Annotated in this window: 105 protein-coding genes and 1 tRNA gene (1 of these 106 cut by a window edge); 47 read left to right on the forward strand and 59 right to left on the reverse strand. The window is 67.2% G+C overall.

What is annotated here, in order from left to right:
- Positions 1–53: 53 nt before the first annotated feature.
- From KIP89_RS12865 to fgd, 12 genes are all read right to left on the reverse strand, one after another.
- Positions 54–1616, reverse strand: coding sequence for a GMC family oxidoreductase (locus KIP89_RS12865; RefSeq protein WP_213755836.1), 1563 nt, complete (start codon positions 1614–1616; stop codon positions 54–56).
- Positions 1617–1655: 39 nt separating this feature from the next.
- Positions 1656–2153 carry a hypothetical protein gene (locus KIP89_RS12870; protein ID WP_213755837.1) on the reverse strand — a complete coding sequence of 166 codons (498 nt, stop codon included), beginning with the start codon at positions 2151–2153 and terminating at the stop codon, positions 1656–1658.
- 49 nt (positions 2154–2202) lie between these two features.
- The gene (locus KIP89_RS12875; RefSeq protein ID WP_213755838.1) at positions 2203–3150 is read right to left on the reverse strand and encodes an acetamidase/formamidase family protein; all 948 of its coding nucleotides are present in this window, start codon (positions 3148–3150) and stop codon (positions 2203–2205) included.
- A gap of 10 nt (positions 3151–3160) precedes the next feature.
- A complete protein-coding gene (locus KIP89_RS12880; protein WP_213755839.1) occupies positions 3161–3997 on the reverse strand; it encodes a carbohydrate ABC transporter permease in 837 nt (278 codons plus the stop codon).
- A 200-nt stretch (positions 3998–4197) separates the two neighbouring features.
- A complete protein-coding gene (locus KIP89_RS12885) occupies positions 4198–5124 on the reverse strand; it encodes a carbohydrate ABC transporter permease (protein ID WP_250152441.1) in 927 nt (308 codons plus the stop codon).
- Between the two features lie 218 nt (positions 5125–5342).
- The gene (locus KIP89_RS12890) at positions 5343–6740 is read right to left on the reverse strand and encodes an ABC transporter substrate-binding protein (protein ID WP_213755840.1); all 1398 of its coding nucleotides are present in this window, start codon (positions 6738–6740) and stop codon (positions 5343–5345) included.
- A 41-nt stretch (positions 6741–6781) separates the two neighbouring features.
- Entirely contained in the window at positions 6782–7954 is a 1173-nt protein-coding gene (locus KIP89_RS12895; protein ID WP_213755841.1) for an ABC transporter ATP-binding protein, read from the reverse strand.
- Positions 7951–9048 (reverse strand): ABC transporter ATP-binding protein, encoded by a 1098-nt coding sequence (locus KIP89_RS12900; protein ID WP_213755842.1) that lies wholly within the window; start codon positions 9046–9048, stop codon positions 7951–7953. The genes KIP89_RS12895 and KIP89_RS12900 overlap by 4 nt, the downstream gene beginning before the upstream one ends.
- A gap of 183 nt (positions 9049–9231) precedes the next feature.
- Positions 9232–9903 carry a 2-phospho-L-lactate guanylyltransferase gene (gene cofC, locus KIP89_RS12905; protein ID WP_213755843.1) on the reverse strand — a complete coding sequence of 224 codons (672 nt, stop codon included), beginning with the start codon at positions 9901–9903 and terminating at the stop codon, positions 9232–9234.
- Between the two features lie 23 nt (positions 9904–9926).
- Positions 9927–10874: a 2-phospho-L-lactate transferase gene (gene cofD, locus KIP89_RS12910; protein WP_213755844.1), complete on the reverse strand. Its 948-nt coding sequence runs from the start codon at positions 10872–10874 to the stop codon at positions 9927–9929.
- Complete coding sequence (cofE, locus tag KIP89_RS12915) at positions 10871–11629, reverse strand: coenzyme F420-0:L-glutamate ligase (RefSeq protein WP_213755845.1); 759 nt, start codon at positions 11627–11629, stop codon at positions 10871–10873. Before cofE ends, cofD begins: the two co-directional genes overlap by 4 nt.
- A gap of 6 nt (positions 11630–11635) precedes the next feature.
- Positions 11636–12640, reverse strand: coding sequence for a glucose-6-phosphate dehydrogenase (coenzyme-F420) (fgd, locus tag KIP89_RS12920; RefSeq protein ID WP_213755846.1), 1005 nt, complete (start codon positions 12638–12640; stop codon positions 11636–11638).
- A gap of 233 nt (positions 12641–12873) precedes the next feature.
- On the opposite strand from fgd, the gene KIP89_RS12925 reads away from it, so the two are divergent.
- Both KIP89_RS12925 and KIP89_RS12930 read left to right on the forward strand, forming a co-directional pair.
- Entirely contained in the window at positions 12874–13878 is a 1005-nt protein-coding gene (locus tag KIP89_RS12925; RefSeq protein WP_250152442.1) for an AI-2E family transporter, read from the forward strand.
- Positions 13879–13890: 12 nt separating this feature from the next.
- Positions 13891–15441 carry an alpha/beta hydrolase gene (locus KIP89_RS12930; RefSeq protein ID WP_213755848.1) on the forward strand — a complete coding sequence of 517 codons (1551 nt, stop codon included), beginning with the start codon at positions 13891–13893 and terminating at the stop codon, positions 15439–15441.
- 115 nt (positions 15442–15556) lie between these two features.
- Here the strand turns inward: KIP89_RS12930 and KIP89_RS12935 are convergent, their stop codons facing one another.
- Positions 15557–15778, reverse strand: coding sequence for a YMGG-like glycine zipper-containing protein (locus tag KIP89_RS12935; RefSeq protein WP_213755849.1), 222 nt, complete (start codon positions 15776–15778; stop codon positions 15557–15559).
- A gap of 340 nt (positions 15779–16118) precedes the next feature.
- Here KIP89_RS12935 and KIP89_RS12940 point away from each other — a divergent pair, with 340 nt between their 5' ends.
- Positions 16119–17309: an alpha/beta hydrolase gene (locus KIP89_RS12940; RefSeq protein ID WP_213756009.1), complete on the forward strand. Its 1191-nt coding sequence runs from the start codon at positions 16119–16121 to the stop codon at positions 17307–17309.
- 30 nt (positions 17310–17339) lie between these two features.
- On the opposite strand, the gene KIP89_RS12945 is transcribed toward KIP89_RS12940, so the two are convergent.
- On the reverse strand, positions 17340–17684 hold the full coding sequence (locus tag KIP89_RS12945) for a YXWGXW repeat-containing protein (RefSeq protein ID WP_213755850.1): 345 nt from the start codon (positions 17682–17684) through the stop codon (positions 17340–17342).
- A 33-nt stretch (positions 17685–17717) separates the two neighbouring features.
- Complete coding sequence (gene gltS, locus KIP89_RS12950) at positions 17718–18920, reverse strand: sodium/glutamate symporter (protein WP_213756010.1); 1203 nt, start codon at positions 18918–18920, stop codon at positions 17718–17720.
- A 158-nt stretch (positions 18921–19078) separates the two neighbouring features.
- Here gltS and KIP89_RS12955 point away from each other — a divergent pair, with 158 nt between their 5' ends.
- Positions 19079–19906: a quinoprotein dehydrogenase-associated SoxYZ-like carrier gene (locus KIP89_RS12955; RefSeq protein WP_250152443.1), complete on the forward strand. Its 828-nt coding sequence runs from the start codon at positions 19079–19081 to the stop codon at positions 19904–19906.
- 304 nt (positions 19907–20210) lie between these two features.
- The gene (locus KIP89_RS12960; RefSeq protein WP_213755851.1) at positions 20211–22004 is read left to right on the forward strand and encodes an amidohydrolase; all 1794 of its coding nucleotides are present in this window, start codon (positions 20211–20213) and stop codon (positions 22002–22004) included.
- 111 nt (positions 22005–22115) lie between these two features.
- On the opposite strand, the gene KIP89_RS12965 is transcribed toward KIP89_RS12960, so the two are convergent.
- The 10 genes from KIP89_RS12965 to KIP89_RS13010 all read right to left on the reverse strand — a co-directional run bounded on the left by KIP89_RS12965 (position 22116) and on the right by KIP89_RS13010 (position 29422).
- A complete protein-coding gene (locus tag KIP89_RS12965) occupies positions 22116–22457 on the reverse strand; it encodes a hypothetical protein (RefSeq protein WP_213756012.1) in 342 nt (113 codons plus the stop codon).
- Positions 22458–22597: 140 nt separating this feature from the next.
- A complete protein-coding gene (locus KIP89_RS12970; protein ID WP_213755852.1) occupies positions 22598–23278 on the reverse strand; it encodes a hypothetical protein in 681 nt (226 codons plus the stop codon).
- A 22-nt stretch (positions 23279–23300) separates the two neighbouring features.
- Positions 23301–24428: a pyrroloquinoline quinone biosynthesis protein PqqE gene (gene pqqE / locus KIP89_RS12975; protein ID WP_369807157.1), complete on the reverse strand. Its 1128-nt coding sequence runs from the start codon at positions 24426–24428 to the stop codon at positions 23301–23303.
- Positions 24429–24466: 38 nt separating this feature from the next.
- Positions 24467–24778 (reverse strand): pyrroloquinoline quinone biosynthesis peptide chaperone PqqD, encoded by a 312-nt coding sequence (pqqD, locus tag KIP89_RS12980; RefSeq protein WP_213755853.1) that lies wholly within the window; start codon positions 24776–24778, stop codon positions 24467–24469.
- On the reverse strand, positions 24775–25512 hold the full coding sequence (gene pqqC, locus KIP89_RS12985; RefSeq protein WP_213755854.1) for a pyrroloquinoline-quinone synthase PqqC: 738 nt from the start codon (positions 25510–25512) through the stop codon (positions 24775–24777). The genes pqqD and pqqC overlap by 4 nt, the downstream gene beginning before the upstream one ends.
- Positions 25509–26426, reverse strand: a complete 918-nt coding sequence (pqqB, locus tag KIP89_RS12990) for a pyrroloquinoline quinone biosynthesis protein PqqB (protein WP_213756014.1) — start codon at positions 26424–26426, stop codon at positions 25509–25511. The genes pqqC and pqqB overlap by 4 nt, the downstream gene beginning before the upstream one ends.
- Positions 26427–26482: 56 nt before the next feature.
- Positions 26483–26560 carry a pyrroloquinoline quinone precursor peptide PqqA gene (pqqA, locus tag KIP89_RS12995; RefSeq protein ID WP_170017992.1) on the reverse strand — a complete coding sequence of 26 codons (78 nt, stop codon included), beginning with the start codon at positions 26558–26560 and terminating at the stop codon, positions 26483–26485.
- A 180-nt stretch (positions 26561–26740) separates the two neighbouring features.
- Complete coding sequence (locus tag KIP89_RS13000) at positions 26741–27430, reverse strand: response regulator transcription factor (protein ID WP_213755855.1); 690 nt, start codon at positions 27428–27430, stop codon at positions 26741–26743.
- Positions 27427–29043, reverse strand: coding sequence for a sensor histidine kinase (locus KIP89_RS13005; RefSeq protein WP_213755856.1), 1617 nt, complete (start codon positions 29041–29043; stop codon positions 27427–27429). Before KIP89_RS13005 ends, KIP89_RS13000 begins: the two co-directional genes overlap by 4 nt.
- Positions 29044–29212: 169 nt before the next feature.
- On the reverse strand, positions 29213–29422 hold the full coding sequence (locus KIP89_RS13010) for a hypothetical protein (RefSeq protein ID WP_213755857.1): 210 nt from the start codon (positions 29420–29422) through the stop codon (positions 29213–29215).
- A gap of 474 nt (positions 29423–29896) precedes the next feature.
- Between KIP89_RS13010 and fae the strand changes: the two genes are divergently transcribed.
- Positions 29897–30406 carry a formaldehyde-activating enzyme gene (fae, locus tag KIP89_RS13015; protein ID WP_213755858.1) on the forward strand — a complete coding sequence of 170 codons (510 nt, stop codon included), beginning with the start codon at positions 29897–29899 and terminating at the stop codon, positions 30404–30406.
- A gap of 267 nt (positions 30407–30673) precedes the next feature.
- Here fae and KIP89_RS13020 read toward each other — a convergent pair whose 3' ends face one another.
- Genes KIP89_RS13020 through KIP89_RS13035 form a run of 4 tightly spaced genes read right to left on the reverse strand, consistent with a single transcriptional unit; the run spans position 30674 to position 33699 of the window.
- Positions 30674–31417, reverse strand: coding sequence for an ABC transporter ATP-binding protein (locus tag KIP89_RS13020; RefSeq protein WP_250152447.1), 744 nt, complete (start codon positions 31415–31417; stop codon positions 30674–30676).
- On the reverse strand, positions 31414–32163 hold the full coding sequence (locus KIP89_RS13025) for an ABC transporter permease (protein WP_213755860.1): 750 nt from the start codon (positions 32161–32163) through the stop codon (positions 31414–31416). The genes KIP89_RS13020 and KIP89_RS13025 overlap by 4 nt, the downstream gene beginning before the upstream one ends.
- A gap of 7 nt (positions 32164–32170) precedes the next feature.
- Positions 32171–33166, reverse strand: coding sequence for an ABC transporter substrate-binding protein (locus KIP89_RS13030; protein WP_213755861.1), 996 nt, complete (start codon positions 33164–33166; stop codon positions 32171–32173).
- Positions 33163–33699, reverse strand: a complete 537-nt coding sequence (locus KIP89_RS13035; protein ID WP_213755862.1) for a DUF3280 domain-containing protein — start codon at positions 33697–33699, stop codon at positions 33163–33165. The genes KIP89_RS13030 and KIP89_RS13035 overlap by 4 nt, the downstream gene beginning before the upstream one ends.
- A 347-nt stretch (positions 33700–34046) precedes the next feature.
- Between KIP89_RS13035 and KIP89_RS13040 the strand changes: the two genes are divergently transcribed.
- The 6 genes from KIP89_RS13040 to KIP89_RS13065 all read left to right on the forward strand — a co-directional run bounded on the left by KIP89_RS13040 (position 34047) and on the right by KIP89_RS13065 (position 39204).
- Positions 34047–35294: an ABC transporter substrate-binding protein gene (locus KIP89_RS13040; RefSeq protein ID WP_213755863.1), complete on the forward strand. Its 1248-nt coding sequence runs from the start codon at positions 34047–34049 to the stop codon at positions 35292–35294.
- Between the two features lie 37 nt (positions 35295–35331).
- Positions 35332–36315: a PQQ-dependent catabolism-associated beta-propeller protein gene (locus KIP89_RS13045; protein WP_213755864.1), complete on the forward strand. Its 984-nt coding sequence runs from the start codon at positions 35332–35334 to the stop codon at positions 36313–36315.
- Positions 36316–36362: 47 nt separating this feature from the next.
- Positions 36363–36788: a cupredoxin domain-containing protein gene (locus KIP89_RS13050; RefSeq protein WP_213755865.1), complete on the forward strand. Its 426-nt coding sequence runs from the start codon at positions 36363–36365 to the stop codon at positions 36786–36788.
- 81 nt (positions 36789–36869) lie between these two features.
- On the forward strand, positions 36870–37667 hold the full coding sequence (locus tag KIP89_RS13055) for an ABC transporter ATP-binding protein (protein ID WP_250152448.1): 798 nt from the start codon (positions 36870–36872) through the stop codon (positions 37665–37667).
- Positions 37664–38506: an ABC transporter permease gene (locus tag KIP89_RS13060; RefSeq protein WP_213755866.1), complete on the forward strand. Its 843-nt coding sequence runs from the start codon at positions 37664–37666 to the stop codon at positions 38504–38506. The genes KIP89_RS13055 and KIP89_RS13060 overlap by 4 nt, the downstream gene beginning before the upstream one ends.
- A 47-nt stretch (positions 38507–38553) precedes the next feature.
- Positions 38554–39204, forward strand: a complete 651-nt coding sequence (locus KIP89_RS13065; protein ID WP_250152449.1) for a hypothetical protein — start codon at positions 38554–38556, stop codon at positions 39202–39204.
- 3 nt (positions 39205–39207) lie between these two features.
- Here the strand turns inward: KIP89_RS13065 and KIP89_RS13070 are convergent, their stop codons facing one another.
- From KIP89_RS13070 to KIP89_RS20150, 8 genes are all read right to left on the reverse strand, one after another.
- A complete protein-coding gene (locus tag KIP89_RS13070) occupies positions 39208–39795 on the reverse strand; it encodes an HXXEE domain-containing protein (RefSeq protein WP_213755867.1) in 588 nt (195 codons plus the stop codon).
- A 45-nt stretch (positions 39796–39840) separates the two neighbouring features.
- Positions 39841–40437 (reverse strand): PQQ-dependent catabolism-associated CXXCW motif protein, encoded by a 597-nt coding sequence (locus KIP89_RS13075; RefSeq protein ID WP_213755868.1) that lies wholly within the window; start codon positions 40435–40437, stop codon positions 39841–39843.
- Between the two features lie 28 nt (positions 40438–40465).
- The gene (locus KIP89_RS13080; protein ID WP_213755869.1) at positions 40466–41341 is read right to left on the reverse strand and encodes a substrate-binding domain-containing protein; all 876 of its coding nucleotides are present in this window, start codon (positions 41339–41341) and stop codon (positions 40466–40468) included.
- Positions 41310–41903 carry a c-type cytochrome, methanol metabolism-related gene (locus tag KIP89_RS13085; protein WP_213755870.1) on the reverse strand — a complete coding sequence of 198 codons (594 nt, stop codon included), beginning with the start codon at positions 41901–41903 and terminating at the stop codon, positions 41310–41312. Before KIP89_RS13085 ends, KIP89_RS13080 begins: the two co-directional genes overlap by 32 nt.
- Positions 41904–42143: 240 nt before the next feature.
- Positions 42144–43949, reverse strand: coding sequence for a lanthanide-dependent methanol dehydrogenase XoxF5 (xoxF5, locus tag KIP89_RS13090; RefSeq protein WP_213755871.1), 1806 nt, complete (start codon positions 43947–43949; stop codon positions 42144–42146).
- Between the two features lie 384 nt (positions 43950–44333).
- Positions 44334–45341: a quinoprotein relay system zinc metallohydrolase 2 gene (locus KIP89_RS13095; RefSeq protein WP_213755872.1), complete on the reverse strand. Its 1008-nt coding sequence runs from the start codon at positions 45339–45341 to the stop codon at positions 44334–44336.
- Positions 45342–45381: 40 nt separating this feature from the next.
- A complete protein-coding gene (locus KIP89_RS13100) occupies positions 45382–45786 on the reverse strand; it encodes a c-type cytochrome (protein ID WP_213755873.1) in 405 nt (134 codons plus the stop codon).
- Between the two features lie 279 nt (positions 45787–46065).
- Positions 46066–46965, reverse strand: coding sequence for a helix-turn-helix domain-containing protein (locus KIP89_RS20150; RefSeq protein ID WP_213755874.1), 900 nt, complete (start codon positions 46963–46965; stop codon positions 46066–46068).
- Positions 46966–47204: 239 nt separating this feature from the next.
- Between KIP89_RS20150 and KIP89_RS19840 the strand changes: the two genes are divergently transcribed.
- On the forward strand, positions 47205–47993 hold the full coding sequence (locus tag KIP89_RS19840) for a carbon-nitrogen hydrolase family protein (protein WP_250152450.1): 789 nt from the start codon (positions 47205–47207) through the stop codon (positions 47991–47993).
- Positions 47994–48012: 19 nt separating this feature from the next.
- On the opposite strand, the gene KIP89_RS13115 is transcribed toward KIP89_RS19840, so the two are convergent.
- Positions 48013–48930, reverse strand: coding sequence for a helix-turn-helix domain-containing protein (locus tag KIP89_RS13115; protein WP_213755875.1), 918 nt, complete (start codon positions 48928–48930; stop codon positions 48013–48015).
- 185 nt (positions 48931–49115) lie between these two features.
- On the reverse strand, positions 49116–49973 hold the full coding sequence (locus tag KIP89_RS13120; RefSeq protein ID WP_369807143.1) for a LysR family transcriptional regulator: 858 nt from the start codon (positions 49971–49973) through the stop codon (positions 49116–49118).
- Here KIP89_RS13120 and KIP89_RS20155 point away from each other — a divergent pair.
- The 7 genes from KIP89_RS20155 to KIP89_RS13155 all read left to right on the forward strand — a co-directional run bounded on the left by KIP89_RS20155 (position 49860) and on the right by KIP89_RS13155 (position 56903).
- The gene (locus KIP89_RS20155; protein ID WP_369807144.1) at positions 49860–51050 is read left to right on the forward strand and encodes a helix-turn-helix domain-containing protein; all 1191 of its coding nucleotides are present in this window, start codon (positions 49860–49862) and stop codon (positions 51048–51050) included. The two genes, KIP89_RS13120 and KIP89_RS20155, sit on opposite strands and share 114 nt — an antisense overlap.
- Positions 51051–51231: 181 nt before the next feature.
- Entirely contained in the window at positions 51232–53292 is a 2061-nt protein-coding gene (locus KIP89_RS13130) for an FUSC family protein (RefSeq protein ID WP_250152451.1), read from the forward strand.
- Positions 53293–53306: 14 nt separating this feature from the next.
- On the forward strand, positions 53307–53513 hold the full coding sequence (locus tag KIP89_RS13135; protein WP_213755878.1) for a DUF1656 domain-containing protein: 207 nt from the start codon (positions 53307–53309) through the stop codon (positions 53511–53513).
- Positions 53510–54463, forward strand: coding sequence for an efflux RND transporter periplasmic adaptor subunit (locus tag KIP89_RS13140; protein WP_213755879.1), 954 nt, complete (start codon positions 53510–53512; stop codon positions 54461–54463). Before KIP89_RS13135 ends, KIP89_RS13140 begins: the two co-directional genes overlap by 4 nt.
- A gap of 124 nt (positions 54464–54587) precedes the next feature.
- Positions 54588–55364 carry an SDR family NAD(P)-dependent oxidoreductase gene (locus KIP89_RS13145; protein ID WP_213756019.1) on the forward strand — a complete coding sequence of 259 codons (777 nt, stop codon included), beginning with the start codon at positions 54588–54590 and terminating at the stop codon, positions 55362–55364.
- 24 nt (positions 55365–55388) lie between these two features.
- Entirely contained in the window at positions 55389–56504 is a 1116-nt protein-coding gene (locus KIP89_RS13150) for an FAD binding domain-containing protein (RefSeq protein ID WP_213755880.1), read from the forward strand.
- Between the two features lie 207 nt (positions 56505–56711).
- The gene (locus KIP89_RS13155; RefSeq protein WP_213755881.1) at positions 56712–56903 is read left to right on the forward strand and encodes a hypothetical protein; all 192 of its coding nucleotides are present in this window, start codon (positions 56712–56714) and stop codon (positions 56901–56903) included.
- Positions 56904–56980: 77 nt separating this feature from the next.
- Here the strand turns inward: KIP89_RS13155 and KIP89_RS13160 are convergent, their stop codons facing one another.
- Entirely contained in the window at positions 56981–59020 is a 2040-nt protein-coding gene (locus KIP89_RS13160) for a PAS domain S-box protein (RefSeq protein WP_213755882.1), read from the reverse strand.
- Between the two features lie 269 nt (positions 59021–59289).
- On the opposite strand from KIP89_RS13160, the gene KIP89_RS13165 reads away from it, so the two are divergent.
- Positions 59290–60132 (forward strand): alpha/beta fold hydrolase, encoded by an 843-nt coding sequence (locus KIP89_RS13165; protein ID WP_250152452.1) that lies wholly within the window; start codon positions 59290–59292, stop codon positions 60130–60132.
- A 40-nt stretch (positions 60133–60172) separates the two neighbouring features.
- On the opposite strand, the gene KIP89_RS13170 is transcribed toward KIP89_RS13165, so the two are convergent.
- From KIP89_RS13170 to KIP89_RS13180, 3 genes are all read right to left on the reverse strand, one after another.
- Positions 60173–63259, reverse strand: a complete 3087-nt coding sequence (locus KIP89_RS13170; RefSeq protein WP_256441449.1) for an efflux RND transporter permease subunit — start codon at positions 63257–63259, stop codon at positions 60173–60175.
- Entirely contained in the window at positions 63256–64386 is a 1131-nt protein-coding gene (locus KIP89_RS13175) for an efflux RND transporter periplasmic adaptor subunit (RefSeq protein ID WP_213755884.1), read from the reverse strand. The genes KIP89_RS13170 and KIP89_RS13175 overlap by 4 nt, the downstream gene beginning before the upstream one ends.
- A gap of 125 nt (positions 64387–64511) precedes the next feature.
- Entirely contained in the window at positions 64512–65417 is a 906-nt protein-coding gene (locus KIP89_RS13180) for a LysR family transcriptional regulator (protein ID WP_213755885.1), read from the reverse strand.
- A gap of 103 nt (positions 65418–65520) precedes the next feature.
- On the opposite strand from KIP89_RS13180, the gene KIP89_RS13185 reads away from it, so the two are divergent.
- The 4 genes from KIP89_RS13185 to KIP89_RS13200 all read left to right on the forward strand — a co-directional run bounded on the left by KIP89_RS13185 (position 65521) and on the right by KIP89_RS13200 (position 69113).
- Positions 65521–66519 (forward strand): TIGR03571 family LLM class oxidoreductase, encoded by a 999-nt coding sequence (locus KIP89_RS13185; protein ID WP_213755886.1) that lies wholly within the window; start codon positions 65521–65523, stop codon positions 66517–66519.
- A gap of 16 nt (positions 66520–66535) precedes the next feature.
- On the forward strand, positions 66536–67357 hold the full coding sequence (locus KIP89_RS13190; RefSeq protein WP_213755887.1) for an aldo/keto reductase: 822 nt from the start codon (positions 66536–66538) through the stop codon (positions 67355–67357).
- 11 nt (positions 67358–67368) lie between these two features.
- Positions 67369–68586 (forward strand): MFS transporter, encoded by a 1218-nt coding sequence (locus KIP89_RS13195; RefSeq protein ID WP_213755888.1) that lies wholly within the window; start codon positions 67369–67371, stop codon positions 68584–68586.
- A gap of 95 nt (positions 68587–68681) precedes the next feature.
- Positions 68682–69113, forward strand: a complete 432-nt coding sequence (locus tag KIP89_RS13200) for a PPC domain-containing DNA-binding protein (protein ID WP_250152453.1) — start codon at positions 68682–68684, stop codon at positions 69111–69113.
- Positions 69114–69134: 21 nt separating this feature from the next.
- Here the strand turns inward: KIP89_RS13200 and guaA are convergent, their stop codons facing one another.
- From guaA to guaB, 4 genes are read right to left on the reverse strand one after another with little or no spacing between them, the layout of a single operon-like run.
- Positions 69135–70706 carry a glutamine-hydrolyzing GMP synthase gene (guaA, locus tag KIP89_RS13205; protein WP_213755889.1) on the reverse strand — a complete coding sequence of 524 codons (1572 nt, stop codon included), beginning with the start codon at positions 70704–70706 and terminating at the stop codon, positions 69135–69137.
- A 45-nt stretch (positions 70707–70751) separates the two neighbouring features.
- Positions 70752–72077, reverse strand: a complete 1326-nt coding sequence (locus tag KIP89_RS13210; RefSeq protein ID WP_213755890.1) for an RsmB/NOP family class I SAM-dependent RNA methyltransferase — start codon at positions 72075–72077, stop codon at positions 70752–70754.
- Between the two features lie 10 nt (positions 72078–72087).
- Positions 72088–72519, reverse strand: coding sequence for an MAPEG family protein (locus KIP89_RS13215; RefSeq protein WP_213755891.1), 432 nt, complete (start codon positions 72517–72519; stop codon positions 72088–72090).
- A gap of 45 nt (positions 72520–72564) precedes the next feature.
- The gene (gene guaB, locus KIP89_RS13220; protein ID WP_213755892.1) at positions 72565–74055 is read right to left on the reverse strand and encodes an IMP dehydrogenase; all 1491 of its coding nucleotides are present in this window, start codon (positions 74053–74055) and stop codon (positions 72565–72567) included.
- 337 nt (positions 74056–74392) lie between these two features.
- Here guaB and KIP89_RS13225 point away from each other — a divergent pair, with 337 nt between their 5' ends.
- Genes KIP89_RS13225 through KIP89_RS13235 form a run of 3 tightly spaced genes read left to right on the forward strand, consistent with a single transcriptional unit; the run spans position 74393 to position 77575 of the window.
- Complete coding sequence (locus tag KIP89_RS13225; protein ID WP_213755893.1) at positions 74393–75826, forward strand: DHA2 family efflux MFS transporter permease subunit; 1434 nt, start codon at positions 74393–74395, stop codon at positions 75824–75826.
- A gap of 58 nt (positions 75827–75884) precedes the next feature.
- Positions 75885–76850 carry an acetylxylan esterase gene (locus tag KIP89_RS13230; protein WP_213755894.1) on the forward strand — a complete coding sequence of 322 codons (966 nt, stop codon included), beginning with the start codon at positions 75885–75887 and terminating at the stop codon, positions 76848–76850.
- Positions 76847–77575 (forward strand): esterase family protein, encoded by a 729-nt coding sequence (locus KIP89_RS13235; RefSeq protein WP_213755895.1) that lies wholly within the window; start codon positions 76847–76849, stop codon positions 77573–77575. Before KIP89_RS13230 ends, KIP89_RS13235 begins: the two co-directional genes overlap by 4 nt.
- A gap of 112 nt (positions 77576–77687) precedes the next feature.
- Here the strand turns inward: KIP89_RS13235 and KIP89_RS19995 are convergent, their stop codons facing one another.
- The 4 genes from KIP89_RS19995 to KIP89_RS13255 all read right to left on the reverse strand — a co-directional run bounded on the left by KIP89_RS19995 (position 77688) and on the right by KIP89_RS13255 (position 83009).
- Entirely contained in the window at positions 77688–79490 is a 1803-nt protein-coding gene (locus tag KIP89_RS19995) for an ATP-dependent nuclease (protein WP_213755896.1), read from the reverse strand.
- Positions 79491–79573: 83 nt separating this feature from the next.
- The gene (locus KIP89_RS13245; protein ID WP_213755897.1) at positions 79574–80269 is read right to left on the reverse strand and encodes an RlmE family RNA methyltransferase; all 696 of its coding nucleotides are present in this window, start codon (positions 80267–80269) and stop codon (positions 79574–79576) included.
- 2 nt (positions 80270–80271) lie between these two features.
- The gene (locus tag KIP89_RS13250; RefSeq protein ID WP_213755898.1) at positions 80272–81525 is read right to left on the reverse strand and encodes a Ppx/GppA phosphatase family protein; all 1254 of its coding nucleotides are present in this window, start codon (positions 81523–81525) and stop codon (positions 80272–80274) included.
- A 164-nt stretch (positions 81526–81689) separates the two neighbouring features.
- The gene (locus tag KIP89_RS13255) at positions 81690–83009 is read right to left on the reverse strand and encodes an MFS transporter (protein ID WP_213755899.1); all 1320 of its coding nucleotides are present in this window, start codon (positions 83007–83009) and stop codon (positions 81690–81692) included.
- Positions 83010–83207: 198 nt separating this feature from the next.
- Between KIP89_RS13255 and cyoA the strand changes: the two genes are divergently transcribed.
- The 6 genes from cyoA (at position 83208) to KIP89_RS13285 (ending at position 88743) form a co-directional block, all read left to right on the forward strand.
- Positions 83208–84431 carry a ubiquinol oxidase subunit II gene (gene cyoA / locus KIP89_RS13260; protein WP_213755900.1) on the forward strand — a complete coding sequence of 408 codons (1224 nt, stop codon included), beginning with the start codon at positions 83208–83210 and terminating at the stop codon, positions 84429–84431.
- 7 nt (positions 84432–84438) lie between these two features.
- A complete protein-coding gene (gene cyoB, locus KIP89_RS13265) occupies positions 84439–86448 on the forward strand; it encodes a cytochrome o ubiquinol oxidase subunit I (RefSeq protein ID WP_213755901.1) in 2010 nt (669 codons plus the stop codon).
- An 11-nt stretch (positions 86449–86459) separates the two neighbouring features.
- Positions 86460–87092 carry a cytochrome o ubiquinol oxidase subunit III gene (gene cyoC / locus KIP89_RS13270; RefSeq protein ID WP_213756022.1) on the forward strand — a complete coding sequence of 211 codons (633 nt, stop codon included), beginning with the start codon at positions 86460–86462 and terminating at the stop codon, positions 87090–87092.
- Positions 87089–87493, forward strand: coding sequence for a cytochrome o ubiquinol oxidase subunit IV (gene cyoD / locus KIP89_RS13275; protein WP_213755902.1), 405 nt, complete (start codon positions 87089–87091; stop codon positions 87491–87493). Before cyoC ends, cyoD begins: the two co-directional genes overlap by 4 nt.
- Positions 87494–87558: 65 nt before the next feature.
- On the forward strand, positions 87559–88284 hold the full coding sequence (locus KIP89_RS13280; protein WP_213755903.1) for an SURF1 family protein: 726 nt from the start codon (positions 87559–87561) through the stop codon (positions 88282–88284).
- 216 nt (positions 88285–88500) lie between these two features.
- Positions 88501–88743 (forward strand): hypothetical protein, encoded by a 243-nt coding sequence (locus KIP89_RS13285; RefSeq protein WP_213755904.1) that lies wholly within the window; start codon positions 88501–88503, stop codon positions 88741–88743.
- A gap of 321 nt (positions 88744–89064) precedes the next feature.
- Here KIP89_RS13285 and KIP89_RS13290 read toward each other — a convergent pair.
- Positions 89065–89138, reverse strand: a tRNA-Gln gene (locus KIP89_RS13290).
- A 463-nt stretch (positions 89139–89601) separates the two neighbouring features.
- Here KIP89_RS13290 and KIP89_RS13295 point away from each other — a divergent pair.
- Positions 89602–89805, forward strand: a complete 204-nt coding sequence (locus KIP89_RS13295; RefSeq protein ID WP_213755905.1) for a DUF1127 domain-containing protein — start codon at positions 89602–89604, stop codon at positions 89803–89805.
- Here the strand turns inward: KIP89_RS13295 and pbpC are convergent.
- On the reverse strand, positions 89792–91918 hold the full coding sequence (gene pbpC, locus KIP89_RS13300; protein ID WP_250152491.1) for a penicillin-binding protein 1C: 2127 nt from the start codon (positions 91916–91918) through the stop codon (positions 89792–89794). The two genes, KIP89_RS13295 and pbpC, sit on opposite strands and share 14 nt — an antisense overlap.
- A gap of 2 nt (positions 91919–91920) precedes the next feature.
- A complete protein-coding gene (locus KIP89_RS13305) occupies positions 91921–97185 on the reverse strand; it encodes an alpha-2-macroglobulin family protein (RefSeq protein WP_369807145.1) in 5265 nt (1754 codons plus the stop codon).
- Between the two features lie 324 nt (positions 97186–97509).
- Between KIP89_RS13305 and KIP89_RS13310 the strand changes: the two genes are divergently transcribed.
- From KIP89_RS13310 to KIP89_RS13340, 7 genes are all read left to right on the forward strand, one after another.
- Positions 97510–97791: an acyl carrier protein gene (locus KIP89_RS13310; RefSeq protein WP_163074070.1), complete on the forward strand. Its 282-nt coding sequence runs from the start codon at positions 97510–97512 to the stop codon at positions 97789–97791.
- A gap of 34 nt (positions 97792–97825) precedes the next feature.
- Complete coding sequence (locus tag KIP89_RS13315; protein WP_213755907.1) at positions 97826–98338, forward strand: 3-hydroxyacyl-ACP dehydratase FabZ family protein; 513 nt, start codon at positions 97826–97828, stop codon at positions 98336–98338.
- Positions 98331–99515, forward strand: coding sequence for a beta-ketoacyl-ACP synthase (locus tag KIP89_RS13320; RefSeq protein WP_213755908.1), 1185 nt, complete (start codon positions 98331–98333; stop codon positions 99513–99515). The genes KIP89_RS13315 and KIP89_RS13320 overlap by 8 nt, the downstream gene beginning before the upstream one ends.
- Positions 99516–99554: 39 nt before the next feature.
- Positions 99555–100835: a beta-ketoacyl-ACP synthase gene (locus KIP89_RS13325; protein WP_213755909.1), complete on the forward strand. Its 1281-nt coding sequence runs from the start codon at positions 99555–99557 to the stop codon at positions 100833–100835.
- The gene (locus KIP89_RS13330) at positions 100805–101584 is read left to right on the forward strand and encodes an SDR family oxidoreductase (protein WP_213756024.1); all 780 of its coding nucleotides are present in this window, start codon (positions 100805–100807) and stop codon (positions 101582–101584) included. Before KIP89_RS13325 ends, KIP89_RS13330 begins: the two co-directional genes overlap by 31 nt.
- Positions 101585–101695: 111 nt before the next feature.
- On the forward strand, positions 101696–102718 hold the full coding sequence (locus KIP89_RS13335) for a zinc-binding dehydrogenase (RefSeq protein WP_213755910.1): 1023 nt from the start codon (positions 101696–101698) through the stop codon (positions 102716–102718).
- A 20-nt stretch (positions 102719–102738) separates the two neighbouring features.
- Positions 102739–103656: a lipid A biosynthesis lauroyl acyltransferase gene (locus KIP89_RS13340; protein ID WP_213755911.1), complete on the forward strand. Its 918-nt coding sequence runs from the start codon at positions 102739–102741 to the stop codon at positions 103654–103656.
- Positions 103657–103962: 306 nt separating this feature from the next.
- Here the strand turns inward: KIP89_RS13340 and KIP89_RS13345 are convergent, their stop codons facing one another.
- Both KIP89_RS13345 and KIP89_RS13350 read right to left on the reverse strand, forming a co-directional pair.
- Positions 103963–105072: a polyamine ABC transporter substrate-binding protein gene (locus tag KIP89_RS13345; RefSeq protein WP_213755912.1), complete on the reverse strand. Its 1110-nt coding sequence runs from the start codon at positions 105070–105072 to the stop codon at positions 103963–103965.
- A gap of 130 nt (positions 105073–105202) precedes the next feature.
- Entirely contained in the window at positions 105203–106606 is a 1404-nt protein-coding gene (locus KIP89_RS13350) for a glutamine synthetase family protein (RefSeq protein WP_213755913.1), read from the reverse strand.
- A 168-nt stretch (positions 106607–106774) separates the two neighbouring features.
- On the opposite strand from KIP89_RS13350, the gene KIP89_RS13355 reads away from it, so the two are divergent.
- Both KIP89_RS13355 and KIP89_RS13360 read left to right on the forward strand, forming a co-directional pair.
- Positions 106775–108154: an aspartate aminotransferase family protein gene (locus tag KIP89_RS13355; protein ID WP_213755914.1), complete on the forward strand. Its 1380-nt coding sequence runs from the start codon at positions 106775–106777 to the stop codon at positions 108152–108154.
- Positions 108155–108234: 80 nt separating this feature from the next.
- Positions 108235–109614, forward strand: a complete 1380-nt coding sequence (locus KIP89_RS13360; RefSeq protein WP_213755915.1) for a transaminase — start codon at positions 108235–108237, stop codon at positions 109612–109614.
- 155 nt (positions 109615–109769) lie between these two features.
- On the opposite strand, the gene KIP89_RS13365 is transcribed toward KIP89_RS13360, so the two are convergent.
- On the reverse strand, positions 109770–110111 hold the full coding sequence (locus tag KIP89_RS13365; protein WP_213755916.1) for a rhodanese-like domain-containing protein: 342 nt from the start codon (positions 110109–110111) through the stop codon (positions 109770–109772).
- Between the two features lie 90 nt (positions 110112–110201).
- Positions 110202–111224, reverse strand: a complete 1023-nt coding sequence (locus KIP89_RS13370) for a DMT family transporter (protein ID WP_213755917.1) — start codon at positions 111222–111224, stop codon at positions 110202–110204.
- Between the two features lie 219 nt (positions 111225–111443).
- Here KIP89_RS13370 and KIP89_RS13375 point away from each other — a divergent pair, with 219 nt between their 5' ends.
- The gene (locus tag KIP89_RS13375; protein WP_213755918.1) at positions 111444–112346 is read left to right on the forward strand and encodes a LysR substrate-binding domain-containing protein; all 903 of its coding nucleotides are present in this window, start codon (positions 111444–111446) and stop codon (positions 112344–112346) included.
- Between the two features lie 79 nt (positions 112347–112425).
- Entirely contained in the window at positions 112426–113640 is a 1215-nt protein-coding gene (gene chrA / locus KIP89_RS13380; protein ID WP_213756025.1) for a chromate efflux transporter, read from the forward strand.
- A gap of 17 nt (positions 113641–113657) precedes the next feature.
- On the opposite strand, the gene KIP89_RS13385 is transcribed toward chrA, so the two are convergent.
- A complete protein-coding gene (locus tag KIP89_RS13385; protein WP_213755919.1) occupies positions 113658–114428 on the reverse strand; it encodes an SDR family NAD(P)-dependent oxidoreductase in 771 nt (256 codons plus the stop codon).
- 266 nt (positions 114429–114694) lie between these two features.
- On the opposite strand from KIP89_RS13385, the gene KIP89_RS13390 reads away from it, so the two are divergent.
- Positions 114695–114762, forward strand: partial view of a protease inhibitor Inh/omp19 family protein gene (locus KIP89_RS13390; protein ID WP_213755920.1) — the beginning only. The gene runs 520 nt beyond the window's last position; only the first 68 of its 588 coding nucleotides appear in the window; the start codon lies at positions 114695–114697; the stop codon falls past the right edge of the window.

Raw genomic sequence — 114762 nt, forward strand, 5'->3', positions numbered from 1 at the left:
ACGCTCCCGGATCGGCCTTTGGCCGTCCGGGATGACGGGCGGGATGCGCCGCCTCACAGCTCCCCGGCGGCCATCTGGCGAGCCATGAAGTCGGCCTGCCTTATGGCCAGCGCGACGATGGTCAGGGTCGGGTTGCAGGCGCCGCCGGTGGCGAAGTTGGAGCCGTCGGCGATGAACAGGTTCGGCACCTCCCACGCCCGGCAATTGCCGTCGAGCACGCCGTCCTCGGCCTTGGCCGCCATGCGGTTCGAGCCGAGATTGTGGCTCGCCGGATAAGCGGGCGCCTCGACCGAACGCTTCGCGCCCGCTGCCTTGTGGATCGAGGTCAGTACCTTGTAGCCGTGGCTGCGCATCTTCAAATCGTTCGGGTGGTCGTCATAATGGATGTTGGCGACCGGCACGCCATAGGCATCCAGTTCGTCGGTCAGGGTGATGCGGTTGTCGGCCTGCGGCATGTCCTCGCCGGACATGAAGATGCCGGCCATGTTGGCGTATTGCTCGATCACCGAGGCGAAGTCGCGGCCCCACCAGCCCGGCTCCATGAAGGCGGCGGTGGTCGGCAAGCCCATCGAGTTCATCTCGATATAGAAGCCGCCAGCATAGCCGCGCGCGGGATCGTGGCGCACGAAATCGTCGATCATGCCGCCCATGATCTCGCCGCGATGCATGTGGACCGGCTTGTCGAAGGTCGACCAGACCGTCTGGATGAGATGGCGCAGATAATGCCGGCCGACATGGCCATAGCCATTGGCGAGACCGTCGGGGAAACGCGCGCTCTTCGAGTGCAGCAGCAGGCGCGAGGATTCCACGCAATTGCCGGCCAGCACCACGGCGCGGGCCTTCTGCCGGTGGGTGACGCCCTCGGCATCGACATAGAGCACGGCGGACGCCTTGCCGGCGGCGTCATGCTCGATGAACACGGCGCGGGACTGCGCGCGCAGTTCCAGCTTGCCGGTGGCGAGGCCCTTGGGGAGCTCGACATTCAGCGTCGACCAGCGCGCGCCGGTCTTGTCGCCGGTGATGGTGAAACCGTCCTGAATGGTGGCCGGGCGGCCATCATAGGGGATGGTGTTGATGGCGTGGCGACCGGTGGTGACGTTGAGCCCCAGCGCGGTGGCGCCGGCATGCATCACCTTGAAATTGTTGTTCGCCGGCAGGGCGGGCAAGCCATTGGTGCGGGTGACGCCCATCTTGGCTTCGGCGAGGTCGTAATAGGGGTTCAGCTCGTCCAGCGTGATCGGCCAGTCGATCAGCGTGGTGCCGGGGATCTCGCCATAGACGGTGCGGGCGCGCAGCTCGTCGGCGATGAAGCGGTAGCAGCAGGCGGACCAGTGCGTGGTCGTGCCGCCGACCACCTGACAGCTCCAGCTCGGGGTCAGCGGATGATCCTTGGCGACGCGCCAAGTGCCGGACGAGGTGCGCTTGTCGAGCCAGGACAGCATCTCGTAGCCGCCCCATTCGTCATTGACGAAATCCTCGGCGGTCAGGTGCTTGCCGGCTTCCAGCAGCACCACGTCAATGCCGCGCCGGGCGAGCTCATGGGCGAGCGTGCCGCCGCCGGCGCCCGAACCGATAATGACAACGACGCCATCGTCGTCGAGGGAATAGGCGGTCATAGGGGTCACTCCGGGAAACGGGAAAGGGCTGCCGAGGGATCAGACGCCAGCGGGCGGATCGGGCAGCCAGTCGAGATCGTTGAAGCCACGGTTGACGTAGCCGCCGAGATGGACCGAGGCGCCCTCATAGCCAAAGGCCTGCCACACCTCGACATCGTCATAGAGGAAGCGCACGGCCGAGCGCTGGACGAGGCGGAACGGCGCGCTCGCCTCCAGCGTCTTCAGCACCTGCACGCGGTAGCCTTCCGACAGCTCGCGGAACGGCAGCGGCAGGGCGCTGTCGGCCATGTCGATGAACTCGGCGAACACCTGCGCCGCCGCCGGGGCCTTGCTGGCCATGGCGTCGAAATGGAACACGGTGCGGCGGTAGATGCGCTCGGGCAGCCCGTCATGCGGGTAGAGCGTGCGCACCACCGCGACCAGCGTCTCCGCCGCCTGGGCATCGAACAGGGAGAGCGCGCCGACCCAGCTCGCATCCTCCGGCAGGGCGACGGGCGGGGGGAGCTTGGGGTCTTTATGGGCCGTGATAGCGGACATCGGATGGCTCCGAACTTCAACGTTTCGAGGAAGGCTCAGCGGCAGGATCCTACCGCACTGGCAGGTATTTTTTCGGCAGCACGCAGTGGATGCCCTTGTTGAGGTCGACGGTCTGCGTCACCCGCAGATCGGCGCAGAGCGAGCACAGCGTGTAGGCATCCTGCGCGGAAAGGTCGGAGTGCTCGCGGATCAGCGCGATCATGTCGCGCAGCGCCTGCTTGGCGGCGTCGTCGAGATCGGGGTCGAAGCCCATGGTGATCCAGTCCGCCGGGGTCTCGGCGCGCGGGCTGGTGAGCTTCATGTCCTTGCGCAGATGAAACTCGAAGGTGCCGGTCAGCGCGGTTTCCAGCGCCGTGAGGCACACCTCGCCATCGCCCTGCCGGCCATGCCCGTCGCCGACCGAGAACAGCGCGCCCTCGGTGAAGACCGGGAAATAGGTGATGGAGCCGACGCCCAGTTCCTTATTGTCCATGTTGCCACCGAACACGCGCGGCTCGGTAGAGGAGAGCCGGCCCCATTGCGGTGCCGGCGCGACACCGAAATTGCCGAAGAACGGTTCCAGCGGCAGTTCCTGGCCCCAGGGCATCACCGCGACACCGCGCGCGCCATCAACCGGGATGTGCAGGCGGCGCAGATTGGGGAAATCCTCCGGCAGCGTGCCCCAGAACGGCATCTGGATGTTCCAGCCCCAGTCGGCGCGGAACTCGATCGCCTTCAGCCGCACCTCCAGCACGTCGCCCGGCTCGGCGCCGTCGACATAGATCGGGCCGGTCAGCATATGCGGGCCGGGGCCGCGGAAGGTGGAGGCGAACACCTCCGCCTGGCCGGGCACGGGGGTGAAGCCGAGCGCCGGGTCCGGCATGTCCTCGGGCTCGCCGGAGAGCGTGTCGATCACCACCGTGTCGCCGGACCTGATGGTGAGCACGGGCTTGAGGCTCGCGTCCCACTGGCCCCAGTTCACCGTGCCGGGCTGGGCCGGGAGATAATGATCCGCCATCAGGTGCTCCTCACCCCTTGACCGCGCCGAGCGTGAGCCCGCGCACGATGTGCCGTTGCAAGACGAAGACCACCGCGAGGACGGGGAGCAGCGCGGTCATGCCGACCACCGCCATCTCGCCCCAGCGCACGCCCTGTGCGGTGATCAGCTTGGGGATGGACACCGGCAGCGTCTGCATCGCCTTGCCGCCGAGCATGAAGGCGAACAGGAACTCGTTCCAGGCGAAGATGAAGCACAGCACGGCGGTCGCCACGATGCCGTTGCGCAGCAGCGGGAACACCACGCGGCGGAAGATCTGCAGCCGCGACCAGCCCTCCAGCGCCGCCGCCTCCTCCAGCTCCACCGGCAGGTCGCGGCAGAAGGAGCGCAGCACCCAGATGTAGAAGGACAGGTTGAAGGTCATGTAGGCCAGCGTCAGGCCGGTGAAGGTGTCGAGCAGGCCGACCTTGGCGAAGATCAGGTAGAACGGGATGACCAGGCACACCGGCGGGGCCATGCGCGAGCCGAGGATGAACAGGAACAGATCGTCCTTGCCGCGCATCTCGAAGCGCGCAAAGGCATAGGCCGCCGGCGTGCCGATGATGACGACGAGCGCGGTGGACACCGAGCATAGCGCGAAGGATGTCAGCAGATACCAGTGGAAGCCCTGGTCGAGCACATAGCTGAAATGCTCAAGCGTCGGGGTGAACAGCCACTGGGTCGGGCGCGCGAACATGGCGTCGTTCGGCTTCACCATCATCGTCGCCATCCAGTAGATGGGGAACAGGACGATCAGCGCGTAGACGATGGTGATGCCGGTCCAGAACCAGCCTTTGGAGCCTTCGGGGCGGTCGCTTGCTTCTGCCATGAATGGTCTCCGGTTCAACCGAGGAAGGCGAATTGACGGGCACGAGAGCCGCCGTCTGCGTGCTTCGAGACGCGGGGCTGCGCCCCGCTCCTCAGCATGACGGGGACCGGGCGGCGGGGGCGCTCCGTCATCCTGAGGCGCCCGCCACAGGCGGGCCTCGAAGGACGCAGACGGACAGTCGCAAGGTTCATCACCATCCCTCAGAAGGCGTTCAGGCGCTTCTTGGCGATCTGGTAGAAGACCGAGCAGAAGGCGAAGAAGGCGATCCAGACCAGCACCGCGAGCGCCGAGGCCTCGCCGATGTTCCAGAACTCGAAGGTCATCTTGTTGGCGAGGATCGACGGCGTCTCGGTGGAGGTGCCCGGCCCGCCGCCGGTCAGGATGTAGATCGTGTCGAACACCTTGAAGGCGTCGATGAAGCGCAGGAGGCCGATCACCGCGAGCAGCGGCGTCATCATCGGCAGGGTGATGTGGGTGAACATCTGCAGCGAATTGGCGCCGTCCACCGCCGCCGCCCGATAGGGCCCGAGCGGCAGCGCCTGAAGGCCGGCGAAGAAGGCCAGCATCATGAACGGCGTCCACTGCCAGATATCGACGAAGATCAGCGCGTAGAGCGCGTAGTCGGGCGAGGCGAAGACCGAGGTGCCCGGCAAAATGTCGAACCGCTCCAGCACGTTGTAGGATAGAAAGCCCCACGAGCCGGCGAGCATGATCTTCCACAGCAGGCCGACCACGATCGGCGCCATCATCGCCGGCATGAACAGCAGCGGGATGAGGATGGAGCGCCCGCGCACATTCTGGTTCAGCACCAGCGCGCCGATCAGCCCGAGCATGAACTCGATGGGTACGGCGATGAAGACGAAGGTGGCGGCGATGCTGATCGAGTTCCAGAACCGCGCATCGGCCAGCAGCACGGCGTAATTGTCGAAGCCGATGAAGTCGGTGACGCGGCCGAACTTGGCGGCGTGGAAGCTCAGATAGATCGTGTAGAGGAACGGGATCAGCGAGACCACGACCAGCATGAGCATCGAGGGCGCGATCAGCAGGTAGGGATACCAGCTGCGCTCGCGCGGCAGCATTTTCGCCGCGGTGTCGGCGGCCGGGATGGGTTCGCTGGCGCTCGCCATGGGTTCATGCCCTCGTGGTCGTCGGAGCTGGGAAAGATGCCTCGCCCGCGTGCGGGAGAGGCGGGTCGCTGACTGCCTAGGCGGAACGTCATCCTGAGGTGCCCGGCTTTTGCCGGGCCTCGAAGGATGGTCATCCGGGCGCGCCCGGTGGTTCCATTCTTCGAGGCGCGCTGACGCGCGCACCTCAGGATGACGGTGTTCCCGTCACAGCAGGCTGATCACAGCAGGCATTTGGTGCAGAGCTTGAGCAGCTCGGCCTGGCCCTTCTTGGCGCCCTCCTCCGGGGAGAGCTTGCCGAGGCCGACTTCCTGCGCGATGCCGCTCATCACGTCGTAGATCTCGTAGAATTTCGGCATCTTCGGCTTGGCCTCGGCGACGTCGAGGGTCGACTTCATCGCGGTGTAGAGCGTCTTGTTGGCGGCGCCGGTGATGGCCGGCAGCGCCCAGGAGCTTTCGCGGATCGGCACGCCGCCTTCACCCAGCGCGATCAGCTTGTCCTGCTGCTTCCGGTCAGCCAGCCACTGCAGGAAGATGAAGGTCGGCTCGGGGTTCTTCGAGGCGGCGCTGATGACGGTGACCGACGGCTCGGCCTCGGCGAAACGCTCCTTGGAGCCGGCCTTGATCGGGATCGGGCCATAGACGAACTGGCCCGCGTAAGGCGACACGCCCTTCTTGTCGACGCCGAGCACGAAGTCCGACCAGGCGATGGACTGGGCGGCGATGCCGTTGCCCATCACGGTCGGCACGTCGACCAGCGAGTATTCGGCGATGCCGGGCGGGGCATAGGTCCACAGCTCGCGCCACATCTTCAGCGCGGCGACCGTCTCCGGCGTGTCGAAGGTCGGGCGGCCCTCGGCGTCGATCAGGTTGCCGCCATAGTTCTTGACGAAGTTGTTCCACAGGGTCGGGAAGGTCGAGCCGCCCTTGATGCCTTCGAGCACGATCCCGTAGAAATCGCTCTCAAGCGGCTTGCCGGCGAGCTTTTCGCCCTTCTTGCGGGTGAAGAACTGCGCGATGTCGCGCATCTGTTCCATGGTTTCGGCGGGCGCGAGATCATAGCCATACTTGGCCTTGAAGGCCGCCTTCTCGTCCGCATTGCCCAGCAGGTCGGCGCGGGTCCAGTAGATCTGGTTGTAGTTCCAGTTGATGAAGGAGTATTGCTTGTCGCCGACGAAGGCCGCCGTCTTGAACGGGTTCTGGATGAAGTCCGAGGTGCCGAGATTGGGGTTGGAGAGCTTCGGGTTGGCGACCAGATCGTTGAGCGGCATGATCGCGCCGGCCGAGATCATCGGGCCGAGCTGGAAGCCGTGCAGCATGATCGCGTCGTAATAGCCGCGACCGGACAGCATGTCGGCCTGGCCCTTGTTGATCACCTCGAAATGGTTCAGCAGCTCCCACTCGACCTTGATGCCGGTTTCCTTCTCGAATTCCGGGATGATCTTGGACAGCGTCTCCTGCAGCGGGGTGATCTCGTCGAGCACGCGGATGGTCGTGCCCTTATAGGGCTTGGCCGCTTCCGCGTAGAAACTGTCCTGCGCGCGGGCCGGCGCGAGCGGTGCGAGGAGCACCGTCGAGGCCGCCAAGGCGGCGGCGAAACACCTGTGAAGTCTCTTCATCGCTCTTTCCCTCTGGTTGGTCTGTTATCAGCGGCTCGTAGTCACGTTCCGGGCAGCGCGCGGCCCGTCGTCCCGTCGAACAGGGCAAGCCCCTCGCTCGGGAAAAGCAGTCCCACGCGTCGGCCGATGCCGCCCCCGGCATCGGCGCCGAGCGCGGCGGCGTTCGCCATACTCGTCTTGGCCTTGGCCAGCAGCGCGCCAAGGTCGAGCGTGACGATGGCGTGCTTGCCGAAGGGTTCGTTGGAATAGATCTCGGCCTCGGCCGCGCCTGTCGCGCCGTTCGGGGCAAAGGCGATGCCGTCCGGGCGCACGCCGAGGATGACGGAGGCGGACGAGGCCTGCTCCGCCGCCCGCGCCAGCGCCGCCGGCAGGGCCAGACGCAGGGCGCGGCGGGTGAAGAACAGCGCGCCCCCTTCATGGACGAGGTCGCCCTCGATGAGGTTCATCGGCGGGTCGCCGAGCAGGCGGGCGACGCGCGCGCTGGCCGGGCGCAGCCAGATTTCCTCGGGCGTGCCGACCTGCTCGACGCGGCCCTGATCCATCACCACCACGCGGTCGCCGACCGACAGCGCCTCCATGCCGTCGGGCGTCGCCCACAGGCTCGGCGCGCTCTGGGCAGACAGGCGGCGGCGGATTTCGCCGCGCAGCTTGTGGCGCAGCTTGGCGTCGAGATGGGAGATCGGCTCATCGAGAATGAACAGGTCCGGTATCTGCACCAGCGCGCGGGCCAGCGCCACGCGCTGCTTCTGCCCGCCCGACAGGGCGCCCGGCAGGCGCTCGCCGAGATGGCGGATTTCCAGCAGCTCCAGCACCTCGTCGACGCGCTTGGCGGCCGCCGCCGGGTCCAGCCGGCCGCCGGGCGCCTGAAGCGGCGAGAGGGCGTTGCCGCGCACGCTGAGATGAGGATAGAGCGCGTAGGATTCGAACATCAGCGCCACGCGGCGCTGCTGCGGGGGAATGCCGGCAAGGTCGCGCCCGGCCAGCGTCACGTTGCCGGCATCGGGCCGCTCCAGCCCGGCAAGGATGCGGCAGAAGGTGGATTTGCCGGCGCCCGAGGGGCCGGTGATGGCGAGCAGCTCGCCCGGCGCGATGTTGATGTCGAGGTCGCGCAGGGCGGTGATGATCTCGTTTTTACCCTTGGCCGAACTCTTGCCCTTGGCGAAGCTCTTGGTGATGCCACGGGCGACAAGACCCGTCCCGGTTTCCGCGTTCATGACAGCGCCTCCCGGTTGCGCCCGCTGGCGGCGTCGAAGATGAGCAGGCGCGCCAGGTCGATGCCGAGGGCCACCCGGTCCCCGGCCCGCCAGGGCGCGGGGCCGGCGATCTCGGCGATCAGCGTGCCGCCCGGACCATGCTCGGATTCCAGCGCCACGGTGAGCACGTCGGCATCGCCGCGCGGCTCGCGATAGATGATGCGCCCGTGCGCCTCGCCGGGCTGGTCCGGGGCGCTTACCGTGATGTTCTCGGGTCGGATGCCGGCGACGATCGCACCCTCCCCGGCGACGCGTGGCAGGCGCGCTTGCGGCAGCGCCGCCGCCCAGCCGGCACCGACCACGCAGCCGCCTTCGGCGAAGGCGGCGGGCATCAGGTTCATCGGCGGCTCGCCGATGAAATTGGCGACGAAGAGATTGGCCGGGCGCTCGTAAAGCTCCTGCGGCGGGCCGACCTGCTGAAGCACGCCGTGATTCATCACCGCCACCCGGTCGGCCATGGCGATGGCCTCGGTCTGGTCATGGGTGACGAGGATCGAGGTGACCTGGCGCAGCTTCTGCAGCCGCTTGATCTCGGCGCGCAGCTGCACCTTCTGGTCGGCGTCGAGATGGGACAGCGGCTCGTCGAACAGGATGACTTCCGGGTCGCGCACCAGCGCCCGGCCGATCGAGACGCGCTGCATGGCGCCGCCGGAGAGCCCGCGCACCGGCTGGTCGGCCATCTGCCGCAGGCCGAGAAGCTGGAGCACCTCGCCGATGCGCTCGGCCGCCGGCTGGCCGGAGATGCCGCGCACCTTCAGCGGGAAGGCGACGTTCTCCCACACCGTCATCTGCGGGTAGAGGGCGTAGTCCTCGAACACCATGGCAATGTTGCGCTCGCCCGGCGCGAGGCGGGAGACCGGGCGCTCGCCGAAGAAGATTTCGCCGGCGGAGACGGTCTCGATGCCGGCGGCCATTTTGAGCGTGGTGCTCTTGCCGCAGCCGGAGGGGCCGAGCAGCGCGAGCATCTCGCCAGCGGCGCAGGCGAGGTCGAGCCGGCTCACCGCCTCCACCTCACCGTAACGCTTGAAGACCGACACGAAAGCGATTGACGACATCCGGCACTCCGCAGGGGCTATGCCGATGAGCAATCCAAGTTCTGTGCCAAATTGTGCTGGTGTTTAGACACACTGGATAACGAGCACGGTTAGTCGTTTCCCGCCCGTCGATTATGCTCAAGAAAGATGCGCCGGCACGCCCCCTGCTGCCTTTCGCGGCATGCCCCGCGGGCACGCACGTTTTCAGGGTGTCGGCGACAGAAATCCGTCGTGCCGTTCCAGCAGCCGGCGGGTGTGCGATGCGGGGAGCAGGCGGGCCAGACCGGCGAGGTCCGCCGGCTGGTCGATGTCGTGGGCGAGGCCGGGAAAATCGGCCGCATCGTGACAGCGCAGGGCGAGACCCGCCTCCTGCGCCAGGGTGACATGAAGGGGAAAGCTGAGCGGGCCGAAGGCAAAGCGCAGCGCGGCCGGCGGCGAGACGAGGAGCGCGTTGGTGCCCTGCCCGTCATGGGCGGGAACAAGGCTGACCGCCCGGCCGGGCGGATGGGCGGCGACCAGCCGGTCGATCTCCGCCGCACTGACTCCGGGAATGTCGGAGGGCAGGATCAGCATTCCCGCGCGCTGCTCGGCGGCGAGGCGGGTGGCGACATTGGCGACGGCCGCGTTGAGGCCCCGCACCTGCCGCTCGAACAGCAGCCGCGCGCCATAATGGCGGGCGAGGAGGCCGGCCTGCGGATCGGCGGTGATGACGATGGTGCCGGCGAGCCGCGTCGACGCCGCCAGCGTCTCCAGCACGTCGCAGAGCATGGCGCGGACAAGATCGCGCCGCTGGTCGGCGGACAGGGCCGGCGCCAGCCGCTGCTTGGCCAGGGCGAAATCCTTGACCGGCACGACGGCGTACACGGTGCCGTCCATCAGGGGTGTGCCGCGCGGCGCCTTCACCCGCCCTGCCCCGCCTGGGCCAGCACGAAGCGGGCGAGACCGATCTTGTCCGCCAGGCTACGCATCAGCGTGGGGGCGGCGACCACGGAGAGGCCGTCGACCTCCAGCCCCGCATCGGCCTCGTCGACGATGAAGATGTCGATCAGTCCCTCATAATGCGCGGCGACCGTGGCGGCGGACGGGACAAGGCCGAGTTCCGTCATCATCTTCGCGGTCGGCCCCTTCACCGCCTGCCCGGCGATGATCGGCGAGACCGCGATCACCGGCACGCGGCAGGCGCCGATGGCGGCGCGCAGGCCGGGCACGGCGAGGATCGGATCGACGCTCAGATAGGGGTTGGACGGGCAGATGATGATGGCCGCCAATTCCGGGTCGGCCAGCGCCGCCGACGCCGCCGGGGCGAGCGTGGCGGCGGAGGCCCCGGCAAAGGCGAGGCCGACCACGCGCGGGCGGCACTGATGGCGGACGAAATAATGCTGGAAGTCGTACCAGCCCTCATCGGTCTCGACCTGGGTGCGGACCGGGGCGTCGCTCATGGGCACGATGGCGGAGGCGATGCCCAGCGTGCGGCGCAGATCATCCGTCACCTGCGAGAGGCTGGCGCCGGCATCGAGGCGCCGGGTGCGCTCGACATGAACCGCGAGGTCGCCATCGCCGAGCCTGAACCAGGTCTCGCCGCCGAGCTGTTCGAGCGCGGCCATGAAGGTCCAGGTCTCATCCCGCCGCCCCCAGCCGCGCACCGGGTCGTCGAGACCGGCGAGCGTGTAGAGCAGCGTGTCGATGTCGGGCGAAACATGCAGGCCGAGATGGCGGAAATCGTCGCCGGTATTGGCGATGATTGTGAGCTGGCCGGGCGCAAGCACGCGGTCGAGCCCCAAAGCGAGCTTCGCGCCGCCTATGCCGCCGGAGAGCGCGACGATCTTGCCGCCGAGGGCGCCACTCATCGGAACAGGTCCTCGTTTTCGGGGCGGATCAGCTCGGCTGCCGGGCTGTCCGCCGCGCTCCAGCCGAGCCCGCGCAGCAGTACCACGGGTCGTGCCTCGGCCGCCGGGCCCATGAGCAGCGAGGCGCTGGCGGCGATCTCGTCGGCAAAGGCGATCATCGTCACCTGCAAGGGCCGCCCGTAAAGATCCGCCTCGCCGCGCCGGTCGACCAGCGCCGGCAGGCCGGCGGCGCCGATGGCGACCCCCGTGGTGCCGCGCCGCCAGGGACGGCCGAAACTGTCATTGATCACGACCCCGACACGCGCCCCCTCCGGCGCGAGACGCGCGCGCAGCTTTTCGGCGCTGGCGTCCGGGTTCTCCGGCAGCAGCAGCGCAAAGCCGTCCTCCACATTGGACTGGTCGATGCCGGCATTGGCCATGATGAGGCCGAGACGATGCTCGACGATCAGCACATGCGGCCGGGCGCGCACGATGCGCCGGCTCTCCGACAGGATGAGTTCGACCAGGCGGGCGTCCTTGCGCACCTCCTGCGCCAGCCGCTGCGCCTCGGCCGAGGGGGTGACGTCGGCGAGCCGGACAAGGCGACCTTCCGCCTTGGAGACGATCTTCTGCGCCAGAACCAGAACGTCGCCATCCTGAAGCGCGAGGCCGGCGCGGGCGAGGGCCGCAGCGATCAGCGTGCCGAGATCATCGCCCGGCCGGATGAGCGGCAGCCCCTCAAGCGCGACCAGCCGGACCTCGCCCCCCACCGCCATCGAGCGTCAGCCGGCGAGCGCGCGCAGGCGCGGCAGCACCTGCTCGGCATAAAGCCGCAGGAAGCGCGCCTGATCCTCGCCCGGCGCGTGAAACACGAGGTGGTTGAAGCCGAGGTCGAGATAGGGGCGGATGCGCGCCACATGCTCCTCCGGGTCGTCGGAGACGATCCAGCGTTTGGCGGCCCGCTCCAGCGGCAGCGCGTCGGACAGCTTCTCCATCTCCAGCGGGTCCTCCACGCTCATCTTCTCCTCCGGCGACAGGCTCAGCGCCGCCCAATGGCGGGTGTCCTGCAAGGCGCGGGCCTTGTCGGTGTCGAAGGAGACCTTCATCTCGATCATCCGGTCGTAACCCTCGCCCGAGCGGCCCGCCGCTTCAAGGCCGGCGGCGACGTTCGGCAGCAGCGTCTCGGAATAAAGCTCCCACGCCTTGCCTGACGTGCAGATGAAGCCATCGCCGACCCGGCCGGCGAACTTCGCCACCATCGGCCCGGCCCCGGCGACATAGATCGGCACCGGCACGTCCGGCCGGTCATAAATGGTGGCGCGCTCGGTGCGGTAGAACTCGCCCTCGAAGGTGATGCGCTCGCCGCTCCACAATTCCTTGATGAGCCGCACCGCCTCGCGCAGCCGGGCGAAGCGTTCCTTCATCTCCGGCCAGGGCGCGCCGGTGGCCGGCACCTCGTTGAGCGATTCACCCGAGCCGACACCCAGAATCACACGGCCGGGGAAAAGCTGGCCGAGCGTGCCGAAGGCCTGCGCCACCATGGAGGGGTGGTGGCGGAAGGTCGGGGTGAGCACGCTGGTGCCCATGATGATGCGCGAGGTGGAGGCGCCTACCGCCCCCATCCACGGAAACGCCGCCGGGGCATGGCCGCCGGTGTGCCGCCAGGGCTGGAAATGATCGCTGATGAAGACGGAATCGAAGCCGCAGACCTCCGCCTCCACCGCGAAATCCAGCAGCCTGCGCGAGTCGAACTGTTCCGCCGACGCCTTGTAGCCGAGCCTGAGCACCGTGCCGCCTCCGTTTCAATGCGTGGATGATAGGGTGATATAGAGTTGCAGCACAATATGAGAAAAATTCATTTTATAACAGAACACTAGTTTTTCACTTCAACCAGCGCCGGCCCGTTGCCACCGTGCTATCGGCTGCACGCTTTGTCCATTGGCGCGGCCGGACTTATCCGGCAAAGTGTCCGGGGCTGAGGGAGTGACGAAGCGGCATGGGCGGGCGTGGGTTGAGTGTGATGATCGGGATCGGCTGCGCCATCCTGATCGCAGGAGCCGTTTATCTGGGCGGCGACCTGATTGCCCCGGTGGCGTTCGCGTTGTTCATCATGGCGCTGGTCTGGCCGCTTCAGGCCCGGCTGCAACGCCGAATGCCGCAATTGCTGGCGCTGCTTCTCACGCTGATCGTGACCCTCGTCGTGCTGGCCGGCCTGTTCTCGCTGACGCTGTGGGGCTTCGGCAAGGCGGCGCAGTGGCTGATCGCCAATGCCGGGCGCTTCCAGACGCTCTATGCCGAAGCCGCCGGCTGGCTGGAAGGGCATGGGCTCATCATCGCCGGCAGCATGGTCGAGACCTTCAATGTCGGCTGGATGATCCGCTTCCTGCAAAGCGCCGCCGCGCGGGTCAACGGGATGCTCGGCTTCGCGGTGCTGACCGGCATCTATGTGATGCTCGGCCTGCTGGAAATAGACGTGATCCGCCGCAAGCTGGCGGCGGGCGAGGCCGGGGAGAATGGCCGGCGCGTACTCGCCGCCTGCACCGAGACCGGGGCGAAGCTGCGCCGCTATATGGGCGTACGCACCGTGGTGAGCCTGTGCACGGGCCTTGCCGTCTGGGGCTTCGCCACGCTCGCCGGGCTCGACCTCGCAATCGCCTGGGGCGTGATCGCCTTCGTGCTCAACTACATTCCCTTCATCGGCCCGCTGCTGGCGACGCTGATGCCGACGCTGTTCACCATGGCGCAGTTCGAATCCTGGCAGATGGCGATCGCCGTGTTCGCCGGCATGAACATCATCCAGTTCCTGTCCGGCAGCTATATCGAGCCGCGCATCGCCGGGCGGGCGCTCGCGGTCTCGCCCTTCATCGTGCTGCTGGCGGTGTTCGTCGGGGCCTTCATGTGGGGACTGGCGGGGGCCTTTATCGGCGTGCCCATCGTCATCGCCGCGCTGACGCTGTGCGAGCAGTTCGAGGACAGCCGCTGGGTGGCGCGCCTGCTCTCCGGCGCGCCGCCGGCGGCCGGTTGAAGGAGCAACATCATGCTGCGCAAGCTGAGAACGATCCTGAGGCTGCTGGTCGTCGCGGTGGTGCTGGTGTTCGTCACCTTCATCGGCACGCGCATCTATTACGCCCAGAGCGGCGCCCCGCTGGAGCCGTGGCACACCTTCATCCCCCATGAGCTGAGCATCGCCGAGCTGGATGGCGCGGACTGGGCGGCTTATCTCGCCGCCGAGGAACGGGCCTTCACGGAGGTGCAGCGCGAGGTGGTGCAGAAGCTGCCGGAGGATGAGCGCATTCCCTCGAACCGCTATTTTGAGGGCAGCGTCGTCTACCCGCCGCATCTGCCACGCGACTGGAACCGCTCCTACACGCTGGAGCCGGAGGGCGCGCCCAAGGGCGCCGTCGTGCTGCTGCATGGCCTCACGGATTCGCCCTACAGCCTGCGCCATGTCGGCCAGCTCTATGCCGCCGCCGGCTATGCGGTGGTGGCGCCGCGCCTGCCCGGCCATGGCACGGTGCCGGCGGGGCTCACCGAGGTGACCTGGGAGGACTGGCTCGCCGCCACCCGCCTTGCCGTGCGCGAGGCCCGGCGCCGCGCAGGGGACACCGGCCAGCTTCACATTGTCGGTTTCTCCAATGGCGGGGCGCTGGCGCTGAAATACGCGCTCGATGCGCTGGACGATGCCCAGCAGCCGCGCGTCGACCGGCTGATCCTGATCTCGCCGATGATCGGCATCACCTCCTTCGCCCGCTTCGCCGGGCTCGCCGGCCTGCCGGCGCTGCTGCCCGCCTTCGCCAAGGCGGCCTGGCTGGGGGTGATCCCGGAATTCAACCCGTTCAAGTACAATTCCTTCCCGGTCAATGGCGCGCGCCAGTCGCACCGGCTCACCGCGGCGTTGCAGGACTCCATCGCGCGGCGGGCGCGGGCGGGCGGTCTGGGTGATCTGCCGCCGGCGCTGACCTTCCAGTCGGTGATGGACTTCACCGTCTCGACGCGGGCGATCGTCAACGCCTTTTACGGGCTGCTGCCGGACAATGGCAGCGAACTGGTGCTGTTCGACATCAACCGCGACACCAAGCTGGGGCCGCTGCTGCGCGCCACGACCTATGACGCGCTCACCCGCACCCTGCCGGCGGCGCCGCGCAGCTTCGAGAGCACCATCATCACCAATGTCGCCGGCAATGACGCCGTGGTGGAGCGCACGACACCGGCCGGCGCCACCAGCGAGAGCGAGCGCCCGCTCGGCCTGACCTATCCGGGCGACGTCTATTCGCTCTCCCATGTCGCCCTGCCCTTCCCGCCCTCGGACGGGCTCTATGGCTCGAACCCCGACCCGGCGGACAATCAGGGGCTGGAACTCGGGGCGATGGCGGTGCGCGGCGAGCGCGGGGCGCTGATCGTCAATCTCGACGCGCTGGTGCGCATGTCGTCGAACCCGTTCTACGCCTATATGGCCGAGCGTATCGCCGCCGATATCGGCGCGCCGCTGCCCACCCGGACGGCGGCACCCCCGGCGGGCGGCGCGCCGAGCCCGCTGGTGGACGAGGCGCTGCCGGTCGAGCCGCCGCCGCCCTCGCCGGCGCCCTGAGAGGAGCGCGCGACAAGGGCCACAAAGGCGCCCAACAAAAAGGCCGCGTCCCTGCCGGGCGCGGCCTTTTCGGACTTGAGCAGAGGCCAGGGCGTCCGCCGGATCAGTTCGGCAATCAGTTCGCCGTGGCGGCGCCGATGACCGCACCGGTGCCGGCGCCGATCGCCGCGCCGACCGCCGCACCCGTGCCGCCGCCGGCGATGCCGCCGATGATGGCGCCCGCGCCGCCGCCGATCAGCGCGCCCGTGCCGGCGCGGCGCTCGGTCGTGGTGCAGCCGGCCACCGCCAGCGCAAGAATGGAAAAGGCGGCGATCTTGACGGCAACAGACTTGGACATGGACGAATCTCCTACGGGAACTCCGTACCTGCTTAACGGTAGCAGGCTGCCCTTACAATCGAGTTCATGGATGCGGTGCGGCAAAGCCGGGCGAATACGAAGGACGTCCGCCGTTTTTCTCGACCTTTAGCCTGCCGGAAAACTGAACTACTTAGTTCACCTCCCCCGACCCGAAAGCCCCCTGTCCGACAGGCGGGTTGAGACGGAGAGCGGGACCCTGTAACGCTAGGGCGCGTGGGCCGCCGGGCTCCGCCACAGGAACCTCATCTTGGCGCACCGCACCGACCAGCACCTCGCCCGCCGACGCAACACCGCGCTCCGTCTGGTCGCGCTGCTGCTGATGGGCGATCTCGCCGCCTGTTCCAACCGCCCGGTGGGCGTGCTGACCCCGGTCGAGGCGGCCGCGCCGGAAGCGACCCGCGTGCCGATGCTGGTGGCGACGACGCGGGCGCGCTCCGACGACCCCGCCATCCTGTTCACCGGCGAGCGCGGCGAGAAGGTCGCGCTGACCGCTTTCACCGTCTCGATCCCGCCCGATGACGTGCGCAAGATCGGCGAGGTGCAGTGGCCGCGCCGCCTGCCGGCCAATCCGCGCACCGATTTCGCCACGCTCGACGTGACGCCGCTCGACGGCAGCGGCGCCGCGAAGCAGTGGCTGGACAAGCACCTGCCGCCCGGCGGGCGGGTGCTGATCTTCGTGCATGGTTTCAACAACCGGTTCGAGGATGCGGTCTACCGCTTCGCCCAGATCACCCATGATTCCGGCTCCAAGGTCGCGCCGGTGCTGTTCACCTGGCCCTCGCGGGCGCGGGTGTTCGACTATCTGTTCGACCGCGAGAGCACGATCTTCTCGCGCGATGCCTTCGAGGAAACGGTCTGGCAGGTGACGCGCGACCCGCGCGTCAAGGACGTGACCATCATGGCCCATTCCATGGGGGCCTGGCTCGCCATGGAAGGGCTGCGGCAGATGGCGATCCGGCGCGGCAGCCTGCCGACCAAGATCAGCAATGTCATCCTCGCCTCGCCCGATGTGGATGTGGACGTGTTCGCCACGCAATGGCGGGCGCTGGAGCGACCGCGGGCGCGCTTTACCCTGTTCGTCTCACGCGATGACCGGGCGTTGCAGGTGTCCAGCCGGATTGCCGGCGGCATCGACCGGCTCGGCCTGATCAGCGCACAGGACCATTACCGCGATCTGGAGAAGTCCGGCATCGTGGTGATCGACCTCACCGCCATGCGCTCGGGCGACGCGCTCAATCATGGGCGCTTCGCCTCCTCGCCCGAAGTGGTGCAGCTTATCGGCCAGCGTCTGGTGAACGGCCAGACGGTGACGGATTCCAATGTCAGCCTCGGCGAGCGCATCGGCGTCGCCGCCATGGCGGCGGGCGAGACGGTCGGCGCCGCCGCGGGCCTTGCGGTCAGCGCCCCGCTGATGGTGATCGATCCCGCGACGCGCCAGAATTACGGCGCGCAGATCGAGGAATTCGGGCGCTCGGCGCAGGAGACCGTGCGCGACCCCGCCGCCGACTGACGGCGGGGTCGCGACGGCGCTCGGAGGCGCTCAGCGGGCGCGCACCCAGCGGCCCGGCTCATATACCCAGCGGCCACGGCGCAGCACCCAGCGCGGGCCGGCATAAACAAAGCCGCGCCGCGCTTCCTCCCAATGGCCGGGCACCCACACCCAGCGGTAGCGCGCCGACCAGTTCCAGTGGCCGGGCACCCAGACATAGCCCCGGCGCGCGGCCGGACGCGGCTCGCGGCGCGGCGGCGGCGGCGGGCCGGGCGGAACGGCACCAGGGGGCGGCGGCGCCGGCTGCGCCTCGGCCGCGGGAAGCAGCGACAGGCCGAGCGGGGCGGCAAGGGTGGCGCTCAGCAATCCTTTGACGAGAGAACGTCGGGAAATCATGCGGATAGTCCTTGGACCGGGGCAGAGTCAGGGTCAGCCGGCGATATAGCCGATGACCACGGCGTTGATAATGTCGATGAAGAAGGCGGAGACCAGCGGCAAAATGATGAAGGCCTGCGGGGCAGCCCCATGCACCTTGGTCACGGTCGTCATGTTGGCTATCGCCGTCGGCGTGGCGCCGAGGCTGATGCCGGTGAAGCCGGCCGCGATGACGGCGGCGTCGTAGTTCCGTCCCATGGCCGGGAAGACGGCGAAGATGATGTAGAGGACGGCGACCGCCGTCTGCACCGCCAGCACCAGCAGCAAGGCGAGGCCGAGCCCGCCCAGGGTCCAGAGCTGCATGCTCATCAGCGACATGGACAGGAACAGGTTCAGCGAAAAATCCGAGACCAGCGCCAGGGCGCGCGTGCGTGTTGGCCAGTGCAGGGCCGGCAGCAGGCGGGGTACCGTGTTGGTCAGCACGATGGCCACCAGCAGACAGATGACGAAAAGCGGCAGCTTCAGCGCCACTTCCTCCATCAGTTCCTCAAGGCCGTAGCCGATCAGGATCGCGACGTTCAGGACCAGCACGGTGCGCAGCAGGCTGACATGGCTGATGTCCTCGCGCAGCGGCGCGCCGCGGTCCGGCACGCCCACCACGTCGACCCGCGCGCGGGGACCGTGCAGCCGGTGGCGCGCGATGAGGAAGCCGGCGATCGGTCCACCGGTGACGCTCGCCACCACGAGGCCCAGCGTGGCGGTCGCGATCCCCACCTCCAGCGCATTGGGCACCTGAAAACGCTCGGCGATGACCGGCGCCCACGCGATGGTGGTGCCGTGCCCGCCCACCAGCGAGGCCGAGCCGAGGAACACGGTGAGCCCTTCGGGCAGGCCGAGCGCGGTGACGCCCGCGGCTGCGACCACGTTCTGGAGCAGCAGATAGACTACGGTGAGGGCGAGGAGAACGAGCAGCGGCCGCCCGCCGGAGACCAGATCGTCGAGCCGGGCGTTGAGCCCGATGCCGGTGAAGAAATAGAGCAGCAGCATGTCACGCGCCTGAAGCGCGAAGCTGATCTCGATCCCGAAGAAGCGATAGGCGGCGAGGGTCGCCAGGGCGGCGAGCAGCCCGCCGGTCACCGCGACCGGGATGTTCAACGCGCGCAGCAACGGAATGGCGCGATTGATGCCCTCGCCGGCGAAGAACACCAGAATGGCGAGGGTGAAGCTCAACAGTCCCGGCGTCTCGATGCTGGTCATCATCCCCCCATCCGCCCCTCGGGCGGCTATTCCCCGGACCTCTTGTGCCGCAGGCCGCCGCTCGCGGCAATGTGCTGCCAATTCACGCCGTAACGGCGTATGATGACACCCGCACCACCGGACGGATAATGATCCGGTGGGCGTCCGGGAGACATGCCATGCAGACGATGCGCCTTACCCTGCGCCTTCTCGCCATTGCCGCCTTTTCCGCGCTCGCCGTCAACGCCGCCGCCGCGCAGGAGCCCGGCGCCGACGCGACGTGGAAGGAGCTGAAGCCGGATGTGTTCGGCGAACAGGCGATCACCGAGGCGAGCCCGCTGGTGCGGCTCACCGCACCCGGCCGGGCCGAGGATGCCGCCATGGTGCCGGTGGAAGCCGAAGTGATGCTGCCGGCCGGCGATCCGCGCACGGTGAAGAAGCTCACGCTCATCGTCGACGAGAACCCGGCCCCCGTCGCCGCCACCTTCAGCTTTGGCGGGCAGCGCCACGATGTGACGCTCGGCACGCGGCTGCGGGTCAATTCCTACAGCTATATCCGCGCCGTCGCCGAACTCTCCGATGGTTCGCTGCACATGGTCGCGCGCTATGTGAAGGCGTCGGGCGGCTGCTCGGCCCCGGCGCTGAAGGACGAGGAACAGGCGCTGAAGAATCTCGGCCAGATGAAGCTGCGCGTGGTGGAGGATGGCAAAGCCGGCGACGCCACGCAGGCGAGCCGGCTCTCAAAGCTGCAACTGATGATCCGCCACCCCAATTATTCCGGCCTGCAAATGGACCAGGTGACGCGGCTCTACATCCCCGCCAAATTCGTCGACAATATCGAGGTGCGTCAGGGCGAGGATCTGGTGTTCTCCATGGTCGGCGGCATCTCGCTGAGCGAGGACCCGGCGATCCAGATTTCCTACGAGCCCACCGGCAAGGAAATCGACGTACACGCCGCCGACACGGATGGCCGCAAATTCGAGAGCGAGCTGAAGCCGGCGGGGTGAAGCGGGACGGGTCGCCGCCGCGCGCTCGAAAGCGAGAAGCGACCTCCGATCGCGACAGATGGTGAGCCGAAGGGCGGGGATGTCAGCTCGGCCCGGCCAGCTGGGCGCGTCGCTCGGGCGCGCTTTGGCGCCCTGGCCCGGCCGGTGTAATCGGCACACACCCTTTAGAACAGATCAATATAGGTTGAGCGCGGTCGACACAATTGCGCTACGATGTTACCCCTACATACTGACAATGGGCGATTGGCGGAAGCTGAATTGTCCATATTACACTCGTTTACAAGTGAACTTCTAAGGACACATCATGTGCCGCGTCTGCATCGGAACCCTCTTCACCCATAAGAGCCTCTATAGCGGCTGGCCCGCCGCCCCGGCTGCTTGGCGTGACGGGCCCTCGCGCCGCAGCTTCATGGCCTTCGCCGGCGCAGCGGCGGGCGTAGCAGGATTGACCCTGCCCGGTGACCGCGCCGCCGCGCAGGCGGCCGGGGGAGCCGACATGATCTTCCAGGGCGGCACGATCATTCCCCTCGGCGCCGCCGGCGCGCAATCGGTCGAGGCGCTGGCGGTCAAGGGCGGGGCGATCCTGGCGGCTGGCTCCGCCGCCGATATCGCCGGACTGAAAGGCGCCTCGACCAAGATCATTGATCTGGACGGACGCACGCTGCTGCCCGGCTTCATCGACCCGCATCAGCATAGCTGCTTCGTGGCGCTGTTTTCCGAGCTGCTGGCCGATGTCGGCTACACCAACTACCCGACCCGCGCCGAGCTGATCGGCAGCCTCAAGGCACTCGACGCGAAGCTGCCGGCGGGCGAATGGCTGCTCGCCTATGATTTCGACAATCTGCTGCAAGGCGGCGATCTGTCGATGGCCGAGCTGGACGGCGTGTCGAAGGATCGGCCGATCCTCGTCTGGTACATCAACATGCATGACGGCGCGGCCAATTCCGCCGCCTTCAAGATCGCCGGCATCACAGAGGATGTCGGCATGCTGCCGGGCGGCGGGCATTTCGGGCGCGGCCCGGACGGCAAGCTGAACGGGCTGATCTATGAAGAAAGCGCCATGCTGAAATTCGTCTCGCATGGCCTGCCCAAGATCACGCCGGCGATTTTCACCAAGGCGATGACCGACTATTTCAAGATGAGCGCCGCGCTCGGCAATACGGCGACCCATGAGCCGGGCACCATACAGCCGGACTGGATCGACGGGCTGGTCAAGCTGACCGCATCGGGAACCGGTCGTCTGAGCGCCAGCCTGATGTATGACGACATGGCCGGCGGCGATGCCTACAAGGCGCTCGGTCGCGGCGCCAAGGCGGCGCTGTTCCCCGATTGCCGCTTCTCGCTCTACGGCATCAAGATCATCGGCGACGGCTCCAACCAGACCAAGACCGGCGCGCAGACGATCCCCTATCTCGGGGGTACCGATAAGGGCCAGCCCAATTATGCGCCGGACGAACTGAAGACCATGGTGGCAGCCACAAAGGCGGCCGGCTGGCCGGTGCAGATCCACTGCAATGGCGACTTCACCATCGACAATGCGCTCGATGCCATCGAAGCCGGCTATGGGGCCAATCCGTCGACCGGGATCAACCGCATCGAGCATTGCACCATGGTGCGGCCCGACCAGCTGGTGCGGATGAAGAAGCTGGGTGTCGAGCCGAGCTTCCTGATGAACCATGTCTATCTCTACGGCGCCGCCTATCGCGACCAGCTTTTCGGGCCGGAGCGGACGGCGTTCATGGACCCGGCGGGGGCCTGCGTGACGGAGAACCTGCCTTTCACCCTGCACACGGACGGGCCCTGCTCGCCGCTCGGCACGCTGCGCCTCGTCCAGACGGCGGTGACGCGGCGCTGCGCGATCGACAATTCCATCATCGGTCCCGACCAGAAGATAGCCGTGCTCGACGCGCTGCGAGCGGTAACCTCGGCGGCGGCGGCGGCGCAGATCGGTCAGGGCGACCGGCTCGGCACGCTGGACGCGGGCAAGCAGGCGGATCTGGTCGTGCTGGAACAGGACCCGTTCAAGGTCGCGCCCGACGACATCATGAAGATCAAGGTCTCGCAGACCTGGGTCGGCGGCGAGAAGATCTTCGGCTGAGGCCGCATCCCCGGCGGGCTATGCCAGGCATCGGCCCGCCGGCCGACGCCGAACGGTTCGGCGTCGCTCGCGGCATGCGAGCGACGCCATCAGGCGCGCCGATCACCCGCCTCAATAGAAGCAGGTGACTTCCGCCTCGGCCTGGGCGCGGCGCAGATCCGCCACCATGTCGCGGAACATGCCGGTGGAGCGGAAGACTTCCGCCTGCTGGCCGGCGACCTGGCCGACGCTGAGGATGGTCTCGGCCTCGACATATTTCTCATAGGGCAGGATGGTCGCGATGGTATCGATCGAGCAGGAGCACTTCTCCAGCGCCTGCCGGCTCTGGCCGTTCGCCGCCATGCAGCCGAACACATAGTCGGCGCGGGCGACTGTCGGGTAGTCATTGACCAGCCCGGCGCCGGGCAGGACCACCGGGGCGGGACGGCTGGCGCCGGCAGCCACCGGGGCCATGGTGGAGGCATCGGCCGGCGCGCCACCGGACGACTGCGCGGCGGCGGCGCCCGCTCCCAGAGCGACACTCAAAACAAGGGCGGCAATGATGCGCATGGTTTCCTCCCGGCCGCGCTTTCGGCGGCTCGTTTGTGGCGGCACTATGGGACGGGCGGGGTCGCCCCCGCCGATGTGGAACCCGTCAGCGTCAGGCTGGTCTCGATGATGTTGGACGCGCCGTCCTTGGCGGGCGTGACGACGCGGATGGCATAGAGCCCGCCCGGCACCTCGTCGGAGAACAGGAATTCGTAGCGGCGCTGGGCCAGTTCCTGGAGCTTGTCCTTGTTCGGGTCCTCGGCGAAGGGCCGCATGATGAGCTTCCAGCCGTCCACCGTCTTGCCGCCGAATTCGAAGCGCGTCGGCTCCACCGTGCCGCTGGCGAGGTGCTCGCGCAGCCGGTTGCGCAGATAGAACGGGCTGCCCTTGCTGAGCTGCGCCATCTCCTTCACGTCGCGCTCCAGCAGCACGAGGGAAATCGGGTTGCCGTTCATGGTGGGGAACGGGCCGGCCTCGCTCTCGCGTGCGCCGCGATGGATTTCCACGCTGGCGATGCGTTTGGTGGTGTCATCGGCCGGGGCCGTCACCTCCATGTCGATGGTCTCGTCGAAACCCTCGCCGAAATCCGCCTTCGCCGTGACGTGCTTGTAGACATAGTTCAGCGTGGTGCCCGGCGCGACGCGCGACAGATAGGGCGCTTCGAAGAAAATCTCATTGCCCGTGGGGGCCGCGTGAGCGGCGCCGGCGAGCAGCGTGGCGGCGAGGATCAAGGCAAGGCGCCGCATCGGGCGTTACTCCCGTCAGTTTCTAGTTATTGCGGTCCGGCACGCTGTAGCGCCGGTAGTCATATTCGGCCTCGCCGGTGGCGGCATCCGCCTCGGCCAGCGCCAGAAGATGGGCGTGCAGGGGTGATTTGTGGCAGGCGGGATCGGTCGCGGCGGCGTCCCCGGCGATCGCCATCGCCTGGCAGCGGCAGCCGCCCCAGTCGACTTCCTTGCGCTCGCAGCTCTGGCACAGCTCCGGCATCCAGTCGGTGCCACGAAACGCGTTGAAGGACGGCGCGTTCAGCCAGACATCGCTGAGCGAATGATCGCGCACATTCCAGAAATCGAGGTTCGGAATGGTCTCGGCCGCGTGGCAGGGCAGCACCCGGCCCGAGGGCGTGACATTGAGCGACTGCCGGCCCCAGCCATTCATGCAGGGCTTGGGATATTTGGCGTAATAGTCCGGCACCACGGCGTCGATGGTGAGCCGGCCCTTGAGCCGCACGCGGGCTTCCTCCACCACGTCGAGCGCCCAGAACACCTGGTCGCGCGTCGGCATCAGCGCCCCGCGATTGCGCAGCGCCCAGCCATAATATTGCGAATGGGCGATTTCGATGCGCTTGGCGTCGAGTTCGAGCGCCAGTTCGATGAAGGCCGGGATCTGGTGGATGTTGGCGCGGTGCACCACCGAATTGACGGTGAGCGGCAGGCCGAGCCGGCGCACCTCGCGCGCCACGGCGAGCTTCCTCTCATGCGCGCCGCGGAAGTTCGAGACCTTGTCGGTCACCTCCGCCGTGGCGCCCTGGAAGGAAAGCTGCACATGGTCGATGCCGGCATCCGAGATGGATTGCAGCCGCTCGGGCGTGACGCCGACGCCGGCGGTGATGAGGTTGGTATAGAGCCCGACCTCGACGCAATGGCGGATCATCTGTTCGAGATCGCGCCGCGCGGTTGGCTCGCCGCCGGACAGGTGAACCTGGAGCACGCCGAGCTTGGCCGCCTCCGAGAAGACGCGCAGCCAGGTCTCGGTATCCAGCTCGACATTGCGGCGGTCGAGCTCCACCGGATTCGAGCAATACGGGCATTGCAGCGGGCAGCGATGGGTCAGCTCGGCCAGCATGCCATAGGGGATGGGTGGTGCCGGGCGGGGGGAGAGTGTCGCCTCGCTCACCAGTTCCTTTGCCTTGTCGACGAGATCGGTGATGACGTTCATGACGCGGCATCCCCGATGACCGCCGGGCGCAACTCCACCATGCCCTTTTCGGCGAGTCCGGCGAGGAAGGCGTCGACATCCGTCGCCACGCGGTCGCGATCGACGGTGAAGGCGCTCGCCAGCTCATCGACGATGACGTCGATGGAACGGGCGCCGTCGACCCTCTTGAGAATCTCCACCGCGACCGGATCGGGATTCAGCACCCGCTCCGGGGCCAGCAGCACCCACTGGCCGCGCGCATCGTCGTGACGCAGCCGCACGCCGCGCGCGAGCTTGGGCACATCGGTCGCGGCGAAGGTGGCGGTCATCGCGTCTCCTTGGGCACGAAGGCGCCCGGATAAGCCATTTTGGGCTCGACATAGGCGAAGTACAGCGCGTCGAGCTGCACCCAGAGCACATCGCATTTGAATTCGAGGGCGCGGATGGCGGCCTCCTGCTGCTCCGGCGTGCGCGCGTGGCGCTTCACATAATCGAGCGCGAAATCCGCGTCGCGCGGCGCCTCGGTGAGACGCTTGTCGAAATAGGCCAGCGTCTCCTTCGAGACGAAATCATAGTTCTTCAGCATGCCGGCGACACGCTCGCCGATGATGCCCGGCGAGAACATCTCCGTGAGCGAGGAGGCGATGGCCTCCAGCAGGCTCTTTTCGCGCACGAAATGCACATAGGCATCCACCGCGAAGCGGGTGGCGGGAAGCAGGCCGCGCAGCGAGGTGACGTAATCGCGGTCGAGCCCGACGCCATCGGTGAGCGTCAGCCAGCGGGCAATGCCGCCCTCGCCCTCGTGATTGCCGTCATGGTCGATGATGCGCTGGCGCCAGGCGCGGCGCAGCTCCGGCTCCTCCATGCGGGCGAGGATCGAGGAATCCTTCACCGGGATCATCGCCTGATAGTAATAGCGATTGAGCGCCCAGGCCTGCACCTGCCCGAAGCTCAGCTTGCCGTCATGCAGCAGCCGGTGAAACGGGTGAAGGCTGTGATAGCGGCGCTTGCCGACATCGCGCAGCCGCGCCTCGAGTTCCTCGGGCGACATCAGCGTGGTCATAGAACAATCTCCATCCCGTCTTCGGCGATTTCCCACCCGGCCCGGTTGGCCGTGACGCGCTCGGGCGAGCCGTCGATCAGCACCGGGTTCGTATTGTTGATATGCACGTAGATGCGCCGGCCGATATCGAGGCCGGCCAGAGCCGCCATCGAGCCTTCGTCGCCCGACATGCTCATATGACCCATGCGCTTGCCGGTCTTGGTGCCGACACCGGCCTGCACCATCTCGTCATCGCGCCAGAGCGTGCCGTCGAAGAACACCGCATCGGCGCCAGCGAGGCGGTCGCGCAGGGCGTTGGTCATGGTCGCGCAGCCAGGAATATACAGGGCGCGCCGGCCGCCGGCCTCGATTTCGACGCCGATGGTCTGCTCACCCTCGATATCGGTCACGAGGGCGCCCGTCTGTGCTTCCTCGGTCTTTTCCAGATAGAGCGCGATCTTGCCCGGAACCGGGAAGATGGTCGCCGTGACCCCTTCGACCAGTTCAAACGAGGCGCCCAGCTCCACATCGCGGCGGGCCACCACATCCTCGGCGAGGACGTCGAAGGCGCTGCTGGCGCGCAGCACGCGATGGATGGCCGGGGTGGCGAACAGGGTGAAGGGCTGCGCCTCGCGCAGGCTCAGCAGCCCGGCGACATGGTCGATATCGCCATTGGTCAAAAGCACGGAGGCCACCGGCGAATGCCGGCGGCCTCCTCGCGGATGCAGTGCCGGCACAGCTTGAATTTGCGTCACTATTTCAGGGGCGCAGTTCACCAATGCCCACCGCTCGCCATCCGCACTGACCGCCAGGGACGACTGGGTCCGGCGGCGGACACGGGGATCACCATCCCAAGCGAGGGTGCAAACCGGACATCGGCAGTTCCATTGGGGAAAGCCCCCGCCGGCTGCCGAGCCGAGGACAGTGAGATGCAGGCGGGACGCGGAATTAAGCATGGATACGCCGTTCCCGCGCCGCCCGCGCCTCAGGCTCAGAAATCAGCCGGGAAATAGGCGTTGACTTCCATGCCGACGCAGACTTCGACGATACGAGGAGTGTTCCAGGCCATAACTTCCTCCATGTAATTTTGCTTCCATTTACTTCATAAGAAGATCATAAGAAGCAGTTGATTTTACGGCTTAATTAGCCGCATGAGTGATTGTGGTGTCTGTTTCTTTTTTCGTCAAGTAAGCCTTCACACAACTGTGTAGGCACACATAATACCAGAACACATACGCGCGAGACCAGTTCAGGCCACGCCCGGCTCGAACATGAATCCCCTGCCGCGCACGGTGACGATCATCTGCCCGCCCTCCGCCGTGGCTTCGGCCAGCTTGTGCCGGAGATAGCCGACATAAACGTCGACGACGTTCAGCGACGCCCCGCCATGGCCGGCCCAGAGCGCGGCGAAAATGTCCGCCCGCGCCAGCGGCTCGCCGGCATGACGCATCAGCAGCGCCAGCAATTCCACCTCGCGCTCGGTGAGGCGTACCCTTGTGCCGCCGATCTGCGCCTGCCGCGTGTCGAGGTCGAGCGTGACCGGCCCGGCGGTGAGCACGCGCTGCTCCTCCTCGCCATTGGAGCGCCGCAGCGCCTGCACCTTCACCCGCGCCAGCAACTCCTCGAAGGCGAAGGGCTTGATGATGTAATCGTCGGCGCCGGCCAGCAGGCCCTCGGTGCGCTCATTCACGCTGGAGCGGGCCGAGAGCATGATGATCGGCGCCGTCTGGCCGCCAGCGCGCAGCGCCCGGCACACCTCGATGCCCGAGCGGCCGGGCAGCATCACGTCGAGGATGATGGCTTCCAGCGGTTTGCCCGTGGCGGCGCGCAGCGCCTCCTCGCCGTCTCCGACCAGTTCGACCTGATAGCTCTCCGACGCGAAGCCCCGCCGGAGCAGCGAGCCGATGTCGGGGTCGTCCTCGACGATCAGAATGGTCATTGCGCCGCCTCCAGATTGATGTCGGGCACGCGGGCCGGCAGGCGCACGATCACGCAGGTGCCGCTCGGCGCATGTTCCCCGGTACTGCTCTCGATGTCGATCCGGCCGCCATGCCGGTCCACGATCCATTTGGCAAGGGCCAGCCCGATGCCGAAGCCGGTGCCCTCGCGCCCCTCCCCCTGCCCGCGCCAGAACCGCTCGAAGACATGGGGCAGATCCCGCGCCGGAATGCCGGTGCCACGGTCGCGCACGCGGATCACCATGGCGTCGCCGTCGCGGGCGGCTTCAAGCCGCACCGGCTGGCCGGGCGTGGAATGGCGCACCGCGTTGGCCACCAGTCCGTCGAGCACCTGCCGCAGCCACTCGCGGTCGGCCTCCAGCGCGAGGCCGTCACCGGCGCAGACCACCTCCAGCGGCAGTCCCGCCGCGCGGGCCACCGGCAACATGCTCTCGCGCACATCCTCCAGCAGATCGGCGACGAGGAACGGCCGGCGCTCCAGCTCGATCTGGCCGCTCTCCGAGCGGGCGATGCGCAGCAGGTCCTCGACGCGCCGGTGCAGCCGGCGGGCGCGGTTCTGGATCACCAGCAACGCCGCGCGCAGATCCTCCTCGCTCGGACGCCCGCCGCGCAGCGTCACCTCCGCTTCGCCGAGGATCACGGTGAGCGGGGTCCGCAGTTCATGGCTGACATCGGTGAAGAAGCGGCGCCGGGCGAGATCGACATTTTCCAGCCGGACATTGGCCGCGCGCAGCTCCGCGGTGCGGGCATCGACGATTTCCTGAAGCCGGCGCTGGTCGGAGATCAGCCGCTGCTCGCGCCGGGCGAGATGAGCGGCCATGCGGTTGAACCGCGCCATGGCAAGGCTCAGCTCGTCATGGCCGGTGACCGTCAGGCGGGTATCGGAACGCCCCTGCGCGATGGCGGCGGCGGCGGTCGCGACATCGGCGACGCGCTGCACCAGCGAGGAGCCGAGCCGGTGATAGATGAAGATGGAGGCGACAAAGGCCAGCAGCACGCCGGCCAGCCCCCAGCGGATGACGCGCCCGCGCAGGTCCTGCACCGCGAGCTGGGCGGCGCGGGCATCGGTGCGCTCCTCCTCCATAGCCTGGCTCAGCGGCGCGCCGAAGCCGGCGGCGAACACATCGAGCGCGACGCGCACGCTGGTGGACGGGTCCGGCCCGGAAAGGGCCGTGGTGATCTGCCGGTCCATCACCTCGAAATGGGCGTGCAGGCGGGCGACGGTGCGGCTGCGCGCCGCCATCAGCGTGCGCTGCTCCTCGTCGCCATAGCGCATCACATCATTGGCGAGCGCCATCTCGAAACGATGGAAGGCGGCCAGCGTGGCCGCCCGCGCGGCACCCAGCGCCTCCTCGCCCCGCGGGCCGGGCTGCTGCGCGGCCTGAAGCGAGATCAGCGCGTAATCGCCGATTCGGCCGGAGATCGAGGACAGCAATTCCAGCCGGCTCTGCGCCGAGACGAGGCGGTCCAACTGGTTGTTGGTCGTGCCGAGGGCCGCGACCAGAAGTGCGGCGGAAGCGGCCGTCACCAGCACGGCAACCGCGAGCAGCAGCGCCATGCGCGTGCGCAGCGAGGAAAACAGGACCCGCCCCATGCCTTTGCCCGAATCCCCGCCTTGCCCCGAATCCCGGCCAGAAAGACATCACCAGCCGACGCAGCGAACCTGCCGCAGCGAGAATGATTCCATGGACGCTGCCCCAGCGCACGCTGCGACGCAGCAGAGCGCGGGCGGCACGGTCAAGGTGGAAGGCTGAAGGCGGGCCTCAGATGTCCTGGCCGGCCTTCCCGGGAGGCGCACAGCGCCACTTCAGCACCTTCCACTTGGGATGGGTGCCGCTCCACTCGGCGATCACCGGCAGCGCGCTCATCATGCATTGCGCCGGTACACCGGTGGATTCGAGGCTGACCGACAGCGCCTCTTCCCGGCAGGTGCCGGGGCTGGCGATCAGGCAGATAGACAGGATCAGTTCCATGCAGCAGGTCCTCTGGCGTGAGACACGGATCCCGGGCGCTTCCTTTCTGTGTCCGGGAACGTTCTCGATCGCGTTTCCGGCCCTGCTGCGGTGCAGCAATTCTTGGACCAGTTTAGCGGATGCTGCCTATACGCAGCAACCGGGGGATGAGTTCAGCTTGCGGTCGCCAAAAGATTGAGCTGCCGGACCGGGGAGTGCTCACGGCTTGCCCATGGCGCGTTCTTCCGCATCGGCGGTGCCGGGCGGAGGCCTTTTGACGCGCCCCGCCGGAAAGCGGCGACCTGCGTCGGGCGAGCCGAAGAATCCCTTGCAGTTAAAGGCGAAGCAAGCCTAGTCTCTGCCCCGTAACGTGTCTGGTCGTGCTATCGGGCCAACCGGTTTGGTGACCCAAACGCTGCAACAAAGATAGCCGGGACATTGATGGAGGGCATTCCCAGCCCTCATTCATGCAACCCCGTTCCTGGGAGGAATTACATGGCCAAGATCAATAAGGTGATGATCGGCGAGTCGCTCGTCGGCGACGGCAACGAAGTTGCCCATATCGACCTGATCATCGGACCGCGCGGCAGCGCGGCGGAAAGCGCCTTCCTCAATGCGCTGACCAACAACAAGGACGGCTTCACCTCGCTCCTCGCGGTGGTGACCCCGAACCTGCTCGCCAAGCCCAACACGATCCTCTTCAACAAGGTTACCATCAAGGACGCCCGTCAGGCCGTCCAGATGTTCGGACCGGCGCAGTACGGCGTCGCCAAGGCGGTCGTGGACAGCGTCGCCGAAGGCGTGATCCCGGAAGAAGAAGCCGACGACCTGTACATCTCGGTCGGCGTGTTCATCCACTGGGAAGCGGCGGACGACGCCAAGATCCAGCAGTTCAACTATGAGGCGACCAAAGAGGCGCTCAAGCGCGCTGTCGAAGGCTCGCCGTCGGTAAAGGAAGTGCTGGCTCAGGCCGGCACCGCCAAGCACCCCTTCGCCGCCGCTTAGATCGGAAGCAACCCTGGGCAGAAAACACCACCGCCCGCGGCCCCTACCTATCCGAAGGGCCTGCTCCAGCGGTTGGCTGCGATCTTTCTGAACAAGTGACATCGGCGTGCCGGCGTGACTTGAGCGATGGAGATGGCGGGCAGTCCGCCCTCTCCCTACCGCCGACTTTCTCCCAAGCCCGGAGCTTTCGCTCCGGGCTTTTTCATGTCGGAACCCTTGCCCGGAGCCTTCGCTCCGGGCTTTTCAAGTTCGGACGTCAGGGCGGGTTCAGCCGCGCGGCGTTGCCGGCTCGGTCCGCGGGATGATCCCCATGCGGATGAGGAAGGCGTCGGCCAGTGCCGGCGAGGCGCGCTCGCGCAGCCCGAGCGTCACCTTCACATCCCGCGCTACGGTGGCGGGACTGCCCTCTAGCAGAACGATGCGGCTCGCCAGCGCCACCGCCTCGCGCGGGTCATGAGTGACGAACATCACGCTCGCCGGGCGGCGGGCCAATAGCCGGCGCAGCAACTCGCGCAACCGCTCGGCGGCGGGCTGGTCGAGCGAGACGAAGGGCTCATCCATCAGCAGCACGTCCGGCTCTATGGCAAAGGCGCGGGCGAGCGCGGCGCGGCGCTGCTGGCCGAGCGAGAGCCGCTCGGGATAGGCGCTCGCGAGTTCGGCGAGCCCCACCTCCTCCAGCATGCGCCGCGCGCTCGTACGGGCAGCCATCCCCTCGCCCAGCGGCAGGGCGACGTTCTCCAGCACCGTCCGCCAGGGCAGGAGACGCGGATTCTGGAAGGCATAGGCAATGCGCGGATTCGCCGTACCGAAGCGCACCGCGCCGCGATAGGTGTCGTCCAGACCGGCGGCGATGTTGAGCAGCGTCGTCTTGCCGAGCCCCGAGGACCCGAGCAGCACGAGGAACTCACCCGCCGCCACATCGAGGCGAAAATCGCGAAAGATCTCCCGCGCCGGCGTGCCGGTTCGGGCGGGATACCGCTTCTCGGCGATGTCGAGGGTGATCGCGCTCATCGCCGCCACCCGTTGGCCCAGCGTTCCCAGGGCTGGAGAAGGCCCATCTCGATGATCTGCACCACCACGGTGAAGGCGAGCGCATAAGCGAGCACGGTCGCCACGTCGAACATCTGGAACGCTGTCTGCAACTCGAAACCGACGCCGTTGGAGCGGCCGAGCAGTTCCACCACCAGCACGATCTTCCAGGTGAGCGCGAGGCCCGAGCGGGCGCTGGCGGTGAAGAAGGGCACGAGCTGCGGCAGAGTCACATGGCGCAGCGTGCGCCAGCGCCCGAAACGATAGACCCGCGCCATCTCGTCAAGATCACGCGAGAGGGCGGCCGCGCCCTCGCGCATCGTCACCGCCACATTGGGGATCTTGTTGATCGACACGGCGGTGATCGCCGCCGCTTCGGTGAGGCCGAACCAGACATAGCAGAGGATGATGACGACCAGCGCCGGCAAATTGAGCAGTACGATCACCCACGGCCCGAACAGCTCGTTCAGGCGGGGCGAGCGGCCGAGCGCGATGCCGAGGGCCGAGCCGATCGCCATGGCGATGAAGAACGCCGCCGCCACCCGCGCCAGCGTGATGGCGATGTTGCGCTGAAGCGCCCCGCCCTCCGCCGCCCGCTGCATCGCCGCCAGCACGGCGGCCGGGCTCGGCAGCAACGGGGACGCCGCCCAGAGCGCCGCCCCCTGCCAGACCAGCAGCAGCGCGAGCAGGGACGCTGCCGTCATGCCGAGGCGAGAGGCGGTGGACACGAGCGCCCTACTCCCCGATCGGCGCGAAAAGCGCGCGGTCAAAGCGCGGGCTCTGCCCGACCAGATCCGCCCCGCCAAGCTGCGCCAGCACCGCAAACAGCTTGTCGCAGGAGGCGCGCTCGGGCTCGCCGAAACTGCCGGGAATGCCAGCGCGGTAATAGTCGCGCAGCCGGGTGAACTCCGCATCGTCGGCCGCCTGCATGATCGGGCGGATGCGCGTCCAGGCGTCGTCCGAGGTGGCGAGCACCGTGTTCGCCGCCGCCGCCGCGCGCAGGAAGCTGGCGAGGACGGCGCCCTTCTCGCCCATGATGGCGGTGCGCCAGACATAGCCGACCAGCGGCGGAGACGGGTCGATGCCGAGGCCGGTGACGACCTCCTTCATGTCGAGCAGGCGGCGGAAGCCGCGCGCGTCGAGCCGCGCGGCATAGGGCCAGAAGGTCAGCACGGCATCGACACGGCCGAGCGCGAGCTGTTCGCTCACCAGAGGCGCGGCGCCATAGACCGGCTCGCATATATCGATGAGGTCGGCACCGAGCCTCGCCTTGGCATAGGCGCGCAGCAGCAGCCAGCTCTTGTCCACCGCCCCGCCGGCCACGCCGAGCTTGCGGCCCTTGAGATCGGCCAGCGTCTTCACCGGCCCGTCCGGGGCCACCATCAGCGCGCCCAGCGCCGTTGAGAAGGGGGCAAAGCGCATGGGCTCGCCATCGTTGAGGCGACGCATGGCCCAGAGCCAATCGCTGACGATGAGGTCGATATCGCCCGCCTGCAGCGCCACCGTGGTCGCCTGACCGCCGGCGAAGTTGACGCTCTCAAGCGCGAAACCCTCGCGGGCATCGAGCTTCTCGGCGCGGATGGTGTCGAGCAGCCAGTTGAGCGTGCCGAATTTCAGCGTGCCGACCCGCAGCTTCGGCAGCGCGGGCTGCGCCGTGGCGCGCGTGGCGAGCGGCGCCAGCGCGGCGGCGGCGAGCAGCGCGCGGCGCGTCAGCGCGATGGAGGGGATCATGGGGCGGCCTTTCCGGTCATCGGCGGATCGAGCAATCGGTTGCGCACCAGATAGGAGATCCCCCGCGCCCAGGATTCATCCGTGTTGTTGCGAATGTCGGCGCTGCCGGCGCGCAGCACGGCGCCGGTGGCCACGTCGCGCACCTGGAAATTGATGTTGAGGATGAGGTTGGAGACCTTCTGCACGAGGCCGATCACCTCGATATCGGCGCCAAGCGCGCGGGCGATCGGCAATTCGCAGCCATTGCAGTTGCGCAGCGGCGCCGCCTCGGTAAGCGCCGCCTGCTGGGGCGCGAGATCGACCACCTGATAGCCGGCCGCCGTGAGACGGGCGCGGACATCCGCGCTGATCTGCGCGAGGCGGCGCATTTCCTCGGGTTTGGGACCACGCGGATCAAACTCGCCGCTGGTATCCAACAACTCGAAATCAAACACCGCCACGCGCGTCGCCGCCTGGGCGGGGGCCACAAGGGCGGCGCTCACCAGCCCGACCGTCAGCAGCATGAGGGCGCCGATCCGCGACAGCTCTGTCATTCCCTGGCCTTCCGATGGTGCCGGCACGTCGCCCGAACAGCCTGACTGGCTGATCGAGGAACCCGTCTCCGGCTTATGGCGCGGGAACGCCGCTCCCGGCCTCGTTTCCGGTCTCCGGCGCGGCGTCTCGCGGGTGGCGATCATATCGTCTGGAATCTTGCCCGCAATAGCCGGGAAAAAGTTCCCGAATTTATACGTCACGTATAGTGAGATCATCAACAATAGTTCATATTCTTATTAAATTCTTATGTTATCTAATGTGTTGAATACTTCGATATGTCTGCTTAGACTTTTACCCGACGGCATAGAAAAGTTCCGAGAACGTCAGCCGTGGGATGGAAACGCCAATGAGATCGAGGGCTCGCGCCGCCGCCACGGCGCTCGTCGTCTTTGCTTGCGCCGCCCTGCCGGCCGCAGCCCAGAACGCCACGCCGCCCGCCGGCGCGCCGGCGGCCCCCCCGCTCGCGGCCAAGCCGGCGGCCGCCATCGCGCCCGAGCAGACCTTCCGCATCGGGGTGATCCGCCAGATTCCCGAGCCGCCGCCCTGGATCGCCCCGCTGCAGATGCCGCCGGACAATCTCGGCATCGCCGGCGCCGAACTCGGCATCAAGGACAATCTGACCAGCGGGCGCTTCCTCAAGCTCGACTACAAGCTGGCCACCGAGACCGTGCCGACCGATGGCGATCCGCTGCCGGTGGCGCAGAAACTGGTCGAGGACGGCAACCGCTTCCTCCTGCTGGATGTGCCGGCCGAGCAGCTTCTGCGCATCGCCGACGCGCTGAAGGACAAGGACGTCCTGCTGATCAATGTCGGCGCGACCGATGACCGCCTGCGCATGGCCGATTGCCGGGCGAACGTGTTCCACATCGCGCCGAGCCGGTCGATGCTGACGGACGCGCTGGCCCAGTTCCTCGTCACCAAGCAATGGCGCAACTGGTTCCTGATGGTCGGGCGCACCGATGCCGACAAGCTTTATGCCGAGGCGGTGCGCCGCTCGGCCCGGAAGTTCGGCGGCAAGATCGTCGCCGAGAAGACCTGGGATTATGGCCCGGATGCCCGCGCCACCGCGCAGTCGGAAGTGCCGCGCGGCACGCAGGTCGGCGAGTACGACATGCTGATCGTCGCCGACGAGCTGGGCGAGTTCGGCGATATCCTGCCCTACAATACCTGGCTTTCCCGGCCGATCGCCGGCACGCAGGGGCTGATGCCGCTCTCCTGGCACCCGACCATGGAGAACTGGGGCGCCTCGCAGCTTCAGAGCCGTTTCTTCAAGCTGTCCAACCGCCTGATGCAACCGCTGGACTTCCAGATGTGGGAGGGCGTGTTCGCCATCGGCTCGGCGAGCCTGAAGACGCGCTCCAGCGACACGGCCAAGGTGCGTGCGCAACTGCTGGCGCCCGATTACGACCTGCCGGTCTTCAAGGGCGTGGCGGCCAGCTTCCGCGACTGGGACCACCAGTTGCGCCAGCCGATCCTGCTGACCCACGCCACCAATACGGTGACGCTCTCGCCGCAGGCCGGCTTCCTGCACCAGTCCTCGCCGCTCGACACGCTCGGCTTCGACCGGCCGGAGACGACGTGCACGTTCAAATGAACAACCGCGCCAGAACAATAATCGCCTGGAGGAACCGATGAAACGCCACCTGCTGCTTTCCGCCAGCCTCGCGCTCGGCGGACTCCTGATGGCCGACGCCCTGCCGGCGTTCGCCCAATCCCGCGCCTTCATCTCCAATGAGCGCGATCACACCATGACCGTGCTCGACATGGACACGCTGAAGGTGATCGAGACGGTGAAGACCGGCCGCCGGCCGCGCGGCATCACGGCGAGCCCGGACGGCAAGCTGATCTATGTCTGCGCCTCCGACGACAACCGCGTCGAGGTTTATGACGCCAAGACGCTAAAGCTGGTGAAGACGCTGCGCTCGGGGCCCGACCCGGAACTGTTCGTGCTGCACCCGTCGGGCAACCCGCTCTACATCGCCAACGAAGATGACAACATGGTCACGGTGGTGAATGTCGAGAATAACGACCTGATCGCCGAGATCCCGGTCGGCGTCGAGCCGGAAGGCATGGGCATCAGCCCGGACGGCAAATACATGGTCAATACGTCCGAAACCACCAACATGGCCCATGTGGTGGACACGGCGACCAATGAGATCATCGAGAACATTCTCGTCGATTCCCGCCCGCGCATCGCCGAGTTCTCGGCCGACGGCAAGCAGCTCTGGGTCTCCTCCGAGGTCGGCGGCACCGTGTCGGTGATCGACCCGGCGACCTGGAAGATCATCAAGAAGATCTCCTTCAAGATCCCCGGCGTGGCCGATGATGCCATTCAGCCGGTCGGCGTGCGTATCACCAAGGACGGCTCGAAGGCCTTCGTCGCGCTTGGCCCGGCGAACCGCGTGGCAGTCATCAATCCGAAGACGCTGGAAGTGGAGAAATATCTCCTCGTCGGCCAGCGCGTCTGGCAGCTCGGCTTCACGCCGGACCAGAAATTCCTGATCTCGACCAACGGCAATTCCAACGACGTGTCGATCATCGACGTCGCCGCCGAGAAGGTCACCAAATCCGTGACGACCGGCCGCGCCCCCTGGGGCGTCGTGGTCGTCCCGTAGGTCCCGCTTTTCCCATCAAGAACACCACGCAATTCGGAGGATCCGCCATGAAGATGCATCTCGCCGCCACCCTCGCGGCCACGCTCGCCCTCACCGGCGCCGCCTATGCCAAGGGCGACCTGACGCTGAAGCCGGTCGAACTGCCCGAGCTCACCGTCGGCACCGGCAATGCCGGCTTCGGCGTCTCGCAGACGACCTATGAGCTGGAGACCGGCAAGGCCTATACGCTGACCGTCAAGTCGACCGGCAAGAAGGAATGCGCCTGGCAGGCGCCGGGACTTTTCCAGTCGATCTATCTGCGCAAGGTCGAAGCCGGCGGCATGGAGATCAAGGCGATGACCCTCACCGAGCTGGAGTTCGAGGAGGAGGGCGAGGCCGAAATGTTCTTCGTGCCGATCAAGCCCGGCACCTTCGCCTGGTTCTGCAAGGGCATGGAAGAGCGCGGCATGAAGGGCGAGTTCATCGTCAAGTGAGCTTGCCGGCCACACTCTCCTCGTGACACCTTCATCCCCGGCCTTGCGCCGGGGATTTCCTTCAGTGGACCGGACGACGCGATGACGGCCCTGCCCATGCCGGAACTGCCGGGATCGCTCCCCCTCGGAAGCGCACCCGCCCTCACCGTCAACCACGTCACCCACGCCTTCGGCGCCCGCAAGGCGCTGGACGATGTGAGCCTCTCTGTGCCGACCGGCAGCTTCACCGCCCTGCTCGGCCCCAATGGCGCGGGCAAGACCACCCTCTTTTCCCTCATCACCCGGCTTTACGACAACCGCACCGGCCGCATCGACGTGCTGGGCCATGATGTGCGGCGCGCGCCCGCCGCGGCGCTGAGCAAGCTTGGCGTGGTGTTCCAGGCCCGCACGCTCGATCTCGAACTGTCCGTGGTTCAAAACCTGCTCTATCACGCCACCCTGCACGGCATGGGTTTTGCCGCCGGGCGGCGCCGGGCGCTGGAGGTGCTCGCGCAGGCGGGCCTCGCCGACCGGGCCGGCGACAAGGTGCGCCGCCTCTCCGGCGGGCAGATGCGCCGGGTCGAGATCGCCCGCGCGTTGATGCACCGCCCGAGCCTGCTGCTGCTCGACGAGCCGACCGTCGGCCTCGATATCGCCTCGCGCGCCGCGCTGGTGGCGCAGGTGCGCGCGCTGGTGGCGCAGGAAGGCATCGGCGTGCTCTGGGCGACCCATATCATCGAGGAAATCACCGCCACGGATCGGATCGTCGTGCTGCATCGCGGCCGCATCCGCGCCGAGGGCGCCCATGACGCCGTGCTGGCGCAGGCCGGTGCCGCCGATGTCTCCGAGGCATTCCTCACGCTGGTCGGCGATGGGCCGGATGCGGGAGCCGCGGCATGAGCGAGGCCCCGCGCCCCTTCCGCCTGTCGCTCGCCGGCTATGCGATCTGCATGGCCGGCATCTGCTGGCGCGAGGGGCTGCGCTTTCTCAACCAGCGCGGCCGCTTCCTCTCGGCGCTGGTGCGCCCGCTGGTGTGGCTGTTCATCTTCGCCGCCGGATTTCGTTCGGTGCTGGGCGTCTCGATCATCCCGCCCTATGACACCTATGTGCTCTATGAAGTCTATGTGACGCCGGGTCTGGTGGCGATGATCCAGCTGTTCAACGGCCTGCAATCCTCGCTCTCGATGGTCTATGACCGCGAGGTCGGGGCGATGCGCATCCTGCTGGTCAGCCCCTATCCGCGCTGGTTCCTGCTGGTCTCCAAGCTCGTCGCCGGCATCTGCGTGTCGCTGTTGCAGGTCTATGCCTTCCTCGCCGTCGCCTGGTTCTGGGAGGTGGAGCTGCCGCCGATCGGCTATCTCGCGGTGGTCCCGGCGCTGCTGCTCTCCGGGCTGATGCTCGGCGCCATGGGGCTGCTGATGTCGTCCGTGTTCCGGCAGATGGAAAACTTCGCCAGCGTGATGAACTTCGTCATCTTCCCGATGTTCTTCGCCTCCTCCGCCCTCTACCCGCTATGGCGGGTGCAGGAGAGCAGCCTCGTCCTGTGGTGGATCTGCACCTTCAATCCGTTCACCTATGCGGTGGAACTGATACGCTTCGCGCTCTACGGTCAGTTCAATCCTCTCGCCGCGCTGGTGGTGGCGGGTTGCGCGCTTGTGTTCCTTGCCGCCTCGATCCTCGCTTATGATCCGTCCGCCGGCGTCATGGCCCGTCGCGGCGGGCCGGAAGACGCCAAATGAGCCGCGCTCAAGACGCGGCCGACAACGAAAAGCCCGGAGGAACGCCCATGTCCCAGATGCTCCAGATCGCCGCAAGGCTCCCGCGCGCCGCGCGGGCGCTCGCCGCCGGCGCCACCCTTGCCGTCATCCTCAGTGCCGCCCCGGCACTGGCCGCCTCCCCCACCGAGCTGTGGCCGTGCATCCAGCCGCGCGTCGCCAGCCTTGGCGCCGGGCAGATGTGGGCCGGTCCGCCGGTCGAGGGGCTCAACTGGCGCGATGACCAGGCGGTGTCCGATCTCGTGCCGGTGCTCGCTGCCCGGCGCACGCCGCTCGAACAGGCGGACACGCTGATCGCCGATTTCGCCAAGACCGCCGGGCCGGACAAGAACCAGCGCCTGACGCTGCTCTTTGCCGGGGTGTTCGACCAGATCAACACACTGCGGGCCCGCATCCTCTCGGGCATCGAACGCTACGCCAAGCACCAGATCGACCTCTCCCAGCGCATCAAGGATGAGAGCCTGCAACTCGCCAAGGCGAAGAAGGCGGCGGCGAGCGACGAGGAAAAGGCCAAGGCCGGCGAGCTGGAAAAGCAGGTGCTGTGGGACACCCGCATCTATGACACCCGTGCCCAGGCCGTGACCGCGGTGTGCGAAAGCCCGGTGATCCTCGAACAGCGCGCCTTCGCGCTCGCCCGCGCGATCCAGAACGCGATGGATTGAGGATCAGCGATCCAGCCGGCGCAGCCGCAGGGCGACGCTGGCGATGATGACCGCGTGCAGGATGAGCGCGCCGCCCAGGCCGGCGGCGTGCTCGGCGAGGCTGACCTCGGGCTCGCGGCCGATGACCGTGATCGTCACCAGCGCCAGCGGCAGGAACAGCAGGATCGCCGTGACAAGGCCGGGATTGTAGCGCCGCAGCCGCGCCGCCGCGCCGATATGGGTGACCGCGTTCACCACCATGGCGTAGGGAGCGATCAGCCCGTAGCCCGGCCCGGCGAAGGCGGCGGCATACAGCGCGCCGAGATTGAGCGTCCAGACCGCGCCGACATTGACGACGAGCACGCTGGCCGTGGTCAGCCCCTCGCGCCCGCCAAACATCACCACATTGGCGAAGCGACGGAAGCGGTCGCCGGTGTGCTCCTCGACCTGATGGATCATGTAGCCGGGATTGTGCAGAAAGATCAGCAGGAGCGGCAGCGCGAAGGCCGATTCCAGCACCGGCACCAGCGCCAGCATCACGGCGGCCATGAATCCGGCGGCGACGACCCAGCGGGTGGCGAGCCAAAGCTTGAACTGCGTCAGACGCTGCATTTTCCCCGCCTTTGCGCCCTGCCGCGCGGCGAAGGACCGCCGCGCTCATTCCATCGGTGTGGCCTTGTCCAGCGGCAGGCCGGCCTTCGCCCAACCGTCGCTGCCGGCAGGATACCAGATCACCGAGGTATAACCGTAGGACAGCGCACGACGCGCCGCGTTCCAGCTCATCCAGCAATCGGTCTGGCAATAGAAGACCAGCATTGCATCGGGCTTGCCGCCGCTGAGCGTCGCAAGTCCGCGCCGGAAATAGCTGTCCATATCGGGGCTGAGCGCGCCATAGCCGACATTGGGCAGCCAGACGCTGCCCGGCACATGGTCGCGCGGCTTGTCGCGCCAGATGGTGCCGGCGGGAAGGTTCGCCGGCTTCACGTCGCGCGGCATCACGTCGACGAAGACCGCCGTCTTGGCTTTCCAGAGCGCCTCGGCGGCGCGGGTGTCGATGACACGCGCGCCGGTGAGCGTCGCCGGGGTGGGCGCGCGATAGGCGTCCATTCGGTAGCTGTCGGGTTCGTCCGGGAGAGCCCCCTCGCTGGAGACCGGCGAGAGGGCGAGCAGCACCGCGGCAAGACCCGCAATGCCCAGCCAGGCGAGACGGCTGAGCGGCGGTTCAGGGCGGGGGCTGCGCCGGCGTGGAAACATGACATCCTCCCTGGCGCCGCCCACGCGCTCAGGGCGCAGGTTGCAGCGGCCGGTTCTGCGCGTCGAGCAACGGCACGCCGTAGTCGAGCAGGATCTTGTCGATGGCCGCCTGTTCCTGGGTGATGAACTGGTTGAGCTGATGCTTCCAGTTCAGTTCGCCCGGACGGATGCCGAAGGTGATGCGGTAGACGAGCGCGGGATCGCCCTTCTCCTTCACCAGCGGAATCACCGCGAGCGGCTTCTCCGATTTCTTGGCGAAATAGCCGCCGATCGGGCCCCAGAGGATGCCGGCATCGATCTCGCCGTCATTGATGTCAGCGATCATCGCCTCGGCCGGGCTTTCGAAGCGCCGGTCGACCATCAGCGAATAAGGCCGTGCCATGCCCATCAGGCCATTGCGGGCCATCAGGTCGCCGGGCGGGGTTCCGGCCACCACGCCGATGCGCCGTCCCTTGAGGAGCGGATCCTCCAGCGTGGTCACGCCGGCGAGATCGCCGCCTTTCGGGGTGATCAGCACCCAGGCGGAGCGGTAATAGGGATTGGTGTTGAGCACCGGATCCCCGCCCGCCACATAGCCCATCACGACGTCGCAGCGTTTGGAGCCGAGCGTCATCCGGTAGAAGCCGGTCGCCTGCGGAAACCAGGTGTAATCGAGTGTCAGGCCGAGCTTCTCGGCCAGCAACTCCGCCACCTTGTTCTCGAAGCCCTCGCCGGCCTCGTCGGTGAAGGGCATGTTGGCCGGGTCGGCGCACACCCTCAACGTCGACCGGTCGACGAGGTCGGAAACCTGTGCGCTGGCTGGGGTGGATATCCCCACGCCGCACAGGGCGGCGAGAGCCAGCGCGCAGGCGCCGGCCGCTCGCCTCAAGCCCTTAGCTTGCTCGTCCGAAGCACTGGTTTTCATTTGCGGTGTACGCCTTCGTCTTGTCCTCGCGCTTGCTCGGGCGCTCGCGGCCGAGCGCGCCATCGGCGCGGGCCTTGAGGTAGACATAGATGTCATCGAGATAGCACATGACGTTCTTGTTCTCGCCGAAGGCCGGCATCACCTGATCCGCCGTGCCGACGCCGATGTTCTGCTTGCCGTTGACGACGATTTCCATGAACTGCTCGTAAGTCATGGTCTTCAGCGAGTTGGCGAGCGCCGGCGCATAGCTCGATCCCATGCCATCCGGGCCGTGGCAGACATGGCACTCCGCGTGATAGCGGCGGTAGCCGCTATAGGTGTACCAGTCCAGCGTGCCGTCCGGCTGGATGTTGTAGATCGGCGTGCCGTCCTCGGTCGTGTACTTGCCGAGATCGTCCTTCTCCTTGGCAGGAGCCGGAGCGGCGGCGGCGGGAGCGGCAGGTGCCTCCTGAGCCGACGCTGCGCCGCTGAAGGCGAGAGTGGCGGCAAGGAGCAGCGCCGACAGGCAGGCGGACGCCGGCAGCGCGCCGGAAACAAGCCATCCGCGAAGAGAGTTCTTCATTTATGTGTCTCCTGAAGGCACCCCGCGGGGGCCGAAAGTCTGGTCGCGGCGCGCGGGCGCCTTGGTGAGATCCGGCGCGAGGAGCGCCGAGTTGGGATTGTTCTAAGATTCTCATAAGGACGGTCGGCCTGAGACGCTGGGGCCTGGCGCGCCGGTAAAAACCAGCGGCCAGGCCCCCACGCGGTGTCCCTCGTGTCGTCTGTGGAGTGGCGGGCCGCAGCCCGCCCTCCGGCCGTTTCGTCAGTTCGGCAGAGCGAAGACCGTGAGCTGGCCACCGAGATTGGTGTAGCTGGAGAGCGCCGCATAGCCGCCCACCGCGCCAAGACCGGCGTTCGGGTCGGTCAGGCCGGCCGCAAGGCCGATACCCGCCCAGCCACCGACACCCGACAGGATGGCGAGGTACTGCTTGCCCTTGTGCTCATAGGTCGTGACGTTGCCGATGATGCCCGACGGGGTCTTGAACTTGTAGAGTTCCTTGCCCGTCTTGGCGTCGACCGCCTTCAGATAGCCTTCCAGCGTGCCGTAGAAGACCACGTCGCCCGCGGTGGCGAGAGCGCCGGACCACACCGAGAAGGGCTCGGGGAGCGACCAGACGATCTTGCCCTTGGTGTTGTCCCAGGCGATGAAGTTGCCCATGCCGCCATGGCTGCCCGGCGCGGGATACATCGACAGGGTGGCACCGACATAGGGCTGGCCCGCCGTGTAGCTGACGCGGAACGGCTCATAGTCCATGCAGACGTGGTTGGTGGGCACGTAGAACAGGTTGGTCTTGGGCGAGAAGGCCGCCGGCTGCTGGTCCTTGGTACCCAGAGCCGCCGGGCAGATGCCCTTGGTATTCACGTCCTCGCCCTGCTGGGCCGTCGAGAACTGCGGCACGACCAGCGGACGACCATAGGTCTTGCTGTTCTTGTCCATGTCGACCTTGGTGGCCCAATTGACCACCGGATCGAACTTCTCGGCCACCAGCAGCTCGCCGGTCACACGATCAAGCGTGTAGCCGAAGCCGTTGCGGTCGAAATGGGTGAGCAGCTTGCGGGGCTTGCCGTTGAAGTCCTGATCCGTGAGGATCATTTCGTTCACGCCGTCGAAGTCCCATTCGTCATGGGGGGTCATCTGGTAGACCCACTTGGCCATGCCGGTGTCGGCGTCACGCGCCCAAATGGTCATGGACCACTTGTTGTCGCCGGGACGCTGGGACGGGTTCCAGGTCGAGGGGTTGCCCGAACCGTAATAGACGAGGTTGGTCTCGGGATCGTAGGAATACCAGCCCCAGGTGCAACCGCCGCCGATCTTCCACTGATCGCCTTCCCAGGTCTTCAGCGAGGAGTCCTTGCCGATCGGCTTGCCGAGATCGGTGGTCTTCTCCGGGTCGACCAGCAGATCGCTGTCCGGGCCCATCGAATAGCCGCGCCAGATCTGCTTGCCGGTCTTGGTGTCATAGGCGGTGACGTGGCAGCGCACGCCGAACTCGCCGCCCGAGATACCGACGATGACCTTGTCCTTCACCGGCAGAACGGTGGCGGTGTTGGTCTCGCCCTTCTTCGGGTCGCCATTGACGACGGACCACTTCTTGGCCCCCGTCTTGGCGTCAAGCGCGACGAGCGTGGTGTCGGCCTGATGCAGGAAGATCGTTCCGTCCGAATAGGCGAGACCGCGGTTCACGGTATCGCAGCACATCACCGGGATGACGTTCGGATCCTGCTTGGGCTCATACTTCCAGATGATCTTGCCGTCGTCGTTGAGGTCGAGGGCATAGACGATGTTCGGGAAGGGCGTGTGAACATACATCACGTCGCCGATGATGAGCGGGCCGCCTTCGTGACCGCGCAGAACGCCGGTCGAGAAGGTCCAGGCTACCTGGATCTTGCCGACATTGCCGGCATTGATCTGGTCGAGTTTGGAATAGCGGGTGTTGGCGTAGTCACCCGTCTGGATGCCCCATTGTTTGGGGTCCTTGATGATATTCATAAGCCCGTCATTGGCCGAAGCCGGCCAAGCATAGGCCGCCGCAGCACCAAGCAGTGCCACCGCAAGAACCTTGCGCATGCTTTCTCCTCCTGAACGATCCTCCGGGACCAACCCTCAAGGGCGGCCCGTCGCGGCTTGTTTGCCGTTCTGACCTTCTTTGTCTTCGGCAGCGTGTCACGACCGGCTGGGGGAGAAGGCAGCCGGACTTCACGGGAGCAACCGCCCCAAGCTGGCCTACGAACCGGGTCGGGAGCGAACCCCCGATAGCCGTTGAAGCCGAAGACTGAAACGAGGCTAATCCGAATTCCAGTAACGCGCAATAAGAACTCTTATGAAATACGTTTCTTATTATGATTTTGCTGCAAGAGCGAAATGATATAAAATATACCACGAAATGAATGCTGCGTTTTCGTGGTTTTGTAGCGAGTATTCGCGCATGGCGCGAGTGTGCAGTGCAGCATACTACTCCCACTCGAGCTCGTGATAGGCGGCGATGGCGTTGCGCGCGTTGAACTCGTCATAGAGCGCCCAGCGCCCTGCTTCCGACCGCGCCGCCACCTCGGGCGCCGTGCTCATGGCACCGCCCGAGGCGATCAGCGCCGCCACATCGGAGCGCAGCCGCGCGAGATAGCGGCGCTCATCCGCGGCGGCACCGGGCCAGCCGGCGCTGGCCGGTCCGTGTCCGGGAATCGCGCGCGATGCCGATTCGGCGGTGATCGCGTCCAGCAAGGCGAGCCACCCCTTCAGGCTGCCGTCCAGCGTCGGTATATGACCGATGAAAAGCAGATCGCCCATCACCCAGCTGCCCGTCGCCGTGTCGCGCACGGTGAGGTCATTGTCGGTATGGGCGGTCGGATGCGCGCGCAGATGCAGCGCCCGCCCGCCCAGATCGAGCGTCAGTTCGTCGTCCACCAGCAGCTCCGGCAGCACGATCCGGGTGCCTTCGGCCTGCGGGCCGAGCAGCCGCTCGGCCTGGGCGAGATAGGTTTCGGCACGCACGCTCAGGGCGCGGGGCATCTTGCGATGCGCGACGAACTGCACGCCGGGCGCGACGAAAGCCGCGTTCCCCAGCGTGTGATCGGGATGCATATGCGTATTGACGACATAGCGCAGCGGCCGGTCCGTCGCCGCGCGCACCGCGGCCAGCATGCGGGCGCCGGCGATATAGCTGTTGCCGGTGTCGATCACCGCCGCCGCCTCGCTGCCGACGATCAGCGTCATGTTGGCGATGGCGCCCTGATTCGCGGGCGTCACCAGTTCATAAGGCGCGCGGTAGACGAACACGCCCTCGGCGACCCGCTCCAGCGGCAGGGGATCGGCGGGGCCCGCAGATCCGCCGGCTCCGCCACTCGTCTGCGCCAACGAAGGCAAAGGCCCACCGCTCGCCCACAGGCCGCCCAAAGCGAGCGACAGGCGGGCGAGCAGCGTGCGGCGATCCCTGGAAAAACCGGCCGATTTGCCTGCCGTCATGGCGGCGCTCCGCGCCGCCGGGCGAGGTGGCCCGGCGTCCCTATTTCTTGGTGCCGTCGGCGTTGAAGGTGCCGAGATAGGCCAGAAGGTCGGCCCGGTCGGTCTCCTTGGGCAGGCCGGCGAACACCATCTTGATGCCCGGCATGTAACCCTTCGGATTCTGGAGATAGGCGCTCAGCACCTCGGCGGTCCACACATCGCCCTTGGCGTTATGCTCCTTGAGCGTGTCGGAATAGTTGAAGCCTTCGATCGCGCCCATCTTGCGATCGATGATGCCGTTGAGCTCGGGGCCGACCTTGTTCTTCGCGCCTTCACCCACGGCATGGCAGGCCATGCACTTCTTGAAGACATTGGCACCCTTGGCAGGGTCGCCGGCCGGGCTCTGGGCCACAGCGGCGGTGGAACCGAGCGCGAACAATGCAGCGGTGATGACGAAGCGATTCATGGCGTCCTTCCAGGCAACATCATTGAGGCGCCGTCAAATGCGGCGCTTGTGAGCGGCGCGCAGGATAGCGCGTCGGTTAGAATGATCCTAGAGGCCGAAAGGTCCATCCCGATGCGGCGCAAGATCACGGCGCATTTCGTCGCGCCCCCGGCCGGCGACCCTCATCCCCATGGCGCTCGACACCCCACCTCTCGAGATACCGTCTCTGGCCGAGGAGCGGCGAAAGCCGTTATTAGTCCCCGCGCGCGGCGGCGCCTCGGTCACCTCAGGCGGCGACGGCTACCGATTGATGCGCTGCCACTGGCCGGGACTCACGCCGACCATCCCCGAGAAGACTCGCGTGAAATTGTTCTGATCGCCGAACCCGCACGCCAGCGAGATTTCGGCGAGCGAGAGTTCGCCCTCGAGCAACCGGGCCTTGGCTGTCTCGATGCGGTGCAGGGTCAGCCAGCGGTGCGGCTGCATTCCCGTGCTCTGGCGGAACGCGCGGGTAAAATGGCTCGGCGAGAGGCCGCATTCGCGCGCGATGTCGGAAATGCTCAGTGAGGCGGCGGAATGCTGCTGCATGTAGTCCTTGGCGCGCCGCTCCTGCCAGGGCGCCAATCCGCCTTTGGTGACCAGCCGCCGCGCCTCCACGCCGCCATAGGCCGAAGCCAGATGGGCGCGGATGGCAAGGCCGACATGCTGCACGAAAAGCGACTTCGGATCGGCGCGACCGTCCAGCGCGGGGATCAGCAGCCGACCCAGCGTCGCCAATGTCGAATCCTCAACGCCGCGGGGCCCGTGCAATTCACTGACGCTGTGCCCGTCATGCTCGCGGGACATGTCGTCGAGTGAGGATTGCGTGAGGTAAAAGACGAGATAATCGAAGGCGCTGCCGGGAAGGCACACCGGCTTCTGCCGGAGATCGACGACGCTGACGGTGTTTTCCCCATACGGCCCCTGATAGGCGTGCTTGCCGTCAAGCCAGAGCTTATGGTCCGGGATATCCCGCAACTGAAGGCTGACGAAATAGGCTGGCTCGCTCGGAAAAGGTGTCGTGGGGGCCGGCAGGGCCGTCTCGGAGCGAAGACGGGTTACCGCCATCTGCATGTTCGTCGGCGGACCGACCGTGAGGCTGGGGGCTTCGCTCAGATGAACGTGCCGCGCGACATTGGCGCCGTAATTCCTGCCTCTCACCGGCGTGTCCTCAGCGGGATGAACGTCCCGTCACGCAGATGCGCGACCGCCGGCACTCTAGCGCCTGTCGGCCGGAGGCGATATCGTCGGGTGGCAGATTGGGCCGCAACATGGTGGGCGAGCGCAGCGATTGATACCCACAGGGTTGGCGAGAGCGACACTGCGGGAACGCATCGCATAGGGAGAGTGCCGCTCACAATGGCGTTTGGACGTCGTCACGAGTTGGGCTGGAGGCTCTATTGCGCGTAGCGTTCGTCCAATGGCCCGACGGCTTGATCCCGCACAGCCCGGAATGGCAACAGATCGCGCGCGCCGTCGAGGATGCGGGTCCTGATCTTCTGGTGACCAACCAGCTTCCCTTCGGGAGCTGGGTCGCGGGCTCGCCACGCTATGACGAGAAGACGGCCGCCGAGACCATCGACATTCACGACGAGGGCATCAAGGCCCTGTCCGATCTCGACCTTCCCGCCGTCATCACCTCCCGTCCGGTCTGGTCGGACGGGCTGCTGGCCAATGAAAGCGTGGTGCTGGAAGGCCGGCGCGTGCGCTATCTGCACCGCAAGCTGGTGCTGCCGGATCAGGAGGGCTGGCGGGAACGGACATGGTTCCGGCCCGGCCGCGGCGGCCCGCTGCTGGCCGATGTCCTCGGCATAAGGGTCGGCGTGCTGCTCTGCACCGAATTGATGTTCAACGAGATGGCCCGCCATCTCGGCGGCGACGGGGCTGAACTCATCGTCGTGCCGCGAGCCACCGACGCGCCCTCGCCCTGCATGACCGCGGGCGCCATGGCCGCCATTGTCTCCGGGAGCTATGTGGTCAGTTCGAACCGCGTCGGCCGCGCAGGCAACAACCCGGAATTCGGCGGACCCGGCTTTGCCTTCGCGCCCGATGGCGCGCTGATGGCGACTACCTCGGCGGACGAGAACATCGTCGTCGTCGAGATCGATGCGCGAGCCGCGCGGCGCCAGAAGTGCCGATATCCGTGCTATCTCGCGGAAGACGGAAAGCTCGAAGCCGCGCTCGGCTGAGCCGTTGCGGCAGCCGCCCTCAGCACCGTATGTGCCGGCGCCAGGCGGCCGGCGTCAGCCCGGTGGCGGAGGCGAAGGCGCGCGTGAGATGCGCCTGATCGGCAAAGCCGCATTTGTCCGCGACTTCGGCGATCGGCTCGTCGGTTTCGGAGAGAAGCTGTCTCGCCTTGCGCAAACGAAAATCGGCCATCCAGCGATGCGGCGGCAGGCCCGTCGACCTCTTGAAGGCCCGGACGAAATAGCTGCGCGAGAGCCGGCATTCGGACGCGATCCAGGACACCGACACGGCGCCGCGCGCCTCCGCGGCTGCCGCCAGCAACTCGATAGCGCGCCGCTTCTGCCAGTCGGCCAGCCCCCCATTCTTCCGTGGACCGGACGTGCCGGCGTCCCCATAGGTGGTCGTAAGGTGGGAGAGCAGTGCCATTGCGGCGGCATCGACAAAGATGCTCTCGCTCTCCGGCCGCCGATGCAATGTCGGCAGCAGGGCGCGGCAAAGATCTGCCGCTACGGGATCGCGCGTGACCGGGAGGCAGGTCAGTGATGTCACCTCCCCTGCCCCCACTTCCTGCGCGATGGCGCTGATGGCCTCGCGCGAGACGTAGCAAAGGGCAAAGTCGAATGGTGTCAGCAGGTCGGCTTTGTAAGCTTCGTCCAGATAATGGATGCTTATCGAATCCCGGCCATAGACATGCATCTCCACGCCATCGCCCTTGTAGACGCGCCGGGCATGCAAATCTCCAAGCTGAACGCTGACGAGAAAGCCGGGCGCGCCGGCGTCGACCGAGATTTCACCGAAATTGGCGTGGTCAGAGCTGATCCGCGCCATTTCCAGCGACGCCTTGCAGCCGGGGCTGGTGCTGAGAATGTCGTCAGGGACCGAGCCGAACCCCGCGAGATGCTCTTTCAACGCCGCCGATCGCGCCGGCTGCCCTGTCATCCCGACCTCCCGAACAAGCTGGAGTGCGCGTGCACAGTAAGGACAGGGCGGCAACGGCGATTGGCGAATTTATCGCTAAATATCCAATTTCGCGCGCAACCATCAGGTCCGGCGGCAGGGCCGCGCGGCGAACCACTGACCGCCCGCCGACGCTGATTGACGCGGAAAGACGGGACAGGAACGGCTCAGCGCAGCATGGTCGGCAGGTTCTGCGCCATGAAATCCACGAAAGCCGCCAGCTTCACAGGGAAACCGGGACCTCCCGGCCAGACGGCGGAAACCGCCCGCTGATTGGGCGTCTGCTCGGCCAGAAGATGGCGCAACGTGCCGCGGTCGATGTGCTCATCGGCCCAGAAGCTCGGCAGGCAGGCGATACCCACCCCGTCCAGCGCGGCCATCAGCAGCATCGCATAGTGATCGGCCACCAGCTTGTTGGAGAGCCCCGCATTCACATGCGCATGGTCGGGACCGAGCGGCCAATTGTCGATCCGCCGGCTCGAGACATTGCGATTGCGCAGACACGCATGGCCCAGAAGATCCTCGATCGTCTGGGGCGTTCCATGCCGTGCGAGATAGTCGGGCGCCGCGACCAGCCGCAGGCTGAACACGCCCAGACGGCGGGTGAGAAGGCGCGAATCCTGGAGCGGGCCAATTCGCAAAACGACGTCAAAGCCCTCCTCTACAAGATCGACGATCCGATTGGTGTAGCTGATATCGAGATCGATTTCGGGAAAGCGGTTCATGAACTGGAGAAAGACGCGGTTCCACCCCTCGCTCACCACGGGGGCGCTGACGCGCAACTTTCCGCTTGGCTGTGCATGAGCACTTGAGAAGCTCACCTCTGCCGCGGCCAGCTCCGCCATGATGCGACGGCAGTGAGCGAGGAAGACCGCCCCCTCCGGCGTCAGTCCGATGCTCCGGTTGTTGCGATGAAACAGCCGGATGCCGATGCGCTCCTCCAGCCGCACGATGGCCTTGCCAATGGCGGACGCGGATACGCCGAGCACGCGGCCGGCCGCAGCATAACTGCCGGAATCGCTCACCTGAACGAAGACGGAAATACCGTCGAGCTTATTCATGCGGAATTTTCGGCCGCGTCATCCGGCACCCGATCCCAGTTTCGCAGGGTCTTCAAATTACATAGCCTCCTGCGTTCGATGACCTATGAAAGTCCGGCAGCAATGCAATCAAGTAACGGAGAGCCCGAGACAGGTCAGGGATATTTCGGTGAGCGAATCTGTCAGCACCTGATGGTCAACGGATCGTTGATTGCTGGCGTTGATCAGCCCCTACAACTTCCTTTTGCCGTGACCTATATCAATTGCCCGAAGAATGAGCGGCCGAGAACCGAGCCGATCGCGGCCGAGGATGCCTTTAGCGTACTTCATCAGTTGAAGGATATCGAGCGTCACGCGCGTTGGGTGGGCGGGGTCCTGCGCTTCTCGGGCGCTTTCGCGGCGGGGACGGCGAGCGTCGTGCACCTTCACGAAACGCCGCAATGCGAGTTCACCGGCCCTCTGGAAGCCCTGCAATTCCATCTGCCACGAGCCGTGCTCGACGACTTCTTCCGCGAGCATAAGGGCGGGACTGTCGACACGCTGCGATGGCCGCGCGATAGACCGGACGAGACAATGGCGGCGCTGTCGCGTGTGCTGCTGGCGGTCTCCCGGCAACCCGCCACGGCGAACCGGCTGTTTGTCGACCAGTTGGGGCTGAGCCTGCTCGCCCATATCGCCGAGAGCTATGGCGGCCTCGATGTGCAACGCACCCGGCTCCATGCCGGCCTCGCGCCATGGCAGCAGCGCCGTACGATGGAGATGATGCAGGCACGGATCAGCGGCCAGATCACGATCGAGGAAATCGCGCGCGAGTGCCAGATCACGCCGAGCCATTTCGCGCGCGCCTTTCGCGTGAGTTTCGGCAGCACGCCGCATCGCTATCTCTCGGATCTGCGAATTGCCGAAGCCAAGCGCCTGATGAGGAACACGGACTGGACGCTGGCCGACATCGCCCTGATGTGCGGCTTCACCGAGCAGAGCCATTTCACGCGCGTGTTCCGACGCCTGGTCGGCGCCAGCCCCGGCTCGTGGCGGCAGCAACTCGCGCTCAAGGATTACTGAGCCTCGACCCGCCGTCATGCGGGTTCCATTTCATGAGGGCTGGCGCAGCGACGGCACGGACTCCCTGCCAAGGCCGCCATACCAAAGTGCGATGCGCGGCCACCGCTGTATAATTTCCTCCTGTCGCAGCCCGCCTATGCTCCATCGCCAGTGATGTTTTCAGGATCAGGCGGGGAATGCGATGAGGGACGTCTGCGGCTCCGTCTCGGCGGCTGCGCCAGGCCTGCTTGCCCGGTTGGAGGGCGCGCTGCGTTCCATCGGTCCTGTCGGCCCGCGCCTGCTGTTCGGCGTGCGTCTGGCCGCATCTGTGTGCCTCGCGCTTTACATCACCTACTTTCTCGAACTGCAGAACTCCTTCTGGGCGGCGACGACCGCCGCCATCGTGTGTCAGCCGAACCTCGGCGCCTCCCTGCAGAAGGGGCGCTACCGCGCCATCGGCACGATCGTCGGCGCGTTGGTGATGGTGGCCTTGCTGGCGATGTTCCCACAGCAGCGCAACACCCTGCTGCTGTCCCTCGCCCTCTGGTGCGGCCTGTGCGGCTTCGCCGTGGTGATGCTGCGCAATTTCGCCTCCTATGCCGCCGCACTGGCCGGCATCACCGCCGCGATCATCTTCGCCGACACGCTGACGGACCCCAGCACGGCTTTCTTCCTCGCCGTCATCCGCGTCGGTGAGATCTGCATCGGCATCGCCGCCGCCAGCTTTGTGATGATGCTCACCGACTTCGGCTCCGCCAGCCGCCAGCTCGCCCGCACCGTGCGGCAGGTCGCCGATCAGGTCGCGAGCGGCTTCCTGGGAACGCTGGCGCAGACCGGCGAGACGCCGGAGCTTCAGGCCGCGCGGCGAAATGTGGTGCGCTCGCTTGGTCTGCTCGAAACCCAGATCGACGCGGCCATCGGCGAATCCTCGTTCCTGCGCGCGCGCACCAGCAATCTCCGGCTCATGAATGAGGCGCTCGTCAACGCGCTGGTCGCCTGGCGGAACGTTGGCAACCATCATGGCCGTCACGGCGACGGTCAGGCACTGATCCGCGAGACGCTGGTTCCTCTCCTCAGGAGAATCGACCTCGCGCAGCTCGACCGCGCCCCCTTTGAGGTGCAGCGCATCTGCCGGGAGGTTGTGTCGCGCCTCCGAAATACGCCCAGCATCGACACCACCAGTTGCATCGCGACCGACGCGGCGCGCGACGTTGCGCTCGGCCTCGCCGCTCTGGTCGATGGCATCATTCTGCTGCGCGAACACGAGGGGGCGCGTCTCACGCGGCCGTTCCCCCCTCTCGTCGTCGCAGACCCGCTGCCCGCTGTGTTGAACGGCCTGCGCGTTTTCGTGGCGGTGCTCGCCACCGCCGCCTTCTGGGTGGTCTCGGCCTGGCCGAGCGGCCCCTTCGCCATCGTGTTCGCCGCCATCGGCACGCTGGTTTTCGGCTCGTTCGGCGATCAGGCCCGCGCTCTTGCGAAAGACTACGCGATCGGCGCCGCCTTGATGGCCGCACTCGGGGCCGGGCTCTATTTCGGTGTCCTGCCGTCGCTGTCGAGCTTTCCGGCGCTGATCGCCGTGCTCGCCCTGCTGTTCATTCCCCTTGGGGTGATGCAGGCCGGTCCCTGGCACAGCGTCGTCTTCCTTGCCATGTCGATCGCCTCGCTTCCCCTGCTGGGCGTCGGCAACCCCATTTCCTACAACGCCTCCGACTATTTCAATCTCGCCTTTGCAATCGTGACGGGCACCGTCATCGGCACCTTGTTCTTCGTCGTCATGCCGACCATCCCGCCGCAGGTCCGGGCTCGCCGCCTTGTGGCGCTGTCGCTGCGCGATTTCCGCTGTGTGGCGGACGGCACCTGGCGGACGGATCACGCTCACTGGACCACGCTGCTGACGCGGCGCACCGAAGCCCTGCCCCCGCAGACCACGCCGGAGCAGGCCGGCGAGCTGATGGCGCTGCTCGCGCTCGGGCAGGCGGTCATCCACCTGCGACAGGTGGTGACCCTTGAACCCGCCGCCGGCCTGCTGTCCCAGGCCCTCCATGCTCTCGCCGACGCGCGGCTCATGGTGGCCCGTGATGCCTTCGGCGCGCTGGTCCGCGCCAGCGACGAAGGGCCGGTGTCAACGGCGGAGGCCGATAGGTCTCGGCCGGTGCATCTGCGCGCGGCGGTAGCGGTGATCACCGACGCCATCGACCTCCATGGCGCGCTGCTGGCCGCGCGGATCGATCCGCGCGTTCTCTTCCTGTCGTCCTTCAGTTGAGAAGGTCCGAACCCTTGTACACAGAGATCAACATCCTCGGGGTCTATGTCGCGCCCTTCGCCGTGATGATGCTGGCGGCCTGGGTGGCGACCATCCCGCTCAGCCTGATCGCCAATCGCTACGGCATCGCCCGCAAGGTCTGGCATCCCGGCCTGTTCAACCTCTGCATCTACATCATCGTTCTTTCCCTCATCGTCCTGTTTGTGGGTGCGCGCCAATGACCACCATCGATCCGGCCGGCGACCGGCCCTCGCGGCTTCGCGCCGTCCTGCCCGTCCTGTTCACGCTCGGCGCTCTGGCGGGTGCCGGTGTGCTCGGCTGGTGGATGTGGCAGGCCTACATGGCCAGTCCGTGGACGCGCGACGGCACCGTGCGGGCCTATGTGGTCACCGTCACGCCGCAGATATCGGGGCGGATCGTCGATCTGCCGATCAAGGGCGACCAGTTCGTGCACAAGGGCGACCTGCTGATCGTCATCGAGCCTGATGACTTCCAGATCGCCCTCGCCAATGCCGAAGCCGCCGTTGCGCGCGCCAAGGCCGACCTCGACAACAAGCAGGCCGAAGCGCAGCGGCGCGCCGAACTCACCGCGATCGCCGTGTCAAAGGAGGAGCAGCAGAGCTTCGCGGCGGTGGCCGATATGGCGGCGGCGGCCTATCAGGAGGCGCTCGCCAATCGCGACCAAGCCAGGCTGAACCTCAGCCGCACCCGGATTGTCGCGCCGGTTGACGGCTACATCACCAATCTTCTCGCACAGGCCGGGGACTATGCCACCAGCGGCCAGCGCGTGCTGTCGGTGGTGGACAGCGACAGTTTCTGGGTCGACGCCTATTTCGAGGAATCCGTGCTCAACGGCATCCGCGTCGGCGATGCGGCCCAGGTCTCGCTGATGGCCTATCCCGACAAGCTGAAGGGCCATGTCACGGGCATCGGGCGCGGCATCGCGGTTTCCAATGCGCAGCCGGATGGCTCGGGTCTGGCCACGGTGAACCCGGTCTTCACCTGGGTCCGGCTCGCCCAGCGCGTGCCGGTGCGGGTGGTTCTGGACCATGTGCCGCCCTCGGTCACGCTGGTCGCCGGCCTGACGGCAACCGTGTCGATCACCGGCCATGCCGACGCCACCCCCGGCACCCCGCCTGCCGCCGCGCCGGGCCCGGCCCCGGCACCCTGATCGCCGGCGCAACGGCGCTCAGACGGTCGTATGACGGAACGAACCCAATAGCCGATAACGCCGCCCCGCCAATCCTTCTAGCGTGAGGGTGACCAATGGGCCCCCGAGGGGCAAGGAGCAGATGATGAAAATCGATCTTTCCGGTAAATCCGCCCTCGTTACCGGCTCCACGGAGGGCATCGGCTTCGCCATCGCGAAGGGCCTTCAGGAGGCCGGCGCGCATGTCGTCATCAATGGCCGTACGCAGGCGAAGGTGGATGCCGCGCTCGCTCGCCTTAGCGGTGCCGCACGGGGTGTGGCCATTGATCTGGCCACCGAGGGCGGTAGCCGCGCGCTTGTCGCAGCGGAGCCCTCCTTCGACATCGTGGTCAACAATCTCGGCATCTTCCAGCCGTCGGACTTCTTCGACACCGCCGACGAGGTGTGGGAGCGCCATTGGCAGGTCAACGTCATGTCCGGCGTTCGCCTCGCCCGCGCCTATCTGCCGGGCATGGCCGCGCGCGGCTGGGGCCGCATGCTGTTCCTCGGCTCGGAATCCGGCTTCAACATCCCCGTCGAGATGATCCATTACGGCGTCTCCAAGACCGCCGACATCGCGCTGGCCCGTGGATTGGCCAAGCGCATGGCCGGCACCGGCGTCACCGTCAATTCGATCCTGCCGGGGCCGACGCTCTCCGAGGGCGTGGCGGAAATGCTCAAGGCCGAGGTGGCCGCCGGAAAGACGCTGGAACAGGCCGGCGAGGACTTCGTGAAGGCGCACCGGCCGGGCTCGCTCATCGGCCGGCCCGCGACCGTCGAGGAAGTGGCGAACATGGCGGTCTACATCGCCTCGCCGCTCGCCTCGGCCACCACAGGCGCCGCCCTGCGGGTCGATGGCGGCGTGATCGACTTCATCGTCTGACGCTGCGCTTCAGGGAAACACATCATGAGCGCGCGTATCCTCATCGTCGGCGGCTCGATCGGCGGCCTGTTCGCCGCCGTGCTGCTGAACCGGGCCGGCTTCGATGTCACCGTCACCGAACGTTCGGTGCACGGCCTCGAAGGACGCGGCGCCGGTCTGGTCGCCCAGCGCGAGGTGTTCGATATCCTGCGCGATGTCGGTGTCGAACATGTCGCGCAGATCGGCGTCATCGCCCACGAGCGCATCTATCTCGACCGCGCCGGCGGCATCATCCACCAGCAGCGCACGCCGCAGACGCAATTGTCTTGGGACGTGCTGTTCCGCACTTTCCGCGACCTGCTGCCCGACGCCCGCTACCAGATCGGCCGGCGCGCCGTCGAGGTCATCCAGGAGGCCGATGGCGTCCGGGTGCGCTACGCCGATGGCCGCGAGGAGCGCGCGGATCTGCTGATCGGCGCCGATGGCATCGGCTCGCAGGTGCGGGCCACGGTTGCCGGTCCGCACTCCCTGCCGGACTATGTCGGCTACGCCACCTGGCGCGGCCTGCTCCCCGAAGCCGAAGTCCCCAAGGCCGCTGCCGATCAGCTTTTCGACCGCTTCGCCTTCTACGAGATGCCCGGATCGCACATCCTCGGCTATCTCGTCGCCGGCCCGGATGGCTCCAACGCCGTTGGACGCCGCCGTTATAATTGGGTCTGGTACCGCCGCTACACCCCGGAAGAACTCGACGCGGTACTCACCGACAGGGATGGCCAGCGCCGTCCCTTCTCCCTCGCCCCTGGCCATGTGCGGCCCGAGGTGGTCGCCGCCATGCGCGCGGATGCCCAGCGGCTGCTGCCCCCGTCCTTCGCGGCGGCGGTGACGGCCGAGCCCCGGCCTTTCATCCACGCCATTTTCGACTATGCGCCCCCGCATATGGTGGCGGGCCGCGTGGCGCTGATGGGGGACGCCGCGTTCGTGGCGCGCCCGCACACCGCCATGGGCGTCGCCAAGGCGGCCGGTGACGCCTTCGCCCTGCGCAACGCCCTGCTTGGAACGCCCGACATCGACGCCGCGCTGGCCACCTATGAGGCGGAACGCGCGCCGGTCGGGCGCTCCATCGTCGCCTATGGGCAGCGGCTGGGGAAGTCGCTGGAATAGGTCCCCCACCCGAACCTGTCGCGCGAGACGGCCGAAGGCCTGCCGCACCGCGCACTGTTCATGACGCCGCCGGCTGGCAAATAGGCCGGCAGGGAACCATTTGGACCATCATCGACGCATAGCGACGGACCTGACGATTTCCGTCGCCCGACCTACCCGCAACCCGCCGTTTCGGCTTTGCCGTCGGCTGAACCAGAGGCCATTGCCATGCCGGACGCCGCCACCCTGATCGAACTGGATGAGCGCATCGCCATCCTGCGCAGCAACCTGTCGGAGCTGACCGAACAGGCCACCGCCTATTCCGGCGCCGCGGACGAGGATCGTGCCGCCGAACGGATCGCGCAGCAGCAGCAATTGCTCGACACTCTTCTGAAACAGCGCGAGGAGATGGCCCGCTAGCGCGGAACGGGGCGCGGCGCGTTCCAGCGCCGCGCATCGGTTGGTGGATCGGGTCGGCGGGTCGGGATGGCGGCCGGTCAGTGCTTCGTCGGCATCGACGGGTCAGCCTGCGTAGTCTGCCAGTCCGGGCTCGAAGCGCCGGCCGCGCGATCTGCGCTCGCCATCGGGTCGTGAGCCCGGCCAGCGTCCCGGACAGGGTGATGTTGCTTCTTGGCCGGCGCGTTGATCTCCATCGGCACGATGAAGGAGACCGTCGCGCCGACCCCGCTATTGTTCTCCGCCCGGATGGTGCCGCCATGGGCCTCGACAATGGAGCGGCAGATCGCCAGCCCCATGCCCATGCCGTTCGCCTTCGTCGTGCGGAAGGGCTGGAAGATCTCGTTGGGATTGTCGAGCGCGATGCCGGTGCCATTGTCGCGCACCTCGACATTCATCATGCGATCCGGCGCCGAACTCAGGCAGACGACGACCTCCCGCGGCCGGCCCTCGACCTTGTCCATGGCCTGAATCGCGTTGAGCACCAGATTGACGATGACCTGCTGGATCTGGACGCGATTGGCGAAGGCGGCGGGCAATCCCGGTTCGATCAGCTCGCGGATGCGCGTCTCGTGCGCGTTTGCCTCGCGCTGCACCATGCGGACGGATTCGGCGATGAGACCGGCGAGGTCGAACGCCTCGAGCTGGGGCGTGCCCTTGCGTGCCAGCGAGCGCACATGGGCCAGGGTTTCGGAGGCGCGCGCGGTCGCCGTGATGACGCCATCGAGGCAGAGCTCGACTTCGCTCATGTCGGGGATGGGCGCGGCAAGCCATCTTCTGGCGGATTCAGCATAGGTCTTGATCGCCGCCAGCGGCTGGCTGACCTCATGGGCGATGGAGGCGGAGAGCTGCCCGAGGGTGGAAATGCGCGCGGCATGGGCAAGGTCGGCCGATGCCTGTTCCAGCTTCAGACGCGCATTGTTGCGGTCCGTCACATCGATGGCGGTGATCAGCACGCGAGACCATTCGCTCTTGCCCTGCAAGAGCGTCGCCCGCCAAAGCACGTCGATCACCTTGCCCTGCGCCGTGCGGAACTGCGTTTCGACTTCCCGCATATGCCCGCCCTCAAGGAAGGTTGCGAAAATCTCCGCGAGGGCCGCTTCGGTTGACGGCATGTAGTGCGCGACGAAGGTCTTGCCGACCATCGCGTGAGGCGTCTCGGTGCCGAACAGGACCGCCGTCGCCCGGTTGGCGATATGCGTCGAGCCCAGATGGCGCGCGACCGCTATCTGGTCGTTGCTGGCCCTGAGCGATTGCGGCGTCACCCCGGTCGCTTTCAGATGGGCCAGCACGCGGGTCCAGTCGGATTCCCATATCGAGACCGGCGATTCATGAAAGATCGCTTCATAGCGTTCTTCCGAAACGCGGCGCGCCTCATGGGCCTGCCATTCCGCCGTCAGGTCGGAACTGGTCTCGATCACGCCGATGCGGCGCCCCCGGCGATCCTGTCGGACCAGCCAGCGGCTCGCCAGCACGACCGGGGTGCCGTCGCGCCGTTGGCGGCGCAGTTCGCCGACCCAGTTGCCGGTGCCGGAAAGGGCGTTTTCGGCCTCTGCTTTCGGGTATTCCGAGTGCAGCAAATCGTGACAATTGGCGCCAAGGGCCTCGTCACGCGACCAGCCGTAAAGGCGTTCCGCCCCTTCATTCCAGTAGACGATGCGATCGGCTGTATTGCAGACAATGACCGTGTCGTGGGTGAGTTCCAGTATGCGCGCCTGTTCGAACAGGGGGGCGTTCTGCACGCTCAGCCGGAGAGCGAGCGCCGTTACGCAGGCGATCACCAGGGTGCTGACGATGAGATCGGGCGTTGCATTCGGATTGGTCGCAGTAACCGGCGAGACGAAATAGGCGATCACCGTCAGGAGCAGGCAGATCGCGCCGGCGGGAAGCACCAGCCTGTGCAGGCCACCGCCGGCGACGATCAAGACAACGACGATATAAAGCGCCGCGATCGCGCTATGGACCGGAAGCCAAAGGTCGGCGACGAACACCGCGCCCAAGGCCGCCGCCGCGACAGCCAGATAAACGGCTTTAGCTTTCTCACCACCGGTGGATCCGCCCAGCGCATCACTCACGGGCATGTCTCCGCTTCCCCTGCGAAACGTATAATGCGAAAGCCGCTACGCTCTCCCAGCGCATCTATGTGGCAATCCCGCTAGCTGTCTTGAACGTCTGTGCCCATTCGGAAAAGAGTCGCGGTTGCGCACCGGCAACGCGGCAAGCTACGCCTATGCGCGAATCATCAGATACCGATCATTATTCAAAAATTCGAACGATTAGACTTGGCGGACTAGACTTGGCAGGAATGCTCATCATGAGCCCAACAAACGTCCCTGAGAGACCCTCGGAGATGAGCCGTACCTTCCTGACGGGAGACGGGGTGGAACTGCACTACATCGCCGCCGGAGCCGGCCGACCCGTCATCCTGATCCCCGGCTGGTCGCAGACGGCCGAGGAATGGACCTTCCAGATCGAAAGCCTCAGCACCGCGTATCGCGTCATCGCGATCGACATGCGTGGGCACGGCCGCAGCGGGAAGCCCGATCACGGGTATCGCGTGGCGCGGCTGGCCGCCGACCTTCATGATCTGATCCGCGCCCAGGATCTGACCGATGTGACGCTGATCGGACACTCCATGGGGTCGTCGGTGATCTGGAGCTATCTGGAGCAGTTTGGCGAGAGCAATATCGACCGCATGGTCTTCGTCGATCAGGCGTCCGCCATCGTCAGCGAACCCGGCTGGTCCGAGGCGGAGCGTCTCGACGCCGGCGCCATCCTGTCCGCGCAGGAAGCCGCCGATCTCGTCGCGCAGCTGGCGCAGGATGATGGCCCGCTCAGCCGGTCCTTTGTCACCGCCATGTTCAGCGGGACCTATCCGGCGAACGACCTCGACTGGGTGCACGCGCAGAATGCCTTGTTCCCGCGCCCCTATGCGGCACGGCTGCTCTATGATCACGCCTTCAAGAACTGGCGGGACGTCATCGCGCGCATCGGGCGCCCGTGCCTGTGCGTGGGAGCCCGCCGCAGCATCGTGCCCTGGCAGGCCATGGAGGCGACGGGCCGGGCGATCGCCGGGGCGCAGACCGTCATATTCGAAATCGACGAGGGCGGATCGCATTTCATGTTTCTGGAGAACCCCTTGAAATTCAACGCCCTTCTTCACGCCTTCCTCGAAGACAGGCCCATTGCCTAGGATCTGCTTTGGCCTGAGCCGGTCTCGGCAATCGGGCGTGTCATCGGTGGAACGGCCGAAAGGTCCGTAGCCGATCAAGGCAGAGATAGATGACGGGCGTGGTGTAGAGCGTCAGCACCTGACTCACCATCAGCCCGCCGACGATGGCGTAGCCGAGCGGCTGGCGCAGTTCCGATCCCGTGCCGCTGCCGAGCATCAGCGGCACGCCGGCGAGCAGCGCGGCGAAGGTGGTCATCAGGATCGGCCGGAAGCGCAGGAGGCATGCCTCGCGTATGGCGTCCCGCGCCGTCATCCCGCCCGCCCGTTCGCGCGCGATGGCGAAGTCGACGATCATGATGCCGTTCTTCTTCACGATGCCGATCAGCAGAATGATCCCGATCAGCGCAATGATCGAGAAGTCGAAGCCGAACAGCCAGAGCATGACCAGCGCGCCGAGCCCGGCCGATGGCAAGGTCGAGAGGATGGTGATCGGGTGGACATAGCTCTCATACAGCACGCCGAGGATCACATAGATCACCACCAGCGCCGCCAGCACCAGCATCGGCTCGCTCGCCAGCGAGGACTGGAAGGCCTGCGCATTGCCTTGGAAGGTGCCGATCAGGGTCGGTGGCTTGCCGATCTGCGCTTCCGCCGCGTGGATCGCCGCCACCGCATCGCCGAGCGCCACGCCGGGGGCGAGGTTGAAGGACAGGGTCACGGCCGGGAACTGCGACTGATGATTGATCGACAGGAAGCTCGTCGGCTCGGTGGTCCATTTGGCGAGAACCGAGAGCGGCACCTTGGTGCCCGAGGCCGGCGCGGGAATGTAGATGTCGTCCAGCGCATGAGGCGAGGCCTGTAGTTGCGGGGTCAGCTCAAGGATCACGTGATAGGAGTTGAGCTGGGTGAAGTACTGCGCCACCTGACGCTGGCCGAAGGCGTCATAGAGCGTGTTGTCGATATCGGCCGGGCTGATGCCGAGGGCCGACGCCTGGTCGCGGTCGATCTCAAGCGTCAGCGTGGCTCCGCTGGTCTGCTGGTCGGAGGCGAGGCTGGCAACTTCCGGCAGCGTCTTCAGCCGGGCCAGCAGCTTCGGCGCCCAGACGCTCAGCTCGTCGATATCGTTGTCCTGTAGCGTGTACTGAAACTGCGTCCGCGACACCCGCCCGCCGACATTGAGGTCCTGTGCCGCCTGCAGGAACAGCGCCGCGCCTTCGACCTGGGCGAGCTTGCCGTTCAGCCGCTCGATGATCTCGAACGCGGAGGCCTGCCGCTGCTCGCGCGGCTTCAGGGTAATGAACATGCGCCCGTTATTGACGGTCTGTCCGGCGACCGAGCCCACCCCCATGCCGACGCTGGCGACGTCGGGGTCCGCGGCGACGATCCGGCCGAGTTCGATCTGGTGCTGCGCCATCCGCGCGAAGGAGATGTCCTGCGCCGCCTCGGACACGCCGATGATGAGGCCGGTGTCCTGCAACGGAAAGAAGCCCTTGGGGATCTCGTAGAACAGCACGCCGGTCGCCGCCAGCGCGGCGAAGAACACGCCGAGCGTGATCGCAACATGGTCGAGTGCCAGGTCGAGCGTGCGGCGATAGCCCGCCTGCAGCGCGTCGAAGGCGCTCTCCAGCGCGCGATAGCCCCGGCCATGCGCCCGCTCCTCGCCCCGTGGCCGCAGGAACAGCGCGGCGAGCATCGGGGTCAGTGTGAGCGACACCACGGCCGAGATGGCGATGGTGATCGTCACCGTGACGGCGAATTCGCGGAACAGCTTGCCCACCAGCCCGCCCATCAGCAGGAGGGGAATGAACACGGCGGTCAGCGACAGGCTGATCGACAATATGGTGAAGCCGATCTCCGCCGACCCGTCGAGCGCCGCCTGCAGCGGCGTCTTGCCCATCTCCAGATGCCGCTCGATGTTCTCCAGCATGACGATGGCGTCGTCGACAACGAAGCCGACCGCGATGGACAGGCCCATCAGCGAGAGATTGTCGAGACTGTAGCCCAGCCCATACATCGCGGCGAAGGTGCCGACGATCGCCAGGGGAACCGCCACGGCGGGGATGACCGTCGCCCGCAAATTGCGCAGGAAGACGAAGATCACCGCCACCACGAGCACGACGGTGATGATCAGCGTCTTCTCGACATCCTCGACGGAGGCCCGGATCGTCCCCGTGCGATCGCTCAGTATCTCAAGATTCAGCCCGGCCGGCGCGTTGGCGAGCAACAGGGGCAGTTGCGCCTTGATGTCGTCGACCGTGGCGATGACATTGGCGCCGGGCAGCTTGAACGCCGGCATCAGGATCGACCGCTCGCCATTCGCCCAGGCCGCGAGCTGATTGTTTTCGGGGGCGTCGACCGCCGTCCCGATGTCGCGAACGCGCACCGGCGCGCCGTCGCGCCAGGCGAGGATGGCGTCCCGCCACGGTCCGGCGGCGGTCAACTGGTCATTGTCGAACAGGGTGAAGGTGCGCTCATGCCCCTGCACGGTGCCTTTGGGATCGTTCACCGAGAGCGAGACGATCGCCTGCCGGATGTCCTCCAGCGACAGGCCGAGATTGGCGAGCTTGGCGGGATCGACCTGGATGCGCACCGATGGTTTCTGCTGGCCGTAGATCAGCACCTGCCCGACGCCGGAAATCTGGCTGATATGCTGTTCGAGCACATTCTCGGCGAAGTCGTCGACCTGCGTGATTGGCAATGTCTTGGAGTTCAGGGCCAGCACCAGAATGGGCGGGTCGGCCGGATTCACCTTGCGATAGGTCGGGGGCGCCGGCAGGTTGCTCGGCAATTGCCCCCCGGCGGCGTTGATCGCGGTCTGAACGTCTCCCGCCGCCGCATTGATGTCGACGTCGAGCCCGAATTGCAGGGTGATCGAGGAATTGCCGAGCGTCGAAACGGAGGTCATCTGGGCGAGGCCCGGTATCTCGCCGAGCTGGCGCTCCAGCGGCTGCGTCACCGAGGAGGCGATGATCTGAGGGCTGGCGCCGGGAAGCTGGGTCGAGACCGAGAGCGTCGGAAAATCGACTTCCGGCAGCGGCGCCACCGGCAGGCGCGGAAACGCGGCCATGCCGAGCATCAGGAGGCCGGCCATCAGCAGCGAGGTGCCGATGGGGTGGCGGATGAACCAGGAGGACAGCGACACGGTCAGCTATCCCCCTTGGGGGCCGCCGTCACCGCCGTTCCGGGCGCGAGGCGATACTGCCCCCGCACCACAACCGTCTGACCCGCCTCAAGGCCGGTCTCGATCACCGCGATGCCATTGGCGATCAACCCCGCCTGTACCGGGACCGTGGTGACCCGGCTGTCGCTCCCCACCACGAACACATAGTCGCCCGAGGGACCGCGCTGCACCGTATCCGACGGCACCGTCAGGGCGTTTTGGCGCGTTGCAACCTTGAACCGGACCGCGATGAACTGGCCGGGCCACAGCATGTCGTCGGCGTTGGGGAACACCGATTTCACCTGCAGGGCGCCGCTTTGCGGATCGACCTTGTTGTCGATCAGCGCCACCGTGCCGGTCGCGAGCCGCCGGCTGCCGTCGCGCGACACGGCCTGCGCTTCCACCGCGGAAGCGTCGAGCGCGGTGCGGATGGTCGCCACCTCGTCCTGCGGCAGCGTCGAGATGACGGCGATGGGATGCAACTGGTTGAGGACGACGAGGCCATTCGCATCGGCGGCATGGACGATGTTGCCCTCATCCACCAGCCGAAGGCCCGCCCGTCCGTCGATCGGCGCGGTGATCTGCGTGTAGGAAAGCTGCGTCTGCGCCACGGAGATCGCCGCCCGATCCTGCGCGATCTGGGCCGCCAACTGGTCCACCGAGCTGCCCTGATTGTCGACGGCCTGCTGGCTGGCGAAGGCGTCCTTGCCGAGCTGGGTGTCGCGGGCAAAGATCTTCTGCGCATTGGTCAGGGACGCCTCGTCCTGCTGCAGCTTCGCCTGCGCCTGATCGAGCGCCGCCTGAAAGGTGCGCGGGTCGATGACCGCCAGCAGGTCGCCCTTGCGCACGTCCTGGCCTTCCTTGAACAGAACCTGCTGCAACTCACCATCGACACGCGAGCGCACGGTGACGCTGTTGAAGGGCTGTACCGTGCCGACGCTGGTGAGGAACACCGGCACGTCGCGTCGGACGACCTGCGTCATCTCGACCGGCACGGGCGCGGGAGCCGGCGGCGTGGCATGGGTCCGGGTACTGACCGCCCAGAGGGCGGCCCCTCCCGCCAGCGCCACCATCACGGAGGCACCCAGCATGAGGGTAAGACGGCGGCCGGGCATGGAGCGGCCCTCCAAATGGGTACAACAGCTCCATCCGTGCGCCCGAACGGCGCCGCTTTCTTTCGCGAACGCGCCCAACTTGCCGATCCGCCGCGTGGCGGTGCCAGTGGGGGATGGCGCGTGCCTCAGCCCCCTTCCAGGAACAGCTGCAAACGGGGACACACGAAATCGAGAAACACCCGCACCCGCTGGGGCAGGCGCGCGCCGCCGAGATAGACGGCATTGACCTGCTCCTCGTCGCCCTCCACGGCATCCGCCAGCACCTCGATCAGCCGGCCCGCCGCGATGTCGTCGCGCGCGTGATAGTCGCCGAGGCGCGCCAGCCCGACCCCGGCCACCGCCATGCGCCGGACGGTCTCGCCATTATTGGCGAGCAGCGAGCCATGGACCGCGCGATCGACGATGCGCCCGCTTTCCTTCAGCGGCCACACCGGCGCGGCGCGGCGGAAGTTGAAGCCGAGGCAGTTGTGATGGGCGAGGTCCTCGATGGTCCGCGGCGTGCCGTGGCGTTCGAGATAGGCGGGAGCGGCGACGATCTTGCGGTGCGCGGCGCCGATCCGGCGCGCCATCATGCCGGAATCCGGCAGGGGCCCGACCCGGAACGCGACATCCGTCCGGTCGAGATACAGATCGACGATCTCGTCTGACAGGGAGAGATCGACGACGATCGGCGCATGAGCCTCCCAGAAGGCGGGAAGCAGCGGCTCCAGCCCGAGCGCGCCAAGGGCGACCGAGGCATTGACCCGGATCGTCCCGCCCGCGCGTGCCGCGCCTTGCGACAGCCCCTTTTCGAGGTCGTCCAGCTCGCCAAGCAGGGCCAGGCTCCGCTCGTAATAGACCTGCCCCTCCGCCGTCAGCGACAGCCGCCGCGTGGAGCGTTCGAGCAGGCGCACGCCCAGCCGCGCCTCGATGCGGCCGATCAGCTTGCTGACGGTCGACGGGGTCATCAGCAGCGCGCGCGCCGCCTCGGAAAAGCTGCCCGCTTCCACGACCCGCACGAACACCTGCATCTCTCCGGCGCGGTTATCCATGCGCGGCTCCATCTGTGAAATCGTTTCTCAGATAAAGTGGAAAGCGAGCCAATTATCAAGGACCGTCCCGCGGCCTATTTCAGCTTCCATGAAACAGGACGCGATGAAACCAGACTCGGTGAAACGAGGCTCGGCTCTGGACCTGATCCGCAAGCCGGATCGCCTCACCCTCGGCATCGAATTGCCGCTGGACAATGACTGGTCGCCCGCTGGCGAGGCCCGGCGGGTGGCACAGGGCCGCCTGCCCGGCGTGCCCGACCTCTCCGTGCAGACCGACCTCGTGCGCCGGGCCGATGAGCTCGGCTTCGCGGCGGTGTGGATGCGCGACGTGCCGGTCTTCGACCAGGTGAACATGGGCGATGCCGGTTCGGTGCACGATGTTTTCGTGCTGCTCGGCCATCTTGCCGGGCTGACCCGCACCATCGCGCTGGGCACCGCCGCCGTCGTGCTGCCGATCCGCCATCCCCTGATGACGGCGAAAGCGGCCGCCTCGGTCGACGCGCTGTCCGGCGGGCGGCTCATTCTCGGCGTCGCCTCCGGCGATCGGCCGGTGGAATATCCGCTGCTCGGCCTCGATTTCGCAGCGCGCGGCGCCGCGTTCCGGGACGCGGTCGATTATCTCCGGGCGGCCTGGCAGCCCGGCGGCCTGCCGGTGAACGGCACGCGCCTGCCAAGCCTGCATCTGCTGCCGCGCCCGGCGCAGCCGGCCATTCCGCTCGTCGTTGCCGGACAGGCCCGGCAGGATGATGACTGGCTCGCCGCCCATATGGACGGGCGCTTCGTCTATCCCGGCAGCATCGAGGCGATGACGGCGCAGGCGACGCGCTGGCGGGAGGCGACCGCCGGTCGCGGCGCCTTCATCAGCGCCTGCCATCTCGACCTGCTGGACGACGCCAACGCTCCCTTCCAGCCCATCCGTTTCGGCGCCCGCCTCGGGCGAAAGAGCCTGATCGCGCATCTCGACGCGCTGGCCGGCGCGGGCGTCGATCATCTCGCCTTCAACATGCGGCAGTCGGCCCGTCCGCCTGCCGAGATCATCGAGGAACTGGCGTCCGACGTGATGCCGGCGCTCATCACCCGCAGCCGGGCGCACGCCGCCTGAACGAAAGGACTCCCTGATGACTATCGTGAAAGCCCATGGCGCGGAGATTCCCGCCCTCGGCTTCGGCGTGTTCCGCATGTCGGACGCCGAGGTCGAGGCGGTCGTGCCCGCCGCGCTCGAAGCCGGGTTCCGCCATTTCGATACGGCGCAGGCCTACCGCAACGAGGCGGCCCTCGGGCGTGCTCTGGCCGCGTCGGGGGTGCGCCGGGACGACCTCTTCCTGACCACCAAGGTCTGGGTCGATCAATACGGCAAGCAGAGCTTCGCCGCCTCGGTGGACGAAAGCCTGGACAAGCTGAAGGTCGACCGGGTCGATCTCCTGCTGCTGCATTGGCCCACCGACAAGGTCGCCATCGCCGACCAGATCGAGCGGCTCAACGAGGTACAGGCGGCCGGCAAGACCCGCTTCATCGGCGTGAGCAACCAGAATATCGCGCAAATGACGCAATCGGCCGCGCTGAGCCGGGCGCCGATCGTCACCAACCAGATCGAGGCGCATCCCTATCTCGACCAGAGCGCGGTCGCGGCAGCGGCGAAGGCGCTGGGCGTATCCATCACCGCCTATTTCGGCATGGCCGACGGCGCCGTGCCGCGCGATCCGCTGCTGCGGGAGATCGGCGCCCGGCACGGCAAGAGCGCCGCTCAGGTGGCGCTGCGCTGGCTGATCCAGCTCGGCTACATCGCCTTGTCGAAGACCGCCCGGCCCGAACGGGTGGCGGAGAACATCGCCATCTTCGACTTCGCGCTGACCGATGAGGACATGGCCCGGATCGGCACGCTGGCCCGCCCGGACGGACGGCTGGTGAGCCCGCCCGGACTGGCCCCGGACTGGGATTGAGGAGCCTCGCAATGAACGACACCATCTCATCCCCGACCTCTTCCCCGACGCAGGGCGCCCGCCCGTCGTTCAACTGGCCGCTGCTGGCGCTGGCCGTCGGCGCCTTCGGCATCGGCACCACCGAGTTCACACCGATGGGTCTGCTGCCCGTGATCGCGCAGGGGGTGGACGTGTCGATCCCCACCGCCGGCATGCTGGTCAGCGCCTATGCGATCGGCGTGATGGTGGGCGCCCCCTTCATGACGCTCGCCTTCAGCCGCTTCGGCAAGCGCACCGCCCTGATGCTGCTGATGGCGATCTTCACCCTCGGCAACATCCTCTCGGCTCTGTCGCCGGACTACTACACGCTGCTCGCCTCCCGTGTCGTCACCAGCCTCAACCACGGCGCCTTCTTCGGTCTCGGCGCCATCGTCGCGGCCAGCGTGGTGCCGAAAGACAAACAGGCCAGCGCCATCGCGACCATGTTCATGGGCCTGACCATCGCCAATGTCGGCGGCGTGCCGGCCGCCACCTGGATCGGCCAGCAGGTCGGCTGGCGCATCGCCTTTGCCGGCACGGCCCTGCTCGGCCTGCTCACCATCGTCGCCCTGTGGCTGGCGCTGCCGCGCGGCGAGGCGGGGAAGATGCCGGATATTCGCCGTGAGCTGGGCGTCCTCACCCGGCCGGCGGTGCTGCTCGCCATGGCGACCACGGTGATGGGCGCGGGTGCCATGTTCACGCTCTACACCTATCTCGCGCCGACCCTCGCCGATCTGACCGGTGCGTCGGAAAGCTTCGTGACGCTCGCTCTGGTGCTGGTCGGTATCGGCTTCACCATTGGCAACGGCCTCGGCGGCAGGCTCGCCGATTGGTCGCTCGACGGGGCGACGAAGATCTTCCTCGCGGCCATCGCGCTCATCATGCTGGTGCTGCCCTTCGCCCTGACCAGCCATGTCGGCGCAGCCATCGGCCTGCTGGCCTGGGGCGCGGCAACCTTCGCCCTCGTGCCGCCGGTGCAGATGCGGGTGATGCAGGCGGCGTCCGAGGCGCCGGGGCTGGCCTCGTCGATCAATGTCGGCGCCTTCAACCTCGGCAATGCCCTGGGTGCGGCGGTCGGCGGCGGCGTCATCAGCCTTGGCCTCGGCTATGCGGCGGTTCCCCTCGCCGGCGGGGTTCTCGCCGCGGCCGGCCTCGTGCTGGTCTGGCTGGGCGCCCGCCAGCGCACCGCGCTGCGTCCCTGCGAGGCCTGAAGGACCAGGACGCCGGGTCGCCGGCGGCAGCCGCGCGCTGCCCGCCGGAATCCGGCGTCACGGCCCTATTATTCGTGTGGAGGAGACAAAGCGACATGGCTGAGATCCAACGTCACATCCCCGTCCCCGGCGGCTTCCTCATGGTGCTGCGCCAGGGCGACGATGTCCTGGCGCATCTTGAGGCGCTGATGCGGGAGGCGGATATTCCCGCCGCCTCGGTCCGCGGCTTCGGCTTTGCCGGCTTGATCCGCTTCGGCTTCTTCGATTTCGAGCGGCGCGATTATGAGCCCCGCGATTTCCGCGACATGGAGGTCACGGCGCTTCTGGGAACCCTCGCCTGGAAAGACGGCGCGCCGGCGATCCACGCCCATGCCACCGCCACCGGCGCCGACTTCAACGCCGTCGGCGGCCACCTTCTCGCCCTCACCGTCGGGCGCGGCTCGTTCGAACTGACGATCACCACCCACGACCGCCGGCTGGAGCGCCGGTTCGAGGAAGACATCGGCGCCAACGTGCTGCGACTGTAAAGCCGCCGCGCGCGTGGCGAATTATTCCCACTCAATCGTCCCCGGCGGCTTGCTGGTCACGTCGTAGACCACGCGGTTGACGCCCTTGACCTCGTTGACGATGCGGGTGGCGACGCGGCCGAGGAAGGCCATGTCGAAGGGGTAGAAATCCGCCGTCATGCCGTCGACCGAGGTCACGGCGCGCAGGCCGACCACATAGTCATAGGTACGGTAATCGCCCATCACGCCCACGGTCTTCACCGGCAGGATCACGGCGAAGGCCTGCCAGATCTCCTCATAGAGGCCGTGGCGGCGGATTTCCTCGAGATACACCTCGTCGGCGAGGCGGAGGATGTCGAGCTTCTCGCGGGTGATCTCGCCCGGGCAGCGAATGGCGAGGCCCGGCCCCGGGAAGGGGTGGCGGCCGACGAAGATGTCGGGCAGGCCCAGCTCGCGGCCGAGCGCGCGGACCTCGTCCTTGAACAATTCGCGCAGCGGCTCGACCAGCTGCATGTTCATGCGCGCGGGCAGGCCGCCGACATTGTGGTGGCTCTTGATCGTCACCGACGGGCCGCCGGAGAAGCTGACGCTCTCGATCACGTCGGGGTAGAGCGTGCCCTGGGCGAGGAAACCCGCGCCGCCGATCTTCTTGGCCTCGTCCTCGAACACGTCGATGAACAGCTTGCCGATGGTCTTGCGCTTCACTTCCGGGTCGGTCACGCCTTCCAGCGCGCCGAGGAACATCTCGGAAGCGTCCACATGCACCAGCGGGATGTTGTAGGCGTCGCGGAACAGGGTGACGACCTTCTCGGCCTCGCCGAGGCGCAGCAGGCCGTGGTCGACGAACACGCAGGTGAGCTGGTCGCCGATCGCCTCATGGATCAGCACCGCCGCCACGGACGAGTCGACGCCGCCGGACAGGCCGCAGATCACCCTTCCCTCGCCCACCTGCTCGCGGATGCGGCGGATCGCCTCCTCGCGGAACGCCTTCATGCTCCAGTCGGCGCGGGCGCCGGAGATCTTGCGCACGAAATTGCGGATCAGCGCGGCGCCGTTCGGCGTGTGCATCACTTCCGGGTGGAACATGGTGGTGTAGATGCGGCGCTCCTCGTTCACCGCCACGGCGCAGGGCGCGTTCTCGGAGGTGGCGACGACCTCGAAGCCTTCCGGCAGCTTGGTCACGCGGTCGCCATGGCTCATCCACACCGGATAGGCGCCGCCGACCTCCCACACGCCCTCATAGAGCGCGCTGGGCTTGTGCACGGTCACCTCGGCGCGGCCGAATTCGGCGGCGTGGCCGCCTTCCACCGTGCCGCCGAGCTGCACGGCGCAGGTCTGCTGGCCATAGCAGATGGCGAAGATCGGCACGCCGGCGTCGAAGGCTTCCTGCGGCGCGCGCGGGCTGTTCTCATCGAGCACCGAGGCCGGGCCGCCGGAGAAGATGATGCCCTTCGGCTTCACGCGGGTGAAGGCCTCCGCCGCGCTCTGGAACGGCACGATCTCGGAATAGACCCCCTCCTCGCGCACGCGGCGGGCGATGAGCTGGGTGACCTGCGAGCCGAAATCGATGATCAGGATCGTGTCGTGCTCTTGTGTCGTCTCGGTCTGGCTCATGTCGATCTCTGTCCGCTCGTTCGGCAGGTTGCGTTCATATCCGGCTCAGGCGTCGCGCACCATGATGGCGACGAAGAAACCGTCGGTTCCGGTGCGGCGCGGTGTCAGCAGAATGCCTTCCGGGCGCATCAGCGCGGCTTCCGCCAGCGCCAGCCCGCGCTCGCCCAGCGCCAGCACGGTCTCGGCCGGCGGGATGACGCGGAAGGCGGGGTGGCGCGCGGTGAAGGCGCGGATCTGCGCGACATTCTCCTCGTCCAGCAGCGAGCAGGTGACATAGGCGAGCCGCCCGCCGGGCTTCACGAAGCGCGCGGCATCGTCGAGGATTTCCGCCTGCTCCTTCACCCGCTCGGCCAGTGCGCCCGGCCGCATGCGCCATTTGGCGTCGGGGTTGCGGCGCCAGGTGCCGGTGCCGGTGCAGGGCGCGTCGACCAGCACGAGGTCCATGCGGGATTCCAGATCGGCCAGCACGTCGGCGCGCGCCGGGCCGCGGCCCTTGGGCGAGCGGACCTGCACATTATGGATGCCGGCGCGCTGGATGCGCTCATGGATCGGCGCGAGGCGGCGCAGATCGTCGTCATAGGCGTAGAGCTGGCCGGCATTGTCCATCAGCGCGGCGAGTTCCAGCGTCTTGCCGCCACCGCCGGCGCAGATGTCCAGCACCTGCCCGCCGCGCGGCGGGGCGGCGAGAATGGCGGCGATCTGCGAGCCCTCGTCCTGGATCTCGACCAGCCCCTTGAGATAGGCCGGCTCGACGGTGAGCGGGGGCGCCTTGCCATCCGCCTCCAGCGCGATGCGCAGGGTGAGCGGCGACCACGCGCCGGGCGTCACCGAGAGATGTTCAAGCTGCTGCTGCGCCTTGTCGATGCCGCCCTTCAGCGAATTGACCCGCAGGTCGAGCGGGGCGCGATCGGCCAGCGCCGCGCCCTCGGCATCGCGCGCCTCGCCGAACACGGCTTCAAGCGGCGCGTCGAGCCATTCCGGGTAATCGCCGCGCACATGGGCAGGTGCGTCATCGAGCGTGGCGTCGGTGAGGCGGGCGCGCTCGGCCTCGGTCAGCGGTGCGGGGGCGAAGCGCGACCCGTCGCACAGAGCGGCGATGGCGTCCGCCTCCATGCCGCGGCCGAGCCGGAGCATGCCGAGAATGAGCGCGCGCGGCGTCTCCTCGCCCAGTGTCTCGCCCATCAGGAAGGCGGCGGAGGCGCGGCGGCGCAGCGCGTCATAGACCAGCGAAGAGAGCGCGGCGCGGTCGCCCGAGCCGGCGAAGCGGTGGGCGCGGCCCCAGTCCTTCAACACGTCGGCGGCCGGGCGGCGTTCGGCGAGGATGGTGCCGATCACCTCGATGGCGGCGGAAAGCCGGGCTGCCGGTGTCATGTAAGCTCCGTCACGGCATGGCCGGCGCGAACAGGATCGCCAGCGCGAAAAGGATCCACATCAGCATGAGCACGACCACGCCCACCATATAGGCGGGGAAGCGGATGCTCAGCGCGTTGCTGGTCACATGCACGACGGCATGGACGATGCGGGAGAGAACGAAAACCCAGGACAGCACCACGAACAGCCCGTCCGCCTGCCGCGTGACCAGCGCGAAGGCGACCAGCGCATAGAACAGCACCGGCACCTCGAACTGGTTGCGGAAGCAGTTGCTGGCCTGCCGCACCTGCGCCGGCCAGCCGCTGTCGTCGATCAGCACGCGCTCCCGCTCGACGCTGCCCGCCTTTACCGCGCGCAGGCGCACCGCCCCCAGCCGGAACAGCACGGCGAAGGTGAGCGCGACCTGCACGAAGACCGGCAGCAGAATGGCGGGAATGGTCACGTGGTGGCATCCCTGTTCAGGCGGAAGCGACGTTCCGCGGGGGCCTCACGCCCCCGACGGATAATTCGGGCTCTCGCGGGTGATGATGACGTCGTGCACGTGGCTCTCCCGCAGGCTGGCGCCGGAGATGCGCACGAACGTCGCCTTCTCGCGGAACTCCTCCAGCGTGCCGCCGCCGACATAGCCCATGGCGGCGCGCAGGCCGCCGGCGAGCTGGTGCAGCACGCCCGAAACCGGGCCCTTATAGGGCACCTGCCCCTCAATGCCTTCCGGCACGAGCTTCAGCGTGTCCTTCACCTCGGCCTGGAAATAGCGGTCGGCCGAGCCGCGCGCCATGGCGCCCACCGAGCCCATGCCGCGATACGACTTATAGGACCGGCCCTGATAGAGGTAGACCTCGCCCGGGCTCTCGTCGGTGCCGGCGAGCAGCGAGCCGATCATGGCGCATTCCGCGCCGGCGGCCAGCGCCTTGGCGAGATCGCCCGAGAACTTGATGCCGCCATCGGCGATCACCGGCGTGTCGTTGCGACGGCCGACTTCCACCGCGTCGAGAATGGCCGTGAGCTGGGGTACGCCCACGCCCGCGACGATGCGGGTGGTGCAGATCGAGCCCGGCCCGATGCCGACCTTGACCGCATCCGCGCCGGCGTCGATCAGCGCCTGCGTGCCGTCGCCCGTGGCGACGTTGCCGGCGAGGATCTGCACCTTGTTGGAGAGCTGCTTGATGCGGCTCACCTGGTCCAGCACCTTGCGCGAATGGCCGTGCGCGGTGTCGACCACGACGAGATCGACGCCGGCCTCGACCAGCAGCTCGGCGCGGCGATAGCCGTCCTCGCCCACCGTGGTGGCGGCGGCGACGCGCAGGCGGCCCTGCTCGTCCTTGCAGGCGTGCGGGTTGGTGACGGCCTTTTCCATGTCCTTGACGGTGATCAGGCCGACACAGCGACCCTCATCGTCCACCACCAGCAGCTTCTCGATGCGGTGCGTGTGCAGCAGGCGCTTGGCCTCGGCCTGCTCGACGCCCTCGCGCACGGTGATCAGCCGCTCCTTGGTCATCAGCTCGGCGATGGGCTGCTCGGGATTGGTGGCGAAGCGCACATCGCGGTTGGTGAGGATGCCCACCAGCTTGCCGCCGCGCCCGTTCGGGCCGCGCTCGACCACCGGAATGCCGGAAATGCTGTGATTCTTCATCAGCGCCAGCGCGTCGGCCAGCGGCTGGTCGGGATGGATGGTGACGGGGTTCACCACCATGCCGCTCTCGTACTTCTTCACGAGGCGCACATGCTCGGCCTGCACCTCGGGTTCGAGGTTGCGGTGGATGACGCCGAGGCCGCCGGCCTGCGCCATGGCGATGGCGAGGCGCCATTCGGTCACGGTGTCCATGGCCGAGGACAGGATCGGAATGTTGAGCGAGATGGTGCGGGTGACGCGCGAGCGGATATCGACCTGGCCCGGCATCACGTCCGAAAGGCCCGGCTTCAGCAGAACGTCGTCGAACGTAAGCGCTTCCCGCGCGAGGCCGTCAAACACCGACATCGCCAACTCCCGGTTGGGGCACACGACGCGAAGACGGCGCCGGCCCTATGGATGAAATGTACAAAGGGAGCGCGCCGGGATCCGGCCGCTCCCCTAGTGAGTTGGCGAGGGCTCATACCATGGCCCGCACCGCTTTCCTAGGCACTAGCTCTGTGCCGCACGCAATGCCGATACGCGCCGGCAAGGGCGACGCTGGCGCCCTCACCTCTCACCCTATCGTGATGGCCCGATGACGTCGGGTGATCCCCTCGCCGGACTGGGTCGTGGGCGATATATGGGCGAGGAACACCCGCTTTGCCATACCGCCCGGCCCCTCCCGCCGCATCGGATCTGCCTCGTGCGCATCGAACGTCTCGTCCCGCTCATCGTCGCCTGCGCTCTGTTCATGGAGCAGCTCGATTCGACCGTGCTCGCCACCTCGCTGCCGGCCATCGCCAGGGATCTCAACGAGGACCCGATCGCGCTCAAGCTGGCGCTGACCTCCTATCTGCTCAGCCTCGCCGTGTTCATCCCGGCCAGCGGCTGGTTCGCCGACCGATTCGGCTCGCGCACCGTGTTCCGCGCGGCGATCATCGTCTTCACCTTCGGCTCGCTCTTGTGCGGCCTCGCGCAGTCACTGCCGGACTTCGTGATCTACCGCATCATCCAGGGCATGGGCGGGGCGATGATGGTGCCGGTGGGGCGGCTGGTCATCCTGCGCACCGTGCCGAAGGATGAACTCGTCTCCGCGCTCGCCTGGCTCACCGTGCCGGCGCTGCTCGGGCCGGTGTTCGGCCCGCCGCTCGGCGGCTTCATCACCACCTATTTCGACTGGCGCTACATCTTCTTCCTCAACATCCCGATCGGCATGGTCGGCGTGGCGCTGGCCTCGCGCTTCATTCCCGACATTCGCGAGCCGGACGTGCCGCCCTTCGATTTCAGGGGCATGATGCTCTCGGGCGTCGGGCTGGCCGGCCTGGTCTTCGGCTTCGCCCTGCTCGGCCAGCACGCGGTCGACCCGAGGATCGCGTTCGGCATCATCGTCGTCGGCGCGGTGGCGATGAGCTTCTATGTGCGCCATGCGCGCCGCACCGAGCGCCCGATCCTCGACCTGACGCTGCTGCGCATCCCGACCTTCTTCGCCGGCGTGGTCGGCGCCTCGCTGTTCCGTATCGGCATCGGCGCCATGCCCTTTCTGCTGCCCTTAATGCTCCAGCTCGGCTTCGGCATGTCGCCCTTCGCCTCCGGGCTGATCACCTTCGTCTCGGCGGCGGGGGCGATGACGATGAAGTTCTCGGCCGCACCGATCATCCGTGCCTTCGGCTTCCGCCGGGTGCTGATCGTCAACTGCTTCATCGCCTCGGCCTTCATCGCGGTGGCCGCCTTGTTCACCCCGTCGACGCCGCATCTGGTGCTGATGGGGGCGCTGCTGCTCGGCGGCTTCTTCCGCTCGCTGCAATTCACCAGTACCAACGCGCTGTCCTATGCCGACGTGCCGGCCGAGGCGATGAGCCGGGCGACCAGCTTCGCCAGCGTCGCCCAGCAGGTGGCGATCTCCACCGGCGTCGCGGTGGCCGCGCTGGTGATCGACGGCATGCGCGCCTTTCACGGGCGGATGCACCTCACGCTCGACGATTTCAGCGTCGCCTTCCTGGTGGTCGGCGCGATCGCGGTGTGCTCGGTGTTCTTCTTCATCCGCCTGCCGGCCAATGCCGGCGCCGAGCTTGCCCAGCGCAAGGTCAAGCCGGCGCAGATGCCCGAGTCGCCCGGCGAGATGGGGAGCGCGGGGTAAGGGATTTGTCGGCGCTCTCCGGCTAATCTGGCGGCTTACGTCAGGATTCTTGCGCCTCATGCCGATGCCGACCGCCCAGACCTACGCCTTCGATCCGACCCATGGCTTCGACCTTGCCGGGCTGGCCATGCTGCGCCCGCCCCCGCTGGCGCCGGGTTTCGACGCCTTCTGGCAGCCGCGCTATGAGCGGGCGCTGGCGCGCGATCCCGTCCCGCGGCTCACCCGCAGCGCGCTGCGCCATCCCTCCTGGCAGGTCTACGACCTCGCTTATGTCTCGACCGACGACTTCCCGATCGGCGGCTGGCTGCTGCTGCCGAAATCCGGGACGGTGACGCGGGGCGTCATTGTCGGCCATGGCTATGGCGGGCGCACCGGGCCGGATCTCGATCTGCCACTGCGTGATGCGGCGGTGCTGTTTCCCTGCCTGCGCGGCCTCTCGCGCAGCCGGCGCCCGCCGATCTCGGACGATCCCGCCTTCCATGTGCTTGATAATATCGACAAGCCGGAGCGGTACATTCTCGGCGGCTGCGTCGAGGATATCTGGCTCGCGGTCTCGGCCCTGCTCGCGCTGTTCCCGACGCTGAAGGGGCGCATCGGCTATATGGGCGTCAGCTTTTCCGGCGGGCTCGGGGCGCTGGCGCTGGCCTTCGAGACGCGGATCGCGCGCGCCCATCTGAACGTGCCGACCTTCGGCAACATGCCGCTCTGGCTCACCCTGCCGAGCCTCGGCAGCGCGCGGGCGGTGCAGGCCTATCAGGCGACGCACGGCCCGGTGGCGGACACGCTCGCTCTGTTCGACGCGGCGAGCGCGGCGACCCGCATCGACGTCCCGCTGCTGGTCGCGGCGGCGCGGTTCGATCCGGCGGTGGCGCCGCCCTGCCAGTTCTCGGTGGCCAATGCCGGCACTACATCAAACCGACACGAGACCGTCATTCTGGATGCGGGACATGTCGATTATCCCGGCGAGGGCGCGCAGCACGCGCTGCTCCGGGAAAAGCTCAGACGGTTCTTCGACACATCATGAAGCGGGACTATCGGCGCTGGTACAGTTCGCGGCTCCAACGCGAGATGGAGCTGCTGGTGTTCGGCCATGCGGGCGCGAAAGTGCTCATGTTCCCCACGCGGGAGGGCCGGTTCTTCGAATATGAGGATCTGCGCGTCGTCGACAGCCTCGCCGACAAGGTGCGGGCCGGCCAGCTCCAGCTGTTCTGCATCGAGGGTCTGGCGCGCGAGAGCTTCTATGATGCCGCCCGCCCGCCGGCCGCGCGCATCGCCCGCCATGCGGCGCTGGAAGACTATGTGCTGCATGAGGTGATGCCGCTGATGGACGCGCTCAACCCGCATGAGTGCACCATCTCGATGGGCTGCAGCCTCGGCGCCTTCCAGGCCGCCAGCCTCGCCTTCCGCCACCCGCACCGCTTCCGCAAGCTGGTCGCCTTCTCCGGCCGCTACGATCTGAGCCAGAAGGTTGAATGTTTCGGCGATCTGTTCGAGGGCTATTACGACGAGACCATCTATTTCCACACGCCGCTGCATTTCCTGCCCAACCTCGCCTGCCCGTGGCGGCTGGAGGGGCTGCGCCGGCTCGACATCGTCATGACCATTGGCGACGCCGACCCGTTCCTCGACAATAACCGGCGCCTCAGCGGGCTTCTGGCGGACAAGGGCGTCGATCACCGCCTGCACATCTGGAACGGCCGCGCCCACCGCGCCGGCGCCTGGCGACAGATGGCGCCGCTGTATGTGTGAGGTAAGTCTTGAATGCCGGTGGCGGACACACAAATCGCCTAGTCACGAATAAAGGCGCGCTGACACGTCAATTGCAGCACGATCTGAGCAGCACCGCGTAGTGAAAATATACTTAGCCATTCTCCGTCCGCACCAAGGCATCGACGAAATCTATCAACTCAACGACAGAATCGCGGTGATCACTAAGAATTACTTTAAGAAGCTCGACGCCATCGACAACTTTCCTATATGCGTGTATACTATTAGATGCCCGATGGAATATATCTACAAGGAGGTTCGCTCCATCTACGACCTTCAGAAACTCGCCTGTACCAAATTCGCCTGAAAAATTCGGCGGAACTCGACGGTGAGAGCACTCACGCAACAAACTTTGAATCACCTCTGCCGTTACATCCACCTCGCCGTATTTATTGAGAACTTTGGCAATCGCATCCGGATTAAGAAAGTAATTCTCGGTCATCCTCCTCTCAAGAAACCGGACTTTCCCGCCGAGTCGACGCTTTATTTCACTCATTGTATCAGCCGTTTTCCCCTCGCTATCAAAAGAAAAAACGACGGACAGCGGCATAATTGATCCACCGCGAGTTATTGAGTTATATATATCTAAAGCCGCTTCCGCCTGTTTTCCAGTTAAATCGCCAGTATTCCTTAATGCAAGGAACGATACACCTGCAATTGGCCCCCCAAGCTGGGTATTCAAAATAAAATCAAAGCATTCGCGCTCGGTCACGCCCTCCACCCATATGACACGCTCTGCACTCAGAACATCCGAAAGCGACACACCTATTTCCGCCAAAATGAGACGCTTATCGTTCACTTCAGCGTCGCCAAATGTCTTCACCGACGCCACATTTCCATCGTTCGTAATTAAATGAAGATTTGCGGGCTGCGCCGCCGCTATAACCTCCGGCGCATGCGTCGACACAATATACTGGTGCTGACTATACCTCTTCAATACGTTAATTAACTTCTTTGATGCGCCTGAATTAAGAAAACTATTAGGCTCATCAATAACTATTACCCCGGGAGGAAGAGTCATAGCCACATACAGAATTGAGAGCACCTGGCCAACCCCCGCCCCGCACTCGCTAAGCGGAACCGCAAGATCATCACGACGGGTCGAAGGATCGACACCCCAGATCAATATCTGAAATTCATCATTCCTCGGCGTAACAGATACACCCCTAATCCCATCTATTATCTCACTTAAATTTCTATTAAACTCTGCAAATAAGTCAATATTCGCAGACATCTTAGATAAAACTACAGCCAAATTACTAGCGTCTGGCTCAAGCTTAGATGAATCCCTGTATATATACTCTCCTCTCGCAGACCTTTTATCGTCAAAGACATAAATTCTAGACGGAAACATATAATCTATAGCAAACGGTATACTATCCATAGAGGTATTTTGAACGCGCCAATCAGATAGGTCTTTTGTACCTTGGGAATTCTCGTAAACAGCACACAACCCGCCAGGCCGACTGGCTTCGAACAGACCATGCGATGGCCAAGCTGAGCTCGCAAGGGCGCCGGGCGAGAATAACAAGTCCACAGATATAGCGCCCATCTCCCAGAACCGCGACGGCTCAATGCTCGAACCGCCCGCCTCCGGTTGAGGAGCATACGGTAGATAAAAATCTTCTGGCGAATACTCGAAGAACTCCCTAATTAAATCAACACCTACATCAAGCCGCACATCAAAATAGGAGCCAGATGAATTGACTCTACCTCTTGGAGTATCTATACTTCTATGAGGCTTATTCTTTGTCCTCGAAAGCCTAAACGACTCCACGAATGACGTCTTACCTACATTATTTCTTCCTACGATTATATTCCAAGAGCCACTTAGATTGACAAATCCGGAATCCGAAAAGCATTTATAATTCCGAATACGAATGGATTTTATCTTCATTTGATTCCCGAAACTTGGAAGGCATCAGGATAAACAACACTATCGACAGTATCAGCAAGGATAGATACGGACAAGTTACCCCCTCACCCCCTAAACCCCGTCGCCACCACATAAAGCTCGGCCGAATCCGCGCGGCTCGCTTGGGGTTTGACGTGGCGGACGGTGGTGAAGTCGCGCTTCAGCGCGGTCAGCAGCGTGCCTTCGGTGCCGCCCTGAAACACCTTGGCGATGAAGGCGCCGTTCGGGGCCAGCACCTGGCGGGCGAAGTCGATGGCGAGTTCGACGAGGCCGACGATGCGCAGATGGTCGGTCGGTCGGTGGCCGGTGGTGTTGGCGGCCATGTCGGACATGACGAGATCGGCCGACCCGCCGAGCATGGCTTTCAGCGCCTCGGGCGCGTCGTCCTTGAGGAAGTCCATCTGCGCGAAGTCGACGCCGGCGATCGGGTCGATCTCCAGGAGGTCGATGGCGACGATGCGCCCGCGCCCGTTCTCCAGCCCGATGCGCTGGGCCGCCACCTGGCTCCAGCCGCCGGGCGCGGCGCCGAGATCGACCACCCGCATGCCGGGCTTCAGGATCTTCACCTTGTCGTCGATCTCGATCAGCTTGAAGGCGGCGCGCGAGCGCCAGCCCTCGCGCTTGGCGCGCGCCACATAGGGGTCGTTGAGCTGGCGCTGCAGCCATTTCTGCGAGGAGGAGGAGAGCTTGCGGGCCTTCTTCAGGCGCACCTTCAGCGGGCGCGCCTCGCCGCCCTTGCCGGCTTCCGGCTTGTCGATCACGTTCAGGCTCCGGGATTGTCGCGCCAGACACCGTCGGCGCGCATCAGTTCGACGAGAATGCCCTCGCGCAGGCCACGGTCGGCCACGCGCAGGCGATCACAGGGGAAGGCGCGGCGCACCGCTTCGAGAATGGCGCAGCCGGCGAGCACGAGATCGGCCCGCTCGATGCCGATGCACGGATTGGCGGCGCGTTCGGCGAACGGCATGGCGAGCAGCCGGTCCACCACCACGCGCACCTGTTCGGCCACCAGCCAGGTGCCGTCGACCTGCGAGCGGTCATAGCGCGGCAGATCGAGATGCACGCCGGCGATGGTGGTCACCGTGCCGGAGGTGCCGAGCAGATGCAGCCTTCCGCAATTATGCGGGCCGACGGCGGCGACGAAGGCGTCGAGATGCGGGCGGAACTCCTGCACCATGGCCTCGAAATCATCAGGCGTGACCTTCACCCCGCCATGGCGCTCGGCCACGGTGACGACGCCGAGCGGCACCGACACCCAGGCGCGGATGATGGCGGCGGGCGGGCCGCCGTCGCAGGTCTCCACCCGGTCGAGCCAGACCACTTCGGTCGAGCCGCCGCCAATGTCGAACAGCACGGCGCCGTCCGAATGCGGGTCGACCAGCGGCGTGCAGCCGGCGGCGGCGAGGCGCGCCTCGGTCTCGCGGTCGACGATTTCCAGCTCCAGCCCGGTCTCGCGGGCGACGCGGTCGATGAATTCGGCGCCATTGGCCGCCGAGCGGCAGGCCTCGGTCGCGATCAGCCGGCCGCCGGCGATGCGGCGGGCGTTGATCTTGGCGGCGCAGACGGCGAGCGCGTCGACCGCCCGGGTCATCGCCGCCTCGCCCAGCCGTCCGGTGCCGATCAGCCCCTCGCCGAGCCGCACGATGCGCGAGAAGGCGTCCACCACGCGAAAGCCGGAGGCGGTCGGGCGGGCGATCAGCAGGCGGCAATTATTGGTGCCGAGGTCGAGCGCGGCATAGGACTGGTCGTGAAAGCGCGAGCGCCCGCCCTCGCCGGGACGGTTATGGGAGAGGTGGCTGGAATGATGATGCGCGCTCGCCCCCTCGCGGCGCCGCCCGTCCTCGCGGCCGCGATGCTCGTCGCGCGCGCGGGGCGCCTCTTCGCGCCCGCGGGGCGTCTCGGGGCCGGAACAGGGCCGCGCGGAATCGCCACGCCCGTTTTCCGGGCGCGCCGAATCGGGGCGCGACGACCTCTCGGCCGGCGCGGAACCTGCCCGCGTCTGGGTCTCGTCGACCATTTTGATTCCCCGGCCGAAGCCGTCGGCCCGCGCGCCGCAGGGGCGGCACACCGGCCTTGTGTTTCGATGTTACGGGAAATGTAGCATTCGCGCGCGCCGGCGCAAACGGCTTACTGCCCGCCCGGCGCCGGGGAGGACCGGGAGGGCATGCGGGGCGGCCGGTTTCAGCCGCCGGTGGCCATTTCCAGCCGGCGGTTGAAGCGCAGCGCCAAGAGGGTGCAGACCGCGCCGGAGAGCAGATAGCCGCCCGAGGCGATCAGCCCGAAATGGCTGGACAGCAGCAGCGCGGCGAGCGGGGCGAAGCCGGCGCCGAACAGCCAGGCCAGATCATTGGTTAGCGCCGAGGCGGTGTAGCGGTATTTGCGGCTGAAGGTCGAGGCGACGACGCCGGAGGACTGGCCGAAGGACAGGCCGAGCAGCACGAAGGACAGCACCATATAGATGGATTCGCCGACCACCCCGCCCGCCAGCAATTGCGGCGCGAAGCCGGAGAAGGCGGCGATCGCCACCGCCGAACCGCCGAGCAGCGTGCGCCGCCCGACCTTGTCGGCCAGCATGCCGGAGACGAACACCGCCGCCAGACCGAAGAACGCCGCCACCGCCTCGATCAGCAGGAAGCGGGTCGGGCGCTCGGCGGTGAACAGGAACACCCAGGAGAGCGGGAACACCGTCACCATGTGGAACAGCGCGAAGGTGGCGAGCGGGGCGAAGGCGCCGACCAGAATGCCCTTGCCCTCGACCCGCAGCGTCTCGCTGATCTTTTGCGGCTCCAGGTCGCCGCTCTCGAACAGCTTCACATATTCCGGCGTCACCGCCATGCGCAGCCGCGCGAACATCGCCACCACGTTGATCGCGAAGGCGACGAAGAACGGGTAGCGCCAGCCCCATTCGAAGAAGTCGGCGGCGGAGAGATTGCCGAGGAAGAAGGCGAACAGCGCGCTGGCGATGATCAGGCCGATCGGCGCGCCGAGCTGCGGCAGCATGGCGTACCAGCCGCGCCGGCTCTCCGGCGCCCGCATCGCCAGCAGCGGCGCGAGGCCGTCCCAGGTCCCGCCCCAGGCGAGGCCCTGGCCGATGCGCAGCCCCGCCAGCAGCCAGATCGCGGCGACGCCGATCGTGTCATAGGCCGGCAGGAAGGCGATCAGCACGGTCGAGGTGCCGAGCAGGAACAGCGCCGCCGCCAGCTTGGCGCCGCGCCCGTGATGGCGGTCGATCGCCATGAACAGCGTGGTGCCGATCGGGCGGGCGATGAAGGCGAGGGCAAAGATCGCGAAGGAATAGATCGTCCCGGTGAGCGGGTCGACGAAGGGGAAGACCAGCTTGGGAAACACCACCACGGAGGCGATGGCATAGACGAAGAAATCGAAGAACTCGGAGGCGCGGCCGATAACCACGCCGACGGCGATCTCACCGGGGCGGACCTCACCGTCATGAGCATTGATCTGCCGGGCGTCGCGCTCAAGCGTCGTGGTTGGACTCGTCATAGATCTGCACCGAAATGGAATAGATTTAATTTATACTGCTGCGCCACAGCCGGCCTTTCGGCATCGCACGGCACGGTTAGCACCGTTATCGAAAGGCCGGGATGCGACACTTCGACATTGCACATTCTGCTTGATATTGGAATTGCTGCGATGCAGCTATTAGCGCCAAGAGCGGAACCTCCACAGGTATACATTACGTTGCGTTGCCTTCGTCTCATAGCACTGCTGCCACTGGTCGCCTGTCTGGGCGGCTGCAACTTCGTCGTGCTGGCCCCCACCGGGGATATCGCTGCACAGCAGCGAGACCTGCTGGTGGTGTCCACGCTGCTGATGCTGCTGATCATCATTCCGGTGATGGCGCTGACGGCGTTCTTCGCCTGGAAATACCGGGCCTCGAACACCGATGCGCCCTATGAGCCGGAATGGAGCCACTCCACCCAGATGGAGCTGGTGATCTGGTCGGCGCCGCTGCTCATCATCATCTGCCTGGGCGCGCTGACCTGGATGGGCACCCATCTGCTCGATCCGTACCGCCCGCTGGACCGCATCTCCGCCGACACGGCGGTGCCGGCGGAGATGACGCCGCTCGATGTCGAGGTGGTCGCGCTCGACTGGAAATGGCTGTTCATCTATCCCGAGCAGGGCATCGCCACGGTCAATGATCTCGCCGCACCGGTCGGCCGGCCGATCCGCTTCCGCATCACCTCCTCCTCGGTGATGAACGCCTTCTACGTGCCGACGCTGGCGGGCATGATCTACGCCATGCCGGGAATGCACACGGAGCTGCACGCCATCGCCAACAGCCCGGTGGAATCGCGCGGCTTCTCGGCCAATTACAGCGGCGCCGGCTTCTCCGGCATGTTCTTCCGCTTCCGTGGCCTGCCCGAGGCAGATTTCGATGCGTGGGTCGCGCAGGCCAAGCAGGCGCCGGACGCCCTCACCCGCGCCGCCTATCTCGAACTCGAAAAGCCCAGCCAGAACGTGCCGGCGCGCCAGTACTCGGCGGTCGACCCGGCTTTGTTCGACGCCATCCTCAACATGTGCGTCGAGGACGGCAAGATGTGCATGAGCGAGATGATGGCGATCGACGCCAAGGGCGGCATGGGCATCGAGAGCGCGGCCGCCAACACGCTGCCGCTGACCTATGACAAGCATTCGCGCCGCGGCACCGTGCTCGGCGGGGCGCCCTCCTATGTGGCCGGCGTGTGCACGCCGGAGGAGGCCTCGCGCCTGCTCACCCTGTCCAGCGCCGCCCGTGCGCGCGCCCCGGTAAGCGATCTCGCGCCGGTGCTCGGCGCCGGCCTTCCCGTGCCAGGCCTTTCCGCGACCGGCCTTCCCGCCGCCGGCGCGTCCGCCCTCTCCCCGATCAGCCTGCCCGCGAGCGAGGCCCTTCCGGGCCCGCGCCGGCCCTCAAACTCCTGACGGCATCATGAGCGCATCACCCACCATCGAGCCGAGCTTCCTGTTCGGCCGGCTGACCCTTGAGGCCATCCCCTATCACGAGCCGATTCTGGTCGCGACCTTCGCCGTCGTCGCCCTGGGCGGCATCGCGGTGCTGGGGGCACTGACCTATTTCCGGCTCTGGGGCTATCTCTGGCGCGAATGGTTCACCAGCGTGGACCACAAGAAGATCGGCATCATGTACATGGTGCTCGGCACCATCATGCTGCTGCGCGGCTTCGCCGACGCCATCATGATGCGCCTCCAGCAGGCCCTGGCCTTTGGCGGCTCCGACGGCTACCTGCCGGCGCATCATTACGATCAGGTGTTCACCGCCCATGGCGTGATCATGATCTTCTTCGTGGCCATGCCCATGGTCACCGGGCTGATGAACTTCGTGGTGCCGCTGCAGATCGGCGCGCGCGACGTCTCCTTCCCCTTCCTGAACAATTTCTCGTTCTGGATGACGGTGTCGGGCGCCGTGCTGGTGATGACCTCGCTGTTCGTCGGCGAGTTCGCGCAGACCGGCTGGCTGGCCTATCCCCCGCTCTCGGGCATCGGCTACAGCCCCTATGTCGGCGTCGACTATTACATCTGGGCCCTCCAGATCGCCGGTGTCGGGACGCTGCTATCGGGCGTCAACCTGATCTGCACCATCGTCAAGATGCGCGCGCCCGGCATGACCCTGATGAAGATGCCGGTCTTCACCTGGACGGCGCTGTGCACCAACGTGCTGATCGTCGCCGCCTTCCCGGTGCTGACCGCCGTGCTCGCCTTGCTGGCGGCGGACCGCTACATCGGCACCAACTTCTTCACGAACGACTTCGGGGGCAACCCGATGATGTACGTGAACCTGATCTGGATCTGGGGTCACCCCGAGGTCTACATCCTGATCCTGCCGGCCTTCGGCATCTTCTCGGAGGTCACCTCGACATTCTCCGGCAAGCGGCTGTTCGGCTACACCTCGATGGTCTACGCCACCGTCGTCATCACCATCCTGTCCTACCTCGTCTGGCTGCACCACTTCTTCACCATGGGGTCGGGCGCCAGCGTCAATTCCTTCTTCGGCATCACCACCATGATCATCTCGATCCCGACGGGAGCGAAGATGTTCAACTGGCTGTTCACGATGTATCGCGGCCGCATCCGCTTCGAGCTGCCGATGATGTACACGGTCGCCTTCATGCTGATCTTCGTGATCGGCGGCATGACCGGCGTGCTGCTCGCCGTGCCCCCGGCCGACTTCGTGCTGCACAACTCGCTGTTCCTGATCGCCCATTTCCACAATGTGATCATCGGCGGCGTGCTGTTCGGCATGTTCGCGGGCATCGCCTTCTGGTGGCCCAAGGCGTTCGGCTTCAAGCTCGATCCGTTCTGGGGCAAGATGTCGTTCTGGTTCTGGGTGGTCGGCTTCTTCTTCGCCTTCATGCCGCTCTATGTGCTCGGCCTGATGGGCGTGACCCGCCGCCTGCGCGTGTTCGACGATCCCTCGCTGCACATCTGGTTCCTGATCGCCGGCTTCGGTGCCGTGCTCATCGCCTGCGGCATCGGCTCCTTCCTGATCCAGATCGGCGTCTCGATCCTGCGCCGCGAGCAGCTGCGCGACACCACCGGCGACCCGTGGAACGCCCGCACGCTGGAATGGGCGACCTCCTCGCCGCCGCCGGCCTACAACTTCGCCTTCACCCCCGTCGTGCATGATCTCGATGCGTGGTGGGACATGAAGCAGCGCGGCTATACCCGCCCGCTGACCGGCTTCAAGCCGATCCACATGCCGCGCAGCTCCGGCGCGGGGCCGATCCTCGCCGGCTTCAGCATCGTGCTCGGCTTCGCGCTGATCTGGTACATCTGGTGGCTCGCCGCGCTGGCCTTCATCGGCCTCATCGGCACCGCCATCGGCCACACCTTCAACTACAACCGCGACTTCGACATTCCCGCCGAGGAGGTCGCCCGGACCGAGGACGAGCGCACGCGGCAGCTCGCGCAGGTGAACGCATGAGCAGCGCCACGATGACCCAGGCCTCCGGGACCCCCGCCTCCGGCGAGGCGCCCGTCTTCTACGAGGTCGACGAGCACCCGCACCCGGAAGGCCACAGCACCATGCTGGGCTTCTGGATCTATCTGATGAGCGACTGCCTCATCTTCGCGGTGCTGTTCGCCACCTTCGGCGTGCTCGGCGGCAGCTATGCCGCCGGCCCCGGCCCGAAGGACCTGTTCGACCTCGAACTGGTGGCGCTCAACACCTCGATGCTGCTGTTCTCCTCCATCACCTATGGCTTCGCCATGCTGGCAATGGAGAAGGACCGGGTGAAGGTGACGCAGCTCTGGCTCGTCGTCACCGCCGTGTTCGGCCTCGCCTTCCTGTCGATCGAGCTCTACGAGTTCCACCACATGATCGCGGAAGGCGCGACGCCGCAGCGCAGCGCCTTCCTCTCCGCCTTCTTCACCCTGGTCGGCACGCACGGCCTGCACGTCACCTTCGGCCTGATCTGGCTGGTCACGCTGATGGTGCAGGTCGGCCAGCGCGGCCTCGTGGTCGCCAACAAGCGCCGCCTGATGTGCCTGTCCATGTTCTGGCATTTCCTCGACGTGGTCTGGATCGGCGTGTTCACCTTCGTCTATCTCATGGGGATGCTGCGATGAGCGCCCACACCACCCCCGCGGCCGACCACGGCCACGATCACGCCCACGCCCACGGTCACGACGACCACGCCGAGCCGCACGGCTCGCTGCGCGGCTACATGATCGGCTTCGTGCTCTCGGTCATCCTCACCGCGATTCCGTTCTGGCTGGTGATGAGCGGGGTGCTCGGCAGCACCACCGCGACCGCCCTCGCCATCATGGGCTTCGCCGTGGTGCAGATCGTCGTGCACATGATCTATTTCCTGCACATGAACTTCCGCACCGAGGGCGGCTGGTCCATGCTGGCGCTCGGCTTCACCCTCATCCTGGTGGTGATCACCCTCGCCGGCTCGCTGTGGGTCATGTACCACCTCAACACCAACATGATGCCGAGCGTGCACGACATGCGGCAGATGCCGTGAGCGGCGACGGGGTGCCTCCGCTGGCGCCCGACACCGATCCGACGCGGGATAATGAGGCACGGCTGATGGCCGCGCCTCACCGCTCGCCACTGATACACATTGGCCTGATCGTCCTCCTCACTGCACTGACACTCTGCTTCGCCGCGCTGGGCATCTGGCAGATCCAGCGGCTGGTCTGGAAGCTCGATCTGATCGCCCGCGTGGAGGCCAGAATCCACGCCGAACCGGCCCCTATACCGTCTCATGATACCTTCATGGCGGCCCGTTCGCCGGGCGACATGGAGTATCTGCGGGTCCGGCTCGACGGCCATTTCCTCAATGATCGCGAGACCTTGGTGCAGGCCGTGACCGAGCTGGGCGGCGGCTTCTGGGTGCTCACGCCCTTTGTGACGGATGACGGCCGCATCGTGCTGGTCAATCGCGGCTTCGTCCCTCCCGAGCGTCGCGACCCCGCCTCCCGCGCCGCCGGCCAGATCGCCGGCGAGACTCAAGTCGTTGGTTTACTTCGGCTTTCCGAGCCCGGCGGCGGATTCCTGCGCAGCAACGACCAGGCCGCCAATCGCTGGTATTCGCGCGATGTCGAGGCCATCGCCCAAGCGCGCCAACTCGTTGATGTCGCGCCCTATTTCGTTGATTCCGAACGCGTGCCGCTGCCCGATGGGGCGCCGGTCGGCGGGCTGACGGTGGTGCGTTTCACCAATAACCACCTCGTCTACGCCCTCACCTGGTTCGCCCTCGCCGCCATGAGCGCCTACGCCGCCTGGCGCCTGCGCGGCGGCAACCGGCCCTGACGGCGGAGCGGCCGCGCCCGTCCGGCGGCGCCGTCAATGGGTTCTTTAATACCTCCCGACTGACAAGGCGCCGTCGGGCCCATCGTCAGGCAGATCGTCGCGGCCTCCTTCTCTCTGCACGACGTGATTTCCGGGCCTCTTGCCGTCGCGGGGCTCGGCCCCACATGAGCGCGGGCGCTCCAGAACTCGGGCGCCGTCGAGTGGCCGGAGTATGAGATGTCGCTGCGCTTTCTCCGTTTCGATCCGGAAACCGTTGCATTATTAAGCCGTTGCATGACGCGCGCGGAGCAACAGGCCGGTATCCCCGCGGCCCATGAAGACGCACAGGATCGACGCACCCGCCTCGCCGCCGCCCTCATCGAAGCCGCCGGCCGGGGCGAGAGGGACGAAGACCGGCTGGTCGATTTCGCGCTGCGGGTCGTACCATCATACCGTAACACAGCCTTCAGGCGGATGTGAATGCCGGTAGCCGCATGAGGCGCTCTCAACCCGGCAGCCACGCCCCGACACGGCCCGCATTCAAAGTCCCGCATTCAAAGTTACTGCACGCCCTGCCTTCCTTGGGTTAGGCTCCCTCATGACCACCGCCGCAGCCCTACTCGATTTCGGCATTGACCCGCGCCTGATCTACGGCGCGATGTGGCTCGTCGTGATGGTGGGCGTCAGCGTCATCGTGCTGTTCGGATTCGGTGACTAGCACAGCGGACAGCGCGCAGTTTCGCCGCCGGCACAGGCCGGTTCCGCGACGGTTAAGCTATTGAAATATCGAGAACCTTGAGGTGGCTGGGGGACCTGGATTCGAACCAGGACTAACGGAGTCAGAGTCCGCAGTTCTACCGTTAAACTATCCCCCACCGAAGCGCCAAGGTCGGCGCTTTTCGGGGCCGTTCCGGTGGCCTGCTTGTCGCAAGCGCCGGGTCGGCGGCAGTGGCGGGGTCTATAGCGCCTCCCATCGGCGCGGTCTACCCCCTTGGCAGCGTCCATGACAGCTTTCCACCGTCGAGGTGAAAACCGGTGGAAATGGGCACCGACGCCGGCCTCCTTTGGGCTGGTCGATCATGCCCGCGCTCACGACATGCCTCCCGCGCATGGAGGGGATGTGAAAAACGGACACAAGTGCCGTCAAAAGGTTTTATATTACCTCATTGAGCTAGATCGCCCCGCACCCCACACATGAAGCTTGATCAAAGCTGACCAAGGGGCCGCTTTACCCATGCGGAATGCTCAGTGCTGTCATGCAGCATATCGGCTTTTGCAACGCACCAAATCGCTTATATTCCCTGGCATACAGAATGCCTTGAGAAATGGAGAGCTCAGATGAGCACTTTTTCGCTGACCCACCGCACCGCCCCGGACTTCACCCGCTTCTTCGAAGGCGTCGTTGCCTTCTTCGAGGCCATTGGTGAAGGCCGCCGCATCGCCCAGCGTTACGAGAACCTCGCCCGCCTGTCCGACACCGCTCTCGCCGCCCGCGGCCTGACCCGTCAGGAGATCGCCCGCGTCGCCGTCAACGGCCGCTGAGGACACTGGCTGCAGCGCCTGAAGGCTCCTGCGGCCCGCGAATGCGAAGGACGACGCTGTCGGAATTTCCCACAGCGTCGATAACGGTCAGGCGGACGAATCCCGTGCCCGCCGGCTGCCAGAACAAGGTGGCCGCTGTGCCGGCCCCGCCCGCGACGCGCCCGTAAGGGATGCCGTCGACCAGCACCGTCAGCCCGCCGACCCCGCCGCTCACCTTGAGCGGCAATGGCTCGTCGGCCACGCGCTCCAGGCTCGCCCCGTCGGGCGGGAACGCGATCCTCGGCCCTTCCGCTCTGCTTGAACGCCCCACGCTCCGGCCGAAATGCCGGAGCGGTGGCGGCAATTGCGCGTTTCGCGCCTCGATCGCCTCGCGCGGCGCGGGTTTGAGCGGGGCCGGCCGCGTCACCAGCCGGGCAAAAGCCTCGAACAGAATGGGCGCCGCCGCCTCGCGGCCGATCATGCCCGGCACCGGCTGGCCATCCGGCCGCCCGACCCAGACGGCAATGGTGCGCCGGCCGTCGAACCCCACCGCCCAGGCATCGCGATAGCCATAGGACGTGCCCGTCTTGAAGGCGATGCGCCCGGCACGTTCGTTCTTCGGTGCGGGAGTACCTATCATTGCCTGCGCCAGATACCAGGCGGCCACCTCGCTGAGCAGCCGCCACCCCTCCCCCCCGGTCACCTCCTCATCGAGCCGGCTGCGCGGGCCATTGGCCAGCCCGCCATTGGCCACGCCGGCATAAAGCCCGGCCAGCGCCTCCAGATTCATGCCGACACCGCCCAGCCCGACCGCGAGGCCGGGCACCTCGCCGGGGGGCAGATGCAGGCCGAACCCGGCCGAACCGAGCCGGCTCGCCAGCCGTTGCGGCCCCACCGCCTGCAGCAGCACCACCGCCGGCACGTTCAGCGAGAGCTGCAGCGCCTGCCGCACCGGCACCGTGCCCTGATAGTCGCGGTCGAAATTGCGCGGCCGATAGGCGCCGAAGCGCACCGGCCGGTCCTCGATCAGCGTGTCGGGATGGGCGATACCATCCTCGAAGGCGAGGCCGTAGATGAAGGGCTTCAGCGTCGAGCCGGGCGAGCGTATGGCGCGGGTCAGGTCCACCGCCCCGGCGCGCCCGGCATCGAGCGGATCGCCGCCGGAAACGCGCGCCAGCACCTCCCCGCTCGCATTGTCGAGCATCACGAAAGCCAGCGACACGTGGGGGCCCAGCGTGCGCAGCCGCTCGCGGGCAAGTTCCTCCAGCCGCGTCTGCGCGGGGGCGTCGATGGTAATTTGATGCCACAGCAGAGACGGCCGCTCAGTCCGCGCCGTCTGCGCCGCATGGGCGGCCAGCATGGGCATGGCAAGCCGCCGCGTCGGAATCGGGGCGCGCTGGGCGAAGGCGACCTCGGGGGTATCATAAAACCCCTCCACACCCAGCCGGGCCAGCACCTGCGCGCGGGCACGCTCGGCGGCGGCGGGGTTGCGGTCCGGCCGGCGGGATTCCGGCGCCTGCGGCAGGGCGACCAGCAGCGCCGCCTCGGCGAGCGTCAGCCGGCGCGGCTCCTTGCCGAAATAGGCAAGGCTGGCCGCCCGCACACCCTCGATATTGCCGCCGAACGGGGCCAGCGCCAGATAAAGCGTCAGGATCTCGCGCTTCGACAGGCGCGCTTCCAGCTCGATGGCGCGCCGCATCTGGCGCAGCTTGGCGGCAAGGCTGCGTCCCTCGCGCGGCTCCATCAGCCGGGCCACCTGCATGGTCAGCGTCGAGCCGCCCGAGACGATCCGTCCCCCCAGCAGCATCTGTCCGGCCGCGCGCAGCAGCGCCAGCGGATCGACGCCGACATGCAGGTAGAAGCGCCGGTCCTCATAGGCGACGAGCATGTCGAGATAGCGCCGGTCGACCTCGGCCGGGTCGGCGGCGAGCCGCCAGCGGCCGTCCGGCAAGGCGAAGGGGCGCAACAGCCGCCCTTCCCGGTCCACCACCTCGACCGACGTGGCAAGCGCCGGCACCGGCGGGGCGGCGGCGCGCACGCCGACCACCCAGGCATAGGTGCCGCCCGCCAGCAGCAGCCCGCCGAGCAGGGCAATGCCTGCCCCGCGCGCCAGGGCCGTACGGGCGGCGCTCAGCCTCACCGCGCGGCTCCGCTCACCTGAACGGTACCCGGCTCGGTGCGGGCATAGCGGCCGGGCCGGTACATGTCCTCGACGATGGCCGGCGGGTGGGCATAGGTTCCGGGCGAGACGGCGCGCACGATATAGGCGACGCGCAGCATCTGCGCCTCGTCGCCGGTCTGCGTCAGGTCGAAGGCAGCGGCGAAGAAGGCGTCCCGGAACTCGGCATGGCTCGCCTCGGTGGTCTCCCCGAGCCAGGCAAGCCCGCCCGTGTCGGCACCGACCGCAAGGCTCGGATTGTCGATCTCGAAGCCGGCCGGCAGATAGTCCACCAGCAGCACATGGCTCGGCGCCGGCTCGTCCTCGCTCGCCTCCAGCAGCACGACGAGTCGCTGGTTCTGAATTACCTTCGCGGGGTCCGCCGGCGTGCCGTCCAGCGTGTAGTAGCTGCGAGTGAGCGCGAAACCCGCCGCCGAGGCGGGCTCGGGCGTGACGGGCGGGCCGTCGATGGTGACGGCCACATCCAGCGGGGCGGTGCCGCGATTGGTCAGCTTGAGCGGGGTGGCAAGCTCCGCCGGGGTAAGCGCGCGCTCATAAATGCCGCTGGTGAGCGTGCCGCCCACCTCGACGGCGATGCCCCGTCCCTCGCGCGCCGCCCGCGCAGCGAGCAGCAGCCAGGAATCCTCCTGCGTCGAGGTCGGTCCGGCATCGGCATAGGCGCTGGCGAGCCGGGCCCGCGCGGTGCGCGCGGTGTTGGTGAAGCCCGCCTCGGCAGCGAGCGTCGCCACGCCGGCGGCATCGCGCAGGATCGAGCCGAAATCGGCCCGCCCGGCGGTCAGCGGCTCCGGCGCCTCGGGAAGCAGTTCCAGCGCCGCGCCGAACACCCGCTCGGCCCGCCCCTTGTCGCCGAGCATGGCGAGCGCCGCGCCGAGCTGGCCGCGCGCCAGCGGGCTCTCGACCTCCTCCAGCTTGGCATCCGCCACATAGCGCAGATCGCCCAATGGCGCCCGGCCATTGCGGGCCAGCACATAGATCGCATAGGCGGTGCCGTCATTGGTGGCGCCATCGCCGGCATAGGCGACGGCGTTGCGCAGCCGGTCGAGCGCCATGGTGAAGGGCCGGTCCGGCACCGCATGGCCCTTTTCGCGTGCGCGGGTGAGGAAGTCGCTCACATAGGCGTCGAGCCAGAGGTCGTTGCCGCCCGCGCTCCACAGACCGAAGGAACCGTCCGAACCCTGCCGGGCGATCAGCCGGGCAATGGCGTCGCGAATGGTTTCCGCCGGGTCCTTGAGGCGGAACCGCTCGGCCGTGCCGAAATCGCTGAGATAGAGCAGCGGCAGAGCGCGGCTGGTGAGCTGTTCGGAGCAGGCGAAGGGGTAGCGGTCGAGCGCGCCGAACAGCGCCGGCACGTCGAGCGCCGGGTCGGGACCGGCGAAGACGGTGACGCCGCCCGTGCCGGGCACGAGATCGGCCACCAGGTCGCGACTGAGCGTGATGGACGCGCCGGGGGCGATCGTCTCGACGCTCCGGCGCGAAATGGCGGGATAGGCCGGGCGCACATTCAGCCGGTAGTCGCGGGTAATCGCGAGGCCGCCGGGGCCGGAAAGCCGCAGCGAGAGCCGGGCCTCGCCAATGCCGATGCCGTTGAGCTGGACGTTGAAGACCTGCCGCGCGCCCTTGGCGAGCGGGATGGTCCTGGGCGCACTTGGCACCGCGATGGGGCCTTCCGTCACCACGTCGAGCGCATAATCGCCGGTCTCGCCATCGACATTGGCCAGCGCCAGATTCAGCGTCGAGCGGTCGCCGCTGGCGAGAAAGCGCGGCAGCGTCGCCGTGAGAACGACCGGATCGCGGATGGTCACATCGGCCGAGGCATGGCCGACGGCGGCGGCGGACCACGCCACCGCCATCAGCCGGCCGGTGCCGTCAAAGGGCGGAATGGCGAAGTCGAGGGTGCCGCGCCCGTCCGCGTCCAGCTTCACCGGACCGGAGAACAGGGCGAGCGGCGGCTGCGTCGGCGGCTCGGCTTGAAGGCCCGCATCCATCGCGTCGCCGCCGGAACGCAGGCGTCCGCGCGCGCCGAGCATGCCGTCGATCAACTGGCCGTAGAAGTCGCGCACCTCGGTGCCGAGCGCCCGCTGGCCGAGATAGAAGCCATCCGGGTCCGGCGTCTCGAAGCGGGTCAGGTTGAGAATGCCGACATCGACCAGCGCCAGCGTGACGAAGGCCTCGCCCTTGCCCGCACCGGCAACGGTGACCGGCACGGACACCGTCGTCTCCGGCCGCACCAGCGCGGGCGCATCGAGCTTCACTTCCAGCCGGCGCGCGGACTGGTCGACGCCGAACCAGGCGAGGCCGATGGCGCGGCCGGGATTGCGGCCGGCCGCCACATCAAGAGGACGGTGCAGGAAGGCGAGCGCATAGGCGCCCGGCCCCCACGTCGCCGCCACGGGGAATTCCACCGCGCTGTCGCCGGCTTTCACATCGAGCGTCTGGCTCGCCAGCACGCCATCGCCGACGATCAGCACAGTGGCCGAACCGTCATGGCGGCTGGTGAGATTCACCTTCAGCGTCTCGCCGGCGGCATATTGCTTCTTGTCGAGGCTGACCTCCAGCCGGTCCGGCGCGTCGGCGGTCGCCCCGCCGCCCCAGCCGGCCTCGAAGGGCACGGCGGTGACGAGGCTGCCTTCGCTCACTTCCAGCCGGTAGCGGCCCCAGCCGACCGGCACGTCGAGCCGCGCCGGGGTGCTGGTGCCGAGGTCGAGCTTGCCATCAGCCACCTTGGCAACTGATTCGACCGGCTCGAAATCCCAGGAACTGCCGAGCCGGTACCATTGATAGCGCGTCTCGATCCGGTAGAGCGCCCATTGCGCGCCGGCGCGGGCGATCGCGGCGCCGGCGGCATTGAAGGCCTGCACCTCGAAGCCGGCGCTGGCGTTCTCGCCCGGCCCGCTCGGCCCGAACAGCGGCTTCACGCCGATGGCGGCCGGCGCGGGCTCCACCGGAAGCACCAGCGAACGGCGCACCGCGCGTCCCCCGCCCTCGTCGAGGCTGACGAAGATCTCCGCCTCCAGCGGCCGCGCGGTCGGCGCCAGCGCCGGCAGCACGGCGGAAAGGCTGGCCTTGCCGCCGGCATCGGTGACGGCAAGGTCCGGCAAAGCGGAACGCTCCGGGGCGAACCCGTCATCGGGGCGGCCGAAGCGCCAGCCCGGCAGGCTTGGGCGCTCCTTGGCGATGCGCACCTCGATCTCGCCGCTGATGTCGAGCCCGGCGGCGGGCGGGCCGAACAGCCAGCGGCCATCGGCGTTCACCGTCACCGGCGCCTTCGGGGTGATGCGGGTCGCGGTGGTGGACAGATCGAGCGCGAGGCGCTCGGGGACATAATCCTCCAGCAGGAAGGTGGTCTCGCCCACCGGCGCGCCGCGCGGATCGACATAGGCCTCGATCCGCCACACGCCGGTCATCGCCCCGCCCATCAGCGGGAAGCCGACCGCGCGCCCACCCGCGCCCTCGTCCGGCGCCTGAATGCGGCGCTCCTCGACACCATCCGGCCGCTTCAGCATCAGCGTCAGCGGCACGCCGGCCACGGCCTCCACCTGCGGGCTGCGCAGCAGGGCGGTGACATGGACCTCCTCGCCGGAACGATAGACGCCGCGCTCGGTGGTGACGAAGGCGTCCATCTTGTCCGGCGCCGCCCGCCCGCCGACACCGCGGTCGGTCAGGTCGAAGGCCTGATCCTCCAGCGACAGGAAGGCATAGTCGCCCTCCGTGGCGCGGGCGACGATCACCGCCGGCGCGAAACCGTCCGTGCCGCGCATCACGCCCGGATCGAAAGAGGCCGCACCCGTGGCATCGGTCTTCGCCGTAGCCAGCACCTCGTTGGACTTGGCGAGCAGGCGCAGTTCCACATCGGCCAGCGGCTGCGCGCTGCCGAGACCGCGCACCATCACCGTCAGCCCGGTCGAGCCCGACAGGGCGGTCATGCCGAGGTCGGAGACGACGAACCACTGGGTCGCCCGCGCGCTCCACTCGTCCGTGGGATCGGCGGCATCGCCGGCCGGGCGGGCGGTGAGCACATAGACGCCGGGTGCGAGCGTGCCGACCGCTTCGTCGACCGGGAAGGAGGTGGTTACGTCCTCGTTCAGCGGCGAAGCCGTCTCCAGCTCGCCCTTGAACACCGCCTCGGCCTGGCCGGACTTCAGCCGCTCCAGATCGAAGCCCCCGAGGTTAGCCCGGAATTCGCCGTCGATGGCGGTGGGAATGAGGCTGCGGTCGCCGATGCGGTACAGCTCGACGCCGACCCGCGAGGTGTTCACGCTCACAAGCGGAATGCCGCGCGGGCCACTGCGCGGCAGCACATAGTTGCGGCCGGTGAAGCGCACGCCGGCTTTGCGATCGCGCACATAGATGGTGAGGTCGGCCGTCGCGGCCAGCGGCTCGGCGGCGACGCTGGAGGGCAGCCCTCGGCGCAGGCCGACATCATAGCTCTCGCCATGCGCCAGCCCCTCGACGCAGAGCTGGCTCCCCTCGGAGGTGACGGCAGGCTTGTCGACCGCCCCTTGCGGCCCCTTCAGCGTGACATAGGCGGCATAGTCCGTGCCCTTGACCAACGGCTCGGAGAACTGGACGCAGATGCGCGGGTTCGCCGCGTCCGAATCGACGCTGTAGTCGAGCATGCGGAAGCCGCGCTCGGCGCGCAGCTTGTCATAGAAGGCCCGCTGGTCCGGCACGTCGACATAGGTGAGCGCGAGGCTCAGCGTGTCGAGCGCGGCCCGCCAGAGCGAGCGGCGGTCATAGAGATGGCCGATGGCGAACAGCGCATCCGCCTGCTGCACGCGCGTGGTGGCGTTGCGATAGGCGAGAAAGGCCGCGCCCTGCGCGCGATCGAGGAAGATGTCCGGGCTCTCATCGTCGTTCGGCTTGATGCGGGCGAGGGCACGGGAAAGCCGCATCCACGCTCCGGCATCGGTGCCGGCTGCATGGGCGAGCTGGCCATAAATCTCGGCGGCGGTGCGTGCATCGCCGCCCGCAAGCGCGGCGTCGGCGTCCTTGCGGAGCTGCACGGCGGACTTCGGCAGAGGGCCGCGTTCCCGGCCCAGCAGCGCCTGAAGCCGGCGCGCGGCCTCCACCAGGTCGGGCCGCGCGAAGGTTTTTGGCAGCGCGTCCTGCGCGGCAGCGGCCGCCTGGACCGCCGATGGTTTGGCTGTACCGGCCTGGGTTGCAGCCGGCTTGGCCGCCGGTTTCGGCGTGGGCGACTGCGAAAAAGCCGGTGCGAGCAGCACCGCGAAAGTCAGCGCGGACGCCGCAAGTCCACGCCCCACAAGCGAAAAAGCCGACAACACACCGGACATGGCACCACCTCGAACGTCCCGCCGCGCGGGTGACGTCACGATAGGACGGAATCGGCGTCCGGGCCATGACGGAACGTCGCCGGCATCGGCGCGGATGTCACACAGCCGAGGATTGCCGCGCCGGCGCCATTGAATAGCCGTCCACGCTTAGGTATACGGGCCGTCATCCATTTGGGGGCCTGCCGTCACAGCCGTGCCGGGAGACGCTCCGATTCACCCGTGGCCGGACGCGGCCGCTGAGACCAGAGGCATTCCATGTCGACCACGTTCGAGACCGTCGCCAACATCATCGCCGAGACGTGCGACATCCCGCGCGAGAACATCACGCCCGAGAGCCACGCCATCGACGATCTCGGCATCGACAGCCTGGACTTCCTCGACATCGCCTTCGCCATCGACAAGGCGTTCGGCATCAAGCTCCCGCTCGAGAGCTGGACGCAGGAAGTCAACGAAGGCAAGGCGACCACCGAGCAGTATTTCGTGCTCAAGAACCTGTGCGCGCGGATCGACGAACTGATCGCCGCCAAGACGGCCTGATGCAAGCGACGCGACGTACGGGCAGGACGGTGTAATGCGGCTCGAATATTTCCAGATGATCGACAAGGTGCTGACCCTCGACCTCGAGGCCCGCACCCTGAAGACCGCGAATATCGTGCCGGATGAGAGCCCGATCTTCGAAGGCCACTTTCCGGGGCACCCCCTGCTCCCGGGCGTGCTGCTGTTCGAGATCATGGCCCAGAGCTGCGGCATGCTGCTGCTGCGCCTGCACAATTACGACCGCATGGCCTTCCTCGCCTCCGTCGACAAGGGCAAGCTGCGCACCTTCGTCACGCCCGGCCAGGTCATCGAGGTCGATGCCCGCATGGAGCATGACGGTTCGGGTTATGCCCGCCTCAAGGCCGAAGGCCGCGTCGAGGGCAAGCTCGTCTGCAATGCCGACATCACGCTGAAGACCATGCCGTTCCCGGCTCCGGAGCTGCGCGGTTACCTTCTTTCTACAGCCGAGCGCATCGGCATGCCGATGGAGCCGCCGGCCGTAGCCGGCGCCGCCTCGGCGTGCTCAGGAACTCTCTCGCATGTCTGATCGTCGCGACGTCTGGATCACCGGCATCGGGCTTGTCTCGTCGCTCGGTGAGGGGCTGGAAGCGCATTGGGAAGCCTTGTCATCCGCCCCCAAGCCGGTGGCCGACGAGACCAGCTTTGCGCCCTATGTGGTGCATCCGCTGTCCAAGGTGGATTTCGACAAGCAGATCCCGAAGAAGGGCGACCAGCGCCAGATGGAGCCCTGGCAGCGGATCGGCACCTATGCCGCCGGTCTGGCCCTGGCCTCCGCCGGCCTCGCCGGCAACAAGGACATTCTCTCCACCACCGACATGGTGGTGGCGGCGGGCGGCGGCGAGCGTGACCAGTCGGTCGACGGCGCAATCCTCACCGATATCGAGAAGCAGCCGAACCCGGACGTGTTCCTGACCGAGCAGCTCCAGTCGAACCTGCGCCCGACGCTGTTCCTGGCCCAGCTCTCCAACCTGCTCGCCGGCAACATCTCCATCGTCCACGGCGTCACCGGCTCCTCGCGCACCTTCATGGGCGAGGAAAGCTCGGGAACCGACGCGGTGCGCATCGGCTGGTCGCGCATAACCGCGGGCACCAGCGAGATCGCGCTGGTGGGCGGCGCCTACAATGCCGAGCGGCGCGACATGCTGCTGCTGTTCGCCCTCAAGCGTCTCGCCATGCACGCGCCCTGGGCGCCGGTACTGGCCGACCCCAAGGGCGTGCCGACCGGCTCGGCCGGCGCCTTTCTGGTGCTGGAATCGCCCGAGCACGCCACGGCGCGCGGCGTGAAGCCGATCGCCAAGCTCTCCGGCGTCTGGTCCGAGCGCGCCCGCCGCGCCGAGCCCGGCGCGGTCGAGGCGGTGCTGGAAGCCCTCGTCAACCAGGCGAAGGGCGATGACAGCACGGGCACGGCCATCCTTTCCGCCGCCTCGGGCGCACCCGAACCCACGCAGGCCGAAGTCGCCGTGCTGGCCCGCAGCGGACTGCCGGTGCGTTCGGTGACGGACCGCGTCGGGCACGCGCTCGAAGCACAGATGCCGGTAGCCCTCGCACTGGCGACCCTTGCGGTTTCGGAAGGGCAGCTCTACGCCCCGCTCACGGGTGAGACGCTGGAAAAGCCTTTCGATGGCCCGCTATCCCGTGCCATCGTTACCGCGGTGGGGCATTGGCGTGGGGAAGGCGTGGCGCTCGTCGAGCGCGTCGACTGATCCCCATTTGCGGAAGCTGAGGCTTCGCAGGAGCAGAATATGGCGTCCTATACCGACAAGGCCGGCCGGCCCATCGTCGTTGTCACCGGCATGGGCATGGTGACCTCGCTCGGGCAGGGCAAGGCGGATAACTGGGCCAAGCTGACGGCTGGCAAGTCCGGCATCCACCGCATCACCCGCTTCCCCGTCGATTCGATGAAGACCACCATCGCCGGGACGGTGGACTATCTGCCGGAGAGCGGGCGCACCGCGCCGGACCTCTCCGAGGAACTCGCCCAGATCGCGGCGGAAGAGGCCATCGGCGAGTCCGGCATCGGCGCCAAGGGCGATTTCCCCGGCCCGCTGTTCTGCGCCGTGCCGCCGATCGAGCTGGAATGGCCGCAGCGCCGCATCCTGGCGCAGGAAGCCGCCGCCAACGGCCCGATCTCCTATGACGACCTGCTGCGCGCCGCCGAGGCCAATGGCCACGACGCCTGGCACGAGCGTTTCCTCTATGGCTCGATCGCCGATCATCTCGCCGACCGTTTCGGCACGCGCGGCCAGCCGATCTCGCTGTCCACCGCCTGCGCCTCGGGCAATACCTCGATCCAGCTCGCGGTCGAGGCGATCCGCCGTGGCGAATGCGACGCAGCCCTGTCCATCGCCACCGACGGCTCGGTGACGGCGGAGGCGCTGATCCGCTTCTCGCTGCTCTCGGCCCTGTCGGCCAATAATGAAGTGCCGGAAGCGGCCTCCCGCCCCTTCGCCAAGAACCGCGACGGATTCATCATCGCCGAAGGCGCCGGTGCGCTGGTGCTGGAGAGCATGGAGCACGCGGTGGCGCGCGGGGCGAAGATCCTCGGCGTGGTCGAGGGTGTCGGCGAAATGGCCGACAGCTTCCACCGCACCCGCTCCTCGCCGGACGCCAAGCCCGTCATCGGCTGCATGCGCAACGCGCTGGCCGATGCCGGCGTCGAGCCGGAGGAAATCGACTACATCAACGCCCACGGCACCTCGACGCCCGAGAATGACCGGATGGAGTTCACCGGCATGAGCGTGGTGTTCGGCGAGCGCCTGCCGAGCATCCCGATCTCCTCCAACAAGTCGATGATCGGCCATACGCTGACCGCCGCCGGCGCGATCGAGGCGGTGATCTCGCTGCTCACCATCCAGAACGGCCGTATCCCCCCGACCATCAATTACGAGACGCCCGACCCGGCCATCCCGCTCGACGTGGTGCCCAATGTCGCGCGCGACGCCAAGGTCAACCGGGTGATGTCGAACTCGTTCGGCTTCGGCGGGCAGAATGTCTGCCTGATCCTCAAGGGCGCCCCGGCGTGAGCCAGCGCGTCCTCGTCACCGGCGGCGGGCGCGGCGTCGGCGCGGCCATCGTGCGCGCAGCGGCGCTCGCGGGCTTCCACGTGGTCTTCACCGTGCGCACCGCGGCGGCGGAGGCCGAGGCGCTGATCGCCGATATCAAGGCCGAGAAGCCGGACGCCGCGATCGAGGTCCGCTCGCTCGACCTCGCCGACAAAGGCGCGGTCGATGCCTTCGCGGCCGCGATCGCCGAGGAGCCGGCCTATTTCGGCTTCGTGCACAATGCCGGCATGAGCTACGACACGCTGGCGGCGATGGTCGACCAGACCAAGGCCGAGCAGCTCATGCAGGTCAATTACTGGTCCTTCGTGAAGATCGCCGGCGCGCTGATCCGCCCGATGACGCGCGCCCGTGCCGGGCGCATCGTCGCCATCGGCTCGATCGCCGCCGATGTCGCCAATGCCGGCAACGCCATCTATGCCGGCTCCAAGGCCGCGCTGGCCGGCTATTGCCGCACGCTGGCGATCGAGACGGCGCGGCGCGGCGTGACGGTCAACGTGGTCGCCCCCGGCTTTGTCGACACGGCGATGCTCGCGCCCTACGCTGCCTATCGCGCCAATGTCGAGAAGCAGATCCCGGCCGGGCGCTTCGCGGCGCCCGAGGATGTCGGCGCTGTCGTCGGCTTCCTGATCTCGCCCGGTGCCGCCTATGTGACCGGCGCGACCCTCCCGGTGGATGGCGGCCTCACGGCCGCACTAGCCATCCAACGCTGATTTCGTTATCCAGCCTCGTCTTTCCGCGGGCGGCCCGCGCGGTTCCTCTTGCCCTGCCTTTTGCGGCACGGAGGATCGATGCCAGCCGCCGGCGCTGCCTCGGAGTGTTTCATGCGCGCGCTGCAACTGGTTTCCGACCGTGAACTCAAGCTCGTCGACCTGCCGGAGCCGGACGCTCCCGCGCCGGGCGAGGTGCAGGTCTCCGTCAAGGCGCTGGCGCTGAACCATATCGACGTGTGGGGCTGGCGCGGCATGGCCTTCGCCAAGCGCAAGATGCCGCTGGTCGTCGGCGCGGAAGCGGTCGGCGAGGTCATCGCCACCGGCGAGGGCGTCACCCGCTTCACGAAGGGCTCGAAGGTCGCGATGTATGGCGCCCTCACCTGCGGCCAGTGCCGCATGTGCAAGGCCGGCCGCGACAATCTCTGCGAGGAAGTCGCCGGTGTCATGGGCTTCCATGTCGACGGCTTCGCCCGCGACACGCTGAACATCAAAGACCGGCTCTGCGTGCCGATCCCGGACGGCATCTCCTGGGTGGATGCCGCCACCGCGCCCGTCACCTTCTCCACCGTCGAGCACATGCTGTTCGACAATGCCAAGCTCGAACCCGGCGAGACCGTGCTGGTCCACGCCGCCGGCTCCGGCATCGGCACGGTGGCGATCCGCATGGCCAAGGAGATCGGCTGCACCGTCATCACCACGGCGGGCGATGACGAGAAATGCGCCAAGGCCCTCGCGCTCGGCGCCGACCACGTCATCAACTACAAGACCGACCGCTTCGAGCACGAGGTCCGCAAGATCACCAAGAAGAAGGGCGTCGACGTGGTCTTCGAGCATGTCGGGGCGGAGACCTGGAACGGCTCGCTGCTCTCCATGCGGCCGGGCGCGCGCCTCGTCACCTGCGGCTCGACCTCGGGCGTCTCGGTGAACATGAACCTGATGCAGCTGTTCCAGCGCCAGTACCGCATCATCGGCTCCTTCGGCGCGCCGATCCGCGCCATCGTCGATGGTCTCAAGCGCATGGAGCGCGGCGTGCTGCCGGTGATCGATTCGCAGTACCCGCTGGACCAGTTCGGCTCCGGTCTGGAGCGGCTGGAGACCCGCCGGGTGTTCGGCAAGGTCGTCATCACCTTCTGAGCCGGAACCGCCCCCCGCCGATGAGCACCGACACCCAGCCGCGCAAGCCGTGGAAACTTCGCCTGCGCGATGGCTTTCTGTCGGCCGGCGTGTGGCTTGTGGCGCGGCTGCTGCGGCTGCAGAGCCCGCAATTCTCGGCCTGGGTCGGCAGTTTCTGGGCCCGCGCCATCGGGCCGTTCACGCCGATCCACAAAGCGGCGCTGAAGAATCTCGCCCTCGCCTACCCGGAGAAGACCGAGGCCGAGCGCCGGGAAATCGCGCGGGGCATGTGGGACAATCTCGGCCGCATGGCCGGCGAGTTCGTCCATCTCGACCGCATCTGGCAGTACAATATGTGGGAGCCGGCCAAGAGCCGGATCGAGACCACCGGCGTCTCCAACTTCGTCGCCATGCGGATCGACGGCAAGCCGGCACTGGTGTTCACAGCGCATCTGGCGAACTGGGAACTGCCGGCCATCGCCGCCGCGGCGCAGGGGCTGGACAGCGCGGTGCTGTTCCGCGCGCCCGACAACACCTTCTTCGCCGACCTGCTGTTCGGCGCCCGCAGCCAGGTGATGGGCAATCTCGTCGCCGCCTCGCATGTGGCGGTGTTCGAGCTGGCCGCCGTGCTGGATCAGGGCAAGCATCTCGGCATTCTGGTCGATCAGGCGCGCAAGGGCGGGCCCATCGCGCAGTTCTTCGGCCAGCCCTGCACCACCAACCCGACCATTGCCCGCCTCGCCCGGCTCTATGAATGCCCGGTCCATGGCGTGCGGGTGATTCGCCTGCCGGAAGGGCGTTTCCGCATCCACTGCACGCCCGCCCTCAACCTGCCGCGCGACGCCAAGGGCAAGATCGACGTGGACGGCTCGATGCAGATGATCACCTCCGTGGTGGAGGACTGGGTCCGCGAGCATCCCGAGCAGTGGACCTGGTTCTACCGCCGCTGGCGGATCTGACGGCAAACGCTGGCACACGCCGAGCGGCAGGCGTGGGCGCGGACGTGCGACGTCACACATTCCCCGCCCTCACGCCGTCATCCCCGGGCTTGACCCGGGGATCCAAGACGTTCCCTCACCCCACCGGCCGAAGTCGTGGATGGCCGGCTGATCCCCGGATCAAGTCCGGGGACGGCCATGACGGGTTGACGACAGCCGCGCCCCAAAAGAAAGCGAGCGCCCGGTCTCCCGGACGCCCGTCTGATCTTGCGTCTGATCGCCCTGCCCTGCCCGGCCACCACGTGCAGCGGCCGGGGCAGGCTCAGCTCACTTGCCGCGCTTGAAGTCGGTCCAGGTCTTGGTGACGACGCGCTGAACCTTCTGCGGGTAGGTGGTGACGGTGAACAGCTTGGCCCGCGTCTCCGCGTCCGGGTAGATCGCCGGATTGTCCATGATCGCCTTGTCGATGAACTTCTGCGCGCCTTCGCTGCCCGAGGCATAGGCGATGTAGTTCGAGTTCTTCGCCGCGACTTCCGGCTTCATCATGTAGTTGATGAAGGCGAGCGCCTCCTCCGGGTGCGACGCATCCTTCGGGATGGCGAAGTTGTCGAACCACATGAGCGCACCTTCCTTGGGGATGATGTACTCGATGTTGATCGGCGGCTTGCCGGTCTTCTCGGCGGCTTCCTCGGCGCGGGCCTTGGCCTGGAACACGTCGCCCGACCAGCCGACCGCGAGGCAGATGTCGCCGCCCGCCAGCGCGTTGATATAGCCCGAGGAATCGAACTTCTTCACGAATTTGCGGATCGGCGCCAGCAGCTTGCCGGCGGCCTCGATGTCCTTGGGATCCTTGGAGTTCGGGTCCTTGCCGAGATAGCGCAGCGCGGTGGGGATGATCTCCTCCGGGCCGTCCAGCATGTAGACGCCGCAATCCTTGAGCTTGCCGAGCAGCTCCGGCTTGAAGACGACGTCCCAGGTGTTGAGCGGGGTGTCACCGAGGCGCTCCTTCACCTTGTCGACATTGATGCCGATGCCGGTGGTGCCCCACATGTAGTTCACGGCGTAGTCATTGCCGGGATCATAGACGGCGAGGCGCTCGGAGATCACCGGCCACTGATATTGCAGGTTCGGAAGCTTCGACTTGTCGAGCTTCATGAACACGCCGGCCTGGATCTGGCGCTGAAGGAAGGAGCCGGTCGGCACCACCACGTCATAGCCGGTCTTGCCGCCGAGCAGCTTGGTCTCAAGCACTTCGTTGGAGTCGAAGACGTCGTACCGGACCTTGATGCCGGTTTCCTTCGTGAACTCCTCCAGCACCGACTCGTCGATGTAGTCGGACCAGTTGTAGACGTTCACGACCTTTTCCTGCGCCGAGGCCGGCGCGACCGCCAGCGCCGCCAGCAGGCCGGCCGCGAGTGTCGTCAGGAGGCGAGACATCCTTATCTCCTTGGGCAAGTTGAATGATCAGCCGAATGGATAGGAACAGGTTCCAGATACCAAGGCTAGTGCGGGATCGCCCCGGGCTCAAGCGCAACCGCCCGGCGAAAAGCCCACGCCTTGATCACGCTCACAAATAAGTCTCGTACTCCAGCGGATTGATCCGCCGCTCGAAGGCGGCGAGCTCCGTTTCCTTCATGATGGCGAACACCCGCCGGTACTGGGCGCCGAACGCCCGGCCGACGAAGTCCGAGGCCGCGAAGCGCCGCACCGCCTCGCCCATGTCGTAGCTCAGCAGCGGCGCTTCCTGCTCATAGGCATTGCCGGTGAGCGGCGTCGGCGGCTCCAGCCCGCGCTCGATGCCCTCGATCATGCCGGCGAGAATGCCGGCCAGAACCAGATGCGGATGGGCGTCGGCGCCGGCGATGCGGTGTTCGAGCCGGCGTGCCTTGGGCGGGCCGTTCGGCACGCGCACCGCCACCGCCCGGTTGTCATAACCCCAGGAGATGCTGGTCGGGGCGTAGCTGCCCGGCACAAGGCGGCGGAAGCCGTTATAGCTTGGTACATAGAAGACGCAGGTATCGGCCATGGTCGCGAGCATGCCCGCCGCCGCGTTGCGCAGCAGGCGTTCCCCCGCCTCGCCCTTGGCGAAGGCATTGGCGCCGCCGGAATCGGCAAGGCTCACATGGACATGCATGCCCGAGCCGGCGAATTCGAGGAACGGCTTGGCCATGAAGCTGGCGCGCAGCCCGTGCTTGCGGGCCACGCCGTCGATCAGCCGGCGCAGCAATATCGCGTCATCGGCCGCCGCCATCGGGTCGTTGCGGTGATAGAGATTCACCTCGAACTGGCCGGGCGCCGCCTCGGAGATCACCGTGTCGGCCGGCAGGCCCTGGATGCGGGCGGCCTCGCGCACCTCGTGCAGCAGCCCGGCATGGGCGTCGAGGTCGGACATGGCGTACATGTTCTGCCGTGCCGGCCCGGAGGTCGAGGCGGGGAACACCGGTTCGGGCACGCCGCCGGGACCCGGCGCCGGCTTCATCAGATAGAATTCCAGCTCGAAGGCGACGCAGGGGTAAAGCCCGAGCGCAGCAAGCCGGGCGACCTGCGCGGCCAGCTTGTGGCGCGGATCGAGATCCCACGGACGCTCGCCGCCGCGACCATCCGGCTCGTACATGGAGATCATCACCTGCGCCGCCGGGCGCGGCGACCACGGCACCGGCTTCAGCGTGCCCGCCACCGGCCGGCACATGCCGTCGCGGTCGCCGGTCTCGATATGGATGCCGGTTTCCTCGACCTCGCGGCCCCAGATGTCGAGCCCGAAGATGGAGAGCGGAATCGCGACGCCGTCGCCCCAGATCTTCCCACCCGCCGTTCCCGGTATCCATTTGCCCCGCAGCACGCCATGCGTGTCGGGCAGCAGCACCTCGACAATGTCGGGCGTGCCATGTTCGGCCACATAGGCGCCGAACTCATCGGCAGGACGGGAGGAGGTCGGCGCCGCGGCGATGTCCGCAGCTTCGGGCAAGGGCATGATCCACCTGGCAGAATGCGTCGTGTCAATTGTGCTCACGCCGACGCGGTGGTGGTCAAGCGCCGCCCCCGCAGCGTGGACACCCTCCTTTTGCCATGCCGGACGCCTTGACGCACGCGAAATGTGATCACATTGTCAGGGCAACCTCACGCTGCCCGCAGGTGCGCCATGACGCTTCCCACTTCCACCGCCGAACTGCGCGCGCTCGACGCCGCCCATCACCTCCACCCGTTCAGCGACACCAAGTCGCTCAACGCCGAGGGCTCGAGCGTCATCGTCAAGGCGGAGGGCGTGTGGCTCACCGATTCCGACGGCAACCGCATCCTCGACGGCATGTCGGGCCTGTGGTGCGTGAATGTCGGCTATGGCCGCGAGGAGATCGTCGAGGCGGTCGCCGCCCAGATGCGCGAGCTGCCCTATTACAACACCTTCTTCAAGACCACCCACAAGCCGGCCATCGAGCTCGCCGCCAAGCTCGCCGAACTGACGCCGAAGCAGTTCAACCGCGTCTTCTTCACCGGTTCCGGCTCGGAATCGAACGACACGGTGATCAAGCTCGTCCGCCGCTATTTCCAGATCAAGGGCAAGCCGGAGAAGAAGATCATCATCTCCCGGCACAACGCCTATCACGGCTCCACCGTCGCCGCCGGCAGCCTGGGCGGCATGGCGCCGATGCACGGCCAGAGCGCGGTGATCCCAGACATCGTCCACATCGCCCAGCCCTATTTCTGGGGTGAGGCGCGTCAGGGCGAGACGCCGGACGAGTTCGGCCTGCGCACCGCCCGTGCGCTGGAAGCCACCATCGACGCGCTGGGCGAAGACCGGATCGCCGCCTTCATCGCCGAGCCGGTGCAGGGCGCCGGCGGCGTCATCATCCCGCCCGCGACCTACTGGCCGGAGATCGCCCGCATCTGCCGCGAGCGCGACATCCTGTTCATCTCCGACGAGGTGATCTGCGGCTTCGGCCGGACCGGAAGCTGGTTCGGTTGCGAGACCTTCCACACCGAGCCGGACATCCTCGTCATGGCCAAGGGCATCACCTCCGGCTACATGCCGCTGGGCGGGGTGATGGTGGCCGACCGCGTGGTCGAGGTGCTGCTGGAAGGCGGCGACTTCAACCATGGCTACACCTATTCCGGCCACCCGGCCGCCTGCGCCGCCGCGCTCGCCAATCTCGACATCATGCAGCGTGAGAATCTGGTCGGGCGCGTCGCGAATGATGCCAGCCCCTATCTCAAGGCCCTCTGGTCCACCCTCGCCGACCACCCGCTGGTGGGCGAGGCGCCGATGCTCGGGCTGCTCGGCGCGCTGGAACTGACGCCGGACAAGATCGGCCGCACCAAATTCCCCGATCCCGGCAAGGTCGGCATGCTGGCGCGCGACTTCTCCTTCAAGAACGGCCTCGTCATGCGCGCCGTGCGCGACCGCCTGATCATCGCCCCGCCGCTGGTCATTTGCCATGGCGAGATGGACCAGCTCGTCGCCAGCGTCCGCAAGACGCTCGACGACACCCATGCCGAGCTGAAGCGCATGGGCTGGGTGCACTGAGCCGCCGCGCGGCAAACCGGCGGCGCGGGCACGCGAAACGTGCTTGAATGCCGCCGGGGCCCGTGCCCAAGGATGCTGTCATGAACCTCGTCACCCCGGTCGGGGAAGGTCCCGGCGTCAGCCCGGCCCGTGTTTCCGCGCTGCGCACGGAGGCCGAGGCGCTCTATCTCGGCACACGGCCGAAGACCCGCGCCGCCGCCGGCGCCGCCGCCCATCTGTTCCAGGGCGTGCCGATGCACTGGATGGTGGACTGGTCGACCCCGGTGCCGCTCGTCGTGGCCCATGCCAGCGGCGCGCGGCTCACCGACGTCGACGGCAATGGCTATGATGATTTCTGCCTCGGCGACACCGCCGCGCTGTTCGGCCATGGCCCGCCGCCGGTGGCCGACGCCCTGACGCGGCAGGCCCGCGCGGGCCTCGCCACCATGCTGCCGAGCCCGGACGCGGCGATCGTCGGCGACCTGCTCAACGCCCGCTTCGGCCTGCCCTACTGGCAGATCGCCACCACCGCGAGCGATGCCAACCGCTTCGCGCTGCGCGCCGCCCGCGCCGCCACCGGGCGCCCGCGCATCCTCATCTTCGACGGCGCCTATCACGGCGCGGTCGACGAGACCTTCGTGGAGCTCGGCCCGGACGGGCGCGCCCGCAATGCCGAGGGCCTGCTGGGCGAAACCCGCGACCTGACCGCGCTGACCCGTGTCATCCCGTTCAACGACCTCGCCGCGCTGGAAGCGGCGCTGGCCGACCGGAGCGTCGCCTGCGTCATCACCGAGCCGGTGCTGACCAATTGCGCGATGGTGCTGCCGCAGCCCGGCTTCCACGCCGCCCTGCGCGAGATCACCCGGCGCACCGGCACGCTGCTGCTGATCGACGAGACCCACACCCTGTCCAGCGGGCCGGGCGGCTACACCGGCAAATACGGGCTGGAGCCGGACCTGTTCGTGGTTGGCAAAGCCATTGCCGGCGGCATCCCGGCCTCGGTATGGGGCATGAGCGCGGAGGTGGCGGAACGCTTCACCCGCGCCCGCGCCAGCCTGCCCGAGGGCCGTTCCGGCATGGGCACCACCCTGTCCGGCAGCCCGCTCCAGCTCGCCGCCATGCGTGCGACACTGGAACAGGTCGCCACCGACGACGCCTATGCCCACATGAACGCGCTGGCCGACCGGCTGGAGAGCGGGCTTTCCGCCGTGCTGAGCGAGGCCCGCCTGCCCTGGCATGTCGCGCGCTGCGGCGCCCGTGTCGAGGTGGTGCGCGCGCCGCGCCCGCTGCTCACCGGCGGCGAGGCCCATGCCGCCCATTTTGCCGAGCTGGAAGCGACCATCCACCTCGCGCTGCTGGTGCGCGGCGTGCTGATCTCGCCCTTCCACGACATGATGCTGTGCTCGCCGGCCACGCAGGACGCGCAGGTCGACCGGCTGATCGCCGCCACGGCGGATGTGGTGCGCCGGCTGGTGGGGTGAAGCCCCTCGCCCACGACCATCCTTCGAGGCCCGGCGGCGCCGGGCACCTCAGGATGACGGCGCCCCAGAGAGTCTGTCCGCGTCACACGCCCCGTCATGCTGAGGCGCTCGCGTCAGCGAGCCTCGAAGCACGCAGGTGCTCGCCGATGCCCCCCTCAGCCCTGCTTGGTCGGAAAGCCCGCTTCCTTCCAGGCGAGAATACCGCCGGCCATGTGGCGGTACAGCTCGACGCCGGCGGCCTGCGCGGCGGCGGCGGCGCGCTGCGACCGCTGGCCGGAGCGGCAGGAAAAGACCAGCGTCTTGCCCTGCGGGTCCGGCAGGGCGTGGGCGTCGAAGGTCGAGAGCGGGAAATCCACCGCGCCGGGAATGCGCTCGGCCGCCAGCTCATTGGGCTCGCGGACATCGACGAGCAGGATCGTCCCGGCCTCAAGCCCGGCCTTCACCTCGTCCACCGACAGATTCTCGATCACGCCACCGAAGGGATTGGGCTGCTGCATGGTCACGCTCCTCGCTGTTACCGAGGAGGTAGACCCGCGACGCGGGCGCCGCAAGTCCCCGTCCTGGCCGTCCGTCCCGTGCCCGAAAGCTCAGCGCGCGGGCTTGGGCGGGCGCGCCACGACCACGCCGGCCACCACCATGGTGCCGCCGATCGCCACCATCAGCGAGGGGATTTCGCCGAACAGCAGGGCGGCGAGGCTGGTGCCGACGACGATCTGCAGGAGCAGCACGACCGAGATCAGCCCGGCCTGCAGACGGCCCAGCGCGAAGGTGGTGAGCCCCTGCCCCGTGGCATGGGCGACAAGGCCGAGACCGATCACCGCCAGCAGCCCCTGAAGGCTGGAGGGCAGCAGCGTTTCGCCGGTGGCCACCGCCCAGACAAGGCAGAACACCGCGCCGACGCTGCTGGCGATCAGCGAGACCATGCCGCCGCCGAGCGCGGGCGCGTGCTCCTCGCCGCCGCGCCGCACGAGGCGGGCCATCAGCATGTAGCCGGCATAGCAAAGCGCGGCGCCGACGCAGAGCAGGTCGCCATAGACGCTCACCGCGTCACCCGGAGCGGAAACGGCGCTGCGCGAGACGATCAGCGCGGTGCCGCCCAGCGCCAGGGCAAGCGCCAGCAGCAGGCCGCGCGAAGGCCGCTCGCCAAGGCCGAGCCAGCCGATCACCAGCACGAACACCACGGCGAGATTGCCGAGCAGCAGCGCATTGGCGGTGGTGGTGTGGGACAGGCCGATATGAAAGGCGACGAGGTCGGCACCGAAGAACAGGCCGGCCAGCGCGGAAATGACGAATTGCCGGGTGGAAAACAGCGCGCGGCGCTCGCCCGCGACGAGGGGCCGGCGGCGCAGGGCGGCGCGGTGCTCGGCCAGCGCCCAGACCGTGGTCGGGCCCAGCGCGAAGATCAGCCGCCAGAAACCGACCGCCGCCGGGCCGACATCGGCCAGCCGCACGAAGATCGCCGAGAAGCCGATGCACATCGCCGCCAGCACCACCGCGAAGAACGCCTGACGGCGCAGATGCGCCTCATGCAGTTCGGACGGGGAGAGCGGGGAGAGCAGGACGGCGCCCTCGGCGGCAGCCGGGGCGAGGGCAGCGGGAGGCGGAGACATTGCCGGACTCGACAGAAGGACGTGCAGGGATTGGCGTGGCGGTCCCATCGGCCGCGCGGCGCTTCCTCACGGGAAAGGGCCGATGGGAGACTGACTACACCCAAGGCTGAAATCACCAAAGCGAATTTATTTTGTCGTTGCATTGATAATGGTGATATATATCGCCGGTCGGCATCAGAGGCCGACCTTCCGCCCGGATGACACCCCAGGAGGACGGCGATGCGCCATCTCGACACTGAATCCCTCGGCATGCTCATCGCCATTGTCGACACGGGCGGCTTCACCGCCGCGGCCGAACGGGTGGGACGCACGCAATCGGCGGTGTCGGCGCGGATCGCCCAGTTGGAAGAGAATCTCGGCGTCCGCCTGCTGGAACGCTCGCGCCGGGGCATCGCCCTGACCGAGACCGGCGAGCGCCTCGTCGCCCATGCAAGGCGTCTGCTCGCCTTCGAGAGCGAGGCGCTGGCCGATCTCAAGGGCGGCACGCCCGAAGGCAGCGTGCGCATCGGCATGCCCGATGATTATGTCGACGCCTATTTCACCCCCACCATCGCCCGCTTCGCCGCCGCCTATCCGCGCGTGGAGATTTCCATCCGCTGCGACCTCTCCAAGAATCTGGAGCCGGAGGTCGAGCGCGGGCAGATCGACGTCGCCCTGCTGACGCGCGATCTGGCGCGCCCCACGGGCGAATTGCTGAAGAAGGAAAAGCTGCTCTGGCTGGCCGCGCGCGGCCACCGGCCCGAGCGCAACGAGCCGCTGCCGCTGGCCCTGTTCCCCATGGGCTGCCGCGTCCGCCCGCACATCGCCGCCGCGCTCGACAAGGCGGGGCTGAACTGGCGGGTCGCCTGCACCTCTTCCTCGCAGGGCGGCGTGCATTCGGCGGTCGAGACCGGCCTGTGCATCACCGCCCTGCCGGAATGCGCGGCCCCGCCGGAATGGCGCCGCCTCGGCGCGGCCGATGGCCTGCCGCCGCTGCCGGACATGGAAGTCGGCATGCTGCTGGCTCCCGCCGCCTCCCCCGCCGCGCGGCGCCTCGCCGACACGCTGCGCGCCGCCATGGCGATGCCAAGTGCTCAGATGCCAAATGCGCAGATGCCGACGGCCGGTGCCGCCGCGGCGTGAGCCGGTGAACGGCCCGACTGTCATCGACAATTCACATGCAATGCGCGCCTCTCCACGCTAACGCATCCGCATGAGCGACATGACGCACCCGCGCCCTTCCGACAGCCCTGACAGCACCGGCTCCGCCGGCGAGGTGTTCCGCGCCTTCCTCAAGCTCGGCCTCACCTCCTTTGGCGGGCCGGTGGCGCATCTCGGCTTCTTCCGCGCCGAGCTGGTGGCCAAGCGCGGCTGGCTGACCGAGGACGCCTACGCCAATCTCGTCGCCCTGTGCCAGTTCCTGCCCGGCCCGGCCTCCAGCCAGGTCGGCATGGCGATCGGGCTGATGCGGGCGGGGCTTGCCGGCATGGCCGCCGCCTGGCTCGCCTTCACCCTGCCCTCGGCCCTGCTGATGCTGGCCTTCGCCTATGGCGTCGGCGCCGCCGATTCCGCCGGCCTCTCGGCGGGCTGGCTGAGCGGGCTCAAGATCGCCGCCGCCGCCATCGTGGCCGATGCCGTGCTCGGCATGGCCCGCAATCTCTGCCCGGACCGGCCGCGCCGGACCATCGCCCTGCTCGCCGCCGCCGGGGCCGCCGCCCTGCCCGGCGCGCTCGGCCAGCTCGGCGTCATCGCCTTCGGCGCGGTGGTGGGTCTGGCGCTGCTGAAGGCCGAGGCGGCGCCCGCCCACGCGCCCTCCCGCCATCTGCCAGGCCGCACCGCCTCGCTGGTGGCGCTGGCGCTGTTCGCGCTGCTGCTCGTGTCCCTGCCGCTGCTGGCGCAGGCGAGCGGCGACCCCGCGCTCGCTTTGTTCGACACGCTGTACCGCGCCGGGGCGCTGGTGTTCGGCGGCGGCCATGTCGTGCTGCCGCTGATCGAGGCCGAGCTGGTCCATCCGGGCGGGCTGACGCGGGAGATTTTTCTGGCCGGCTATGGCGCCGCGCAGGCGGTGCCCGGCCCGCTGTTCTCCTTCGCCGCCTATGTCGGCGCGGCCATGCCGACCTCGCCCAATGGCGCGGCGGGCGCCCTCATCGCGCTGGTGGCGATGTTCCTGCCCTCGGCGCTGCTGGTCTATGGCGCGCTGCGCTTCTGGACCGCGCTGGCGGCCAATCTGGCGATCCGGCAGGCGATGAACGGCGTCAACGCGGCCGTGGTCGGCCTGCTCGGCGCCGCCTTCTGGGACCCGGTGGTGACGTCCTCGATCACCTCGCCGCGCGCCTTCGCGCTGGCGCTGCTGGCCTATCTCGCGCTGGCGCTGTGGAAAGTGCCGGCCTGGGCCGTGGTGGCCGGCGCCGCGCTCGGCGGCGCCCTGCTGCTGTGAGCGGTCTCAGGCGACGTCTAGTCGCGCACCACCTTGAAGCCGGCGAAGGCCTGGCAGGTGGGGAACACCTGAAGGCTGTTCACCACCACATGGCGCGGCAAGGTGCAGCAGAAGAACACCTGCTCGGCGATGTCCTCGGAGGTCAGCGACTGGGTGCCGGCATAGACGCCCTCGGATTTCTTGGTGTCGCCATGGAAGCGCACCAGCGAGAACTCGGTCTCGACCATGCCCGGCTCGATATTCGTGACGCGCACCTGCGTGCCGGCAAGGTCGGCCATCAGGTTCAGCGCGAACTGCTTCACGAAGGCCTTGGTGCCGCCATAGGCATTGCCGCCGGCATAGGGGTAGTCGCCGGCGATCGAGCCGGTGAACACCACATGGCCTTCCTTGCGCTCGACCATCGAGGGCAGCGTCGCCCGCACCGTGTAGAGCAGGCCCTTGATGTTGGTGTCGACCATGTCCTCCCAGTCCTTCAGGCTGGCGGATTGGGCGGGCTCCAGCCCCAGCGCGAGGCCGGCATTGGCGAACACCACATTGACGCTCTTGAAGCCGTCCGGCAGGCCTTCCAGCGCCGCGGTCAGCGCGGCGTTGTCGCGCACATCGACCTCCAGCGGGTGGAAATGCGGGCCGAGTTCGTCGCGCAGGGCGATCAGCCGGTCGGCGCGGCGGCCGGTGCCGATGACCTTCGCGCCGGCGAGCACGAAGCGGCGCGCGGTCGCCGCGCCAATGCCGGAGGTGGCTCCGGTGATGAGAACCGTCAGCGTGGCGGGATCCAGCATCTGATACATGGCAGCGTCCTCTCGGCGGGTGGGGCGGCGGGCAAGGCAATGCTGCGTCGCACATATCGCGTCGGCCCGCGCGCGTCCATGCCGGCGAGGCGCAGTCAAGACGGCGTTAACCCCTTCTTGAGCATAACCGCACGGGCAGGCTATTGCCGCTGCGGGGTCACGGTGACGCCACGATCCTCGGCGAAACAAAAGACTTGCCGCAGCGCAAATGCCGCCGACCTGAAGAACGACACGTCCGCCAGCGGCGGGCGAGGAGTGAAGGCCCGATGACCGTCAAGACCGCCCTGGCCGCTACCGCCGTCGCCCTCCTCCTGGGAGGCTGCAGCACGACGCT

Source organism: Ancylobacter radicis (assembly GCF_018449475.1).
Taxonomy (GTDB): domain Bacteria; phylum Pseudomonadota; class Alphaproteobacteria; order Rhizobiales; family Xanthobacteraceae; genus Ancylobacter; species Ancylobacter radicis.

Coding starts and splice junctions, on each gene's coding strand:
- KIP89_RS12865 (WP_213755836.1), bottom strand. CDS start 1,616: ATGACCGCCTATTCCCTCGACGACGATGGCGTCGTTGTCATTATCGGT.
- KIP89_RS12870 (WP_213755837.1), bottom strand. CDS start 2,153: ATGTCCGCTATCACGGCCCATAAAGACCCCAAGCTCCCCCCGCCCGTC.
- KIP89_RS12875 (WP_213755838.1), bottom strand. CDS start 3,150: ATGGCGGATCATTATCTCCCGGCCCAGCCCGGCACGGTGAACTGGGGC.
- KIP89_RS12880 (WP_213755839.1), bottom strand. CDS start 3,997: ATGGCAGAAGCAAGCGACCGCCCCGAAGGCTCCAAAGGCTGGTTCTGG.
- KIP89_RS12885 (WP_250152441.1), bottom strand. CDS start 5,124: ATGGCGAGCGCCAGCGAACCCATCCCGGCCGCCGACACCGCGGCGAAA.
- KIP89_RS12890 (WP_213755840.1), bottom strand. CDS start 6,740: ATGAAGAGACTTCACAGGTGTTTCGCCGCCGCCTTGGCGGCCTCGACG.
- KIP89_RS12895 (WP_213755841.1), bottom strand. CDS start 7,954: ATGAACGCGGAAACCGGGACGGGTCTTGTCGCCCGTGGCATCACCAAG.
- KIP89_RS12900 (WP_213755842.1), bottom strand. CDS start 9,048: ATGTCGTCAATCGCTTTCGTGTCGGTCTTCAAGCGTTACGGTGAGGTG.
- cofC (WP_213755843.1), bottom strand. CDS start 9,903: ATGGACGGCACCGTGTACGCCGTCGTGCCGGTCAAGGATTTCGCCCTG.
- cofD (WP_213755844.1), bottom strand. CDS start 10,874: ATGAGTGGCGCCCTCGGCGGCAAGATCGTCGCGCTCTCCGGCGGCATA.
- cofE (WP_213755845.1), bottom strand. CDS start 11,629: ATGGCGGTGGGGGGCGAGGTCCGGCTGGTCGCGCTTGAGGGGCTGCCG.
- KIP89_RS12925 (WP_250152442.1), top strand. CDS start 12,874: ATGATCGGGATCGGCTGCGCCATCCTGATCGCAGGAGCCGTTTATCTG.
- KIP89_RS12930 (WP_213755848.1), top strand. CDS start 13,891: ATGCTGCGCAAGCTGAGAACGATCCTGAGGCTGCTGGTCGTCGCGGTG.
- KIP89_RS12935 (WP_213755849.1), bottom strand. CDS start 15,778: ATGTCCAAGTCTGTTGCCGTCAAGATCGCCGCCTTTTCCATTCTTGCG.
- KIP89_RS12940 (WP_213756009.1), top strand. CDS start 16,119: ATGGGCGATCTCGCCGCCTGTTCCAACCGCCCGGTGGGCGTGCTGACC.
- KIP89_RS12945 (WP_213755850.1), bottom strand. CDS start 17,684: ATGATTTCCCGACGTTCTCTCGTCAAAGGATTGCTGAGCGCCACCCTT.
- gltS (WP_213756010.1), bottom strand. CDS start 18,920: ATGACCAGCATCGAGACGCCGGGACTGTTGAGCTTCACCCTCGCCATT.
- KIP89_RS12955 (WP_250152443.1), top strand. CDS start 19,079: ATGCAGACGATGCGCCTTACCCTGCGCCTTCTCGCCATTGCCGCCTTT.
- KIP89_RS12960 (WP_213755851.1), top strand. CDS start 20,211: ATGTGCCGCGTCTGCATCGGAACCCTCTTCACCCATAAGAGCCTCTAT.
- KIP89_RS12965 (WP_213756012.1), bottom strand. CDS start 22,457: ATGGCCCCGGTGGCTGCCGGCGCCAGCCGTCCCGCCCCGGTGGTCCTG.
- KIP89_RS12970 (WP_213755852.1), bottom strand. CDS start 23,278: ATGCGGCGCCTTGCCTTGATCCTCGCCGCCACGCTGCTCGCCGGCGCC.
- pqqD (WP_213755853.1), bottom strand. CDS start 24,778: ATGACCGCCACCTTCGCCGCGACCGATGTGCCCAAGCTCGCGCGCGGC.
- pqqC (WP_213755854.1), bottom strand. CDS start 25,512: ATGACCACGCTGATGTCGCCCGAGGAACTCGAGGCGCGGCTGCGCGAT.
- pqqA (WP_170017992.1), bottom strand. CDS start 26,560: ATGGCCTGGAACACTCCTCGTATCGTCGAAGTCTGCGTCGGCATGGAA.
- KIP89_RS13000 (WP_213755855.1), bottom strand. CDS start 27,430: ATGACCATTCTGATCGTCGAGGACGACCCCGACATCGGCTCGCTGCTC.
- KIP89_RS13005 (WP_213755856.1), bottom strand. CDS start 29,043: ATGGGGCGGGTCCTGTTTTCCTCGCTGCGCACGCGCATGGCGCTGCTG.
- KIP89_RS13010 (WP_213755857.1), bottom strand. CDS start 29,422: ATGGAACTGATCCTGTCTATCTGCCTGATCGCCAGCCCCGGCACCTGC.
- fae (WP_213755858.1), top strand. CDS start 29,897: ATGGCCAAGATCAATAAGGTGATGATCGGCGAGTCGCTCGTCGGCGAC.
- KIP89_RS13020 (WP_250152447.1), bottom strand. CDS start 31,417: ATGAGCGCGATCACCCTCGACATCGCCGAGAAGCGGTATCCCGCCCGA.
- KIP89_RS13030 (WP_213755861.1), bottom strand. CDS start 33,166: ATGATCCCCTCCATCGCGCTGACGCGCCGCGCGCTGCTCGCCGCCGCC.
- KIP89_RS13035 (WP_213755862.1), bottom strand. CDS start 33,699: ATGACAGAGCTGTCGCGGATCGGCGCCCTCATGCTGCTGACGGTCGGG.
- KIP89_RS13040 (WP_213755863.1), top strand. CDS start 34,047: ATGAGATCGAGGGCTCGCGCCGCCGCCACGGCGCTCGTCGTCTTTGCT.
- KIP89_RS13045 (WP_213755864.1), top strand. CDS start 35,332: ATGAAACGCCACCTGCTGCTTTCCGCCAGCCTCGCGCTCGGCGGACTC.
- KIP89_RS13050 (WP_213755865.1), top strand. CDS start 36,363: ATGAAGATGCATCTCGCCGCCACCCTCGCGGCCACGCTCGCCCTCACC.
- KIP89_RS13055 (WP_250152448.1), top strand. CDS start 36,870: ATGACGGCCCTGCCCATGCCGGAACTGCCGGGATCGCTCCCCCTCGGA.
- KIP89_RS13060 (WP_213755866.1), top strand. CDS start 37,664: ATGAGCGAGGCCCCGCGCCCCTTCCGCCTGTCGCTCGCCGGCTATGCG.
- KIP89_RS13065 (WP_250152449.1), top strand. CDS start 38,554: ATGTCCCAGATGCTCCAGATCGCCGCAAGGCTCCCGCGCGCCGCGCGG.
- KIP89_RS13070 (WP_213755867.1), bottom strand. CDS start 39,795: ATGCAGCGTCTGACGCAGTTCAAGCTTTGGCTCGCCACCCGCTGGGTC.
- KIP89_RS13075 (WP_213755868.1), bottom strand. CDS start 40,437: ATGTTTCCACGCCGGCGCAGCCCCCGCCCTGAACCGCCGCTCAGCCGT.
- KIP89_RS13080 (WP_213755869.1), bottom strand. CDS start 41,341: ATGAAAACCAGTGCTTCGGACGAGCAAGCTAAGGGCTTGAGGCGAGCG.
- KIP89_RS13085 (WP_213755870.1), bottom strand. CDS start 41,903: ATGAAGAACTCTCTTCGCGGATGGCTTGTTTCCGGCGCGCTGCCGGCG.
- xoxF5 (WP_213755871.1), bottom strand. CDS start 43,949: ATGCGCAAGGTTCTTGCGGTGGCACTGCTTGGTGCTGCGGCGGCCTAT.
- KIP89_RS13095 (WP_213755872.1), bottom strand. CDS start 45,341: ATGACGGCAGGCAAATCGGCCGGTTTTTCCAGGGATCGCCGCACGCTG.
- KIP89_RS13100 (WP_213755873.1), bottom strand. CDS start 45,786: ATGAATCGCTTCGTCATCACCGCTGCATTGTTCGCGCTCGGTTCCACC.
- KIP89_RS13115 (WP_213755875.1), bottom strand. CDS start 48,930: ATGACAGGGCAGCCGGCGCGATCGGCGGCGTTGAAAGAGCATCTCGCG.
- KIP89_RS20155 (WP_369807144.1), top strand. CDS start 49,860: ATGAAACAGCCGGATGCCGATGCGCTCCTCCAGCCGCACGATGGCCTT.
- KIP89_RS13130 (WP_250152451.1), top strand. CDS start 51,232: ATGAGGGACGTCTGCGGCTCCGTCTCGGCGGCTGCGCCAGGCCTGCTT.
- KIP89_RS13140 (WP_213755879.1), top strand. CDS start 53,510: ATGACCACCATCGATCCGGCCGGCGACCGGCCCTCGCGGCTTCGCGCC.
- KIP89_RS13145 (WP_213756019.1), top strand. CDS start 54,588: ATGAAAATCGATCTTTCCGGTAAATCCGCCCTCGTTACCGGCTCCACG.
- KIP89_RS13150 (WP_213755880.1), top strand. CDS start 55,389: ATGAGCGCGCGTATCCTCATCGTCGGCGGCTCGATCGGCGGCCTGTTC.
- KIP89_RS13155 (WP_213755881.1), top strand. CDS start 56,712: ATGCCGGACGCCGCCACCCTGATCGAACTGGATGAGCGCATCGCCATC.
- KIP89_RS13160 (WP_213755882.1), bottom strand. CDS start 59,020: ATGCCCGTGAGTGATGCGCTGGGCGGATCCACCGGTGGTGAGAAAGCT.
- KIP89_RS13165 (WP_250152452.1), top strand. CDS start 59,290: ATGAGCCGTACCTTCCTGACGGGAGACGGGGTGGAACTGCACTACATC.
- KIP89_RS13175 (WP_213755884.1), bottom strand. CDS start 64,386: ATGCCCGGCCGCCGTCTTACCCTCATGCTGGGTGCCTCCGTGATGGTG.
- KIP89_RS13180 (WP_213755885.1), bottom strand. CDS start 65,417: ATGGATAACCGCGCCGGAGAGATGCAGGTGTTCGTGCGGGTCGTGGAA.
- KIP89_RS13185 (WP_213755886.1), top strand. CDS start 65,521: ATGAAACCAGACTCGGTGAAACGAGGCTCGGCTCTGGACCTGATCCGC.
- KIP89_RS13190 (WP_213755887.1), top strand. CDS start 66,536: ATGACTATCGTGAAAGCCCATGGCGCGGAGATTCCCGCCCTCGGCTTC.
- KIP89_RS13195 (WP_213755888.1), top strand. CDS start 67,369: ATGAACGACACCATCTCATCCCCGACCTCTTCCCCGACGCAGGGCGCC.
- KIP89_RS13200 (WP_250152453.1), top strand. CDS start 68,682: ATGGCTGAGATCCAACGTCACATCCCCGTCCCCGGCGGCTTCCTCATG.
- guaA (WP_213755889.1), bottom strand. CDS start 70,706: ATGAGCCAGACCGAGACGACACAAGAGCACGACACGATCCTGATCATC.
- KIP89_RS13210 (WP_213755890.1), bottom strand. CDS start 72,077: ATGACACCGGCAGCCCGGCTTTCCGCCGCCATCGAGGTGATCGGCACC.
- guaB (WP_213755892.1), bottom strand. CDS start 74,055: ATGTCGGTGTTTGACGGCCTCGCGCGGGAAGCGCTTACGTTCGACGAC.
- KIP89_RS13230 (WP_213755894.1), top strand. CDS start 75,885: ATGCCGATGCCGACCGCCCAGACCTACGCCTTCGATCCGACCCATGGC.
- KIP89_RS13235 (WP_213755895.1), top strand. CDS start 76,847: ATGAAGCGGGACTATCGGCGCTGGTACAGTTCGCGGCTCCAACGCGAG.
- KIP89_RS19995 (WP_213755896.1), bottom strand. CDS start 79,490: ATGAAGATAAAATCCATTCGTATTCGGAATTATAAATGCTTTTCGGAT.
- KIP89_RS13250 (WP_213755898.1), bottom strand. CDS start 81,525: ATGGTCGACGAGACCCAGACGCGGGCAGGTTCCGCGCCGGCCGAGAGG.
- KIP89_RS13255 (WP_213755899.1), bottom strand. CDS start 83,009: ATGACGAGTCCAACCACGACGCTTGAGCGCGACGCCCGGCAGATCAAT.
- cyoB (WP_213755901.1), top strand. CDS start 84,439: ATGAGCGCATCACCCACCATCGAGCCGAGCTTCCTGTTCGGCCGGCTG.
- cyoC (WP_213756022.1), top strand. CDS start 86,460: ATGACCCAGGCCTCCGGGACCCCCGCCTCCGGCGAGGCGCCCGTCTTC.
- cyoD (WP_213755902.1), top strand. CDS start 87,089: ATGAGCGCCCACACCACCCCCGCGGCCGACCACGGCCACGATCACGCC.
- KIP89_RS13280 (WP_213755903.1), top strand. CDS start 87,559: ATGGCCGCGCCTCACCGCTCGCCACTGATACACATTGGCCTGATCGTC.
- KIP89_RS13285 (WP_213755904.1), top strand. CDS start 88,501: ATGTCGCTGCGCTTTCTCCGTTTCGATCCGGAAACCGTTGCATTATTA.
- KIP89_RS13295 (WP_213755905.1), top strand. CDS start 89,602: ATGAGCACTTTTTCGCTGACCCACCGCACCGCCCCGGACTTCACCCGC.
- KIP89_RS13310 (WP_163074070.1), top strand. CDS start 97,510: ATGTCGACCACGTTCGAGACCGTCGCCAACATCATCGCCGAGACGTGC.
- KIP89_RS13315 (WP_213755907.1), top strand. CDS start 97,826: ATGCGGCTCGAATATTTCCAGATGATCGACAAGGTGCTGACCCTCGAC.
- KIP89_RS13320 (WP_213755908.1), top strand. CDS start 98,331: ATGTCTGATCGTCGCGACGTCTGGATCACCGGCATCGGGCTTGTCTCG.
- KIP89_RS13325 (WP_213755909.1), top strand. CDS start 99,555: ATGGCGTCCTATACCGACAAGGCCGGCCGGCCCATCGTCGTTGTCACC.
- KIP89_RS13335 (WP_213755910.1), top strand. CDS start 101,696: ATGCGCGCGCTGCAACTGGTTTCCGACCGTGAACTCAAGCTCGTCGAC.
- KIP89_RS13340 (WP_213755911.1), top strand. CDS start 102,739: ATGAGCACCGACACCCAGCCGCGCAAGCCGTGGAAACTTCGCCTGCGC.
- KIP89_RS13345 (WP_213755912.1), bottom strand. CDS start 105,072: ATGTCTCGCCTCCTGACGACACTCGCGGCCGGCCTGCTGGCGGCGCTG.
- KIP89_RS13350 (WP_213755913.1), bottom strand. CDS start 106,606: ATGCCCTTGCCCGAAGCTGCGGACATCGCCGCGGCGCCGACCTCCTCC.
- KIP89_RS13355 (WP_213755914.1), top strand. CDS start 106,775: ATGACGCTTCCCACTTCCACCGCCGAACTGCGCGCGCTCGACGCCGCC.
- KIP89_RS13360 (WP_213755915.1), top strand. CDS start 108,235: ATGAACCTCGTCACCCCGGTCGGGGAAGGTCCCGGCGTCAGCCCGGCC.
- KIP89_RS13365 (WP_213755916.1), bottom strand. CDS start 110,111: ATGCAGCAGCCCAATCCCTTCGGTGGCGTGATCGAGAATCTGTCGGTG.
- KIP89_RS13370 (WP_213755917.1), bottom strand. CDS start 111,224: ATGTCTCCGCCTCCCGCTGCCCTCGCCCCGGCTGCCGCCGAGGGCGCC.
- KIP89_RS13375 (WP_213755918.1), top strand. CDS start 111,444: ATGCGCCATCTCGACACTGAATCCCTCGGCATGCTCATCGCCATTGTC.
- chrA (WP_213756025.1), top strand. CDS start 112,426: ATGACGCACCCGCGCCCTTCCGACAGCCCTGACAGCACCGGCTCCGCC.
- KIP89_RS13385 (WP_213755919.1), bottom strand. CDS start 114,428: ATGTATCAGATGCTGGATCCCGCCACGCTGACGGTTCTCATCACCGGA.